The following is a 115,343-nucleotide window of genomic DNA, read 5'->3' as shown; positions in this document are numbered from 1 at the left end:
GAAAATTCATGTAGCAGTGGCTGAAAAGACACCGGGTGCAGGAGTAGATACACCTGAAGATCTCGAAGCCGTTAGAATACAATTTAAATAATTTTTTATCCATAATGCTTCTACTTATTGTTAAATAAGTAGGTAACTCAATTTCATAACTTGAATTATTTAAAGCATAAGTCCGTTAATTAATGAAAAAAGGTGTGACTCAAGTTGAGCTCACACCTTTTTTATATCTTACTCGGCTTCTACTGCTTCAGGGGTTAGCAGGGGATCTTGTGATTTTTGGGTATTATCTGGTTTTAAAGAAAACCAAATAGAGCCTAGTAATTCATACCATGCACGCTCAGAGTGACTTAGATAAGAGGCTGAAGGAATATATTTCTCCCAAGGATTAAGTGCGCTTTTAATCGCTAACTGGTTTGCCGGTGCTGGTAGAGGGTGCATTCCTCTTTTGGTAAAGATCGTAATTGCTCTTGGCAAATGATTGGCAGATGTCACTAACAAGAATGGTGTTTTGCCAATGATTCTTTCAACTTCGAAAGCTTCTTCTTGAGTATCTTTCGGTTCAGTTAATGCAATAGTATCTTCAGCCGGTACCCCGAGTGATTGAGCAACCATAGCGGCAACTTCTGCACTACTAATGCTACTGCTTGCCTTACCTCCAGTAAAAATAAGCTTACTTCCTGGATACTTGAGGTATAAGCGAATTCCTTCCGTGATTCGAGGCAGGCTATTATTCAGTAAGTTAGAGCTTGGGCTCCAATCAGGATTATAAGTAAACCCTCCGCCGAGTACGACAATATAATCAACATGTTCCGGTGGATTAGTTGTGATCAGCTCATACCGCTTATCGAAACTACCTTCAGTGGGAGCCAGTAAACTATCTGAAATAGGTTGAATACTTAAAAGGGTAACAGCAATAACACTAATAGAAACACAGACCTTACCGCTTTTTTGCCAACGCGTGAACCAGAGCAAAATGATGCCAATAAACCCGAGGATTAATAATAAAGGGAGTGGCATGAGTAAGCTACCAATGTACTTTTTTAAAATAAATAGCATAAGAGAACCTATTTTTTGGGATTTATCATCAATTAATTGTTCTGATTGCTGAATTCAGAGCTGCACTATGCCAAAATAAGGCTATTATCTGTTATCATTCAGGTTCCAGCCACTTTAAGCACTTAGCATGATGTTCAGACCATTTTAGTCACATATTTTTCGGATCATATTCTGGATTTGATTTTATTTCACTAACAGTGAGATAACAACTCGCTGATCTTGGTGTTTGTTAGGTAACTGACATTTTGATATACAGGCATAAATAGCTAATTTTAGGATCACCGGATAACACATGGTAGACCGTAACTTTGATGATATTGCTGATAAATTTGCAAAAAACATTTATGGCACAACAAAAGGTAAAATACGTGAAGCTGTCGTTTGGCAAGATTTGACCCAATTAATTGAATCTCATTTTCATGGCCAAACATTGCGTATACTGGACGCCGGTGGTGGCGAAGGGCATTTTTCACGCAAGCTAGCACAGATGGGGCATCAAGTTATACTTTGCGATTTATCCGAAGAAATGCTTGAGCGTGCAAGTGAACTTGCCCAAGAGCAAGGAATTAGCGAAAATATGCGCTTTATTCATTGTGCGGTGCAAGATGTTAAGCTGCATATTGAAGAACCAGTCGATTTAGTGCTTTTTCATGCTGTACTTGAGTGGATTAGCGATCAGAAATATGCAATTGAACAACTGGTGGATATCATTCGGCCAAAAGGTGTATTTTCTGTGATGTTTTATAACGCTAATGGCTTAGTGATGCGTAATGCGATTTTAGGTAATTTTCATCTTGCCACTCCGCATATTCAACGTCGCCGTAAACGGTCATTATCGCCACAAAACCCATTACTGCCACAACAAGTCGATGAATGGTTGTCTGATTGTAAAATGGATATTATTGGTAAAAGTGGTGTCAGAGTATTTCATGATTACCTACAAAGTAGGCAGTTACAGCAAAAAGATTTTCCTGCCTTGTTGGCATTAGAGCAACAATATTGTCGTCAGGAACCCTATATCAGTATGGGGCGTTATATTCATGTCATGGCACGAAAGCCAATAATAAAGGACGACTTATGAGTGATTTTTCCCAGACCGTCCCTGAACTCGTGTCCTGGGCACGAAAAAATGACTTTTCAATTTCATTACCAGCCGAGCGTTTAGCTTTTTTGCTAGCGGTTGCTGGGCTTAACAGTGAACGTGTTAATGGTGAAATGAGTGAAGGGGAACTGATCGATGCATTTCGTGAGGTTTGCAAAGGCTTCGAGCAAACGACCGAATCATTATCAGTCAGAGCGAATAATGCCATCAACGATATGGTTCGTCAGAAAATATTTAATCGCTTCGCGGGGGATATTGTTGAAGGTAACGCGATTTACCGTTTAACCTCATTGGGTATTGGAATTAGTGACTATTATATTCGCCAGCGTGAGTTTTCTACCTTAAGGCTTTCCATGCAATTATCTATTGTTGCTGGTGAGCTTCTGCGATCAGCTGAGGCTGCTGAAGAAGGTGGTGATGAATTCTATTGGCATCGATTTGTTTTTGCACCACTTAAATATTCCGTCGCTGAAATATTTGATAGCATTGATTTATCCCAGCGCATAATGGATGAACAGCAAAGTGGGGTTAAAGAAGATATTGCTGCGTTATTGACTCAAGACTGGCAAGCCGCTATAGCAAATTGTGAGCAGTTATTATCAGAAACATCGGGCACATTAAGAGAATTGCAAGATACGTTAGAGGCAGCAGGAGATAAACTGCAAGCTAATTTATTACGAATCCAAGAAGCTAATATGAATGCGCCTGTGTTTTCAGACTCAGTAGATCGACTTGTTTATGATTTACAAAATAAGCTAGATCGCATAGTGAGCTGGGGGCAGCAATCCATTGATTTATGGATTGGTTATGACCGCCATGTCCACAAATTTATTCGTACCGCAATTGATATGGATAAAAACCGTATTTTTTCTCAGCGTTTACGTCAATCTGTTCAGCAATATCTTGATAGCCCATGGGCGTTGACTTACGCAAATGCGGATCGTCTATTTGATATGCGTGATGAAGAATTGACATTAAATGATGAAGAAGTGACCGGAGAATTGCCTCCAGATCTTGAATTTGAAGAGTTTAGCGAGCTTAACGATAGGCTTGCAGAGTCAATTGAAGCTGAACTGGCATTTTATAAACGGGAAAAACGGCCGCTGGATGTTGCTCGAGTTGTACAAGAATACTTGAAGCAACACCCGCAAAATCGTCACTTTGATGTTGCGCGTATTATTATTGATCAGGCTGTAAAATTAGGTATCGCAGAGGCTGATTTGGCGGGGTTACCGTCAGAATGGCTGGCAATTAATGACCACGGAGCCAAGGTGCAGGCACATGTCATCGACAAATATTGAACAATTCATGTCAGTTAAACTGGCACAGGCATTAGCCAATCCGATTTTTCCAGAGCTTGATAGTCAATTGCGTTCAGGGCGTCATATCAGTATTGATGACCTTGATAACCATGCCTATTTGATGGATTTTCAGGAAGCATTGGAACAATTTTATGCACGTTATAATGTCGAATTAATTCGTGCACCTGAAGGTTTTTTCTATTTACGCCCTCGCTCAACAACGTTGATCTCCCGTTCAGTGCTTTCTGAGCTGGATATGATGGTTGGCAAAATTCTTTGCTATCTCTATTTAAGTCCTGAACGACTAACCAACCAAGGTATTTTTACCGCTCAAGAGCTGTTTGAAGAGCTGTTGTCATTAGCGGATGAAAATAAATTACTGAAGTTTGTTAATCAGCGGTCAACCGGTTCTGATTTAGATAAGCAAAAACTGCAAGAAAAATTAAGAACTTCATTAAATCGCTTACGTCGCTTAGGTATGGTGCATTTTATTCAGAATGACGTTAATAAATTTATTATTTTTGAATCCGTGTTCCGCTTTGGTGCAGATGTGCGCAGTGGTGATAACGTACAAGAAGCACAATTACGTATGATCCGTGATGGTGAAGCTATCTCCCTCGATGGTGAATTATCCTTGCACGATAACGATGATGAAGAGATAGAGGATAATCGAGACGCGGCTGAGAGTGATGAGGATGAACAAGTATGATTGAACGCGGAAAGTTTCGCTCACTGACGCTGATTAACTGGAACGGTTTCTTTGCACGTACTTTTGACCTTGATGAGCTGGTCACGACCCTTTCTGGTGGAAACGGCGCGGGTAAATCCACGACCATGGCAGCTTTTATTACGGCAATGATCCCTGATTTAACATTGCTTCACTTCCGTAATACAACGGAAGCGGGAGCCACCTCAGGTTCACGTGATAAAGGCTTACACGGTAAACTGCGTCCGGGTGTTTGTTATGCCATTTTGGATGTTTTGAATTCAAAACATCAGCGCATTATGGTCGGTGTCAGGCTGCAACAAGTTGCTGGTCGCGATAAAAAAGTGGACATTAAACCCTTTATGATCCAAGGGGTTCCTATTGCAACTGGGCCAACAGAAATACTGACTGAAGTACTAGATGGCCGCCAAGCAAAAGTTATTGCACTGAATGATTTAAAAGAGCGCATGGAGCAACAAGAAGGTGTGCTTTTTAAACAATTTAACTCAATCACTGATTATCATTCGGTCTTATTCGAGCTAGGTGTTTTACCAAAACGTTTACGTTCAGCCAGTGACCGTAGCAAGTTCTATCGCCTTATTGAAGCATCACTTTACGGTGGTATTTCCAGCGCGATCACCCGTTCATTACGTGACTATTTGTTACCAGAAAATAGTGGCGTACGTAAAGCCTTCCAAGATATGGAAGCTGCATTGCGCGAGAACCGCCTGACATTGGAAGCCATTCGTGTAACCCAATCAGACCGTGACTTATTCAAGCATTTAATTAGTCAAGCAACAGACTATGTTTCGGCTGATTATATGCGCCACTCCAATGAACGACGTATTCATCTCGACTCAGCAATGGCAGCGCGTAATGAATTGCTCGCTAGCCGAAAACAATTGAGACAAGAGCAAGTTCGTAGTGTCGAAATTGCCCGTGAGCTGAATGAGCAAAGCAGCTCATCTTCAGATTTAGAAGCTGATTACCAAGCAGCAAGCGATCATCTTAATCTTGTTCAAACTGCATTGCGTCAACAAGAAAAAATCGACCGTTATCAATCAGATATTGAAGAGTTAACTTATCGCTTAGAAGAGCAATCTGAGGTTGTTGCCGAGGCAACAGAGCGCCAAGAAGATCTTGAAGCCCGTTCAGAAGCGGCTGAAGTAGAAGTTGATGAATTAAAAAGCCAATTGGCAGATTATCAGCAAGCGCTTGATGTCCAACAAACTCGCGCAATTCAATATCAACAAGCATTACAGGCACTGACTCGTGCGCGTGAGTTGTGTCAATTGCCTGAATTATCGATTGAAAATGCAGATGAATGGTTAGAGACCTTTGAAGCTCGTGAACAACAGGCAACAGAAGCATTACTGGCTTTAGAACAGAAAATGAGTGTTGCAGATGCGGCTCATAGTCAATTTGAACAAGCCTATCAGCTCGTAAAAAATATGATAGGCGAAGTAAGCCGTGGTGATGCTTACCAACAAGCTCGAGCTCTCCTTCGTGATTGGTCTTCTCAACAACATTTGGCTGAGCGAGTACAACCATTACGTATGCAGCTCTCTGAATTGCAGCAACGCCTAGATAGTCAGCAGAATGCTGAGCGTTTATTAAATGAGTTTTGTAAACGACATGGGCAAAGTTATGAGCCTGATGAATTAGACGCGTTAATGGCTGAACTTGAAGCTCAACAAGAAGAGTTAAGCATTGGCGTTAATGAAAGTGGCGAGCGTCGTATGCAAATGCGTCAAGAGCTTGATCAAATTCGTCAACGTATCCAAGCATTAACGTCGAAAGCACCAGCATGGTTGATGGCTCAAGAAGCGTTAACTCAGCTAAATGAACAAGCGACTGAAACCTTTGACTCAAGCAGTGCCGTCACTGAACATATGCAGCAATTGCTTGAGCAAGAAAGGGAAATCACTGTTGAGCGTGATGAAATTGCCGCACAAAGACGTGAGCTAGAAAAACAGATTGAGCGTCTTAGCCAGCCAAGTGGTGCTGAAGATAGCAGAATGCTAGCACTTGCGGAACGTTTTGGTGGTGTACTGCTATCTGAAATTTATGATGACATCACCATCGATGATGCACCTTATTTCTCAGCCTTATATGGTCCAGCACGTAACGGTATCGTTGTGCAAGATTTGTCAGTAGTACGCAGTCAATTAGCCACATTACAGGATTGCCCAGAAGACGTTTATTTTATTGAAGGAGATCCCCAGTCTTTCGATGACAGTGTGTTTGATGCTGAAGAGTTTGAAAATGCGGTATTGATTCGCTCAACTGACAGGCAGTGGCGTTTCTCTCGTTATCCAGAAGTGCCTTTGTTTGGACGTGCTGCACGTGAAAATCACCTTGAATCGCTGACGTCAGAGCGTGATAGCTTAGCGGAACGCTATGCTACGCTGTCATTTGATGTACAAAAAATTCAACGTTCACACCAAGCATTTAGCCGTTTTATTGGTCAACATATTTCAGTGGCATTTGAAACAGATCCAGAAGCGGAAATTCGCACACTAAATCAGAAACGTACTGAAATTGAGCGTAATTTAGCGCAGTTTGAAGAACAAACTCAGCAACAGCGTCAGCAATATGCACAGGGTAAAGATAGCTTGTCGGCATTGAATCGCCTATTACCACTCGTTGGTTTGTTAATGGATGAGACACTGGCTGATCGTGCAGATGAAATTCGCGATGAGTTATCGGATGCGGAGGAAGCGGCGCACTTCTTGAATAAACATAGCCAATCGTTAACAAAACTTGAACCGATTGTCACTGTTTTACTCAGTGATCCTGAGCAGCATGATCAGCTTCGTAAAGATTATGAAACGGCAAAACATAGCCAGCAAAGTGCCAAGCAGCAAGCATTTGCATTAGTTGAAATCGTGCAACGTCGTGCTCACTTTAGTTATAGTGACTCGACAGGTATGGTTAATGAAAATGCAGATCTTAATGAAAAATTGCGTCAACGCTTAGAGCAAGCTGAAAATGAACGAAGTCGTGCTCGTGAGCAACTTCGCCAGCAACAATCACAAGCAGCGCAATTTAATCAAGTATTAGCCTCTCTTCGTAGCTCTTTTGATACTAAGCAAGAGATGCTTAAAGAATTAGAAACTGAAATGCAGGATATCGGTGTTAAAGCCGATCCGGATGCTCAAGAGCGCGCTCGTATTCGTCGTGATGAGTTCCATCAATCAGTAATGGCGAATCGTAGTCGTATTAATCAGTTAGAAAAACAACTGACTTTGTGCGAAGCAGAAATGGAAAACCTGCTAAAACGTATTCGGAAGTTAGAAAAAGATTATTATCTATTGCGCGAACAAGTTGTATCGGCGAAAGCTGGCTGGTGTGCGGTGATGCGTTTAGTGAAAGATAATGGCGTCGAACGTCGCTTGCATCGACGTGAATTAGCTTACACTGATGGTGAAAGCCTGCGTTCAATGTCAGATAAAGCGTTAGGAGCTTTACGTTTAGCAGTTGCAGACAATGAACATTTACGTGATGTATTGCGTCTATCAGAAGATCCAAAAAGACCAGAACGTAAGATCCAGTTCTTTATTGCCGTTTATCAGCATCTGCGTGAACGTATTCGCCAAGATATTATTCGAACAGATGACCCAATCGATGCTATTGAACAAATGGAAATCGAATTGGCCCGTTTGACGGAGGAGCTGACCGCACGTGAGCAAAAATTGGCGATCAGTTCGAAGAGTGTGGCAAATATTATTCGTAAAACTATTCAGCGCGAGCAAAACCGTATTCGCATGTTAAACCAAGGGCTGCAAGCAGTGTCATTTGGTCAAGTGAAAGGGGTTAGGCTAAATGTGAACATTAGAGAAAGCCACTCTTTGATGTTAACCGTGCTATCCGAAGAGAGCGAATTACACCAAGACTTGTTCACAAGCCAGCGTTTGACCTTCTCAGAAGCAATGGCCAAACTTTATCAGCGCTTAAATCCACAAATGGATATGGGGCAGCGTTTACCGCAAACTATTGGTGAAGAGTTATTAGACTACCGTAATTATCTTGAACTTGAAGTTGAAGTGAATCGTGGCTCTGATGGCTGGTTGAAAGCGGAAAGTGGGGCACTCTCAACGGGTGAAGCGATTGGTACTGGTATGTCAATATTAGTGATGGTCGTACAAAGTTGGGAAGAAGAATCACGTCGTCTACGAGCGAAAGATATTATTCCTTGCCGCTTATTGTTCCTAGATGAAGCTGCACGTTTGGATGCGAAGTCTATTGCGACCTTGTTTGAGCTATGTGATAGGTTAGAAATGCAACTGATCATTGCTGCGCCAGAGAATATCAGCCCTGAAAAAGGAACGACCTATAAATTGGTTCGTAAGGTATTTGACAACCGAGAGCATGTTCATGTGGTCGGTTTAAAAGGTTTCGGTCAAGATAGCCCGACTCAGCAGGCACAATTGCTCCAAGAATAATTAACATTATTCATTAGTTAACATAAAAACGGTGCTATTTTTAGCACCGTTTTTTTAGTTAGTGAAAAATAGCTAAAAGCTAATGAAATCTAATATCAAAAGGTTAATAGTCGGTTCAAGCTGTAATTCACGACTAAAAATAATTAATAAACATGCTGTACGACGTAACTCGAACAGTAAGATAGGTTAGTATATTTATTGATATGCATTATTTTAATTTGCATGATGACATAATTATCAATAAATATTGTAATTTATAAAAACCGATTAAATAATTATAGGGTATTGAAAATAATAAAATTTTGTTGATTGTTGCCATGGTGATAGCGATATTTTCAATATGAATCGTGACATGTCACACGGCAAAATTAACCAACAATTTTACTATCATCATCTAAAGTGTAATGTCATCAATAACGATTCAATTTGAATTATGGGGAATATCTTGTATTCATGACTTAGCGCGTATGGGGTAAATTTACTTGAGGATGTTTTGTTTATAGTTTACTCAGCTTCAAATAAAATCACATTATTCAAATTAATCGGGATTAATAACGGACATCCACTATGAGATGTAAGTCTCATTTTTATGAGAATAAAAATACTATTATCTATATTCCTGTGATGCATCCCAAATAATTTTATTTCTGTTTGTTATGATTATTTCTCATGATAATGAAATCATAAAAAATCTATCGATATCATGACAAATATAAATCCAGTATTTTGAAAAAATGATGCATAAGTAGCTAATAAATCAATAAGGATTAAACATGAAAAAAACGACACTGACCTTAAGTGCCATTGCTTTAGTACTCAGTTTTACAGCAACATCACAGGCAAAAGTATTAATGCCAGAAGTCGTCAGTCCAGGTGTGACAGTAGCACAACTTGCTGACCAGAAGCCAGTTCACTGGGTTTCTATTGAGCAAATCAAAAACAGTCTTGAAGGCCAAGCGCCAATGGCTGTTGGTTTTGATATTGATGATACCGTACTATTTTCAAGCCCAGGCTTTTATCGTGGTCAACTCGAATATTCCCCAAATGACTTTAGCTACCTAAAAAACATTGAATTTTGGGAAAAAATGAATAACGAGTGGGATAAGTTCAGTATGCCTAAAAAAGTGGGTATAGATTTAGTTCAAATGCACTTAAAGCGTGGCGATACAGTTTATTTTATTACTGGCCGTACTAAAACTAAAACAGAAACAGTGACAAAATATGTACAAGAAGGTCTTAAGATCCCTGCTGACAAGATGAATGCAGTCATCTTTGCTGGGGATGAGCCAGGCCAAAATAATAAAGTAAGTTGGATGCGCGACCATAAATTAAAAATCTATTATGGTGATGCAGATGCTGATATTGCAGCCGCTCGTGAATTAGATATCCGTGGTATCCGTATTTTACGTGCAGCGAATTCATCATATCAGCCTCTGCCAAAAGCAGGCCAGTTCGGTGAAGAAGTTGTTATTAACTCCGAATATTAATGTTTGTAGTTGAATATTTCGATTAATTTAAAAAGGCGCTTAGCGCCTTTTTTTGATATAAAAACTAAAACATATCCAAAATGAGATAACATCGCAACACCTCATAAGGTAGGCTATTTATTATACAAAAACCCATGCGACTCTATCAAAATTAAAGGTAATTTAATTATTATTGGTTTTAAGGTAGTGCGGAAAAATTAAATTTTCCGATAATATCGTAAAGTATGATTCAAGAGTAATAACATTTGAAATCTTGTTATCCAATTGATAATTAATGTTATTTTTGTAAGTTTAAAACTGTCAGAGCGACGAAATGACAAAGCTGTAATGCTGTAATTTATTTTGAATGATAATTGGATTTAAAACAAACACGTCATTATACTTAATCTATATTTATCTAGGTGGACAAATTGTTAATCTGAATTTTGTATTTAAATTAATTATGTTAGATATTACTTTTATGATTAATTTATATTGAATTAAAAATGTAAATAATTCTATTTCTCGTTATAACATACCACCTAAACTGTTTTCTCCTATCTAAAGACAAAATTAGTTAATTCCTATAACATTTTCATTAAATTTAAATATACTAAAATCGTCAATATAATAAGAATGATTGTTATCCATGTAGTAACTTAAGGTGGATTTATGGCAAAGAGAAGAGTGAAAGCTCTGCAAGCATCAGTAATATTGGGGTTGTTCTCACTGCAGTTTCCTGCTTTTTCAGCACAAGATAATGGGCAATTAGTGGTTGAAGGTGTCCAGTTACAGCAAGCAACAGAACCCGCTGCTGTGACCGTTATGACTCCCATTGAGAGCCTAGCTCAAATCACAGCATCTTTGCCGGGCAATATAAAACCGGTATTTTCTGCGCAACTCGCTAAAATTTATGCTGATCGGCAAATGCAATTATTGTGGCAAGATGAAACCGCAATTGAACAATTCCAACAACAACTGGCAGAGCTTGCATTATCTGGAGTACAACCTCAATTTAGTGAGTGGCTGTTGGCACTTGAACAAAGTGATTTAAGTGAGTTAGGTCGAGACATTATTTTGTCGGATGCAATGCTTGGCTATAGGCAATATCTGTCGGCAATTCCTACCAATGGTCAATATTGGTTATATCAAAAACAGCCTTATAAATTGGTAGCTCCTACAGCACCGCAAATAAAACCATGGTTAGATTCTGTTTCAGAAAATAGACTCAGTGCATGGGTGCAAGAGCAAGCTCCAAATCATCCACTGTACCAGCCTATGCGCCAAGAAATGTTGAAGCAACTCAAGATGAATGATGATGAACTTCAATTGGTGAGTACAACCACGTTAAAACCCGGTCAGTCAAGTGATGATGTTATTACGCTTAGAGAGATTTTATACCGTCAAGGCTTTGTGAGTAAAGTTGCAATTTCGACAGAATTAGATGCAGCGGCAACAGATGAAGAAAAAGCGAATGCAACAGCTGAAGCACGGCTATACAGTGATGAGCTTGTCGATGCAGTGAAAAAATTTCAGCTACAATATGGTTTAGAAGCTGATGGCATGGTGGGTAAAGGTACCAAAGTGTGGCTTAACATGAAACCGCATCAAAAAGCGGGATTAATGGCATTGAATATTCAACGATTGCGCATTATTCCAGAAAGCAATGGAACAGGGATCCTTGTCAACATTCCAGGCTTTTCTTTAAATTTTTATCTGAATAATGATGTGATCTTAGATTCAAAAGTGATTGTAGGACGCCCTGATCGCAAAACACCAATTATGAGCAGTGCTCTCAATAATGTAGTAATCAATCCACCTTGGAGTGTGCCAACGAGTATGGCGAGAAAAGATATTGCGCCAAGAGGAAAAGAAGATCCTAGCTATTTTAGTCGTAAAGGTTATACGGTGTATTCAGGGTGGGAGCAGGACTCATTTGAAATTGACCCATATTCTATTAATTGGGAGCAAATTAGCCCTGCAAACTTTCCATATCGGATCCGCCAAGCACCAGGACCAACAAATTCGTTAGGGCGCTATAAGTTTAATATGCCAAATTCAGAGGCTATTTATCTTCATGATACGCCTAACCATAGCTTATTTAATCGTAATGCACGCGCAATAAGCTCCGGCTGCGTTCGGGTGAATAAAGCTAATGAATTGGCGGGTATCTTGTTAGGAGATGCGGGCTGGGAACAAAAACGTATTGATGGTGCATTAAAAGAAGGCTCTACAAAATATGTGAATATTCCTGATAGGATCCCCGTTTATCTTTACTATCAAACTGCATGGGTAGATAAAGATCAACAGCCACAGTATCGTGCTGATATTTATCAATATGATAATAGTATTGAAAATGCGCAGAAATATATTCCGTCAATAAAAAATATTCTGCATTAATGATTGTGTACATCAATCAGGGAGTTTGTCTCCCTGATTGCATTTTCTGTATTTTTCCAACATCTACGCATTATTTCTCATCATTTCCATAGAAAAAATGAAATATTAATGGTTTTATATTAATTCGAAGTAACGACCAAGAGCTGACATTAACACTATATTTAGTGATAACACTCACTATTTTGATGATGTAACGTTAATATTTAGACTTTTACTTATTTATTTACATTATTATACATTAAAGTCAAATATGATTTGTTAGACTGGAAGATACAGTTAGTTTGTTTACTATTTATATAATTGAAATCTGAGTTATCACTTATGGATATAATTGATCAAAACCGCAGAAAATGGTTAGGAATTGGTGCCGCCACTGTTGGACTAAGCTTGTTACCAAGTCATGTATTTGCTGCAATGACAACACCAAGGCCGAGAATTTTGCGTTTTCAAAATCTCAACACCGGGGAATTTTTAAAGACAGAGTTTTTTGATGGGCGGCATTATAATAAATCTGAGCTTGCGCGGTTAAATCATCTGTTTCGCGATCACCGTAGGGATAAAGTGAAAATGATTGATCCTAAATTATTCGATCAGATTTATCTGTTGCAGATGATGTTAGGGTCGAATAAACCAATTCAATTAATTTCAGGATATCGTTCACTCGAAACCAATAATGCATTGCGTAAAAGTAGTTCAGGAGTAGCAAAGAAAAGCTACCATACAAGAGGCCAAGCAATGGATTTTCATATTGATGGGGTGCAATTAAGTAATATTCGTAAGGCAGCACTAAAAATGAAAGCTGGCGGAGTAGGTTACTATCCGAAAAGCAATTTTGTTCATATCGATACAGGTCCAGCAAGAACATGGTAATCTGTGCATAGGTGACACAGATTATGGAGTAATTGTTCAATGAAATATATTATTATCCCAGTAACCCCTTTCATGCAAAACTGTCAGGTTATATGGGATGAAAACTCGATGGAAGCCGTTATTGTTGATCCCGGCGGTGAAGCAGAAAAACTCATTGCCGCAATTGAAGATCGCAATTTAAAGCTCACAAAAATCCTTTTGACTCATGGGCACTCTGACCATATCGGCGCGACAGCCATTCTTTCTAAACATTTTTCAGTGCCTATTTATGGGCCACAAAAAGAAGATGCTTTTTGGATTGAAGCGTTAGCAGAGCAAAATGCGATGTTTAATATCGGGGAATGTCCTGATTTCACCCCTGATTATTGGTTAGAAGAAGGGCAAACGGTGACTTGTGGGCCTATCACTTTTGATGTTCTACATTGCCCAGGGCACACACCCGGTCATATTATTTTTGTTAATCATGCAGATAAATTGATTTCAATGGGTGATGTGTTATTTAAAGGTGGCGTAGGGCGGAGCGATTTTCCTCGTGGTGACCATCAGGCACTGATAGCCTCAATTAAAAATAAAGTATTGCCGCTTGGGGATGAATATCAATTTATTCCGGGACATGGCCCGATGTCGGATCTTGGCCATGAGCGCAAAACAAATCCGTTCTTACAGGATGAGCTGCCAGTTTGGTAATGAGCCAGTCATTCCATTGTCTACTAGCTGCACTAAGAGAGTTATGTAGAGAATAGATAGTTCGATTTCAATAAATGCCTCAGTGATTGAGGCATTATTATTTTAAGTTATTTTCACTTTCGTCGTTCAATAAAAAACGCCTCCAAAAGGAGACGTCTTCGCGATTATCAAACTCAGTTATCTTAAAGTATTAAATCACTTTAATGATAGCGTCACACAGTGGCACCATGTTTTCTAGTGTTAAACCAGCAACGTTAATACGACCTGAGCCAACGGCATAGATGCCAAATTCGCTACGTAAGCGTTCTACTTGCTCTTTTGTTAGGCCACTGAAGGAAAATATACCATTTTGGTTAATGATGAAGCTGAAGTCCTGCTTAGCGCCTTTTTCTTCAAGGGTATTAACCAATAACTGACGCATACGTTTAATACGTTCGCGCATTGATGACAGTTCTTGGATCCACTCAGCTTTTAGTGCTTCATCAGATAATATGGTGGTAACAACCGCTGCACCATGTGCTGGTGGGTTTGAGTAGTTAGCTCGGATAACCGCTTTTGCTTGGCTAAATGCACGCTCTGCGTTATCGCTATCTTTAGCAATAATAGTGCAAGCACCAACGCGCTCATTGTACAAACCGAAGTTTTTAGAGTACGAACTCGCAACAATCATTTCTGGGTTTTGTTTCGTGAAGACACGCAGGCCTTCAGCATCTTCTTCTAAGCCTTTAGCGAAGCCTTGGTAAGCAAAGTCAAAGACTGGCAATAAGCCTTTTTCTGCACACAGTGCGGACAGTTCAGTCCACTGTTCAACAGTAGGGTCGATACCTGTTGGATTATGGCAGCAGCCGTGTAAAACGATTGCATCACCGGTAACAGCAGAAGACAAGCTATTGAGCATGCCATCAAAGTCCATACCATGATTAGCTGCGTCATAGTAGTTGTAAGTCACGACTTCTAAACCGGCAGCTTCAAAAATATTTTTGTGGTTTGGCCAAGTTGGGTTGCTTATCCAAACACGCTTAGCATTAGTTTGGCTAGCAATAAAGTCGGCAGCGATACGCAGTGCGCCAGTACCGCCTGGAGCTTGTGCAGTGCGAGCTCGTTTAGAGGTGATAATTTCGTGCTCTTTACCAAATAATAGTTCTTGAGTTACTTGGCCAAATTCTGGAATACCACTGATGGCAAGATAGTTTTTGGTATTTTCGTTTTCTAGCAGGAGCTTTTCAGCTTTTTTTACAGTGTCTAGAACAGGGGTTTTACCTGAACCGTCTTTGTATACACCGATACCAAGGTTAATTTTGTTATCACGGGGATCAGCACGGAAACTATCAGCAAGGCCTAAAATAGGGTCAGCAGGGGCAGAAGTAATTTTTTCAAACATGTTGTCGATTCCAAAACTCAGTTGTTAAGCCGAAAATGTTGAGTACTCAGGTTAACGTGCAGAAAACAATTTGCCAACCGTTTTACGAAAAAATGGCGGGATCTTGTGAGCTAGACATGAATTGAATGTAATAAAACCGTAAATTGATATTAAGCTAGAGTGATTATCTAGATTATTGGTTTTTTATTTAGCTAATCATTTTGTAATCAGTTTTAAGTTTATATAAACGTGTATGTTGAAATTGCAGAAGGTAAGGTTTTATAAGGTAGGTGTGAGGAAATAAAGTTAAGGTAACTTATTGATAAGAAAAAGCAGCGCTAAGCGCTGCTTTTCTAATACTAACTTCAATACAGTTTTTATTATCGTAACCGATAATTAGAACTGATAAGTCAGACCTAAACCAACGACGTTGTCAGTGTTGATACCGTAAGATCTAGTGAAGTCATTGTCTTTCAGTAAGTTGATTTTGTAGTCAACTACAGCAGACATATTTTTGTTGAAGTAGTAGTAAGAACCAACAGAAACATATTTAACTAAATCTTCGTTACCTGAAGCCAGGTTTTTACCTTTAGATTGGTTATAACCAATAGATGGTTTCAGACCGAAATCGAACAGGTACTGAGCAACTAATTCAACGTTTTCAGTTTTCTTAGCGATAGTATCAGCATCACCGAAGTGAGTAGTATTCAGCGCTTGACCATACATAGCTGCTAAGTAAACATTGTTAGCGTCGAATTTACCACCAACGTTCCATGCTTCAGCACGTTTACCGTTAGCGTATTTAGCTTTTTGGCCTTCAGTACGAGATGAGTTTGAGTAACCACCACCCAGTGACACACCCCAACCTAAGTCATATGCTGCAGATAAACCGTAGCCATCACCGTTGTTTTTGTATGCTTCTTTAACACCTGATTTATTGTGTTCAGTGTTTTTGCCTTGATATTGCAGAGCAAAGCTCAGGCCATCAACATAACCGAATGCATTGTTGTTACGGTAAGTTAATAGGTTACGGTTACGGCTAGTCATGAACGTGTCAGTCTGAGCCATAGTGTCGCCGCCCCATAATGGGAATACGTCAGTCCATGCGTTCGTGTCATAGATTACGCCGTAGTTACGGCCATAGTCGATTGAACCGAAGTCAGCAAATTTCAGACCAGCGTATGCTAGACGGTTTTTATTTTCAGCACCAGATTCAGTTTTGTTAGTTTTAGTTTCCCACTCGAAACGACCAAAACCAGTCAGTTGATCAGTGATTTGAGTATCACCTTTGAAGCCGATACGAACACGTGAGTCGTCGCCATCTTGGCTTTTAGTACCATTACTACCTTTGCCATCAGCGAAGTAGTGACGAACGTCAACTTTACCGTAAACGTCTAACTTGTTGCCGTCTTTGTTATATACTTCAGCTGCGTTTGCTGCGCCTGCAGCTAACAAAGCTGGGATAACCATTGCAAGAATATTGCGTTTCATCATTATTATTACCCTCATTGGTGTTATTCGGACACCTGCCACTGCCAAAAATAATTCTCAAAATTTTTTGGAACTATTTATGAGAGATTAGTGTCGTCTATGTCGGCGTCCAGTGTTCCATTGCTAAATAAATTTATCTACCCTCAAAGTGCTACAAAAACGAAGATTCTGTAACAAATGGTAACAGGGTGTTTCTAAATGTAAAAAATAGGTCGAAAAAGAAGCGCTGGTAGTACCAGTTTAAAATAATTACAAATTTTAGGGAACTTTTTGAGAAGTCGAGTTGAGCTTTTTTTAAACAGTCAGGAGAGGTTTAGATCATTTTTTTATTCATAGAGGTAAACAAAAAGAATAAAAAACAGAATTTTCTTATCTAAGGTTAAATTGTGTTGGAAAAAAGATGAATTATTGTGTTTTGCTGATAGGGGGATGATGAACTTTTCAGGTTTAGTCAAAAATGATGAGAACTTGAAAAAATATTGGGCTCGATAACGAACCCAATATAATAAGATGCTTCTATTTATATGATTTATCTATATTAGAAAGCTGCATTTTTTGGTGTGCGTGGGAATGGGATAACCTCACGAATGTTACCAACACCCGTGACATAAGTCACTAGGCGCTCAAAACCTAGACCAAATCCTGAATGTGGCACTGTGCCATAACGGCGCAGATCACGATACCACCAGTAATCTTCTTTATTCATGCCCATTTCTTCAAGACGCGCATCTAGTCTATCAAGGCGCTCTTCACGTTGAGAGCCCCCGATGATTTCACCGATACCTGGCGCAAGGACATCCATCGCAGCAACTGTTTTGCCATCTTCGTTAAGGCGCATATAGAACGCTTTAATATCTTTCGGATAGTTTTTAACGACAACAGGTGCTTTAAAGTGTTGTTCTGCTAAATAGCGCTCATGTTCAGACGACATATCAACGCCCCAATATACTGGGTTTTCAAATTTCTGACCGCAGGTTTCGAGGATTTTGATCGCATCAGTGTAATCAACTTGAGCGAAATCAGAGTTAACAAAGCTTTCTAAACGGTTGATTACATCTTTATCAACACGTTGCGCAAAGAACTCTAAGTCGTCACGGCGCTCATCCAGCGCAGCTTTGAAGACATATTTTAGCATTTGCTCTGCAAGACCTGCGATATCATCAAGGTTAGCAAATGCGACTTCAGGCTCCACCATCCAGAATTCAGCCAAGTGACGGCTGGTATTTGAGTTTTCTGCACGGAAGGTTGGACCAAAGGTGTATATCTTACTCAGAGCTGTTGCATAAGTTTCGCCGTTTAGCTGACCTGATACGGTTAAGAAAGCTTCACGCCCAAAGAAGTCTTCACTGAAATCGACTTCACCTTTGTCGTTACGAGGTAGGTTGTTGTAATCCAGCGTAGAAACACGGAACATTTCGCCTGCACCTTCAGTATCGGATGCAGTGATAATCGGTGAGGAAACCCAAAAATAGCCTTGTTCATCAAAAAAACGATGTAATGCTTGTGCCAAGGTATGACGTACACGAGCAACAGCACCAATTAAATTAGTGCGGGGACGCAAGTGAGCTGCTTCACGCAGAAATTCTACGCTATGACGTTTTGCGGCCATTGGGTAAGTATCTGGATCTTCAATCCAACCAACCACTTTAACTGCCGTTGCATCTAATTCAAAAGACTGGCCTTGGCCTGGAGATTCTTTTACTGTACCCGTGACTTCAACAGAACAACCCGTGGTCAGATGCAGGACTTCGTCGTTATAATTCGGTAAATTATTATTGATGACAGCCTGTAACGGATTAAAGCAGGAACCGTCATAAACGGCGAGGAAAGAAAAACCAGCATTTGAATCTCTCCTTGTACGTACCCAGCCTTGAACGGTGACTTCAGAGCCAACCGCCACACGGCCTTGCAGTACATCGACTACAGGCGCTACGATCATAAAAATTACTCTCTTATATATAAACGATATTAACGATGAATATTCATTAACCTAATAAGTGTTAAGTAACTTATAGAGATGAATGAAAGTATAAGTTTTCTCAAATCCCATATTTCAGGGTCGAGGTTCTATGTTACTTGCCGTGGGGCAGGAAACAAGTAAAAAATCACGACATTTGAATCAAAGGCGAACTGAGACTTTTTAGCTAGGGGCTGTTTATCTTTGAAGGTCAATTTTTATTCGAATTAAAAGCCTTTTGAGCAAGGCGAGTGATTCGCCGCCTAGTGAACTAGGCAAGAGCCGCTCAACACAGCGAAAAATCGCGTTTAATCGAACCCAAAGGGCGCTTTCCTTTAGGGTTTGGGGTTATGTGATGTTATTTTAATAACCTCAATAGGTGACATAATAAAACTGATGTCATTTCAATCAATTAGTGCAGTAAAAATAAGCAGCAAAGATAAACATCCCCTAAAACCTAGTTGGCATATTAATAGCAAGTCAGTAAAAGCAAAAGCGCTTTTCTTGCGTGATACCCCAAAAAGTCAATATTGGGTATCACGCAATGGAAAAAGCCCATTAACAGGCTTTTTCCATTTTTGGTAGGTCGAAGGCTTTGCGTAGTTGATTGACGAACTCATCATCTTCACAAATGGTTTTTCCTGGGCTATCAGATAGTTTTGCAACAGGCTTACCATTACATTCAACGAGTTTGATCACAATATTGAGAGGAACAACCTGCGGAATATTACAAGTTAGCCTTGTGCCAATACCAAATACGAGATTAATGCGTTTATGGAAATAGCGATATAGCTCTAATGATTTTTGCAAATCCAAGCTATCAGAAAACACCAGCGTTTTACTCATTGGGTCAATCCCCAATTTTTCATAATGAGCAATCGCTTTTTTACCCCATTCAATCGGGTCACCTGAATCGTGGCGTAATCCTTGGTAGCGCTTCGCAAAATTAATATCAAAATCGCGTAAAAAAGCATCCATGGTGATACAGTCAGTCAAGGCGATACCTAACTGGTCTGGGTATTCATCTAGCCAGCTTTGTAGCGCAGCTCGCTGGCTATTCGCTAATTCAGGGCTGATTTGTTGATGGGCTTGGAACCACTCATGTGCTTGAGTACCGACTGGCGCTAACCCTAGTTCATGGGCAAGCTTGTAGTTACTTGAGCCGACAAGATATGGAAATTCTTTTTTAAGCATTGAAACGATGGCAGATTGCACGTCATAAGAAAAACGACGGCGAGTTCCGAAGTCCATCAATTTGAAGTTTGTAAGATCAACATTATGCTCTGCGGCTTGTGCATAAAATACAGAGAGTAATTTTTTTAGCTGTTTAACCGCATCCTCACGGGTGACTTGTGGATGCCGATTACGCTGGACAATTTCACTAACCAGAGCAAGTAGTGGAACTTCCCACATAATAACTTCGCTCCAAGGGCCACTAATACGGATAGCGAGTTGCCCATCATCCGCTGTAGTAATGTTCACTTGTTCGGGTTTAAAGCGAAAAATCTTCAGCCATGCAAGATAGTCATCTTTGAAAAACGGGAGGGTAGTTAAGTAGCGAGACTCTTCATCAGTTAGAGAAAGGTCAGCCATTAAATTAACCTGTTGGCGTATTTCATTGGCATAAGTGCCTAAAATTTCACTACTACGACAGCGGAACTCGGCGACAACCGGAACTTGACTGTAATGGTGAAAAACGGCCTGCTGCATATGAAGCTTATAAGCATCAGTATCGAGCAGTGATGTAATGATCGGTGTAGCGTCTAAATTCATGGCGCGCAGACATCCTCGCGGAGCTTATCTACTTAGCTATACCCATAATATATTACATGTTGCGGAGGTTGTTCCATTTAGCTACCCGAACGACACCGTATTGTGCCTGCTCTGGGATATCTTCACTGAATGCCTACCTGTAACTTGAATTATTTTGGATACAAATCGTTAAGGTTGGAAAAGTATACTCACTTTGACAAAAGATAGAAGTCTTATTGTGTGACCCTATGTATCGCTCTTTTGTATGAGAGTACTCCAATTATGCATCTGCTCAATAGGCGTTAATATTGAGCAGACGGTTATTAGTACTAAACAAGCGTTAATATGCACGCTTTCAATCACCAAACTTATACCAGTAATCGTTCGAATGGCATGGTTGTTAATTTAGCTAAACTAGCCAAGTTGCATCGTTCATCTATGTGGTTCGCTATCTTCGTTTGTCGCTTACATGCAAATCGAATTATTTAGGGTATACAAAGTGATACTAACATGTAATTTTCTATTTAATAGTGCCATAGCATCAACAGACAAACCAAATCTTAACAGTTTTATATATTGAAGTAACAAATCAAAAACATTAGGTGATGAAAATGTTTCTCATACCCATTCACATTCTGCCAGCGTATAGTATTGTATATACTTAACATACTTCAAATTGCATAAATATTGACTTGCGTTTAATGGCTTTGATAAAAGTGTTATTTATGTTCAATGTGCTTTTTTCACAGGAAGGTATCGCTTAGCTTGTCCCCTACATGCAATTTGAACTATTTTATATATACAAGAAAGTGAAAATCACGATATCGAATTAACGAATAAAAAGGTTACTTATGACCCAGTTGCGACAAGCGAAATATCGTCAGGACTATCAAGCTCCTGATTATACTATCTCAGAAATTGATCTCGATTTTATCCTCGACCCTACAAAAACGGTTGTCACGGCAACTAGCCAAGTTAAGCGCATTAATCCACAGTCCTCTTCGCTTGAATTACATGGCGAAGATCTTGTTCTAGTCAGTGTTGAAGTGAATGGCCAATCTTGGGCTCATTATAAAGAGCAAGAGAGCAAATTAATTATCGAGTCATTGCCAGAAGCTTTTACTTTGCGAATTGTGAATGAAATCAGTCCAGAGAAAAATACTGCATTAGAAGGTTTATATGTTTCTGGCGATGCTTTATGTACACAATGTGAGGCTGAAGGCTTCCGACATATTACTTATTACCAAGACAGGCCTGATGTTTTAGCGCGCTACACGACGACAATTACGGCAGATAAACAACGTTATCCTTATTTGTTATCAAATGGTAACCGTATTGCTGAAGGTGTTCTTGAAGATGGACGTCATTGGGTTAAATGGGAAGATCCGTTTCCAAAACCAAGTTACTTATTCGCTTTAGTTGCCGGTGATTTTGATGTCCTTAGCGATATTTTTATCACACGCAGTGGACGGGAAGTCGCCTTAGAACTGTTTGTTGATAAAGGCAATCTTGATCGTGCACCATGGGCAATGCAATCGCTGAAAAATGCTATGAAATGGGATGAAGAACGCTTTGGTCTTGAATATGATCTTGATATTTATATGATTGTTGCTGTTGATTTCTTTAATATGGGTGCAATGGAAAACAAAGGCCTGAATGTCTTCAATTCAAAATATGTCCTCGCAAAAAATGAAACAGCAACCGATAAAGACTATTTGAATATCGAGGCTGTTATCGGTCATGAGTATTTCCATAACTGGACGGGCAACCGTATTACATGTCGTGACTGGTTCCAGCTTAGTTTAAAAGAAGGTTTAACTGTTTTCCGCGATCAAGAATTTAGCTCAGATTTAGGTTCTCGTTCAGTTAACCGAATTAATAATGTTAAAGTGATGCGAGCCGCTCAGTTTGCTGAAGATGCGAGTCCGATGGCACATCCAATTCGCCCCGAAAAAGTGATTGAGATGAATAACTTTTATACCTTGACGGTTTATGAAAAAGGTTCTGAAGTTATTCGTATGATCCACACTTTATTGGGTGAGGAGATGTTCCAAGCGGGTATCCAGCTTTATGTACATCGTCATGATGGTAGTGCAGCAACTTGTGATGATTTTGTGCAAGCTATGGAAGATGCATCAAATGTGGATCTTTCTTTATTCCGCCGTTGGTACAGCCAGTCAGGTACACCAGTCTTAACTGTTCGTGACGAATATTTCCCCGAAAGACAGCAATATGTTTTGCATGTTAATCAAATGACGCCACCAACAGCGGATCAGGCAGATAAACAACCATTACATATTCCTCTGGATGTTGAGTTGTATGGTGAAGATGGTGCAGTTATTCCTCTGAAACATTTAGGTAGCACGGTTAATTCAGTGCTCAATGTGACACAAGAATCACAAAGCTTCACGTTTGATGAAGTCACTAGCCAGCCAATACCTTCACTTCTACGAGAATTCTCTGCACCAGTTAAGTTAGATTATGCTTATAGTGATGAGCAACTTGCATTTTTAATGAAGTATTCTCGTAATGATTTTTCTCGTTGGGATGCAGCTCAGCAACTGATCAATAATTATGTGAAAAGTAATGTGGTTAACCAGCAAGCGGGCAAACCATTAGTGTTCCCAGAACATGTAATTGACGCATTTCGTGCTGTTTTACTGAGTGATTCAATTGATCCCGCTTTAATTGCACTCATTTTGACTTTGCCTTCTGAAAATGAAATGGCGGAATCATTCCAAACGATCGACCCTGATGCGATTCATATTGTTGCAGATTTCATTGCTCATCAATTGGCAACTGAAATGGCCGATGAGTTTTTAGCTGTTTATCAATCAATTAAAATTGATGGTTATCGTGTCGATCACCAAGATATAGCTAAACGAGCACTTCGTAATATTTGTCTGCAATATATTGCAGCAGGGGATTCTCAAGAACTGGCTAATAAATTAGTGTCTGCACAATTTAAATCAGCAGATAATATGACGGATTCTCTGGCCGCGTTAACCGCAGCGAGTGAATCTCAGTTGCCATGCCTTGAACAACTGATGACTGAATTCGATGAACGTTGGCATCAAGATGGATTAGTGATGGATAAATGGTTCATGCTGCAAGGTTCGAGTCCAGCATCAGACGTATTGGAAAAAGTGCGTAGCCTGCTGAAACATCGTTCATTTAGCATGAGTAATCCGAATAGAATTCGTTCTTTAGTCGGCGCATTTACCTCAGGTAATCCATCCGCATTCCATGCACAAGATGGGAGTGGTTATCAATTCCTCTATGAAATTTTAGTTGATTTGAATACACGTAATCCGCAAGTGGCCTCAAGATTGATCGAGCCATTGATCCGCTTGAAACGTTACGATGAAAAACGCCAAAGTTTAATGCGTAATAAGCTTGAGCAACTCAAAGGGTTAGAAAACCTATCAGGCGATCTATTCGAAAAAGTCACTAAAGCACTTGAAAGTTAAGCCGTTTATTTAATAGTACAAAGTTCGTTATCGGCAACCCCTGAAATTGATTTCAGGGGTTTTTGTTTTATGAATTAATTTAATCAGAAAATCAGAAATTGAGATTTTTTAATATTCGATACTTACTTGCTGGTATCTTAAAGTTAGTTACTTAGTGATACAGATATTACTGTTTTATCGTTAACGCAAAGGTTGCTAATTCAAGCAGTTTGGTTATTTTTTGTTCTTTTTCATAACGTTTATAACTTCTTAGACTGATCCCAAGTTCTTCAGATGCTCGCTCTTGATCCCAGTTCATCCCTCGTCTCCAAAGCCTTAGTTCAAATCCAGTCATATTTCCTCTATTAAATTATGCTAAAAGTGCCAATATGTCACTTTTAGCATAATTTAATACGTTATTCGAGTTCAAAAGAGATTTCACCACTGTTATCTGATGAGTCTGATATCTTGACTGCAAAGATCAACAGTCCTTTGAAGTATGATGAATATAGATTGATATTTTCGTGGATTAAGTTACACAAGATAGGGTAATCTATATCGCGTTTTATCAGATGAAAATAACTGCTCGTTGGAAAATAACCTTGGCAAACTTGATTTGGCGGGTTTTTTGATGCGCAGAATATTGTGTCTTTAATCGCTTTATACACCAAATAATTCAGGTTGTCGGTAGGCGGTAAGTGAACGAGTTACTAGCCGCGCAGATAACTCCGTGACTAGGATGATAAACCTCAAATCGGCAACTGAAGTATTAAGGGTATAGACATAAATAGGTTATTGGATATGTTATATCACCTTGCCCGCAAGGCTTTATTCCAGTTAGACCCAGAAAAAGCCCATGAACTGACTTTTCGCCAACTTCATCGTTTAAATAACTCTCCTTTTAAATGCCTCTTACGTCAATCTATTGCGACTAAACCTGTTCAATGTATGGGACTATCATTTAAAAATCCGCTAGGGCTTGCTGCTGGTTTGGATAAAGATGGTGAATGCATCGATGCTTTTGGCGCAATGGGATTTGGTTTTATTGAGGTTGGTACAGTGACACCTCGACCACAATTAGGTAATGATAAACCTCGTTTATTCAGGCTGCCAGAAGCTGAAGGGCTTATCAACCGTATGGGATTTAACAATAAAGGCGTTGATAACCTGGTTGAGAACGTCAAAAAAGCAAGGTATGGCGGGATCATTGGCATAAATATTGGTAAAAATAAAGATACGCCAGTTGAACAAGGTAAAGACGATTATTTAATTTGTATGGATAAAGTGTATTCGCACGCAGGATATATTGCCATTAACATATCATCACCAAATACTCCAGGCTTACGTACATTGCAATATGGAGATGCATTAGATGATCTATTAAATGGAATAAAAGTGAAACAACTTGAACTCCAATTGAAATATCAAAAATATGTTCCCGTGGCTGTAAAAGTTGCTCCTGATCTAACAGAAGAAGAAATAATACAAGTTACAGACAGTTTAGTTCGTCATAATATTGATGGTGTGATTGCAACTAATACCACTTTAGATCGTGATTTAGTTCAAGGATTAAATCATTGTAATGAGGCTGGTGGCTTAAGTGGGCGTCCTGTTCAACTTAAAAGTACTGAAGTTATCAGAATACTTTCTCGTGAATTAAACGGTAAATTACCTATTATTGGTGTTGGTGGAATTGACTCATTAACAGCAGCACGAGAAAAAATAGAAGCAGGGGCATCATTGATCCAAATTTATTCTGGTTTTATATATCATGGCCCTAAATTAATAAAAGATATTGTGAATCATATTTAGTTTACTAGAAATTTACTTAAGTGGGGCTTTATTTATGCCCCTTTTTAATTTATATTGAAAATACTTGTCATACTTCAATTTGTATGGTTATTGGCTATACTTAGCTAGTCGGGTTACATAGTTTATCTATGTCCTCAGTCTACCTTTACTTATCGCCTACATGTAAATCGAATTATGTAGAGTATAGATTGCTTATTTTTAATCGTTATTTTAATCGTTTTTGAGGCAGAGTTATCTGGAATTATACGCAAAATAACTCAAGTGCAGTTAGGTAAGCGAGCAGAAGAATATTCCTAGAATGGCAATAATAATGTGATTTAGGGAGCTGAGCGAACTCAACGGCGTCTTGATATATTATGAGTATATACTCAAAATATTTCAAATTATGTATAGGTGATAAAAAACTATTTATATGAAAAAACCCAAATAGATTAGACAATACTGTAATTTGAGTCGCGGAGTGTAGAATTTTATTGCGAACACGCGGCATAAAACTAAAAGTCTGGTGGGTTATATATTAAAAGTAGGTTTGCCTATAAATCGCTATGGGATCGTTTATGAAAATTAAACCCGATGATCATTGGCGTTGGTATTTTGATCATGACCATGACAGGTTAATGTTAGATCTTGCTAACGGCATGATATTTCGCTCATGCTTCCCAGCCAAAATGTTAACAGTTTGTGCTCGTACTGAGATGCCTTTTAGCATTGAAGATGCCGGTGAGTTTTATATATTTGATGAGCAGGCTAAAAGATTAAATCTATCAAATGAAGAAAGAGCTGAATTAGTCTTAAATAGCTTAGTGGCATTTCGTTTTTTAAAACCTCAAATGCCGAAAAGTTGGTATTTTTCATCTTTTCACGAAATTGAAATGCCATCTCAGGGGCAACTTATTCAAGTTGACTTAGAAAATACAAACAGTATTGCTACATTTATTATTGCAGAAGCAGGTGCATCGGCGAGTTTATGTTTGTTAGCCGAAGCTCAATTAGAATTACCTGATCGTAAATTGCGATTTTGTGATCCAATTAAGATCATGAATGATCGCATGCTGCGGTATAAACGTAAAACCAGTGGTTTGTTATATGGAAATGTTATTTAATTGATCGTCCATGATCTTTTTTTGATAGCTATTCTTTATGTCCGCCAATAAAATAAACCTATAAATAATCGTTATTGGTATGCTGGCATAAAAAATTACTGTAAAGATAATTTGAGTGCGCTTTTAGGAATACAACTACAGGTTAATATATAGCCATTATCTTTAATTGCACTTTGTTTTAAAGGTGTAACTTCCCCTTCAATAAGCTTTATTTTACATTGCCCACAAATCCCAGCACGGCACGAATAAGGTAATGACACACCTTTTGCTTCAAGTTGTTCGAGAATGACCTCTTGAGTATTTCCATCATATACATTGTTTTCAAATGTGAGCGTCACTGAACTTAATGGCAGTTGAATATCTTCTGGTTTAATATCAGTCTCTCTTTCTTGTGGGAAATATTGGCTCGATTGTTTCTTTTCAAGCACAGTAATTGTATCGCCAACACGAATAATGCCAGTATTATTGATAATCATATTTTGCCCGAAATCAATCTTACCGTTCTCGGTCGTACGGAATGTTTGTAGGGTTGCTAATGGTTCACGATTAGGGTGTTTAATGCCTTTATCCGGGCTGACAGTTGTTAAGATACAACGGCTACAGGGAGAGTCTAAGGTAAATACGACATCACCAATTTGAATCTTTTGCCAAGTATCTTCTTCAAAAGGTTGTGCTCCCGTAATAATCAAATTGCCTCGAAATTGTTCAAGCTTGATACTGGCAGGGCAGCGTTTTTGTAATTCTTGTACTGAGGCTTCATTAATAAGTAAGAATGGGTAACCATCAGCAAAAGATAATGGAACATCAGGAATGGTTTTAACACGACGGGATAGCTGAGAACTTAACCAACGAAGTTGTACTGGCTCGTCAAAATAGCGACTTAACCAAGAATTAATGGCCTCAGGTGCAATTAGTGCATGAAAATGATTGCCCCATACTTCTGTTGGACTCTGATTTTGATCAAAGTCCTGATACAATACTGTCACACTTTCACCATCAGGTGCTTTGAGATAAAGACCATTATTTAGCATTGCTGGTGTAAATAGTAACATCTGCGGGTATTTTCTTGCCGTGATAAATTTACCTTCCTGTGTTGTTACCATAAAATTACGATCAAATATTAGCCCGCTGGTATCTGCGTATGCATGGGAGAGTCGTATACCTCTCATTGATTTAATGGGGTGTGTATAAAGACGTGAAAGCGTTATCATTTTTTAATCCTTAAAATTGTTGCTGAGCAACTTTATGACAAGCGCATAAGATTAGCTATAATGCGCAACAATTTTTCATCCAATTTGGTAAAAATACTATGAATTCTCTGTTTGCCAGCACAGCTCGTGGCCTAGAAGAACTATTGAAATCGGAATTAGAAGCTCTAGGCGCTAGCCAGTGCAAAATTGCACAAGGGGGCGTCCATTTTCAGGCTGATGAACGGGTTATGTATCAGAGTCTGCTCTGGAGCAGGCTGGCATCCCGTATCTTATTACCATTGAATGAGTTTGATGTTTATAGTGACTTAGATTTGTATCTTGGTGTGCAAGTTATCGACTGGACTGAGATTTTTTCAGTGACCGATACATTTTCTGTACATTTTAGTGGTACCAATGATGAGATCCGTAACAGCCAATATGGTGCATTAAAAGTTAAAGATGCCATTGTCGATTGCTTCGTGCGTAAAATCGATCAGCGACCAGATGTTGCACGCCAGCAGCCTGATATCCGTGTGAATGTATATCTAAATAAAGAAAAGGCGAGTGTCGCATTAGATTTGAGTGGTGACTCAATGCATATTCGCGGTTATCGTGATTTAGCTGGGCAAGCTCCACTAAAAGAAAACTTAGCTACGGCTATTATTAATCGTTCAGGTTGGCAGAAAGACACACCGCTTGTTGATCCAATGTGTGGCTCTGGAACTTTATTAATAGAAGCTGCGATGATGGCTGCTGATAGAGCACCGGGCTTACATCGTGATCATTGGGGCTTTTATGCTTGGTCAAAATACAATCCAGAATTATGGCGTGAGCTCACAACAGAAGCTCAAGTACGCTTTCGTCAGGGCTTAAAAGATACGACCTCACGTTTTTATGGTTTTGATATTGATAAGCGTGTTTTAGATATGGCACGTTCTAATGCTCGTAGAGCTGGGGTTCAGGAGCTGATTAGCTTTAACCAAGGTGATGCGGCGATGTTAGAAAATCCAGTGAAAACTGACATCAAAGGTACTATTTTAAGCAACCCACCTTATGGTGAACGTTTAGAAAGTGAACCTGCTCTAATTGCACTCCATAGCCAATTGGGTCGAGTTGTTAAAGCACGCTTCCCTGGATGGCGTTTATCAATTTTTAGTGGCTCACCTGAATTGTTAAGTTGTTTGCAGCTACGTTCTGAGCGCGAATTCAAAGCCAAAAATGGCCCACTTGATTGTGTGCAAAAGAATTATTTATTAGCAGAATCACCATCTGAAACTGTGGGTGAAATTTCTCCTGATTTTGCGAACCGCCTGCGTAAAAACCATAAAAAACTCAGTAAATGGGCTAAACAACAAGGTATCGACTGTTACCGTGTTTATGATGCTGATTTACCTGAATATAACGTTGCTGTAGATATTTATGGTAGCAAAGTGATTGTTCAAGAATATGCCCCACCAAAAACAGTTGATGAGCGCAAAGCACGCCAGCGTTTATTTGATGTCATCACTGCGACGATGAATGTTTTACAGCTTTCATCAAATCAATTGATATTGAAGACGCGTCAACGTCAGAAAGGTAAGCAACAATATGAAAAACTGGCACAAAAAGATGATTTCTTTTTAGTGCAAGAATACAACGCCAAAATGCTTGTTAACTTAACTGACTATCTAGATACTGGCCTATTCTTAGATCACCGTATTGCACGTCGAATGTTAGGTCAAATGAGTAGTGGGGCTGATTTTCTTAATCTATTCTGTTACACCGGTTCTGCAACGGTGCATGCTGGGTTGGGTGGGGCGAAAAGCACCACGTCAGTGGACATGTCCCGCACTTATTTAGAATGGGCTGAGAAAAACTTACAAGCAAACGGCCTAAGTGGACGCCAACATCGATTGATCCAAGCAGATTGCTTGAGCTGGTTAGCAAATAGTGATGAACAATTTGATTTGATCTTTATTGATCCACCAACATTTTCAAATTCAAAACGCATGGATGGCACATTCGATGTTCAGCGTGATCATGTTCAGCTAGTTACCCATTTAAAACGTTTATTGCGTCGTGGCGGAACCATTATGTTCTCTAATAACAAGCGTGGTTTTAAAATGGATGTAGAAGCATTGAATGAGTTAGGCCTACAAGCTAATGAAATAACAGCAAAAACTTGTTCAGAAGACTTTGCTCGTAACCGTCAGATTCATAACTGCTGGCTGATCCGCCACGCAGCGTAAAGGATAAAAAATCAATGGCTTTAATTAATTTGTCCGGTGCTTATCTTGCCTTTAGTGATGCACCTTTGTTGGATAATACCGAAATACATATCGAAGAGAACGAACGTGTCTGTTTGGTCGGCCGTAATGGTGCCGGCAAGTCAACACTAATGCGTGTATTAACGAAAGAGCAGCCTCTTGATGATGGCCAGTTACTGTATCAACAAGATTTAGTGGTCGCACGTTTACAACAAGATCCGCCTCGTAATGTTGAAGGTACTATTTTTGATTTTGTTGCGGAAGGTGTCGCAGAGCAAGCTGAATATCTCAAAGACTATCATCACGTTTCTAAATTAGTCGAAGAAGATCCAAGTGAAAAGAATTTAAATAAACTCGCTGAAGTACAAGAAATTCTGGATACCCGTAATTTATGGTTATTAGATTCACGTATCAGTGATGTGCTTAAAAAATTAGATTTACCTGCTGATGCACAATTGTCTTCGCTATCGGGTGGATGGTTACGAAAAGCGGCTCTGGGTCGTGCATTGGTGAGCAATCCACGCGTTTTATTCCTTGATGAGCCGACAAACCACTTGGATATCGAAACTATCTTGTGGTTAGAAAACTTTTTGAAAGATTTCCAAGGTAGCATCGTATTTATTTCCCATGACCGTTCCTTTATTCGTAATATGGCAACACGCATTATTGATCTGGATAGAGGGAAACTGATGTCATGGCCGGGTAACTATGACAATTATTTGGAAGCAAAAGAAGAAGCTCTACGTGTAGAAGAGATGCAAAATGCAGAATTCGATCGTAAATTAGCTCAAGAAGAAACATGGATCCGTCAAGGCATCAAAGCAAGACGCACGCGTAATGAAGGGCGTGTACGCGCATTAAAAGCATTACGTGTTGAACGCTCAGAGCGCCGTGAAGTGATGGGTAGTGCAAAAATGCAGGTCGGGGAAGCAGCTCGTTCTGGAAAAATCGTTTTTGAAATGGAAAACGTTAACTACCAAATCGATGGCAAAGTGTTGGTTAATGATTTCAGTGCTCAAGTTATGCGTGGTGACAAAATTGCGCTAGTTGGGCCGAATGGCTGTGGTAAAACGACACTATTAAAGTTAATGCTTGGAGACTTACAAGCAGATAGCGGAAAAGTGCATTGTGGTACTAAGCTAGAAGTGGCTTATTTTGATCAACATCGTGCAGCATTAGACCCAGATAAAACGGTGATGGATAACCTTGCTGAAGGTAAGCAAGAAGTCATGGTTAATGGTAAGCCACGTCATGTTTTAGGTTATTTACAAGATTTCATGTTCCCACCAAAACGTGCGATGACGCCTGTTCGTGCATTATCAGGTGGTGAACGTAATAGATTGCTACTTGCCCGCCTATTTTTAAAACCAAGCAATTTATTGATCCTCGATGAACCAACAAATGACCTTGATGTCGAAACGCTTGAATTACTTGAAGAGCTAGTAGATGGCTATCAAGGTACTGTTTTGTTAGTGAGCCATGACCGTGAATTCGTTGATAACAGTGTGACAGAGTGTTGGATTTTTGAAGGTGACGGTGTTATTAACCGTTTCACTGGTGGTTATTTTGATGCTCAGCAGCAAAAAGCACAAACAGTGAGTTTGAAAGCTACACAACAAAGTAAAATCGCGAATCAAGATAAATCGCTTAAGGAAAAAGAACCGACAAAGCGAAATAATAAGATTAGCTACCATTTACTCCGTGAATTAGAACAACTACCATCCAAGTTGGAGCAACTTGAAACTGAAATTGAAAAGTTGCAAGCAATTGTGGGCGATGCCGACTTCTTTAACCAACCTCATGATGAGACAGAAAAAACATTGAGTAAGTTGAGTGAGAAAGAACAAGAGTTGGAACAAGCATTTGATCGTTGGCAAGAACTTGAATTATTGAAAAATAGTTAGTTCTTATAATCAGGAAATAAGAAGGGGCGAATCACCTTGTGTTCTCATGAATCTCATGAACATGTGCTGTGTACACAGTGCGACATGCTCGTTGCAGTGCCTGAATTAAAAGAAGGTACTAAAGCGACCTGTCCGCGCTGCCATACGACGCTAATCGCAAAGTGGCGTTATCCTTATAAGCAACCTGCGGCTTATGCGTTTAGTGCATTAATTATGTTGTTTGTTGCTTGTTTATTTCCGTTTGTGAAAATGAGTGCGGCTGGAATTGAAAATGAAATCTCGATATTTCAAATTATTGAGATTATTTCTACGACGCGCTATAGCGGCTTAGCGTTATTTTTCCTGTTTTTTGCGTTGGTGATCCCTGCGTTTTGTATGGTGACAATCATACTACTCGGCCTTCAGGTGTATATTCCAAAAAAACCGAAAGTGTGGATAAGCCGTATTCTGTTCCAGATGAAATCTTGGTGTATGGCGGAAATTTTCCTCGCAGGTGTTCTTGTTAGCTTCGTAAAATTGATTGCTTATGGTGACATCGGTGTTGGTTTAAGTTTTCTGCCATACTGCCTATATTGTGTTTTACAAGTCAGGGCATTTCAATGCCTTGATCGGCACTGGATGTGGAACAAAATTGAAGCTGCTCCTAAGATTGAGCAAAAATTAAAAGTAGGGCAGACAGGGATAAGCCAAAATATCAGATTATGCCTAGTTTGTACTGCTATTTTACCTGCAGAACAGTCTCAATGTCCTCGGTGTCATGCGCATGGTAGTGTTCGTAAAAATCAAAGTATACAGTGGACATTAGCACTATTATTGACCTCAATTATCTTATATATCCCCGCTAATGTGCTACCTGTTATGACAACGAGTATGTTAGGAAGTGATTTGCACTCGACTATTATGGATGGTGTCATTTTACTTTGGGGGGATGGGTCGTATCCTGTCGCATTGATCATTTTCATTGCCAGTATTATGGTGCCATCGTTAAAAATGATTGGTATTGCATGGTTGTGTCTTGATTCGCAAGGTTATGGTAACCGTGACCCACATCGAATGCATTTTATTTATGAATTAGTCGAGTATGTAGGGCGTTGGTCTATGATTGATGTCTTTGTAATTACCATTTTGGCTTCATTGGTACAAATGGGTCAATTGATGAGTATAGTCCCCGCACTGGGCGTTATTTTCTTTGGTGTCGTCGTTATTTTAACGATGTTTGCTGCGATAACTTTTGACCCTAGATTGACATGGGATCGCTGCGAAAAGAGAAATGCGTTAAAAGTTGCCGAACAAGAAGGAGCCATCGGGTGAGTGAACAAGAAACGCCACAGGCTAACGCCAAAGTCAGTAAATTGAAAAGCTGGTCACCTGTTTGGGTGATCCCTATCATCACCGTTTTTATCGGTGCTTGGATATTGTTTTACCACTTTAGTCATCAAGGACCTGAGGTTACTTTAATTACTTACAATGCTGAAGGCATTGAAGCGGGTAAAACTAAAATTAAGAGCCGTAGTGTTGATATTGGTATCGTTGAAAGCGTGACATTAGATGACAATTTTAGCCGAGTTGTCATTAAAGCTCGCCTTAATAGCGAAATGAAAGACTTGCTGCGTACAGACTCTGCTTTTTGGATCGTCAAACCTACTATTGGGCGTGAAGGCGTAACAGGCTTAGGAACCTTGCTATCGGGTGTTTTTATTGAATTACAACCGGGCCGAGATACTAAAGAGCATTCAGAATTTACGTTACTTGACTCACCACCGTTAGCGTCACCAGATGCTAAAGGTATTCGTATTGTTCTTACCAGTGAAAAGGCTGGGCAACTAAATGCGGGTGACCCAGTATTGTTCAGAGGCTATCGTGTTGGCTCTGTTGAGACTAGCGAATTCGATATGAATAATCGCGATATGCGCTATCAACTGTTTATCAATGCACCTTATGACAAGCTAATTAGTACAAATGTGCGTTTTTGGAAAGATAGTGGTATTGCTTTTGATATGTCATCACAAGGAATCCATGTTGAATTAGGCTCTATTGCGACATTGTTGTCAGGTGGGGTCAGCTTTGATGTCCCTACAGGATGGCTTCCTGGAGATAATGTTAAAGAAGCATCGGAATTCAGGCTATTTGATAACCAAGGTAGCATTCAGAACTCTCTCTATACTCAGTACCAAGATTATGTAATGTTTTTCTCTGACTCTATCAGAGGATTGCAACCCGGAGCGCCTGTTGAGTTTAGAGGCATTCGTTTAGGTACTGTTGCGCAAGTGCCTTTCTATACAAAAGGTCTTGACCAAAAATTAGGCAATGATTTCCGTATTCCTGTACTGATTCATATTGAGCCAGAGCGTTTTGCTAAAGATGTTGGAGCGGATTTTAATCTGAATACTGAACTTGAAGCCGCGATGAAAAATGGACTTCGAGCCTCATTAAAATCCGGTAATTTCTTAACAGGTGCATTATTCATTGACCTCGATTTTGTTCAGAATGAATCTGAATACAAAGGGCCAGATGTTATTGCAGGATACAAAATTATTCCAACAACCAGTGGCGGCTTGGCGCAAATTCAGCAAAAAGTGATTTCTGTACTGGATAAAATCAATAGCATGCCGATTGAGCCAATGTTGAATCAAACAACTCAAACCCTTGCTGATGGGCAAAAAACCATCAAGGAAGCGCAAGTAATGCTTTCTGAACTGAATAAATTGATGGGAAGTAAAGAATTCCAAAACTTGCCTCAGGATATGCAAAAAACATTGAGCGAAATGAATCGTGCAATGCAAGGATTCCAACCAGGTTCACCGGCATACAACAAGATGGTTGATAACATGCAGCGTTTAGACCAGGTTCTTAGGGAAGTTCAACCATTGCTACGTACTTTGAATAATAAGAGTAATGCCCTTGTATTCGAAGCTGAGCCATCGAAGGATCCTGTGCCTAAAGGAGTGAAAAAATAATGAGATATCTTTTATCAATATTTGTTTTAATGCTGGCGGCTTGTAGTAGCACACCGGATAAAATGTACTACCAATTACCAGTGAAACCACCAGCGACTCAAACTGCTACAGTGATGAGCGAACAAAATCAGATTTGGCTGCAACGTGTTATGTTAGCGGATGTTCTGACATCAAACGGGATTACTTATCAGACTTCAGATGTGAGTTATAGTAACGCTAGCTCTCATTTATGGGCGAGTCCATTAGAGCAACAGTTAGGGCAATCGATGGTAAGCGAGCTATCCTCAGCGCTTCCTGCACGGCTAGTTTCATTACAGCCATTGCAGAATTCGCCTGATACCCTAGATATCACGCTTACTGCTTTCAATGGCCGCTATGATGGTACAGTACTGGTTCAAGGTTTTTGGACAGTATCACGTGGTAAAGAGGTGATACGTCGTAATTTTGATATTCAACTCGAGCAAAAAGAAGATGGCTATCCTGAGTTAGTGAGAACACTATCAAATGGTTGGCAGCAAGTTGCAGATGGAATAGCAAAAGAGATCAGCAAACCTTAATTAGCATTATTATTTTTGTATAAAATGCATCTCATATTCTAATGAATGGAGGTGCATTTTTTATTAATTCTGTTGTAAATCATTCGAGTAGGCAGCTTCATAAAATAACGAATTATAAATAAAAAGAACATAACTATATGAAATATCAAAGAGTTGATGTTTTTTGAATATGCAAATCACATTTATAACATTTATGACATTTATATGAAATTCTTTACTTGATTTCCTATCGAGCGAGCGGTATTTCTATAGTGTACCCGAATCAGATTCGGTACTGTTTTCTTTTCCATTTAAATGATGAGGGAAGTAAGGCATGAAAAGACAGAAGAGAGACCGTTTAGAAAGAGCTTTATCAAGAGGTTACCAAGCAGGAATCGCAGGGCGTTCAAAAGAGCTATGTCCTTATCAGGCTGTAGATGCACGATCGCATTGGCTAGGAGGTTGGCGGCAAGCCATGGACGATAGGGTGATTCTCTCTGCTTAATCGCAGATCCAATCATAACTTATAGATTAGAGAACTCGAGTAAACGGTTTTTTAATTCCATTTAAATAAATAATTTTAAACCTCCGCTATTGCGGAGGTTTTGGCATTAATAATCTATAATTGTCATACTTCAAGATGACGTTGGTTTTATAGTAGATAGCTTAGGTCTACTTATAAAATTAAAATACGCTAGTATCTTTGAATAAACCAACTTTGAGGTCGTTAGCGACGTAAATTACTTTACCATCAACTAATACTTCACCATCTGCAAGGCCCATAATCAATTTACGGTTAATGACTCGTTTAAAATTGATACGGTAAGTGACTTTTTTGGCTGTTGGTAGAATTTGACCAGTAAATTTCACTTCGCCAACACCAAGTGCACGGCCTTTACCTTCGCCACCAAGCCAACCAAGATAAAAACCGACTAATTGCCACATTGCATCAAGCCCTAAACAGCCTGGCATCACCGGGTCATTAACGAAATGGCAGCCAAAGAACCATAGGTCTGGATTGATATCCAATTCAGCTTCGACATAGCCTTTATTAAAGGTGCCACCATCTTCAGTCATTGTGATGATGCGATCCATCATCAACATGTTGCCAGAGGGTAATGGCGGACCATTTTCCCCAAATAACTCGCCTCTTCCAGAAGCTTCTAAATCAACTTTTGTGTAGGATCCGCGTTTATCAACCATGTTCTTCTGATAGCCTTAATTATGTGTAAGAACACAGGATAGCTTACACTTGTACGCTGAACAACTCCGATCTGATAATTTTCCTCAACCAAACCATTTTTGGAACCAAGGGAATTTTGGTTTTTCCGGCGAGTTAGCTTGGTTTATTCGTTCCTGAATTAAAGCTAACAGGTGTACATTATCATCTTCAACTTGCTGCTCAAAATAAGGTTGCTGCGTTAGTAAAGTAATAGCTTGAGCGACATGCTCAACAGGCCAAATGTGGAATTGGCCCTCTTTAACTGAGTCCAATACTGCGTTATTGACACTGAGATGCCGGACGTTAGACATTGGGATAATCACACCTTGATTACCTGTTAGCCCCCGTTTAGCACAAATATCATAAAAGCCTTCGATTTTTTCATTTACACCACCAATTGGTTGTACAAAACCAAATTGGTCAACAGCACCTGTTACCGCAATTTGCTGATCGATAGGCTGTAGGGCCAATGCACTGATAAGAACGCACAGTTCAGCCAATGAAGCACTATCTCCATCAACTTCACCGTAAGACTGTTCAAAAACAATCGAGGCTGAAAATGGCTGTGGTTGATCCAATTTCAATTCATAATTTAAATAAGCTTGCATGATCATCATACCTTTAGCATGAATATTTCCGCCTAGCTCAGCTTTGCGTTCAACATCAATGAATTCACCGTCACCTAAATGGACAACACAAGTGATACGTGATGGCTCCCCAAGCGCTTCTGGATGACCAGGATATTGCAAAACAGATAAACCATTAATTTGGCCGATAACGTCGCCTTCTGTTTTGATAAACACTTGTTCTTGCAGAATATCGTCTTGAGTTCGCTCAGAAAGGAAACTATGCCGCCATAAGCGGTTTTCGATAGCTTCATTAAACGCTTCGTGACCAATGGTATTACTAGATTGATAATGGGATGCATCAACCAACCTACGCGTTAACCACAAGGTATCTAGCGGTAAATTAAATTTATCTTCACAAAAACGGGTTGCTTGCGTGATAAATGTTGGCCAACCATCAGGTGCAATTTCTGGCAATTGGTTTGCAACGATAATAGATTTGATATAACGCATCCATAACGTTAATTGCTCTTCGTTATCAAAGAACATAACAGGCTCATATTCGCCATAAATTGCATTATCAAACAGACTGGCATGATTGTATTCAAACTCTTCAAGCTCAAGCCGGTCTCCAACAATAATCAATTTAACGTCAAGAGGTTGTGGTTCAATCTCAATCTGAAGGGGGTGGCTATCCGAAAATGGTAGCCATTCAAGCTGGCGACGCGAAATCATATGTTGCAACCGTTGACACATCAAAGGTTGAGAAACCAGAGCAGAGGCAGATATAATTAGGACACCACCATTGATATGATGTAGTAATCCCGGCACTAAACGCATTGATGGAGTGATATAACCAAATAGTTGTTCTGGTTCAATCCAATGACGATAAGCGATGTTAGTTTGAGTTGAAAAGCGGCTATTTATTCCTGCTCGCCATTCAAAAGCGTCTTTATTTTCAGAAAGCTGATAATCACCATTAATTGGCGTGCATTTGCTCAGTAAAGGACGAATAGAATCTGCAAATGCCTGTAGATAGCTCTCATTTTCATCGGACTTAATAAACATAAAAGGAGTCCGAGCATTTTCGTTGATAAAACGCTCTATACTATCAAACAACCTAGGCTGGATCTCAGGTAGAATGGTAGGGGATAGGGTATCTGAAGAGATAAAATTTGCCTGATAAGGTGTTAAGTCAGGCGTTAGGCCTTGCCATGTTAGTTCTTGACTGATCACTATAATTTTTCTGCTATTAATATGATTATAAGTAAAATGCCTGTTGGTGAGCCGGCGCGTATGTCTGAATCCTGTTTGGATATTTTACATTATTTTCAGGTCAGTTTATTACCCAATGGGCAAGGTTGCTATATTAACGTTTGATCGCCAATCTTGCAGCAATAATTGTCGTATTATCGGTTAGAATAGAGAAAATAAGAGTACAACTGGGAAGCTCATCGGCCATGTTAATCCTATAAGTAGCGCACTGAGTAATCGCATTAAAATATCAGGGTCTTTCGTTACGAGTAGTGTTATAAGAGCAGAACATACGCCTCCAATCCCGTATACGAGGAGTATGCATTCAAATGTAGACATGTTAATTTATTAAATTGTTAACAGTTAGACGTGGATTGTACACTAATTTGTGCCTAGTTGTTATCTACTTTGTGAATGATAGGTTGACAATTATTCGTTGATTGCACATTTTCTTCTAAAATTGCTAATATAAAATCAAATTCGATTTTCATCAGGAAAATATATGAAATATCAGCAGCTTGAAAATCTTGAGTGTGGCTGGAAATGGGATTATCTGGTTAAAAAATCCAGAGGCGGAGAACTGATCACTCGTTATATAGAAAGGAGTGCGGAAGAAGAAGCTGTTGCTTTGTTGTTGCGGATGGAAAATTCTCCAACTGAAGTTTTAAAGTGGATTTCTCTTCATATGAATCCACAGTTAGATAATCGTATGAAGCAAAGTATTCGAGCAAGGCGCAAGCGACACTTTAATGCGGAGCATCCCCACACAAGGAAAAAATCGATAGATCTTGATTTCTCTGTTTGGCAACGTTTGTCTAATCTTGCGGTAAATAGGAATAAAACATTATCGGAAACGATTATTCAATTGATCGAAGATGCAGAACATAAAGATAAATATGAGAACCAAATGAGTTCCTTAAAACATGATTTGCAAGCTATTTTAGGAAGCAGCAATACTCAAAAATAAATTTAGATGATCTTTAGATGATCTTTAGATGATCTATAGTGATCGCTTCTTCTTCGATAAAGGGGCTCACCTTTAGTTATTTACTTCTTCCCATGATGGGACTTCAATTTATAATCCAATTTTTTATATTGTTGTTATTTTAAAGCGATTTAAAAATGATAAAGGAAGTACTCTGCATTTGAAATAATAACAATATCTTTCAGGAATGTAATAAGTAAATTAATAAGTAAAAAAAACCCCATAAAATGGGGTTTTTTTATTCTATACGAAATTCAAACGAGGGCTAGTAATTAAGCGCCTGGTTGAGTAACAACTTCAGTTGTACCTTGAATTTCGATTTCAACGCGACGGTCTGGTGCTAAACACTCGATCAGAGCTGCACGGCCTTTAACATCGTCACATTTGTTGCCAGTTACTGGATCTTCTTTACCACGACCTTCAGCAGCGATTGCGCTTGCTGGAACGCCTTTAGATACCAAGTAATCAACTACAGACTGAGCACGTTTTTGTGACAGTGGTAGGTTGTAGTTTTGTGAACCGATACGGTCTGTGAAACCAACTACCAGTACGCGACCTTGAGTTGGGTCGATGCTGCTCAGTTCAGTATACAGTTCGTTCAGCGCTTGCTGACCTTCTGGTTTCAGAGTTGCTTTGTTGAAGTTAAACAGAACGTCTGAACGTAAAGTGAAACGTTTGTTTTCAACAACTGGAGCTGGAGCAACAACTGGAGCTGGCTCAACAACTGGAGCTACTTCTTGGTTGAAGCGGTATGCCAGACCAACACTCAGCATGCCGTTATCTGGACGTACGCCTAAGTTGTCTTTATCACCGATGTTGCTAACCCATTGGTAATCTAAACGAGTTGCCCAGTTTGGAGTGATAGCATATTCAACACCCAGTGCGTATACAGGAGAAACGCCAGTGTCGTTTTCTTTGATTTTACCTAAGTTGTCATTGTGTGCTTTGACATCTGTACGCCAAACCATACCACCTAAACGAGTATAGACATCTAAGTCATCCATGATTGGATAGCTTAATTTGGTAGTCAGAGAAACACCCATAGATTTCAGGTCGCCGCTGTTGCCAGCGCCTTTGTATTTCATTTTACCAAACCAGTCATAACCAAGCTCGAAGCCCATGTATTCGTTGTATTGGTAACCAGCGTATGCACCAGCACCTAACGTATCACGGTCAGTACTGTTACCTACAGAAGTACCATTATCAAAAGGAGTGAATTTGGTATCTTCATAGTGAGACCAACCCAGTTTAGCACCGGTATACCAAGTATTGTCTTTTGGAGCTGCTTGCGCGACAGTTGCGAAAGCTGCTACTGCCACTGCTACTGCGATAGCTGTCTTTTTCATTTTTTACGCCTCGTTATCATCCAATATAGGCATGGCTTCAAAGAGCCTTATTATTCGCCCTTGGTTTAAAATATGTGCTAGGTTTCACTGACATTATCTACAAAAATTTATAAAAAGTAAAAAATAATGTCATAACCTTAACAAGCTAAAGTCTACAACGAACTTGGAAAGATACAAGTAGAGCAAGCAAAAATCGTTATAAAAAAGCTTTTTTTGGCGGATAAATCAGAGAGATAAATACAATTCACCATGAAATTGATTATTATCTATCCCATTGATCTTAATTATTTTTCTGATGTTTTTTACACCTAATATATCCAAATGTCAAATTTACTAAGAATATTCTTAATCTTAGCTAGTGATAATGTTTAGAGTGAATTTTTAGATTGTTTTGCTGTCCAGAATGGGTGTTTACAATATTATGTGTTTTTTGAGGGCGCATAATGAAGCCAATAGAATGACCTTCTTGTGCCGCACAGTGCAATCGAACGAAATCTTGCTCATCTAATGCCGGAAGCCAACCTAAAACCACACTGTAGTTACCACTTCTCAATGCCTTTTCCATAGCATCAATAGTTGTAATTGACGTCATGTGGTTCAATTGCATGACTTTATTGGCAGGTATTCCTGACTGTTCTAACCAATCTCGGCTTAATTTTTGATTTGGGCTTAGCCACAGCAGCCAACGCGATTGCACACCAAATTGACGTAGCATCGGTAGTAGGATGCAGTCCGTTATTGGATGCTTTTCATCGTAAACAAGTTCACTAACCATACCGTGCTGAATAGGATCATTGGTATGCGGAATTGAAGCTCTTGTTTGCACATAATGGTTAAGAGAATGTTCAGTTGTCTTGTTCCGAGAATAGATAGCCATAGTTCACCTCGCCAATAAGCTGTATGAATATACAGTAACTGTATATTTATCCAATATCAAGATTATTTTTACAAAGCGCTTCGCAACTTTATCGTTTATCTCTGTAATATTCTTGGCGTTTTTGAAGGATGCTCTCAAAATGTATACCTTCTAATTGTTTGTAAAATCAGGAAATTTATAGTTTCACTCACAAGGATTGATGTAGATGAATACCCATAAGGAGTTTGGGAGTATGTCTTTAACTGAAAAAAATTATCTTCATTTAGAGCAGTTGCTAGGAAAAGTCGGCGAACTTAGAAAGAAAAACTATTTTGGTGGGGATTGTTTAATTATCGATAACGTTATCATCGGACTCATATTAGATGATCTTTTATATTTACGCGGCTGCCTTTTTGCAAGAAGTTACTTTGAATCTATAGAATTGAATCGTTTAGTCTTTAGAAAAAAAGGAATTCCATTAGAGCTACGCTACTATTTTATTTCTAAACAAATTTGGAAAAATGAAGAGCTACTAGCACATTGCATTAATTTAGCTTATAGATCGGCAGTTGAGGAACGAAATCAAAAACAATTAGTTGTCATACGGATAAAAGATTTACCGAATATGAACATGTCTGTTGAGAGAGCATTAGGCAAAATTGGTATTCATAAAGTAGAAGATTTGCGAGAAATAGGAGCAAAAGCGTGCTTTTTAAAATTAAAACAGTATGGAAAGCACGCCCCCAGTATCAAACTATTGATTGGTCTAGCTGGTGCGATAGAGGGATATCACAGTGCGGTTTTACCTTCAAAAATGAAGCAGGATTTAATTAACTGGTACAACAGCGTAGGCTAATTTTATTTATAACCAAAATACTTTTAATTACGTTTAGGCAATAAACAAAGCTAGGTTAAACGGATGTAGAAACTTAAGTGATAAGGTGTATTAGGCTTGGTTTTCTCATTGATTATAAACGGCTGACAATTTTAAGACTCACGGTTATAGGTTTAAACAAACTAGCTAAGTGGGTGAATCATTCTATTATTAAATAGAGTTTTGGCGCCCGCTCATCAGTTTGTTTTATCGGCTATATCTATGGGCTATTGATCTTTTTTACTTATTTTTCAGTTCGATTGACTGAAATACCAATAATTGAATCATGAGATATATTGAGATGATTAAAAATCAGCGAATAGAGTGTTCTATGGGAGCAATTAAAAGCAATTTTTCATTTTATTGAGTGGCTCTTTACCTAGTCGATTAAGAAGTGAACCACGAGTTGTGCTTTTTCACCTTAAAAAAAGGTTTTAAATTCGAATGAAAATTGACCTTCAAAGGTTAATTAGACCGCCAAATTATTTAGAGGCAGTCACAATAGGTATATTCATTTCTTTTATCATAGCGTTAATATCTGGTGTTAATTCCAATAATAATTTTGTTTGTTCCAAAATTAAGACTGTTTTTTCATCGTCAGTTGTCGAGATGCTATCAATACGTCTCATTATGCTTTCGCGAAGTCGTTCTGATTTTTCTTCTGTATTATGAGAATCAAGCGCCTTAGTTTGAAGTGAGGTTTCTACATAACAGATGGCATCACTTAAAATATTGAGGTTATCCTCATTTTGCATTTGCTCTCGGTGAGCTCCTAATGCTGAAATGTAGCTAAGTAATGTATGATTCAAGCACAGCAGTTTGAAAGCTAGTTCTTGCGTGACTTTATAAGACTTGGGGTCTGAAGCCATATTTGAAACAATAGATGCAAATTCGGCATCATTTTTATGAGCATCACGCCGTGCAATTCTGTATTCGAGGCTATTATCTTTACCTTGGTAATATTGTTGCAAAATGGCATCTAGATAGCGGCAATTACTGTCCATTGTTTTTTGTATAACCAGTGGCAATTGCCGAAACTTCCAATCAGGCCAAATAAAGCTAACCGCAAGGAAAGCGATGAAACACCCGATTAAGGTGTCAATTACCCTAGGTAGAGCGACCTCAAATCCATCACCTAAAAGATTAAAACAAAAGAGCACAAGTAGGGTAATAAAGAGCGTTGCTTGCGCATACTGGCTACTACGGAAAACGAAAAATAGAAGTCCCGAAATAACAATTAAGATGAGTTGCCCTTCCATTGAAGGAACAAAATTCAATAGCGGTAACCCAACGAGGATCCCAATAATAGTTCCTACAATACGCAAAGCTAAACGTCGCTTAGTCGCACTGTAGTTAGGTTGGCAAACAAATAAGCTTGTCAGTAAAATCCAATATCCTCTTTCTAAATCAAATAATTGGATGATAAGGTATCCGGTACAAAGTAGAATTGACATTCTTATCGCATGGCGAAACAGAGCTGAGTTTGGTGTTAGATGGTGTTTAAAGCGAGCAATAATATCGCTGAAACCTGACAGTGACTCATCTGAAAGCTGCTCAATTTGTTTATTACTTTGCTGTCGAGAGCTTTGTTCAAGGCTTAATCCCCTAAGTTGAGCATCAATCCCCTTCAAATTTTTAAGTAAATTATGCAGTGCTTTTATTTCATGAATAGTAGGATATTGCTGTTTAAGTAATTGCAGTGAGTTTTCAAGGTAAGCGAAAGTACCGTCGAAGCGAGGATTATGTTGGTATTGTTTGTGCCATAAAACAGACTGTGCAACCTGCTGACAGGCTCTTGCTTGCATAGTAAGTAATCGTTGAAAGCGAAACAAAATATCACTATGGCGAAGAATGCGGCTTAATTGCTGGTATTGAATATGGGATGAACTTACACGCTCATGAATATCTTGAGCAACAAAATAATATTGCAAGGCAGTACGGGTGCCTTTTTGCCCTCTATCACCTTTAAGGCGGCTCAGTAGCGCAATTTTGGTTTGATGCATGGTACTGACTAGGGAACTATTTACTAATGCTAAATCATAGATAGACTGTTGATAGCCATCTTCAAGATCAGGGTCGAATAAATTTGCTTTAGCATCGAGGTAGGCTGCTAATTGTTGGTAACATTGAGTAATCGCATCTTGCAGTGGCCTAACTGGGAATAAAATATGGCCTATTAAGGTTAAAATGTTATACCAAATTGCTCCAATGAGTAATAAAGCGGGTTGCTGATACCAAGTATCAAAAATAGGAACGCCCAGCATGGTATAGATTGCTATAAGCAAAGCACCAAATGCAATTGTGGCATAACGCTGCCCTAATGCACCTAAAAGAATAAATCCACAGGTCGAGATTGCGAGTCCAAAAAAGAACAATATAGGATAAGGAAAGAGTAACTCAATCGAAACTGAGGCTATAAAAAAGCTGAGCAAGGTAATAACGAGGTTTTTTAATCTACCCGTTAATCTATCATCTAAATCTGTGAGCGCTGCGGCAACCACACCTAAAGTTAGGGGAATTGTTACCTTAGGGTCTTGGCCTAATAGCCAAGGAATTAAGGTCGTCCCTGTCAGGGCGATTAAGATTCGGATATAATATAAAGCATGGCTGTTATATAAAACACGACGATAACTGGTAAGCAGCGTTAGCACAAAGTACCTCAAAGGCAAGAATCCTTAATATATATAGGATAGCTTGTTTATAAGTAATAAAAAACCGTCTGAAATCAAGCAGCCATCATTTTCATTATTGTTCAACTCAGGTGCAGGATTGTATGGAACTGAAATCAACACAGATTGGGCAGCGCCTGGCTCAGCATCCCTATAATCGGGTTCGCTTATTAAATGCAGGCATTGAGGTTGGTGGTGAAAAACATGAATATCTCATTCCCTTTAATCAATTAATTGATATTCGTTGCAAAAGAGGGATCGTGTGGGGGGAGTTAGAATTCGAATTAGCTGATGAGCAAGTTGTACGTTTGCATGGAACTGAATGGAAGCAAACTCAGCGTTTTTATCATTATCTAAGTGAAAAGTGGCAACAATGGAGTACTGAAATGAGTGAGATCAGTGCTGAAGTACTTATTTCACTTGCTAAGACTATTCAGCAACAAACCCAAGTAGATGTTTGGTGCAGTTTGCGAGAACTATCGATTTTTCGAAAAAATATCACGCAACAGTTTTCTTCGCTTCCCTTACCTTTAGCTCGTGTTAGCCAATTTGAAAACTGTGCAGCACCTTATCATTATTGTCTGCAATGGTTGAATGAAGGTGAACGGTGTCGTCAGCGTTCAAATGAACAGTGGTGTGAATCGATATTATCACGATATAGCGATTTTTTTCAAAATATAGAATCGTCGCCGCTTAATCATAGCCAGTCACTCTCAGTCATCAATGGCGAAGATAATGTCTTAGTGCTGGCTGGTGCAGGGAGTGGGAAAACATCTGTATTGGTTGCTAGAGCAGGTTGGTTGCTTTTAAGAAACTTAGCTAAAGCCGATCAAATTTTATTATTAGCCTTTGGTCGCAAAGCTGCCGAAGAGATGAATGAACGCATTCAAGAGCGTTTACATCAAGAAGATATTAAAGCTAAAACATTTCACTCATTAGCTTTACATATTATTCGTGAGGGGAGCAATAAATCACCAATCATTAGTGAATTAGAAACAGGTACGGAAAAGCGTCAGGAATTATTACTAAAGGAATGGCGTGATCAATGTAGTAGTAAAAAAGCACAAGCAAAAGGTTGGCGAGAATGGTTAGCTGACGAACTACTCTGGGATGTACCAGAAGGTGAATTTTGGCATGATAAAAAAATTAGCAAAAAAATAGTTAGTCGCCTCGAACGTTGGTTAAGCCTGATGCGTATGCATGGTGGAAGTCAAAAAGAGATGATAGAAACTACTGATGAATCTGTTAAAGACCTCTTCCAAAAACGTATTCGCCTAATGTCCCCATTATTAAAGGCATGGAAAACTGCGTTAAAAAATGAAGGAGCTATCGATTTTTCAGGATTAATTCATCAGGCTATCAATCTTTTAGAAAAAGGACGTTTTATTAGCCCTTGGAAGCATATTTTAGTTGATGAATTCCAAGATATCTCGCCATTGAGAGCAAAGCTGTTACAGGCTTTACGCCAACAAAATAAACAGACCGCGCTCTTTGCTGTTGGTGATGACTGGCAAGCGATTTACCGCTTTAGCGGGGCTGAACTCGATTTGACTACATCTTTTGAACAGAATTTTGGTTTAGGTGCATTATGTGCTTTAGATACAACTTATCGGTTCAACGAACGTATTGGTAATATTGCGAATCGTTTTGTTATGCAAAACCCCGCTCAGTTGGATAAACCATTAAATAGCTTGATGAAAGGCAATAAAAAATCGGTCATATTGCTTTATGAAAATGCATTAGAGCTACTTTTAGATAAAATGAGCGGCTACGTAACTGAAAATGAAACCATCTTATTATTAGCTCGTTACCATTATTTACGGCCTGAAATTTTAAATAAAGCAAAAACGCGTTGGCCAAAGCTGAACATTGAATTTATGACTATTCATGCTTCAAAAGGGAAGCAAGCTGATCATGTGGTTATTTGTGGGCTAAATAGTGGTAAAGATGGTTTTCCTGCGGTAGCGAGGGAGTCAGTCATGGAACAGGTGCTACTTCCTAAACATGAAGAGTTTGAACATGCGGAAGAGCGGCGTTTACTATATGTAGCAATGACTCGTGCAAAACAACAAGTATGGTTGCTATATAACCCTGATGAACCTTCTGATTTTGTTGATATATTAAAACAACTAGGTGTCCCTAAACAGAAAAAACCATAATAAATAGGTGTGCTTGGAGTGTATCCAACACACCTGAAAATTTAGTTTGTGCGCTTTTGGAGGTATTGGTGATAGTCAGGAATAACGATATCTATCTCACCAGCAAAATAAGGCGAAGTAATAATAAAGTCCGCTGTTGCAGGGTTAGTCGCTACAGGGATATTCCAAACCGTCGCTAAGCGTAATAATGCCTTAACATCGGGATCATGAGGAACGGCATTTAATGGGTCCCAGAAAAAAATCATAGCATCAATTTTTTGTTCAGCAATCATAGCACCAATTTGTTGGTCACCGCCCATTGGGCCGCTGAGCATACCAGTAACGTTAAGTCCTGTATGTTGGCTGATCAGTTTAGCGGTGGTTCCTGTCCCAAATAATTTATGTGATTTAAGTTGCTCGTTATTTTTTGTTACCCATGCTAATAAAGAAGACTTACAGTGGTCATGGGCAACGAGTGCTATGTTTTTAGACGCTGTTATTGTACGAGTAGTTGATTCCATGATGTTCCCTTAAAAGTAGTGTGACATGTCACGCTAGGAATAATTGAGTATCGCATGCGACACAAGATATATCATATAGTGGGTTAATAGTTTACTGATTTTGGGAGATATTTTGATGGCGAGTCAAGAAATTGTAGAAATATTACGTAGTGTTAATACCATCGCATTAGTTGGGGCGAGTGATAAAAAAAATAGGCCTAGTTATGAAGTGATGGAGTACCTTTTAGAGCAAGGATACACAGTAATACCTGTTAGCCCTAAATTAGCAGGACAAACACTCTTAGGACAAAAAGTTTACGCCAAACTTAGCGATATTCAGCAACCGATTGATATGGTGGATGTCTTTCGTAATGCTGAAGCGGCTGTTGGTGTTGCGGAAGAAGCAGCAGCAATTAATGCGAAAGTATTATGGTTGCAAAAAGAAGTTATTAGTGAAGAAGCTAAGCAGATTGCTCTTGCTGCCGGTATGAAATTTGTCATGGATAAGTGCCCGAAACAAGAAATTCCAGCACTTGGTTTAGAAAAGTAATCACGTAATAAAGCAGTAAAGCAGTGATGAAACTGCTTTACTGTTGATAGAATGACAAAATTGTTATTAACAATTAGTTACGCAGGCGAGGTGCCTGTAATTGTGAGCGTATAGATTCTGCCAACTCATCCATAGAGGACTGTTCAGGATGGTCACCAACGATTTCATAGGTAATTTGAGCTTCAGCTAAATATGTATGAATCGCTTCACCGTCGTCATCTTCCATAACTACATGATACCAAGGTAGATCACGTAATGTACTGTTCGATGCGATATCATCATCATGTGGTTGTTCGAGAGAGTACTCGGCATCAACATCAACGACAACGCCGAGGTAGCCGAGTAGTTTATGTCTAACTTGTTGCCCGATCCCGTATTTACTGGTGATCATCATAGCCACCTCCTAAAAAGCCTTGCTTATGCTATAACTTTATATTTGGGCAGTGTTCCGCGTTTTCAAGCCAATATATGGACAATTATTCATAACGCAATACACTGTTTTATATGTAACATGAAAAGCAGTGCCTCAATCTCAGATTATCTGTTCAATGAATAAAATACAACAGTAATAAATGGCATATTAATAAATGGTATATTAATAAATAGTGTATTGATAATGGGGGCTAAAATGACAACAGCAACGGGTCGTTTATTTTATATCTATGGGCGCGTACAGGGCGTTGGTTTTCGCTATCAAACCTATCATTGGGCCAACCAAAACGGTATAAAAGGGCATGTGCATAACCGTGAAGATGGTAGTGTGGCATTAGCTATTTATGGATCAAATCAAGATATTAGTTTTGTAGAAGATTGGTTAAACGCTGGTGGTCCCCCAGGTGCAAAAATTGATCATTATTTTAGTGAAAATTGGCAAACTGAGAAAATAGCGGATTTTTCTGTCCGCTATTAATAACATATCCAATACCTGTAAGCCTATGTCTTTCGAGGAACTGAAGATATTAATCAATTAAATACATTTGACTGGTTTTGGCAGACCTGCAAGTTTAGTTGCTTGCTTTGCTGGACCTTTGGGAAATAGTCGATATAGGTAGCGGCTATTTCCTTTCTCTTCCCCAAATTGCTGAGAAACTGCTTTTACTAGCATGCGGATTGCGGGGGATGTATTAAATTCCAAATAGAAAGCACGAACAAAGCGAATAATTTCTAGATGCTCTTCTGTCAGTGTAATATTTTCTTGCTCTGCGAGAAGAGGTATAAGAGCTTCGCTCCATTGTTGGCTATTAATAAGGTAGCCTTGAGAATCAGTCTCAATTTCTTGACCGTTAAAAAGCAACATACGAATTTCAACCTAAACAAAAATAGAGTGTAAATCTAACAAATAATAGGCAATAACCCAAGTAGACTATCAAAAATGTTGATAATTTAGCCCATCAACACACTAAGCGCCTATTTTTGAAGCAATTGATCAAATAAGGGGTTTACATCGAATGCACAGATGTTTATAGTGCTCGTCATTGCGGAGGGGTGGCCGAGCGGCTGAAGGCAGCGGTCTTGAAAACCGCCGATGGGAAACCATCCGAGAGTTCGAATCTCTCCTCCTCCGCCATCTTAACTTCTAGTAGTGTCTTCCAAAGTCTTCCAATCCCAAGTAAATCAAGCATTCTAACTAAATCCCATTATTCCAACGTCTACTAACGTCTATTGAAAACTACCCCCTTTAGGTGAAGTGGACAACAGTACCTACCTACCAATGGATGAAGCCAGTACCGAAGCGATAGATTATAGCTGTTCAAAATAATGAAATGCTCTCATTAGTTCAGTTTCATTCTTTGGTTTATTCAAATCGACGTTTGTAGAGTTTTGAATAAGAGCAAACAATTCTATTCTGGTTATACCTAACTTAGATGCGACATGGTTAGCGCAGCTTCTTGCATTTGAAGCCCTTTGGTTTAAGGGTAATTCTGGATTAAGCACTCTTGCCCTAGAACTATAGTGTGACATAAATTAATCCCAATAAATTTAATATTAGTTATTATAATATCAAGAGGTTTTGAAATTGGAGGCTCGTTACTGGCCAGCAATACTCTAATAATAGTGATGGGATAAATGTAACTACTCCAGTACCCACCAACAGTACCCACAGGACAACTTTGTCCTCTGAGTATTAATCCCACAATGCAAATAAACAGTCTGATTAAATATCCATGAGTCACCGTGACGCAAATATGTGTTGCCAATTAAATCAATAAGTTATGTATTCTGAGCATAAATAACCGAATCTAAAATAACGGTCCTAATACGAATGCGATTGAACATCAAGATCACAACAAGGAATTACGGCAAGGTTACTATAAGGTCTCAGGCAGTCAATTTGACCGTTAGTAATGAAAACAATGTGTTGACACCTATTGCCATTAGTCACTGATACGATGATCAATTATCACTACTCTGGTATTGTGACAGGATTGAGCGTTATCAAGTAGTTATAAACCTGTATTGTACGGTAATTAAATATAATTAATAGCTTCTAGCTACATGCGAGATAACCCCGTATGTAGTCCACTGTAAACTATCTTATTGTGTATTATCTATTTCATTAATTTTCTTTAAAACACGAGTAATTACGTTATTGGCGTATTCCATTGAGCTAAGGTAGATAATATTATTTTTATCAAATCCAGTTCTGTTAAATTGAAATCTTAGACTAGGAGTGCAAATAAGTAGTTTTGCATTTTGAGAAATTAATTTTTCTATATCTGACTCTGTATTATCAGGGTAAACTTCCCAATCTAAGTTTATTTTGTTTATCTCATTTTGTAAGGTTGATATATAGTTATCAACTGTATTTCCATCGAGAAGGTGAGTGATAAAGCTAGAGCCGCTAACCCATGGAAACGCTGTTCTTCCAAGTGTAGGGCTTCGGCTATAAATTAAATAAATTTTTTTCATTTCTATTCGTTGTTCCCGAGCAAAATCTGAATTGTTCAGTAAGTAAAAACTAGCATATTTTGTAATATTAGCAATTCAGATGTCATATCGTCATAACATCCAAGAAATAACTGATGGTACGTAATTTTTTTGATCTGAATATTTGATGCTATCAAAAAAGGTCGTATACAAAATTGTTGCTATAAGAGCAAATTGCTCATAGCGAAAAGAGTGAGTAGAGAAAATAAATTTTATGTTTTTCGGTTTCTAGGTATTTTCAATTTATGCACGTAGCTCATCATAAGAAATCATGACATGTTCTTGAAATGCAGGGCGTTTCATTAAACGTGAATAATATTCGTATAATCTTGGAAGTTCTTTGCGTTCAATATCGATATTGTAGTAGCGATACAGAACATGACCAAATTGAATATCAGCAAGTGTGAATTCATTACCGGCTAAAAATTGATATTTTTTAAAACGCTCTTCAGCAATTTCTAATTTTTTTTCAAATAAGTTCACTGAAGAGTTGATTGCCTCAATATCTCTACTCTTTATTGGTGTTCGAACAACACGCCAGAAGATTGGAGCTGTGAATGCTAACGCGATATTCAGTTTTGACCACTCTGACCATCGTTCTATATTCGCTCTTCTGTACTCATCATTATTTGACCAAAAAGTATCATTTGCGTATTTGTTTGCTAAATATCTTAAGATCGCGCCAGTCTCCCATAACGGCTCACTATTGCCATCTTGAAGAACTGGAACAGTACGATTCGGATTTAAGTGATAAAACTCATCAGTATCAGTCCCACCATATTTATGTCCGATATCATATCGTTGATAAGGCAACCCAAGCTCACCTATACACCACATCAATGCTTGAACATTTGATGATGTCCTTCTTCCCCAAATAGTTAGCATAAAACCGCCATAAACTAGAATGAAATGTTTATTGCCGATTATATTTCCCATTCCATGATTTATACAGTAAGTAATCAAAGCGTTCTAATGGCATTTGGAATTATAAAGGTCATTAGAAATTTATTTTATTGTAGGGATTGCGAGTTATATCTTTGTAAGAAATCGAAGCGAATAAGGTGACTTGATTCATAACGCCTCCGTGTATCAAAAATTTGATATATGTCATGGAAATACTGAATTATTCAGTGTATGTAAATAAGGATAATATATCGAAAAAGGCACTAACCTTACACTAATTTACTGTGGTGTCTCATCATTTCTTCTCAGTAATGCAGTGTAAGTGCTCCAAAAATAATAGTCATTTAAAGATTTACTTACTAGCGGAGACTAATAATTTCTATCTGTAACAAAATTAATGGATTAGGTTAATTACATTAACTAATTGATTTTGTTGTGTATTTAATTAAAGGAAGTGAAGATAACTAAACCAAATTGTTATATAACGCTCTTAAAATGGATTTTAAATATTAAAAAGTATTAATTGTAGTTGATTGGTCTAAATAACTACTCCTTTATTGAGTTAATTAGTGTTAATCACCATCTAAAGAAGATAGCGCACTAAGTGACATTTTTTTATCAGTATGTTCTATAAAAGTTTTTTTTGTGAAATAACATATTAAATGTGTAACAATTGTATTTAAAGACAAAATCACCATTTTTACGCGCTATTGCTTTTCTTTTCGATGTGATTAGACTTTTAAATCTCAGCAATACAACGGTTTGATTATTTTGTGATATTTATTGAATCTCTCGAATTTACGACTGTTGATGGGATATTTGATTTAGGTGTTGAAAATGAACAAAAAAAATTATGAGCTATTGCTTAATAGTTTTTCTCTTTCAGTTGGAGCAGAAATAGCGCGTTTGCGTCGAGATAAAGGGTTATCGGGTGAGCAGTTAGGAAATTTGATTGGTGTTTCACAGCAGCAGATTTCACGATATGAGTGTGGTATCTGCCAGATTACGACAATGACATTATGTGTATTGCTTCGGCATTTGGAAGTATCTTTAGAACATTTTTTTTATCGAGTCGCGGTTGGAATTGAAAAAGAAAAACCATCACTATATGCAGAGTTTGAATGTTTATTTGAAAAAGATAGTGATACTTTATCATTGGCAATAAAACAGGAAACTTATACACGCTTTGAATAAGTTAAAATAATATTCATTTTCATAAAGTAAATATTGTGATTAACGATTTAATTTTATCTTTTAAATTACATTTAAATTATATTAATTTGTGAGTTTATGACTGCACTTATTTCTATTCTATGCAGCGATAAGCTTATATTTTTATTATTAAGCGATTATTTAAGTAATTCAGTTGTGAATTATTTAGGGTTTTTTATTTTATATTTAATAGGAATAACAAAATGACATTTAAAAAAGTAGCTTTAACAGTAGCATTATTAGCAGGCGTTTCAGGGATGAGCTTAAATGCAAATGCTGATGCATCAGCAGAAGTGACTCTGCAAGGTATTATCACTAATACAACGTGCGATGTAACAGTTAACGGCGGTAAATCAGTTCTGAATGTGGGTGTATTTAAAGCAAGCCAATTCGAAGCTAATACAAAATTGGGTTCAGTTAATATGCCAGTGACTTTGACTAATTGTTCTGAAATTGAATCGGGTGACTTAATTATTCAAGGTATGACATCTACTAAAAACAATGATCAAAATATCTTTGTTAGTAATGATGCGAATACTGTGGGCTTTATGGTAGCGGCAGATAACGATACTACTATTTTAAAAAACGGCCAAGGTGCTGAGATTAAGATAGAAGAAGATCAAACAAGTGCAGAATACAATTTTAAAGTTGGTATGGCATCAACCACTGATCTTCCAAAAGCAGGTTCTTACACTGCACCGATTTTAGTTGCTTATATTGTTAACTAATTCATTGCGTTAGCGTTATTCAGTAGGGAGTATTTCCCTGCTGAATTAATACCTTTAATTGGAATATTATCCATGAGTATTTATCACGCAATGTGTGCGGGATTAGCGAGTTTGTGGTTTTTCTCAGTAAGTGCTTTAGCCGGAATATCGCTAGATGGCACGCGAATTGTTTTTTCAGAATCGAATGCCACGCAAGGTCAATCGATTGGCGTAACAAGTAATTTGCAATCGACCACTCCGTATTTAGTCAAAGCACAGGTATTAGGCGATGTGCAAGGAACGCAAACTCAAACACCTTTTTCGGTCACTCCTTCATTATTTCGACTTGAACCAGGTTCAACAAATCAATTGCGGATATTGAAAACGGGTGAGCAAACATTACCGAGAGATAAAGAGTCGGTATTTTATTTACGAGTAATGGCTCTACCGGCGGGACAAAATGGCAACGACGCATCTAAAACGGAATTAGGTGGTGCTATTACAGTATCGACCGGGAGTGTCATTAAGTTATTTTATCGCCCATCAGGGTTATCAATGACACAACAGCACGCAATGGAATCTTTGCAGTTTTCTCGGAAAGGCACTGTTTTGCGTATCACAAACCCAAGTCCCTACTTTGTGACGCTATCTTCAGTAACTGTAGGCGGAAAGGCGATTCCTATGAGTGTTCGTGAACAAAATACCATGATAGCGCCCTTTGGTGAAATGAACTATTCCGATGTGAATACGATGGGCAAGGTGACGTGGCAAGCAATTAACGATTTTGGTGGAAAGGATATTTTTTATGGCTTCGTTCAATAAATCAGAAACTCTAAGTATTTTTCTAATGATGGGTTCTCTACTGGCTAGCATGTCAGCACTCGCTGCGCCAGCCTCTGTTGAATTTACTGCCAATATCGCCTATGAAGGCGCATGTGATATTGATGTTAATCCAGTAGTTTTTAATAACGGTGAACCGATTTTGCCAAGTCAAATTGAAGCAAAAGATCCGGTAACGAAACAGCCTTTTGATTTGACCTTGTCCGGATGTAAAGGCGTTGGCCTTACCCCAAAAATTACTGTTTTAGGCTCTTCAAATACAGATTTAGGCGAAGCTTTATTTTTAGATGCAGTCGATTCTACTGCGGTGGGATACGGGATTCTATTGGAAACAAATGGCAATACCACATTTCAAGAGAACCTTAATTTAGCTGCCAATAAAGACATTATCGCCGTTGAGGATTGGGATAAATACACAAAACTTGACAGCATTAACGGCAAATTACCTATGATGGCGACACTGACTTGTGGTGATTGCTCTGTAGAAGAACGTATTGGTGGTGAGCTTAAAGCGAACGTTACGTTTAATTTTAAATATGAATAATTAACGAGGCTAGCGATGAAGTTACTGACCCCTGTTTCACAGCGTTTAGGACTTTTCGCATTCGTTCTTGCTACTAATGTCTGTGCATTAGCGGCAAATCAGGATGCAACGCTCTCTATTAATGCACTGATTTCTGATAAAGCAGGATTGGGGTGTGAGATGACGTTACCTGAAAGTGTATTACAGTTTACGCCATTACAGGCCAATAAACTTACGGGCACGATTCAGACCTACCAAATCAAACCATTAATAGTGAAATTGTCGTGTGTGGATGAAACTGAAGCCCTAAAACCTACATTAACACTGCAAGGAAGAACACCTTATGCGGGTGATACTCAGCAGGCGGTGTTTTTAGATGAAACACCTAATGGTGTAGGTTTTATGGTACGTCAATCACTAGATGATCAACCGATTGCTCTAGCTGATTTTTATCGTCCCGATGAAGCGATCGGTAATGAGGGGAAAGGGCAATCGTTAACCGTATTAAATAACGACAATCAATATCAAACCGAAACACGACTGTGGGTTGGTGTTGTTGGTCCGTTACAACCAGAGATTATTCCTGGTCATTTTCATGCTTCGTTGACTCTCAATGTTGCATTCCAATAGAGAGGGAGAAGATATGAGCATGAAACGATTAACACTGATTTTTGCCGGATTTCTAGGGGGGGGGCTGTGTGGTGTTGTGACGACTGCCTCAGCGGGTAGCGCAAGTAGCTCTTTTAATTTTACGGCTACATTTGTAGGTGGAAGTTGCGCAATCAATGTACGGGAAAATATTCAATTTAATGGCGGCGATTTGTTACTTAGCACCGAAATTGAGGAACAGGCTGTCGCAGCAACAGAGACGTTTGATCTCACCTTATCAAAATGCGCTGGTTGGGGATTAACTCCCTCAATTAAAGTCAGTGGAAAAACAACCACTAGTTTTGGTCCTGCTCTTTTTCGCGATGCATTAGGGGAGAGAGACTCAAATGGATATGGCATTTTATTAACAACAGCGGGTAATGCCTCTTTTGATTTAAACAATAATTTAGCAGCGAATGGTGTCATACCCGCGAAGAATTGGTCAACTAGCAATCAACTGAGCTCGATTGAAACAACACTCCCCATGGTGGCGACATTAACGTGTGGTGATTGTAATTACGCTGGACGCCAAGGCGGTGAGTTTAAGGCAACGGTAACATTTGATTTTGTATACGAGTAACAAGAGTGAGAAATTATAATGATAAAACGTAATTCTATTGTATTGCCTATGTTACTCGCATGGGGCGTTATTTTTCTGACAGCAGTAAGTCAAGCTGAGGGTGGACTCAGTTTAAGTCAAACGCGGGTTGTATTTGATGGTAAGGCAAAAAGTGCCAAAGTGACATTGAATAACCAAAGTGACCGTGTGTATTTGGTGAATAGTCGAGTATTAGCGACACCAGATGGAAGTGCGAAACAAACTGAAGCCTTACCGTTTATAGTGACTCCACCCCTATTTCGTTTAGAAAAACAGAGCCGTAATACGATACTTATCTCACGTAACGATACCTCAGTACTACCAGCTGGCCGTGAATCGATATTTTACCTGAGTTTTTTAGCCATCCCGTCAGTGAAAAAAAACGGGGAAGCGGAAGATGGAATGACCACTCAGGTGTCATTTGGGATCCGCACCGTGATTAAATTGTTTTATCGCCCAAGTGGGCTTGAGATGCCAGTTTCAGCTGCCCCCGAAAAATTAACCTTTGTGCAGCAAGGCTCTCAATTAAAGGTGACCAATCCGACACCTTATTATTTGACATTAGCTCAATTGCAGCTTGATGGCCAGCCTGTAAATGTTCGTGAGCAAGGTGCGATGATTTCACCATTTTCGAGTCAATCATACCAAGTAAAAGGGCCTGCGAATGAGATTAATTGGTCAGTGATTAACGATTATGGCGGCCTTAGCGAGACTTTTCATTGGACTCGCTAAGTCAAGAATAGGAATTCGATGAATGGCATTACATAAAATAGTTTTTGTGTTGATAGTGGCACTGTTTACGGGCGGTATCCATGCTGTGCATGCGGCAACTCCCAATGATAGTGAGGGAATTGTATTGGAAAGCACGCGGGTGATTTATCCGAGTAAAGCTAAGAATGGTATTACGTTCACGGTGACGAATCGCACTTCTCAGGTCTATTTATTGCAGTCTCGGGTATTGCCTTGGGTGTCATCTTCTTCAATCACAATAAAAAGCGGGTCACTCAAGCAAGAGCCACAAATAGAAATAGATAGTGAGAAAAGTATAGACGTCGCTTTGACGCCATTTATTGTGTTGCCGCCATTAACACGTTTTGCTCCAGAAGATGAGATGACATTGCGAATTCGACTGACCCAAAACACCTTACCTAATGATCGAGAGTCGATATTTATGCTGGCATTAAAGGCAATTCCAGGGCAATCGATGCCTGAAGCTGCGGCAGAAAATACGGGGACGAAGATGGTATTAGCATTACAAAATAACCTTAAGTTGTTTTACCGCCCTGAAGGCGTTGTGAAAATGGATAGTGAAGAGCGTGCAAAGCAACTGCAATTTTATCGCAAGGGTAATCAGCTAACCATTAATAATCCAACACCTTATTACATCACACTTAGTGAGGTGAGTATTGCTTCTATACCTATTTCATTAGAAGAGCGAAGAATGTTAGCACCATTTTCAAGTGAAAATTACACATTAACGGCTTCTACAGGCAATCAGGTGAGTTGGCAGATCATCGATGATGGTGGACGAAAAACGCCTGAACAAACAAAGCGACTGGATAACACGTTGTAGTGTTGAGAAATGTATTTTTCCGCTGGAACATCCTTTGGTGATCTCTAGCGTACAGATTGATTAATTGAGATTGATGTATGCAGAATACACAACAAAAAATGAACAACAAAATAGTAGTATTACCAACTTTTTTTCGCTTAAGCCTACTCAGTGCTGGGGTGATGTTGGGGTTATCATCATGGGTGTACGGTGAAGATTATTTTGACCCTAGTTTTTTAACCTTAAGTGGTGAAACGAGCCAGATAGATTTATCTGCTTTTGGTAAAGAAGGTGCGGTTGCTGAAGGGGAATATACGATAGCTGTCTTTGTCAATAATCAGGATGCAGGGCAGTTTACGCTTCAGTTTGGAAAAAATGCTAAGCAGGTGATCGCTCCCGAGCTAACTCCAACGTTACTTGAAGCGTGGGGAATAAATGTGCCTAATATTCCTGATCTCAAATCATTACCATCTGAGACACGAATTGATGATTTAGCCGCTTATATTCCACAAGCAACAACAAAATTAGATTTGGCGCGTTTACGTTTGGATCTCAGTATCCCGCAAGTGGCGATGAATCCTAAATATGCCCGTTATAGCGATCCAGCGTTATGGGAAAATGGTATACCTGCATTGATGTTTAATTATAACGTCAGTGCAGGACAAAACCGTAACTACAGTGCAGGTAGTACAACACAAGCAAACAACTTATTTGCTTCTGTTCGTGGTGGAGCAAATCTGGGGGCATGGCGCTTACGCAGTACTATGACTCATACGCGTTTCGAATATAGTGGTCAGGAGAATCAATCTAACCGGACTCAGCAACAGACCCGTTTTTCTAATACTTATTTATCTCGTGATATCCGTGGATTACGCTCCACGATTCAGGCGGGAGAGACTAGTACGGGCGGCGAAATATTTGACAGTGTGTCATTTAAAGGCGTGAAACTCACGTCTAATGAGCAGATGCTACCGAGTCAATTACGTGGCTATGCCCCCGCGATTAGCGGTGTAGCTAATTCCAATGCGCGGATTACAGTAAGACAAAATGGTAACGTAGTGTATGAAACGTATGTTGCGCCGGGGCCATTTTACATCAATGACATCCAGCAAGCAGGATTATCAGGTGACTATGATGTCACTGTCACCGAAGCAGATGGCAGCGAACGTCGTTTTATCGTGCCTTATTCAGCGTTACCGACAATGTTACGCCCTGGTGGTTGGAAATATGAACTGACTGCTGGACGTTACAATGGTTCGCTAACTCAAGGATCGCGTCAATCTGATTTTGTGTTGGCGACCGGAGTGTATGGCTTACCTAATGGCATCACTGTTTTTGGTGGCACATTAGTGGCGAAGGACTATCAAGCAGTAACTGCCGGTTCTGGACTTTCTTTAGGTGAAATCGGTGCAATATCGGCAGATGTCACTAGCTCAGTTGCCAAGTTTCAAACGGGTCAGGGGCAATCAGACCGTAAAACGGGACAATCATTCCGATTACGTTATTCGAAAAGTTTGGTTTCAACAGGGACATCAGTTGATTTAACAGCACTACGTTACTCTACTGAGCATTTTTATAACTTCAGTGAGTTTAATAGCCAAGGGTATAACCTCGAGGAAGGATTAAGTCCTTGGACATTACAACGTCGTCGTAGCAGTTTCCAAACTCAATTAAGTCAACAACTAGGGGAATACGGTACGCTACGGTTTCGTGCCAATCGTGATGATTACTGGGGAAATAATAAAACCTTAACAGGACTTTCCTTGGGATATAGCACCAGTGTTAAAGGCGTTAGCTTTGGCGTGAACTACAACATTGATCGTATTAAAGATACCAATGGCCACTGGCCAGAAAACCGTCAAATCAGCGCGAATATCAGTATACCGTTCCGTATCTTTGGGCACTCTGAGGGGCTGCAATCGATTTATGCCACCTCAACAATGACCCATGACAATAAAGGACGTACACAAAGTCAAGCGGGTATCAGTGGCAGCATGATGGATAATGCCATGTCGTATAGCGTCTCACAAAGTTGGGGTAATCAAGGCCAAACAGCAGTCAGTAATGCTAATTTGGGATACCAAGGCAGTAAAGGTAGCCTGAGCACAGGGTATAGCTACAGTGATGATTCTCGTTCTATTAATATGAATGCTAGTGGTGGGATGTTAGTACATGGCGGTGGGGTGACTTTATCACGCTCGATGGGGGAATCAGTTGCCCTGATCAGTGCTCCCGGTGCATCAGGAACCCGTTTGACCAACGGTAATGCGACTGTTGATTGGCAAGGCTATGCGGTTGCGCCATACCTATCTGATTATATAAAAAATAGCGTGGGAATAGACCCGACAACGCTACCAGAAGGCGTGGATGTCACGCATTCGAATGCCAATGTTTACCCAACCAAGGGTGCAGTGGTGAAAGTGGATATTATCACCCGCGTGGGCTATCAAGTGTTAATGACCTTGAAGCAACAAAATCAGCAACCAGTTCCATTTGGAGCAATTGCGACATTAATGAATGGGTCTGCTGTGGATGCAGTGAACGGTATTGTCGGAGACATGGGACAAGTCTACCTTGCTGGCCTTCCAGAAGAAGGGGAATTATTGGTGAAATGGGGCGATACGCCTGACCGCCAATGTCGAGTGAAATTTACGCTGACACATTTAACCATTATTCCGGACAACCCAATACGTCAAGTGGCCTATATCTGTGGCGGAGAAAACAAAACAGAAACTAAGTTACAGGAAGATAAACCATTAAAGCCGATAGCAGAATCAGTGGTGCAGTATGAGCAAGAAAGCTCAACGAAACCGGTGTTTTCGCGTTGGGCGAAGGTTGAATAAATTGATGAAATTTAAGGTTATAGGTTTGAGTATTATGAAATATATGCTAAGTAAAATGATAGACAAATGCCGTATAGGTATCATAAATAGTGTTATTTTATCAGCCTTTTTATCAATGCTGAGTACTGGTAGTGTTCATGCTGCTATTATAGTAAAGGATGGCTTTAACCCGATAAAAACAGAATCTATTAATATTAGAACGGGAACTTCTACAACTAGTGCCTGGGTATACACTTTATTGGCTCCTACATATTTTGGTATTACTTTAATGCAGTCGAACCATGATGGGTGTTATGGTAGTTCGGTGCAAAGTTTAGTATCTATGGATGGATATTCAGGTATACAACTTGCTCCTAATGTATTGTTGGTGATTTACAACACAACATTAACCAGTACAGCACAGAGAAGTAATAATTCTATTCAGACACAAATTGCAACCTTTGATACTAAAGGAAATTTATCTGTTAATACAGGAACTCAAGTGAATGGGAAAATTTGTTATGATGTTCGAAATGATAGTCGTCAAACTCTAAATATGACTAACGTTAGATACACTAGCGGTAATATAACATGGGGAATTTATGTTAAACCGGGAAATGGAAGTTCTCAGCTGAATGTACCGAATGTACTTATAGGAAAGCTTGGAGATGGCGCTAGATGGGAAGAACATGTATTATCTATTTCAGGAAACTCATTAGTAATAAACCCACCTATTAAATGTACGGTTGCAGCACCTCCGACTATAGAATTCGGTAAAATATATCTTACAGGTAACGAAAAGGATGGTGATATCCTCGCTTATAATAACGGCAATGTATCACTTAATTGTTCGTCGGATGAGCAAACAGCAACGGCCAATACAACGATTTCTATTACCGGAAATAAAGGGCGATATACCGATACATTAGCCTTAAGTGGAACGAGTGCTTCAGCGGAGATCCGAGGCATTATAGGTTCACCAATACCACCAACTGGTTCGTGTTCTGCTAAAGGTGATGGGTATACTAATTTTATCCATTTCTCGGCACCGACTCCAATAGATGTTGGCAAAATCAACGTAGGAACCAATCTAATACCCTATAGCTTCACGCTATGCTCAAAAGGTGTTTATGCGCTTGGAGAAGCGACTGCGACCGCAACGATGGATATCAATTGGGAATAACATAATATTATGCGACCAATGAACATTTTTTTCCTTTCATTCCACTTACTTATGGGGAGCGTTAAAGCAGAAGAAAATATATCTAACATCGAGAAAGTGCTGCCTTCTTCTATAACATCATATTTATCTGAATGTTTTATCGATAAATATTCAGAATCTCTCTGCTGGCAACAGATGAGGGAAGAACCAGATGTGACTAAGTTATATGATTTTGGCGTTCATTACGCGAATGGTGACGGGGTTCAACAAAACAACGAGAAAGGCCGCTATTGGATACAGCGTGCGGCCTTAGGTGGATATCCGCTTGCTCAATATAATCTTGGTGTCATGTTTTATGATGGTATTGGTGGAATTCAAAGTCGCGAATGTGCTCATCATTGGTTGAATAAAGTCGCTGATGAGACAGGTGATACTGGTTTGATGGCTCAGCAGGCGTTAGCGGCCATGGTTGGATACGAAGTTCAGTTTCCTCAGCATTTTCCAAAGGTTTATCGCGTATTAACGACACAGGAATGTGAACAGTTAACCGATGTGGCTTTTCCGACGGAGAAATTGATTGAACCAATACTTGCGGATAATGTACTGGATTTTGATCCTATCGTTATATTTAAGCATGGTTTAGATGGCTTTATTGGTCACGCTAATCAGCTACCAGTAGGAGAACGTTTAGAAAGCCTGCCGATAGAAACGATATTAAAACCTGAGTCTAGGCCAATAAATGAAGCAATACAGCCAGCCACGCGTGAAAGTAGCCATCTGGGCGCCCGTAAAAAAATGGGACACTATTTGGTAAGTCTAGGACAATACCTTTTAGGGCAAACGAACGAAATAAGTGTTAATGATAGCTTAAACCCTGTCAATACTAAAGACACTGCAATAACGTTGCAATTACCTGAACCTTTGTTTGACGCACTACCGAACAAAGATGTGAACCAAATGGTAGGAATTATCGATATCCCAATTAAAGAAACAGCTATTAAAGAAACACCTAACGTAATGACACCTGTGCCGAGCTCAATATCTCGTGTAGAGGAAAAACGCCAACAAAAAAGTACGCCATCATTAAACCTAGGGGGCGCTTTACGGCATGCTTCAAAACGTCACTATACCTTGCAACTCAGTAGCGCGAGTCGATCAGAGCCACTGTTGGCGTTGGCGAAAAAACAAAAATTATCCAATTATTTAGTGTATGAAACCGAGCGACATGGAGTGCAATGGTATGTTTTGGTGTATGGAGAATATGTAGGAATGACACAAGCCAAGCAAGCCTTACAACAATTGCCTGCGACATTACAAAAAGATCTACCATGGATACGCAGTATTTCTGATATTCAAGCAGAAATTAAATAACAAGTTGGAGGAATGAGTATAGAATCTCGCTTCTCGTGAGTAAAATCGACCTTAATCTGTTGAAAAAATCAGTGATATCTTTTGAATTAGGACAGATGAGTTATTAAGTGTTAGCATCATCAATTACCTTGGTTTTAGCCCACGATCGTAATTGCTCATCACGATTAATAATATAAACAAAATCTATCTAATTTCGAAAATTAAAGTGATACCATGTGCGTTATCACTGGCGAGGTAGCCAATTCCAGTCTTGAATTTAACTTCATTATCATAAATATTAACGGGGGTTTCTAATGCTACTGATATGTTATTAATGAAGCCAAATGATAACTCTCTGTAACCATCTCCATAAAATCCACCAATATTATTGGATAATATCAGGCTAAAGGATTTATTTTTATATTAAAAAAGTCAGTCATAATATATTCACCACCCACTGACCATGTTCCAGTATTACTATTAATATTCAATTTTTTGTCATTTTTAATCCCATACATAAACATATAGGAAATATTACCGTGAAAATTAATTTGATTATTATTGTCAAGTATATTGGTATTTACTAGTCCAATCTTAGGAGCTAATTGAAGTGAATTAATATTCCATTCTAATAAACCAATTTCACGTAGTGACTCTTTCGTATTATTATCACCAGAAAATGTAGATCTATTATTCATATTCGCATAACCAAATTCAATTTCGTTTTCTAGTTTAAGATTATTATTTATTTTATAAGTAATTTTTGGTGATGTAGTTACACTCAAAATATCCCAATGAGCGCGAAATTTACCCGATGGATATACATACATTGGTGATGCCTTTACTTTTAGATAATTTCCTCTCAATTGAGCGGAAAAGGAATAATCATCATATTCATAAAGGTTTTGGAAAGTATAAGGTAAAGAATATTTTTCGTAACTCAGGTCTCCTGAATCTAATTTTGATGCACTAATATCATTTGTTAATGATAGGGCGAGAAGTTTAGCATAACCTGAATTCAAGCTGTCATCACTATAAGACGGTGATATAAATGTAATCGTTGTTAGTGATAATATGATTAAAAACAATGGCTTCATTAACTATACCTATCTAAGTATAAATTGCTAATATATATTAGCATAAATCATATTATTTGATATCAATTTAGCTCTAAACTATCTGTGAACGCAGGTTTTTACGATATGAGAAAACGTTGAAATAGACGCATCATCACGTGTTGATAACAGAGATGATTAGTTCACTACAATTCAAAGTCAACTGTTAATACTGCATTATCAGGAAAAAACAGAATAAAAAATAAAAGTATTAGTGAAATATAATGTAGTTATTCAGGCGCTTTAATTTCAAGAGATATAGTTATAAACTCATGAAATTCTCAATTACATTTTATGAAATTTATTAAATATGAACTGTAAAAACGAATTTAATCAAGAAGTAGGTGCACCTATTCCTGAGTGGAAAAACAAACAATATCCTGTGCGAGTGACATTGAAAGGAAACCATTGTACGGTCGAGGCTCTCAAATTGGCCCATGCCAATGAGTTGTATAATGCAATTAATTTGGATACTGATGATAGTTATTGGACTTGGTTAACAAGAGAGCCGATTAAAAATAAGAGCGATTTCTCTCAATGGGTTGAACATGTGATTTCCGTAGATGACCCTATTTTTTATGTTGTTATTGATCATAAGACAAATCAACCTATTGGTTATTTTGCATTGATGCGTATAGACCCGAATAATGGTGTTGTTGAGGTGGGGCATGTGCATTTTTCTAAGTTGTTACGTGGAACCATAATGTCTACAGAAGCGCATTGGCTTTTAATGAACTATGTATTTACAGATTTAAAATATAGAAGATACGAATGGAAATGCAATAGCTTAAATGTGCCATCACGAAATGCAGCACTAAGATTAGGATTTAAATATGAAGGTCGATTTAGGCAATCAATGGTTGTAAAAGGCCATAATAGAGATACGGATTGGCTTTCAATAATTGATAGCGAATGGCACATAGTGAACCAATCAATCAAGCAATGGTTATCACCAAGTAATTTCGATTTAATGGGAAACCAATTGAGATCATTAAATGCTATTCAGAATGACAATAATAAAACTGATGTCACTGGAATAAATTAATGTTAACGATTCTTTTTGCACTATGGCCGCTATTTGCGCTCATCATGTTAGGTTTTTATCTAAGAAGAAATACCTTTTTTGATGTGGCTTTTTGGCAAGGGGCGGAAAGAATCAATTACTATGTATTATTTCCTGCACTTTTTATTAGTAGCCTTGCCGTAGCGCCGTTAGATAATCCAAGTTTACCTAGATTATCAGTAGTACTACTTGCAACATTATTGATTAGTTTAATTTTTTTTATACTGTTTAAAGTCATAAAGAAAACGCCCACAAATAAATTTGGAGTGAATGTTCAAGGCGCATTAAGGTTTAATACATATCTTGGGTTAGCAATAATTAATGATTTATATGGTGCGGAAGGTATTGCTATTTCTGCTGTAATCTTAGCTATATTAACACCTGTCTGTAATATTATTTCGGTTATTGCATTATCAGATATTAATGAGCTTAGCCTTAAAAAATTGCTATTGACTATATTTAAAAACCCATTAATTTTGGCTTGTTTAATCGGTTTTTTGCTTAATATTACAAATATAGGGCTACCTTTTAATAGTTTGCAATTATTTAAGTTAATGGCATCGGCAAGTTTGCCCTTGGGCCTACTCTGTGTTGGTGCGGCTCTACAGATACCGGCTATACGTTATTCATTTTATGCCATATTGACCAATAGCGTTGTACGATTACTCGGAATGCCAATATTAGCCTTGCTAGTCGCATCTTATTTTGGGTTGTCAGGGTTGGATTTTCAGTTATTAGTTATTTTCTTTGCGATCCCCACGGCACCAAATGCCTATATTATGGCTAAACAATTAGGTGGGGATAGCCAATTAATGGCAGGGATTATTACCTTTCAAACATTAGTATCAATTTTAACGTTGCCCATAATTATCAGCATGATAGCTTAGATATTTAACTTTAATACATGTACAATGCTTCAAATACTCCTTAGCCGTATTTTTACTTTGAGATCTTTATGCTATTTGTTGTTGAGCTAACTTAAGTAATAGATAAAAATTAATTTAGTGCGGATTTTCTCTATTGATTCCAATAGTGACGTTGAACTAAATAAATATATTGGAGTTGTTAAGGTGATTTTTTTCGTGATGATTATTGATATGTACAAAATACACAATCTTCTTTAAGGAATAAGGCGGCTAAATAACCTTTAGAGAAAACGATCTGATGAACGTGTTTTGAGTCCATAAAAAAAGGTGGCATTTTAGCCACCTTTGGACATCTCGACATTGAATATCGAGCAAGTGAGAACTGTAAGATTAGTTGCTACTTCGCTATAGGTAAAGAAAATAACCTTAAGTTAATACAAAAATGTGCAATATATCACTTGAAGTTACTAACAAAGGTTAAATATAGATGCCATAAGTCATACTTTAAATTGTATTGAGGGTCGCTTATACATAATTTTCCATCACAAGGATAAATAATATTTAGTGGAATTACGTATTTTACTCGATATGCAATTGTAAGCCGATGTAGAATATCTTCTAACCAGCAGGGATTGTGAGTGTAATTTTGTTTGAACTATCTTCACGATCGATACCTTGAAGGAATTGTTCTTGTCTTTCATTAAGTAATTGTCTATTTGATTGGTTATCTCTAGCAGATAACATTCTAGTGCTGAAATCATGTGTTTTTTTGTGGTTATTATTGAATTCTTTAGACCAAACTAATTCGCTTATACCCTTACTGTTATTATTATTCATTTTCCCATAAAAATATTGATTTTTTTCGTTATATTGAAGTGTATTAACACTATGCAATTCATTTGAATTTAAGGATAACGAATAACCATTATAAGAAAATAAAATTAAAACAGAAGTGACTAAAGTTAATTTTTTCATACTGCAATACTCCTAAGTTATATTAATAAAATATATCAAAGATTTCCGAATTGATGATGTTTCTGAAATAATTTTACATGTGTTAAATTTTTTTCATATCTTATCGTTTATCCTTTTAATATTATTGACTAATAAATTATATTCCTTATCATCATTGTTATCTGAAAAGTAAAAATAAAGCACACTACTAGCTGCAGAAAAAATAATGATAATCAGAGCAATGTTTATCTTCATATTAAATCTCATTGGATAGGGTGTGTATTAAAGAGTGATTAAATGTTTATATAATCTATCTTTTATCTTTTGATTTATTTGTGTGATTTGTGAACTTAAATTTAAATGAATTGGTATTATATGGTTTTGGCTGTCAATCGTATCATGTTTATTTTATTAAAATGACATGATATATTCAGCCATTAAGCCATGTACTATATGTCACCCTATGTTTCTAAACGTATTTAATAAGATCACCAGGTTGACATTTTAATATTTCGCATAGTTTTTCAAGAGTTGAAAATTTAATACCTTTTATTTTCCCATTTTTCAATAATGAAAGATTAGCCTCAGTTATTCCGAGTTGTAATGCAAGGTCTTTAGATTTTATTTTCCTTTCAGCCATCAATACATCTAGGTTTATTATTATATTCATAATTTATATATATTGCTTATTTTCATCGCTAAGTTTCTTGGTTTCTTTCATTATCAATGATAATGATAAGATTATTATACCATAAATTACTTCATGTGCAGCTGATGAGGAAAAACCTAAATAGAAGACAAAGATTTTTTCACTTTCAGGTAAGCTAAGCGACAGGGCTAAGCTTTCGAATGTCTCTTGCATCCCATAAACAATTGGTGTAATTATGGCCAATATTCCAGCAATAAACAGAGTTTTTATATTTTTTTGTGACCAAATTTCTTCTTTAGTGACCCTAAAAAAGAAATAGCCAATAAAAAATAAACTTAAAGAAGAAAATAGCGTGGGAAGATATGAAATTAACATCAATAGATTGAAGGTTGTATCGCTAACTTCAATCGTTCCAATTGCAGCATGAGAGTCTAGGTTTTCAATAATTCCTTCTAACATTTCTATTTCATGAGAGGACCATAATAGGTATTTTAGTATTAAGTCAGTAACCCCGAGAACCCAAGTTATAAAAGCTATTGATTTTGCAATTAAAAATATTTTTTTGTTACTTTTTAACATTTTATTTTATCCATTAATAAATATAACATTAGTAAGTTAATTATTAAATTACGATAATTTATTATTGTGGTAAAGTAATTTTTTGTTTTTTTGTAAGTACATATAACTATTGTTTAATATTGGTAAGGGATGTGAATATTGCATTTTGTTATGAGTTTTACTTGTTTAGAGTGTGCTCGCTGGTGGTAAAGATGGGATTTTATGTATGAAATATATGAAAATATCCTAATTTAAAGTTTATGCGGTGTCATATACTCTCAACGAAGCAAAACGTAACAGGTGAGATTTAATGATGTAGACTAGTAAAGAATAACAATAAAACGAAAACCGATTAATCTTAATTAAATAGCGATTAATGGCAGCCTTAAGGATGTTAAGAATGAAATCAACCTCGGAAGAAGTGCAAGTTTTCATCACGGTTGTTGAGTGCGGTAGTTTCTCTAGAGCTGCAGAAAAGTTGGATGTGGCAAATTCAGTTGTCAGTAGAACAGTAAAAAAGCTAGAAGCAAAATTAGGTGTTAATTTACTGAATCGAACGACTCGACAGTTGAGTTTGACAGAAGAGGGCGATCGTTACTTTCATCGTATGAAAGTAATTTTGCAGGATATGGCCGCCGCAGAAAATGAACTAATAGATACACAAAATTCACCTAGAGGTTTGTTACGCATAGATGCGGCAACACCAGTGGTGTTACATTTATTGGTGCCATTTATTAAAGAATTCAGTTTTACTTACCCCGAAATAACACTTTCTCTAGTTTCTTCTGAGACCTTTATCAATTTAATTGATCGCAAAGTTGATATTGCCATTCGCGTCGGTGATCTGATGGATTCAAGTTTACGAGCGCGTCCTTTGTTTGAAAGTTACCGTAAAATTGTCGCTTCACCTAATTATATTGCCCAGCATGGCAAGCCTGAAAGTACCGAAGATTTGGTTAATCATACCTGCCTAGCATTTACGGAGCCAGCATTGTTAAATACTTGGCCTGTGCGGGATATCAACGAGCAACAAGTGATGATTGAATCAGGAATTTCATCGAATAGTGGAGAAACTATTCGGCAACTTTGTCTTGCAGGAAATGGTATTGCTTGTTTATCTGATTTTATGGTGAATGAAGATATTGAGCAAGGTGATTTTATTACGCTTTTTTCCGATAAATTACAGCCTATCGCGATGCCGTTTAATGCGGTTTATTACAGTGAAAAAATAGTGAGTCAGAGGATAAGAGTTTTTATTGATTCATTGAGTGAGTACATTAAAAATAAATTAAAATAACGGGCACAATAAGTGCCCGCAATGAATTAATAATTAATCCCACTTTGGAGCGATACCTTCAGGGCTCGCTAATCGTTCATTACAGTCAAGAGCGGAAATCGCTTTTTTATCTTCAGCATCGAGTTTGATATTTACACTTAACAGGTTACTTTCTAAATTTTCACGTTTAGTTGATGACGGAATAACAGAATAACCCTCATTAATTGCCCAAGCTAAAATAACTTGTGCGGGAGTAGCATCATGTTTTTTAGCAATAGCCTGAATGACTTCATCTTTTATTGCTTTTCCATATGCTAAAGTCATATACGATGTAACATGAATATTATGTGCTTTTGCCCAATCAACTACTTTGCGATTTTGCAAATAAGGTGATATTTCAATCTGGTTGGTTGCGATATTTTCAGCACCAACTGCTGCAATCGCCTTTTCCATTAACGGAATAGTAAAGTTAGATACACCAATTTCACGAGTTAAACCCTGTGCTTTTGCTTCCAATAGTGCATGCATAAATTCATCAACTGATACTTCATCATTCGGTGATGGCCAATGGATCAGGGTTAAATCAACATAATCAGTCTGTAAATCATTCAAGCTTTTTTTCAAGCTTGGGATTAGTTTATCTTTATTAAAATTAGTGATCCAAATTTTAGTAGTGATATAAAGATCTTCACGTGGTATATGGCTGTCAGCAATAGCTTGGCCTACAGCGGCTTCATTTTCATAAATCTGTGCAGTATCAATAGCTCGGTAACCTAATTCTAATGCGGTTTTTACTGAATGAATAACAACATCATCTTTTAAACGGAAGGTACCAAGACCCAGTACAGGAACGCTCATAGTAGTCTCTCTTAATATAGTTAATAGTTAGTTCAATCTTAATATCAATTATTTTGTTGTAAAGCTGGATAATCAACATACCCTTGTTTGTTTCCACCAAAAAATTTTCTGTTATTGGAGAGGTTAAAGGTAAATTATGTGCTAGTCGGTACGGTAAATCGGGATTGGCAATAAACGGACGACCAAAACCAATCAAATCTGTCCAGCCTGCTTTTAAGGCTTCTTTCACACGTTCTACGGTATATTTACCGGAGTAGATCATTGCACAGTCAATTTGTAGCCGTATCACAAATACCGGCTCGTGAGCAGGTCATTGCTGGTATGACAATACAGTTTTGGATATTTACTTGATTTAACCAATATGAGTCAAATAACATCTGCTGCTCCTTTCATTTGTTGTAATACCATGGATCGACACGACATTTAATGCAACAAGTGTATCCCCTAATTCTTTTATAAAAAGAGAGCTTTAAAGAAAATACTTTTGCGTTTTAGACAATAATGAACAATCTGAGCATCAATATTATCGCTATCGATATTTTATTTAACTGTGGTTAGTGTGATAAAACAATGTCAGCGCTTAGATGCAAATAGAATTATTTTGGGTATAGTATGAGGATGTTTAACTCACTAATCGTTGTATTTAAAGGGGTTCGTATGGAGTGGCAAGCTAAGCAATATTCTGTATTTGACGAGCAAAGGTCTCGCCCAGCTTACGATTTAGTCAATGCAATACCTGAGATAAATGCTCAAAGTATTATCGATTTAGGCTGCGGTACTGGAAATTCAACTCAAGCTTTATTGTCTCGTTATTCCGCACATAATATTATGGGTCTTGATAATTCGGAAACGATGCTAATCGAAGCGAAAAAGCGACTTCCCCAGATAGATTTTCAATTAGCTGATATCTCTCAATGGGAAAGTGAAAAAAAATATGATGTGATCTTTTCAAATGCAGCATTACAGTGGCTACCCGATCATATTTCTCTTTATACGCGATTAGTCAATAATCTTACCGAAGGTGGTTATCTAGCAGTACAAACCCCTGATAACCTTCAAGAGCCCCCACATAAAATTGCCCTCGAAATTGCAGCCACAGAAAAATGGATTAATAAAATTGGGCATATTCATCATGAAGAAAGACATAGTGTAGAGTGGTATTTTTCTTTATTAAAGCCATTAGTTACTGATATCAATATCTGGCGGACAACCTATTTTCATTTTATGAATGATATTAATGATATCGTTGAATGGTTTAAAGGAACTGCACTTCGACCTTTTTTATCTATGTTAGATCAGGACGAGCAAATAGTTTTCTTAAAGGAATATAAAAGTCGATTATCTCAAGAATATGCAGAATTACCAATAGGTGGGTTATTATTGCCATTTCCGAGGGTTTTTATATTAGCTAAAAAATAATCATTGAATGTTTATCAATTGGAATTATGTGTAATTAATGTAAGGCTTAAATTGATTTTAATTTTTTATTGAATTAAGCCTGCTACAGATTGATTAATCATGATTTATAGACGTATTTTATCTGTGAGTATAAGCGGGTTTATTATTTTTGTGTATCGTGACATGTCACATTTTCTATTTGTGAAAAGCTATAGTAACTTTAGTTTTTTTTTGGTGGGTTTTTTTATGAATAAATTTCAATGAGTTAAAGTCTTGTTATTTGTTTTTATCTTGATTTTATAATTAAAATTATAAAAAATAATTTGAATATCATCTACATAATAAATAATTCTAGATTATTTATAACCAGCATAGTTGGAAATGCTTCTAGATTTTAAACGAAGATAATGATGCTTCATGTATAGATTGGCTAAAATAGTGAGCATTCCAAATGAATGTAAATAAAACAGCTAGTTGCATCAAGGTAAAATAATTTACAAATCGGAAAGAAAAATATGTTTACATAATGTAAATGAGGTGTTAAATATCTTCATGGCATATTGGTTGTACATAATAATTAAGTCACATGTATAGTTTTAATCAATAACGCTTACTTACTGAATTTTATAATATTAATCATAAACATAATAATTGTATTAATGTTGATTGTTATTGATAAATAATTGAATTTTAATTTCAATTATTTTTTAGTTTTATTCGGAGTAAATAATGCTTTATTGATTTTTTGATAACGACTAAGCATGTTGTTAAAAACAAATAATAATTATTATTCATATCAATAGGCTCGATTTTTTCTGTTTTAGTGGTGGTGGTTAATAATCTGTAATATTAAACCTTACAGCTTTCCAAGTTTTTTTCTCGATTGTTCAGATTCATTGTTAATAACAAATAATAAGGGGTTTTTATGTCTAGAATAAAATATCATTGCACCACGCTATCTCTAACATTGGCAGCAATACTTGTTATGTCCTATTCGCATATGATAGTGGCAGCAGAAAAAACAGTTAAAATTGGTTTATTGGAAGATGTATCAGGTAATTTTGCATTACCTGTAATTTCTAAAATTCACGCAACTGAATTAGCCGTTGAAGAAATTAATTTAAAGGGTGGCATTTTAGGAAAACCTATTGAATTAATAAAATATGATACTCAATCTGATAACACTCGTTTCCAACAAATGGCTCGTAGATTAATTAAAAATGATAAAGTAGATGTCATTTTTGGTGCCTTTTCTAGTGCTTCTCGCGAAGCTATTCGACCTATTATGGATCGTGAAAAACAACTGTATTGGTATAATAATCAGTATGAGGGCGGTGTCTGTGATACCAATGTCTTTGTGACAGGTGCTGTACCTGAACAGCAATTTTCTACACTTCTTCCTTGGATGATGGAAAAGTATGGTAAGAAAGTGTACACGATAGCCGCTGATTATAATTTTGGCCAAATATCCGCAGAATGGGTTCGTAAAATTGTCAAAGAAAATGGTGGTGAGATGGTTGGGGAAGAGTTTCTTCCGCTGACTGTTTCTCAATTTAGCCAAACTATTCAAAATATTCAAAAAGCAAAGCCTGATTTTATTGTCACTTTATTAGTAGGCACAACGCATTCATCTTATTATGAACAACAAGCTGCTGCTAAATTGAATTTACCAATGGCGACTTCAAATACCGTGAGCCAAGCTTATGAACATATACGTTTTAAACCACCTGCTTTAAAAGATATGTATATTACCGCGAACTATATTGAAGAAGTTGATAGCGAAGCTAGTAACACATTTAAAAAGAATTTCCGAGTCAAATTCCCTGATGAACCTTATATTAACCAAGAAGCAGCTAACGCTTATGATGCTGTTTATTTATATAAAAAAGCGGTAGAAAAAGCGGGCTCTACAGATATGGTTAAAGTCAGAAAAGCATTGGAAAGCGGTGATATTTGTACTGATGGCCCTTCTGGGAAAGTTTGTATTGATCCTAAAAGTCATCATTTGACCCACAATATTTATTTAGCGCATGTGAAAGCCGACCATAAAATAGAGATCCTTAAAGTTTGGAATGATATTAAACCTTATTGGCTCGGCGAGGTAGGGTGTAATCTACCGGTTAAACCGGATACAAGCCAATACACACCTTCATCTCCACCTAAATCATAATTTTACTTTGATATCAGGAAAACGCCGTTTCTTCGTTCTTTCCTGTCTATACCCAAAATAATTCAAGATGTCTCTAGGTGACAAGCAAAGTCATTTTATTGCAAGCCCCGAGAAGTATAAATAACAATGTGACTCGGGGTGAGCAACTAACTTAGTTTGTATATACAGCTAACGGCAATTTGAAGTATGACGAGTATAAATGCTTCTATTAGAAAAATATGGGGCGTGAAAATATGTCGACACTTTCTATGATTTATTCGGTTATTTATCAATTTGGCGATAATTTTGCTTATCTGGTGTTGGCATCATTAGGACTAGCAGTGATTTTTGGCATGATGGGAGTGATTAACCTTGCTCATGGCGAGTTCATCATGTGTGGTGCTTACGTCACTATCACAATGAATAAATTAGGTATTTCTTTACCACTTGCGATGATATTAGGCGCATTAGCAGCAGGCTGTGCAGGCGTGATTATTGAGAGGCTGGTAGTGCGCCATCTCTACGATCGGTTATATGACTCAGTGGTGGCAACATGGGCGATTAGCTTGATCGTGCAGCAGGGGATGTTATTGCTTGCGGGTCCTTCCTTAGAAGGGCTTTCAACACCATTCGATTCCTTTACGCTAGGGGAATATTCATTTTCAATTTACCGCGCTTTATTGCCATTATTTGCCATCGCTATTTTAACTATTTTGTATTGGCTATTCTTCCACACTAATTATGGCGTTTGTGCTAGAGCCACGATTCAAAATGCACGGATGGCTTCTTGTTTAGGCTTGAAAACTGATCGTATTTATATGCTAACTTTCGCTTTAGGAGCAGGGCTTGCTGGTTTAGCTGGTGCGATATACGCCCCCACATTAGCGGCAGTCCCAACCATGGGCGGAAATTTCATTGTACAAGCATTCGTCTCTGTTGTTGTTGGTGGCACTAATGTACTCGTTGGTACAATCCCCGCAGCTGCTGTCTTGGGAACAATTCAAACAGGTTTAAATTCTTGGTATGGGCAACTTGCTGGGCAGATTGGGCTTTTAGTCACGGCTGTTTTGGTTATTCGCTTATTGCCAAATGGTGTTAGCAGCTTATTTACACGTAGCCGTTAGGGAGCAAAGATGAATCTTGCCTTTAAGAATTTATCTATAATAAATGTATTAAAACAGGCTTTCGTGATTACCAAAGCATTTGGCATCTTATTATTTATTATCGCTTTATTACTACCAAATATAGTTGATAGTGTATTAATCGGCGATTTTACCTATTTTATGTTATGGACTTTTTGCGCTATTGGGCTGGCAACTATGTGGGGTTATGGCGGCATTCTTTCCTTTGGTCAAACCGCTTTTTTCGGAATAGCGGGATATGCGTATGGAATATTAACTATAAATTATGGGGATAGTATTTTATCCACATGGTCAGGGCTAATATTTGCCTTATTAATGGCAACTATAGCGGCGATGATATTGGGTTATTTTATGTTTTATGGCGGGATCACTGGTGTTTTCATTGGCATAGTGACTCTCTCGACCACTTTAGTGTTAGAGACATTTATGTCACAAACTGCTGGTGCTCAATGGGCGATAGGTAGCGCGCGATTAAATGGCTTCAATGGCATGAGTGGTATGCCACCACTTTCATTACCAGGATGGGACGGGATCCCGTTAAAACTTGAAGGTAATGGATTTTATTATTTGATCTTGGTTTTGCTCGCAGGTGTTTATTTATTCGTGAGCCGATTACTAAATTCCAGTTTCGGTTTAACGTTAGCGTCAATTCGTGACAACCCAAGACGAGCTGAAATGCTGGGAATTGATATACGTCGATATCAATTATTAGTATTTGTATTAGGTGGCATGTTATCGGGTTTATCGGGTGCACTCTATACCATTTGGGGATCTTACATAACCCCGTCATCAATGGGGTTAACCGCAGCTGCTATGCCTGTTATTTGGGTTGCCGCTGCAGGAAGAAAAAACATATTTATGACAGTAGTCATGACCGTTCTATTGGTATGGTTATCCCAATGGCTGGCTGTTTATGGTCAAGAATATGCAATGATTTTACTGGGTATGATTTTATTGTTTGTTATCTTGGCTGCTCCCAATGGCTTATTACCTTGGATATCAGGAAAAGTGACCGAATTATTCTCTAAGAATAATATGGCGAAAAATCACCATAAGGGAAAAAATAATGAGTGAGCTTAATTCTGAAATTTTCCTAGAAACAAATATGCTAAGTAAAAAAATTGGTGGGATTCAAATTATTAACCAAGTTAATATACAAATTCGCCGAGGGGAAATTCATTGTGTTATTGGTCCTAATGGCGCGGGTAAAAGTACTTTTTTTAAATTATTAACCGGGGAATACTCTCGAACTAGTGGTGATATTTATTTTTTAAATCAGTGTATTAATAAATTACCGCCATTTAAGCGTATCAAAATGGGGATGGGAATTAAATTTCAAATACCCGGCATATTTCCAGAATTGACTGTTAATGAACATTTGAAACTTTCTCTGAGCCATTTACGTCCAGAAATTCATAAAACACCGAATGATATCGATATTTTATTACAACGTTTTAATTTAACAGATGAATACAAACAGTTTGCGGGCAATTTATCGCATGGAAAAAAACAGTGGCTAGAAATCGCCATGGCAGTCTCACTACAACCAAAAATATTAATGTTAGATGAGCCAGTGGCGGGTCTATCAATTGATGAAACATATGTAACTGGGGAGTTAATCAAGCAAATGCAAAGTGAAGGGTTAACGCTGATAGTTATAGAGCATGATATGACATTTGTACGTCAAATTGCTTCCCAAGTTACCGTATTACATGGCGGTCAAGTATTTGCAGATGGCAATACGGATCAAGTGCTAGCGCGTGAAGATGTAGCACGCATTTATTTGGGAAATACGATATGAATAATGTGATGCTAAAAGTTCAACTTCTGAAGAGTGGTTATAATGGTGGTCAGGTCTTAAATGGTATTACATTTGAGCTACAATTAGGGGAAATTCTGGGTATTATTGGGCGTAATGGCGTAGGGAAAACCACGCTTATGCGTTCATTGATTGGAATAATAAAAGTACAACAGGGGAGTATTGTATTAGCTGATACGAATGTAACTGACCTAACACCACAGCAGCGAGCTCATTTAGGAATAGGTTATGTACCGCAGGGGCGTGAAATTTTTGGTGGATTAACGGTTGCAGAGAATTTGCAAGTTAGTATGCAATTAATACGTAAAAAGCCCCAGTTTGCTTATGAATTACAGGAGCGGGTTCTCAATTATTTTCCAAGTTTGCGTCAACGTTTAAAACAAAAAGCAGGCACAATGAGTGGTGGAGAGCAACAACAATTGGCGATTGCGCGTGCATTGGTCGGGTCACCTAAAGTGTTGTTATTAGACGAGCCTTCCGAAGGCGTTCAACCTTCGATTATTACTACAATAACTGATACATTACAGCGTATTAGCGTTGATCTTCAAGTCGCCATTATTCTTGTTGAGCAAAATATTTCGATGATCCAACGTGCAACTCAAAGATGTTTAGTGATGGATAAAGGAATAATAATTAAAGAGTTAGATAAAATCGAGTTAAATAATAACGCGTTAATTCATCGCTATTTAGCAATATGATTAGCCATACTTATTATGTTCTAATCGATAAGATTGTTGAGTTGTATAAAATTTTCGGCTATATGCAATTTGAACTATTTATAACATACATAAAATTTTAATAACTCATTAAGATGATTATTTCTAAAAATAAGGGTTGATAATGTTTATTGTTATTGAAAATAAAAAGTTAATTTTTTTTAGTTTTATTTTATAAATGAAAATGTCATTTATAAAATCCATCTGTTAATTGAAAATAATTAGAAAATTAAATAATTCATAGAGTTTTAATTCAGTAATTACCGACTACTAATGAGGTTTCTTATGCATACAACTCCTTTTCTCGCCGCTGTAGTTCAATTTGAACCTATGCTAGGTGCTAAGAGTTCTAATATTGATCAGCTTTTAATTTTAGTCGAGGAAGCTGCACAAAAAGGCGCAAAATTAATTACTACACCAGAAATGGCAACGACAGGATATTGTTGGTACGACCGCGAAGAAATAGCTCCAATGGTTGAAACAATCCCGGGTGAAAGCACCGCTCGTTTTTATGAATTAGCACAACGTTACCAGTGCTATATTGTATTAGGAATGCCTGAAGTTGATATAGAAACATCATTATATTACAACAGTGCTGCATTAATTGGTCCTGACGGAATTATTGGTTGCCACCGTAAAAGTCATCCTTTTATTGCTGAACCTAAATGGGCTGCTGCGGGTGAAGATCATAAAGTATTTGATACACCATTAGGTCGCATTGGTTTATTAGTGTGTATGGATATTCAATTTCCAGAAACCGCCACTTTGCTTGCATTAGAAAAAGTGGATGTCATTTGCCATATCAGTAATTGGTTGATGGAGCGAACGCCAGCGCCTTTTTGGATTAATCGAGCGGTAGAGAATAGTTGTTACTTATTGGAAAGTAACCGCTGGGGGCTTGAGCGTGGTGTTAAATTCAGTGGCGGAAGTTGTATTATTGAGCCGGATGGAAATATAGCGGCCGTTATTGATGATGGCGATGGAATTGCTTACGCTGAAATAGATATTAACCGTAGCCGCCAAGGTCAAGTTTTAGGGCAGCCCGTATTTCAACAGCGTCGCCCAGAATGTTATCCTTTATTAATGAGTGATAGTTTTCTGTGGAATCCACAAAAATTCTTCGGCTTGTATGGCAATAAACCACTACCTGACGGTAAAAAAAGTCTGATTAGTGTGGCTCAATTTTCTCCGGCTGATAATGTTGATGCTAACTTAGTCAAGATTATCAATATAACCGAATCCTTGGTTCAAAAATCATCAAGTGAACTGATAGTGTTTCCTGAATTAGCATTAACGGGTGATTACAGCAGAGGTCACAATGCCCAAGACAGGCAAAGTGAAGCTATAATAATATTAACTAAATTAGCGATGAAGTTAAGAGTCTATCTAGTCATTGGGTTATCAGAAAAACAAGATGGTAAGCTTTATAATAGCCAAATGTTATTTGGACCACAGGGTATAGAAGGTAGTTATCATCAAATACATTTAGCCATTGAGCAACAAAGTTGGGCAACAGCAGGGAATGAATGGCAAACATTTGACACACCGGTAGGGCGAATAGGGCTTCTTTTAGGTAATGATGCGTTATTCCCTGAATCTAGTCGTATTTTAGCACTCATGGGGTGCGATATTATTGCATGTTCGGCTGCGCTCAAAAAGGGATTCACTGGTGAACATTTGGGAAGTAATGTTTTACAAAATTATCCAATACCAATGGGAGCAGATCCGATTCATTGGCATTTATTCAGAACCCGTGCTGGGGAAAATAATGTGTACTTCGTTTTTGCCAATACGATTGATAGCGAGAACAAAAATGGAGGTTATAGCGGAATTTTTGGGCCTGAAACGTTTACATTTCCACGCAGTGAACGCATATTATGGCAAGAAGAGGATTATACTAGCCAACAAATTGATACTCATTCATTACCCGAAAGCGCCTATCCAACCAATGTTGTAAGACGGAAAGATATGTTGACTATGCGCCACCCATCCTATTACAAGCCATTAATAAAAAAGCAAATAAGGTCATAAATATTTAGGTTATTGTTGAATTAAATTCGAGCTATAGTATTATTTATCTCGAATATATTTAGATAAAGCTCCATCTCATGGTGGAGTTTTTTATTAATTAAATTAACAATAATATTTTAAATTAGTTCAGGTGAACTAACCAAGAAAACTAACATAGGCATTAAGCATCGTAGTTTTTAATTAAGTTTTTATCAATCCCTTTCAAGGTATCTTTCTGGAAAATTTATTGGTATAGGAACAACCATCTTTCCTGATGCGTTATTAATAATAAAGATTACAAATGTTTTTAGTTCCATAAGTGACAATGAATTAAGTTATTAAAATTATGGTGGGAATGAATAATGGTATATGATAAAAGTTAGGTAAGATTAATTTTACAGGATATTTTACTTTGTGTTTATTTAGAGTTTTTGATAAAGCGTTTAGTTTTAGAAAATATTATATATGTATAAAATGCAAGGGATTGATTGTCTGAATAGTACTATACCCATATCTTACATTTATTAATTACTTCAGCTTTCTGTAAATGTTTACTTTAAAATCATTTGTTTACTTGACTGAAAGGCAATTAGCTGAATTAATGACGCACAAATTCTACATTCACTGGTCAAGAAAAAGCGTTATACAAGGAGCATTAATGAAGTTCGCCATAATTACATTATTTTTGCTTATAGTAATTGTGATTTTATATGAGCTATTAGAAGGAACCTGGGGGGATATCCGTTATTTTTTGTGAAAATATTAACACTGTACTTGATGTTTTATATTGATTTATTTTTTAAATTAATGGAGTTAAATGTATTGTTTTTAACTTTATAGTAATACAACAAAATGTAGTAATTTGAGCATGAATGTTATTTCATCACGACATTATCTAAAAAGGACACCTTTGAAAAAAGATACTGAGTGCTGATCCTTTATCTTTATATTTTCTCCTTTTTTGAGTTTGAATGTTTAAGTTAGCGAAAAATATCATATCAATAAGCCATAGCAATATCATTATTATCTTGATTAATGGGTAAACATTCTCTTACGTATTCCATGAATACTTTTATCGCAGGGCTAATGACTTTACCTGAATGCAGGCACATAAGGCCGTGATCGTCAGTGGATCTTCAGAAAATGGCAATTCTTTTAATTCCCCGGAACGCAATTCTTTGTCTACAGTAAAGTAAGGAAGAAAAGAAACACCTAAATTACTAGTCACGCAACGCTTAATACTTTCAATACTCCAACGTTCAATTGTATTGTCGAGATTGATGTTTCGTGGACGCATTGTTGTTTCAAATATTTGACGGGAAATGCATTGAGGTTCATTAATAATGAAACTAATTGGGAGCTGTTGGTTGTGTAAAGTTAATATTCTCTATTTGAGGAGAAGCTACAAGAACTAATCTTTGTGTACCTAAATTTTCCATTGCTAGTGCATTGTTACGGCTTACATGATAGAAAATGCCTAAATCTGCATCATCTGCAATTAAAGCATCACGAATAACATAGCAGTTCAATGATTGAAGAGATAAACGTAGTTTAGGCGCTCGTTGCTTAAACTTTTTTAAGATGGCTGGCATTTTGTACGAAAGTAAAGTTTCAGCAGTCACTACTCGCAATTCACCATTTGGCTCAGCATCTTGTTGAGCGTCTTGGCGTATACAATCCATCATATGTATCAGTTCATATAAATGGGGTAAAACATTTTTACCTTCTTTGGTTAATGTCATCCGCTGGCCGATCTTTTCAAATCGTTGTAATGACAATTCTTGCTCTAATTGCTGGATATGAAATGTTACCGTGGATTGAGTGCAAAACAGCTTTCGCGATGTTATCGGAAATCGTGCTTGGGCACTTGCAGGGCATTATATTCAAATTATCTTTGCCAAGCACGGTCTAGTGATTAATTATAGCTTAAGTGCTTTACTGATTTACTGTGCTATCCGAATTTTAATGTAGTCCGGATTACTGAAGTAAAGGGATACCAATATGTTTGCTATCCTTATTTTAAGTACCTTAAATTCAATGGGGTAATCGATCATTAATTAAATAATAAGAGAGTAAAAAAACGTCATTAAAGGGATTTCGAGGCAATTAAAATGAAAATACTATTAATTGAAGACCATGAAAAAACAGGTAATTGGGTAAAAAAAGGACTCGAAGAAGCGGGATTTATCGTGGATATCGTGACTGATGGGAGAGATGGTCTCTATTTTTCCCTAGAAAATGATTACCAATTGATAATTCTAGACATCATGCTACCGGGTATGGATGGGTGGAGTGTATTAAAAACGTTGCGTACTTCTAAATCGGTTCCTGTGATTTGTTTAACGGCGCGAGATGCGGTTGATGATCGCGTGAAAGGTCTAGAGTTAGGTGCAAATGATTATTTAGTAAAACCTTTTTCATTTTCAGAATTATTAGCTAGAGTAAAAAATCAATTGAGATCTCACCAAACAGTATCTACTGTGATTGACATTGCAGATCTTAAAATTGATCTTTCACGCCATGATGTAGAGCGAGGCGGTATAAAAATTCCAATGACACGCCAAGAATATTCATTATTAATGTTCTTTGCACTTCATGTGGATGAGGTTCTGCCTAGAACCTTGATTGCCAGTGAGGTATGGGGAATTGATTTTGAAAGTGATACTAATATTGTTGATGTCGCTATTCGTCGATTGAGAAAAAAAGTCGATGATACCTTTGAAGTTAAATTGATAGAAACCGTTCGTGGAATGGGCTATCGACTCAATAGGCCAGCAGTATGAAAGTGAAATCACTCCGATTTAAAATCATCTCTTTATTTATTTTGCTGATGGTAGCCAATGCAGGCTTCGTTACTCTAGCGCTTTACCATTCACTCAAAAATGAACTTGTGTCACGAGATGATGATTTACTGGTTAATCGCGCGGATCAACTGTCAAAATTGATTGTTAGCGGTATTGATATAAAAACGTTGCCTATTTATTTCCAGCGAATGATGGATATGAGGCAAGATATTCTGCAAATCATCGATGCAAATAACAAGGTCATTGTTGATAACAATTCTGATATTTTATTTGCAGGCCATCTTAAGCTCATCAACCTTGACGATTTAAGTTTAAAGTCGATTACTCATTGGGATACGCCCACGGGAACACCTGTTTCCGCTATCAATTTTGATATTCAATCACCGATCGGAAAACTTCAGGTTGTTATTGCCAAGGCATCTGTTGACCGTAATAGTGTGCTTACAGGGTACCTGAAAAAAAGTTTAGCCATTTCTCTTTCCTCAATTTTATTTATGGGGATTTTGAGCCTTTGGTTAATAAGACGTGGATTACATGATATTACTCTTTTGAGCCAAATTACGGCTAATACTGATGTACATGCGCTTAATCAGCAGGTTGATATTACTCAGTTACCTGATGAGTTGAAAAACTTAGGTGATTCATTAAACATAATGAGGTCAAGCCTAAAAAATGACTTTACCAAATTAACGCAGCTGGCAGACGATTTAGCTCATGAGTTAAGAACACCAATTAATGCGATTAAAGTACAAAATGAAATTGTCTTACAGCGTGCGCGTACAGTTTCTGAATATGAGTCGATTATTGTCAGTAATATCGAAGAATTAGATAAATTGGCAAAAATAATACAAAGTGTTTTGTTCATTGCACGAGCCGAAAACAAAAATATTGCGTTAAAAAGAGAGACGTTAGATGTTTCTGATGTGATAGAAGAAGTCTATGAATTATTTGCAATGTATGCAGAAGAGAAGCAAATTGAATTAGTTTGTGAACCATCAACACTGAGTCTTGAAGCAGATCGTTTGCTATTAGTTAGAGCGTTAATGAATTTGGTTTCGAATGCAATTAAATATTCTTATCCCAATACTCAGGTGATAATAAGTACTGCAATCCGCGGTAATAAAATAATTATCACGGTAAGGAATGAAGGTGATGCAATCGCGAAAAATAATGAAGTTTTCACGCGTTTTTGGCGCGGTGATAATGCGCGAAGCTCTGAAGGTAGTGGCTTAGGTTTATCTATCGTTCAAGCAATTATGGAATTGCATGGCGGTGATGTTACCTTTGAGCGCATTGAATCTAAGAATGTCGTCACACTAACATTTCCAAATTAATATGACAAAATTGTCATCATTTTGTCAGTTTTTCACTCAAGTTTTGGGACTGATTCAGGCATTCGAATAAAAATGAGATGGATATTAAATTTTCTCATCTCATTTTAGAACTTGAATACTTACTCAAGAAGAAACACGTAAGACGACTTTACCAAAATGCGATCCGCTTCGTAAATGGGCAATGGCAGAATTAGCGTTCTCAAATGCAAAGCTACTATCAATAATAGGGAATAAATTATGGCTCAACATAAACTCTGATAGGTCGTGCAAATGAGCTGTTGAGCCGACAATAATTCCGTGAATATCAGCATTCAACGGTTGGATTATCGAAAGGTCGGGCTTTGGAGCGAATCCTGTTAATACACCAACCTGAATGAGATGTCCTGTCGGAGCAAGTGATTGCAAAGAGCGCTCATAGGTATCAGGCCCTCCTAACTCAAGTACATGGGTAACTCCTTCTCCTGAAGTGGCATTACGTACAGCATTTTGCCATTCAGGAGTTTTTTGATAGTTAATGAGATCGGATGCACCTAACGCTTTCGCATGCTCTAATTTTTTATCTGACGATGATAGGACGATAACCCGTGCACCCACAGCGACTGCAAACTGTAATGCGAACAGGGCTACTCCTCCAGTACCTTGTACTAACAATGTGTCGTTTGCCTGTAAACCTCCGCGTACGAAGAGACCGTGCCATGCAGTGACTGCTGCACAAGGTAATGTAGCTGCCTGCTCTAGAGATAGGTGTTCTGGAACGGAAACTAGAGCTGAGCTAGGCATGATAATATATTCAGCCAATACACCATCTGTATCTGGGCCACCTAAAGCAGAGTTTAGATATGCACTGCGAAATCTACCCGAAACCCAATCACGAAAATAAGAGATGATTACTCTGTCTCCCATAGCCCATTCTGTCACTCCTGTACCGATAGCATCGACTATACCAGCCCCATCTGACAAAGGTACTCTATCATCTAAGCTCCCATCAATTGCTTGATCCAGCATGATTAAGTCTCGGTAATTTAAACTAGTTGCGGCTACACGGATACGTACTTCATTTTCGCCAGGCTCAGGTATTAAATTTTCTTCTAACTTCAGGCTAATATTACCTGCTATATTTTTGATTTTATATGCTTTCATTAAATTATTTCCATCATATTGAGATTGATATTTAAGTGGACTCTAATAACGGTTTTTTATGCCAACGCATAAGTGTAAATACTTACTTGGGGCTATACTTGCATTCGTCTAATTAACTTAGAATTGGCAAATAAATTATGGTTGATGAGTAAATATTGCTTAAATATATTCAGTATCAAAATTGAGAACAATAGCTATAATTGAATGACATTGACAACATACAGTAGGGAATCATGGATCGACTGACTAGTATGGCAGTATTTATCAAAGCTGCTGAATTAGGTTCTTTCGCTGCAACAGCTAAGGCGCTAGATATTTCGCCTCAGATGGTAGCTAAACATGTCATGTATCTTGAAAATCGCCTCAGAACATCGCTATTGAATCGCACTACACGTCGACAAAAACTGACTGAGATTGGGCGAAATTATTATGAACGATGTAAAATTATTTTATCTGAAGTAGAGCTAGCTGATTCTATGGCTCAAGATATGCGTATGCAACCTAAGGGATTGTTACGTGTTACAGCACCTGTCATCTTTGGTTCATCAAGCCTTGCTCCATTGGTAAGTCGCTATCTTAAGCAATATCCTGAAGTAGAAATTGAATTGATACTTACTGATCGCCGTATTGATCCTCACGAAGAAGGGTTTGAAGTGTTATTTCGTAACGGAGAGGTTAAGAATAGCAATTTAATTGCCGTGCCTTTGAAACCAGCTCGAATTATTGCATGTGCGTCTCCTACCTATTTGAATATCCACGGCGTACCGAAAATCCCATCACACTTGGCAGTGCATGAGTGTCTTATTTATTTGTACTCAGTGGCATCAAGATTTAATAATTGGCAGTTTACCCTTGATGGAAAAACGGAAAAAGTCACTGTAAAAGGAAGATTACGTAGCAATAACTGGTTCCCTTTGCTTGATGCAGCTTTAGAAGGACATGGTATTATTTTGGGGCCTGAGCATCTACTCTCAGATATCATAAAAACAGGCAATTTAGTTCAAGTACTATCTAATTATCAAGGGCAAACTCGTCAGATGAATTTACTCTATCCATCAGGATTAACACCAACATCTAAAGTACAAAGTTTTGTAAAATTTGTTAGCATGGAACTTGGTTATTGATTCTATATACTTTAATAATCTAAAGGTGTTACAGGTCTATTCAGTTTATTATTCATAAGTATTTAAACAACTCCAGATTTTAATTGATAATATAAGAACTTTTTATTAATTTTCTCGCCCGATGAAGACTTCTTGGGGGGAATCATGTAGGTCAACTAACAAAATTTATTGTTGATCATCTATATTAAATTGCTTATTTACTCTGATTGTATAATTGTTGATGACAAAATTGTCATCATTTTGTCAGCTTCCTTCGACTATTTTTTAGTATAACTATCTCATCATTTAAGAGCGCTTGTCTCGCTATCTGCACATAAGCACTCTATATCTTTTGTTGATTATCGATAGCTATATCATTGGTAATGATTATATTTGAGGTGAGTGCGATGAAAAAACCAGAAAAAATGAAATCATCCGATATTACGCCAGAATCTGTTTTTATGATGAAGCGTAGGAATCTACTTAAATTATTAGGAGTAGGGGCTACCGGATTGGTGGTAAGTTCCGCGGTCAAAGCTGATATATTTTCATGGTTTTCTGATGATAAGCCCGCGGCACCTAAAATTATGCTAAAAGAATTGAAGTTTATTAAACCAAAAGCTTATCAGGCGGATCTTGCACTAACACCAGAGAATAAAGTTACAGGATATAATAATTTTTATGAGTTCGGCTTAAGCAAGTCAGACCCTGCTGAAAATGCTCATACGATGAAAACGGATGAATGGACAGTTTCCATCGAAGGTGAAGTTAATCGACCAATGACATTAAATCTTGACGATATTCGCAACAAATTTTCATTAGAAGAGCGTATCTATCGTATGCGCTGTGTTGAAGCTTGGTCGATGGTGATCCCTTGGATTGGTTTTCCTCTCGCGAGTTTACTTTCTTTAGTGGAACCAAATAGTCGAGCTAAGTATGTTGCATTTGAAACTCTCTATTCTCCGAAGGAAATGCCAGGGCAAGAAAGTCGATTTATTGGTGGAGGTCTGCAATATCCGTATGTTGAAGGATTGCGTTTAGATGAAGCTATGAATCCACTTGCTTTTATGGCAACTGGCGTTTATGGAAAAGAGTTGCCAAACCAAAATGGTGCGCCGATCCGTCTTGTCGTACCCTGGAAATATGGTTTTAAAGGAATTAAATCAATTGTAAAAATCCGCTTAACAGAATCAATACCGCCAACGACATGGAATCTGTCTGCACCGAATGAATATGGCTTCTATGCTAACGTTAATCCAAATGTGGATCATCCTCGTTGGTCACAAGCAACAGAACGGTTTATTGGTTCAGGAGGTTTAGGACAAGTAACAAGACAGCCAACTTTACCGTTTAATGGTTATAGTGAACAAGTGGCGAGCTTATACGATGGCATGGATCTACGGAGATATTTTTAATGATGAAACCGCCTAATAAACCAATCTGGTTGATAAAAGGCATTTTTCATCTAATCGCATTAGTGCCATTAGTATGGTTAATTTATGCCCTTTTTTTTCAAGAATTAAGTGCTGATCCCGCAAAAGATATTCAGCATTTTACGGGACTAACTGCACTTCGTTTATTGGTCTTGACCGTTGCTATACCGATGCTCGCGTATTATTTGAAATTGAATGAGTTATTTCAAACTAGGAAACTGCTTGGATTATGGTGTTTTTTCTGGGCGGTATTGCATTTAACCAGTTATTTATTACTCGAAATCGGGTGGGGTAATTTCACACTATTTTTTAATGAAATTTTCTCGCGTGTATATTTGATTATCGGTTTAATTTGTTGGTTAATTTTATTTTTAATGGCGGTCAGCTCTTTCAATTGGATTCGGATTAAACTCGGAACGTGGTGGAAAAGAATACATAACCTACTTTACCCTCTACTGTTAATGGTCATTGTACATTTTATTTTATCGTTAAAAACCACAACGCCGGAACCATTCTTTTATTTGGCGATTGTATTAATAGCTTATTTTTACCGCTATCAGCAGCAACGTAAAATAGTTTCAAGGTAAGAGCTGGCAGGAAATATAAGAAATCACTAAACAGTTAAAACAGTTAAAATAGTTAAAATAGTTGAAGAATGAAGATTGACGTCGCTATTATGTCAGTGGCATCAATCTTACAACATTTAATCATTCGCCCATCAAACCGATGAATTGGTGAGATGAGCGAGATTTTTACCACTTGGTACTAAGTTTCGAGTTAATAAGCCAATTAAATTGGACCTAAATTGGTCATTACTGCATAAACCAATGCAAGAATCGAAATTACAACCCATGCAAAGACTAATGGCCAAATGAACTTAACCCATTTTGTATAAGGTATTTTTGATGTTGCAAGTACTGCCATCAAGATGCCTGATGTTGGGTTAATACAGTTAACAACACCTTCACCGAGTAGAACGGTTTGTACTGTTGTTTGGCGAGTAATTTCTAAAAGGTCACCCATAGGAGTGAAGATAGGAACTAAAACAGCCGCCTCACCTGAACCTGATGAAATAAAGAAATGCATAATTGCCGCAGTACCAAACATAGATAATGTTGATAATGTTTTTGGTAATCCATCCATCATGGAAATGATCGCGTTAACAATGGTATCTAAGATCATCCCGTCAGATAATACGATAGCGATAGCGCGAGCCATACCAACAATGAATGCACCACCAACCATACCGGCACAGCCTTTTAAAAAGCCAGTTGCGATTGAGTTTGCTGACATGCTATTTAAGATACCGACACCCACACCTAAGATGATAAACATCGCCATCATCTCTTTTTCACCCCAGCCAAACTCAACAGCACCGAAGATGAAACCAACTAAACATAGGGCGCTATAAGATAAGGTAATGATATGACGAAGGGATATTTTAGCGGTTTGTTCTTCACTATCATCAACAACGATGTCAGGGCGAACCATACCTTTAGAACGACATTTTTTAGTATAAATGGTTAAAAAGATGATACCAGCCACAACAAAGGCAATGTAGATAACCATACGGTATCCAAGGCCTGATAGCAGTGGAACATCTGCTAAACCTTGAGATAATCCAACAGTCATTGGCGCCATAATTGAAGCATTAAAGCCTGAATAAGCGGCAACATACACTAAGGCTGCACCAAACTTATCATCCATTCCAACTGATTTGGCAACAAGTAGCCCTATAGGAACAAATGCAATGATTGAGTTAACGACGATACCTGTGGTTCCCAAAATAGAGAAAACAACAAAAAATATCGAGATTAATAGAAAATCATTCAGCCTCTTACTTTTCGAGATATTACTGAGGACTTTTTTGATTGCCCCTGTTTCTTCGAGAAGATGTAAAGCGCCACCCGTAAATATGATTAAAAAGATGATTGGTGCAGCTTTAACTAACCCATCAGCGATAGAGGTAAAGATATGGCCTGGTGATACACCATGTTGCTCTGGTAAACGTTCATAACTACCAGGCACGGTATAAGAACTCGAAACTTTACTTTCGACCCCATCTTTAATTACGGTGATAACTTTAGTTTCTGAAGCGTATTGACCCGCAGGTACGATCCATGTCGCTACTGCGGCTAATACTAAAATAAAAAATAATAAAACATAAGGGTTTAACCCCTCGGAGCGTTTTTTATTTTGAGTGGTTGTTGCGGTTGCCATATACCTATCCTGTTGGATTGTTATTATTGAGTAATACGTTTTAAAACATTAAAAAATAACTGTGCACGCTCAGCCAAAGAAGGGATCTCTAAATATTCTTTATCGCTGTGCTGGTGGCCGCCAATAGGACCTAATCCATCAACTGTTGGTGTACCAACGCCTGCGGTAAATGACGCATCAGAACCACCACCAGTAGAAACATCGTCTAGTGTGATATTCAATTGTGTTGCTTCGTCTTTGATGATGCTAATTAACGCAGCACTTTCATTCGTTTTCACCATTGGTGGACGGTTAATGCCACCCGTTAGTAAAAGCTGAATGCCTTCTAACACTGGAGTATTACAGATATCTCTTACTTTTTTATCAATCTCAATGCCTTGTTGGTCTGTGGAAATTCGTACATCAATTTCCGCTCTTGCATTTGGTGCAACAGTGTTGACAGAGGTTCCACCTGAGATTAAGCCAACATTTACAGATAAGCCTTTATCATGTTGAGAAAGAGCATGTAAGCTTTGGATTTTATGAGCTAATTCTTGGATTGCGCTGATCCCTGCTTCTGGAGCAATACCGGAGTGAGAAGCTTTACCTTGAATGGTAAGTACGTAGGTTCCTACGCCGCGACGGGCACTGACAATTGCACCATTAGCGCGAGCGGGTTCCATGACTAATGCATAGCGTTTGCCAAGAGCGCATTTTTCAATGATTTCACGAGAGGAAATAGAACCAATTTCTTCATCACAGTTTAATAAAACTTCAATTTTTTTATAACGAGCATCTTGTGAATCAAAGAGTTGTTTCATTACTTGATACACCATGACATGACTACCTTTCATGTCAATAACACCTGGACCGTAAGCTCTGTCACCTTGGATACTAAAAGGTCGTTCAGCGACAGTTCCTTTCGGGAATACCGTATCTAAATGTAATAAAATTAATATTTCAGCTGTTTCTGAAGGATAATAAATTCGATAGTTATTGCCTAAAGATTCATTAGGCATGACCTCCACTTCAAAGCCCATTTGTTTATAACGATCACACCAAATAGCAGCATGTTGGTCAACGCCAAATTTATCATAAGAGCCTGATTCAATATTAACCACTTCTTCTAAAAGCTTTAGCATATCAGCTTGGTGTACTAAAAAATCATTATTCATATATCGTCCTAACATTGTTGTGATGCTTATTTAAACAGTGATTGTTTATATATTAAGTAGAATTTAAGTATTGGGAGATTTTCTTTTAAATTAAGTGGAATTTATGATTCTTACTTTATTAATGAAGAAAATACACGCAGTTAGATTGTTTGTTAATCAAGTATTGGCTTAAATTTATTCCATATAAAAATAAGGTTACTATTTTCTAAACTTTATTGTTTCGTAGGGTTACAAATAAATTTTTTAAATTTAATACTTAATGATCGTTTTTCTACTTATATGTAGTTGATTATCTTATACAGAATACATTTTTATTAACACTTATGAAAACAAGTGTCTTTCGAATGTATCATAATAAACAATTTTTTTACAAGTTGATTGCTACTAAATATTGAGGTGATTCAAATATATAATTTTCCGTGATTTTTTATTAGTAAAATAAATATGATAGATTTGCTATAAACTTAATAAATTATTTAATTTAAGGGGTGTCAATAAGTATAATAGTAGCGAAAAATATATGTTTATACCGCAGTAGAAATATATTTAATATAATATGTGAAGTATATATGAACTAAAGCTAATTTTTCTATTTATCAATAATAAATATTAACCTTTCAATTAAGTTATTTTGTTTTTTGGTATGGTTAATAATATATGCTCATAGTTCAATAAATAGTTTATTTATAGTTAAATTTAAGATTGGATGGGTTAACTGTTATCTATTGAGTTTTAGTATCAAGGGAAAATATTTTTTTTCTCACTAGTCGATAAATTGAACATTATATGAGCATGATTGTATGTTTTTGAGTGTTTTTTGATCAATCTGTAAACTGGATGCGATGAAAGAATTAAGTAGGCAAATAAGCACTATCAGCTAGAGGGAGATAACATAGAAATAGAATATTTTTGCGAGAGGTAGCTTAACTTTGCTGAGTGTTTTTACTACCTTATTGGTTGAATTTTCAGTAGCACAATGAATGTGAAGCACTCAAGTGATTAAAAAATATGACCATAAGCTTCAACTATAAATAAAGGATGCTTTTTCGGATTTGATTAAACGTGATTTTTCTCTGTGTTGAGTGACTCTTGCCTCGTTCACTAGGCGGCGAGCCACTCACCTTGCTTCTTTTTGTCTTAACTAAAGGCGTGTAATTCGAATAAAAATTGCCCTTCAAAGATAAACAGCCTTAGGGTAATACACATTTAAATTCAATGAGTGAATTATAGTAAGTTAAAATACTTATCGGGTTTAATGGGGCGAGGTAATGGCTTAATATCTAACATTTCTAACGTATTTCTTTCAATAGCTGTACATATTGCATTCAGTGGAAGATCATTTGCAGAGATGCCAAAGGGATCTTCAAGTTCTTCAGCTAGTGCGTCCCAAGCTAAAAATGTGTATGACACAAATACAGAGACAAGAGGGGTCATATAATGGAGGTCACTGACCAAAGCGAAAGGTAACAAGGTACAAAAAAGGTAAACCGTTCTTTGTAGGATTAAGGTATAGGCAAACGGAATTGGAGTATTTGAAATACGCTCACAGCCCCCTAATACATCAGATAATGTATTGAGATCCTTATTAATACCTTGAAATATAACATCGCTTATAAGATGCTTATCACGTAATTCGCCGATTTTTAAGCCAATATGCAATAAAATTCGATTTGTGGGTAATGGGCTTTTTATCACATCCTCTAAAATAGAGAGAGGTAATAATCGATACAGATCAACCGCTGGGTTGGTTTTTCTTAATTCATGTTTTAAACACCAGCCAAAAGTAATCAATAGCTGACCGATTTCTTTTTGATAAATCTTATCATTGGGTAGTAAGGTTTTAATACTTCGCAAGATATTTCGCTGTTGTATTAATAAAGTTCCCCATAAGGTTCTTGCTTCAACTAAACGACTATAGCTTGCGTTATTCCTAAAGCCAAGAAATATGGCAATAGCTATCCCTAACAAGCTAAATGGTGCAATAGTTAAGTGTATCCCTAATTGCTCGTACCACTGATAACTGATTACGGCAATAATGGACATGAAAATATTTAAAGAGAGCCTAAATGTTATTTTTGACAATACGGAGCCATGCCAATCTAACAGTCGTAGGAACCAATGTTGAGCTGGGCGAATAACCATGATTTTAATAGATTAAATTTGTAATAAGGTCAGCAATATAGCACCTTAAAAAAATGTTAGCAATGTTGTGTCCTCGTTAATATTGACTGTTAAATAAATTAACCATTTGATTAATATCATTTATTTAGCAACGCAACGAGGGGCTGTACCTGTCATTTTTTTATTGTTATGTGAATATAAACTAAATTGGCAACTTAGATTACGCCGTTAGTTTAGGTTATTTCAATTTTATTTTTCACCAGTATTTCACGCTATGTTGGCAGGTAATAAGAATATTTCGGCAATGTCTTTTTATGGGCAAAATCACGGAAAAGTATGAGTCAATAGCTTTAGACGCTAATACTATTTGATTATGGGTCTACTGCTAATATGCTGATAATTACTTTAACCCCTTATCCCCATATTTCTATTCTATTATTTTTATTTTACACCTATGAAGGAGCTAAAAAATGATTGTTAGAATATGGCATGATTGTGTACCTTTAAGTCAGCAGGTAGTTTTGCTGCCTATCTCCAATTAACGGGGATCAAACATTCACAAGAAATTAAAGGTAATTTGGGAGCCTTCGTAAAACAAGAAATTCAGGCTGAGTGGGAGCACTTTTTTCTTGCGATGTATTGGACTGATATAGATTCAGTTAAGGTTTTTGCTGGTGGGAACTATCATGTCGCAGTGATTTATCCTGAAGATGATAAATTCTGTTTACTGTCGGACCCTTAAGTTTTCCAGCATGAAGTACAAGCGATACTCCCCTATGATAAAAGCAGCCAGATCGTGGTTTCTGAGAATTCTATATTTAAACTCACATTAAAGAGCATTACTGTAATCTTGAGTCGGTCAGGATTTCAGTAATAGAACTAAAACATATTAATAATATAAAAATAAACACCGTTGTGTTCCTAATGGTTCTTCCTAACCTAAAGGTAAATCTTATGCTATTATCGGAGCCTATAAACTGAGTTTAGGTAGTATGAATAATGGCTAATATACAAGATAACCAAGACTATTATGATGAAAGCTTCAATAAGATAGATATTAGTGGCCAAAATGTTGACAGTGCAGTATTTGAAAAATGTGAATTTATTAATTGTGATTTTTCATCAGTCACATTTTCTCATTGTAAATTTGTCGAGTGTGTATTCGAACAATGTAATTTAAGTTTGATTAAAGTAATTAATACGCGTTTTGCAAATGTTGAGTTTTCTGACTGTAAGCTGGTTGGTATAGATTGGACTGCAGCTTACTGGCCAAAGTTTGATTTTTACTCTGAGTTAATTTTTAAACAAAGTATTCTAGATAATTGTAGCTTTTTTGGCCTAAAGTTACATGAATCTTACTTTGAAGGATGCCGGTTACATGATGTAGACTTTAGATATGTAGAGTTTAACAAGTCTTCATTACTCGATTGTGATTTTTCAAATAGCTTATTTTTGCAGACTAACTTGGAGTTAACTGATTTTACTGAGTCTCATTCATTCAATATTGATATACGGCAAAATACATTATCAAAAGCAATATTTTCAAAATTTGAAGCATTAGAGTTATTAAAAAGCTTAGATATCCAGCTAGTTGATTGAGATAGAGGAGGCAGAGTGTTATTCCATAACTCAGTTACCATATAGAAAAATATTTTTCTGCCTCACTCCTAATACATGACTTGATTCATAAAATGGAAAAAGGCCATATCAATTATATATTTCCAATATGATAGCTTATGCAAGGTTACATGAATAATATACACTATTGGTATACTAATTAAGCGAATCGTTTATACAATAATAATCTAACGATTAATTAACAAAAATAAACGATTTGATTTACTCTAATACGTAAAGTTAAGTTGTAATACTTTCTATTAAAAATAAATGAAGAGTAATTAGCCTATGACCTAATTATCAACTTTCAACTTCTTCTATATTTCCGGTAAGTAGATGATAGTTAGCATTCCAATGTAATGAATTACTAATTGGTTTGGATGACGATTGGACTAGCCCTTTCTCTGACAATTTAATAAGTAAATGACGTGTCTTATAAATACTAAATTGACAATATTCTGCAATATCTCTTGTTCGTGGCCAATTTTTTTCCTCCTGTTTTATATCTACAACACCCTTATTACGATCTATTTTATTAACATTGATTAGAGCTGTAATAGCAGTAAGTATAAAATTCATTTCCTGTATGCTTTTTACATTTTTTGTGCTGATGGGCTTCTGTTTCGCACGTGAGGCTTTCACCATATATCTATCCACCTTAATAACTAATATAGAAGAAAATCACTAGATTACTCATTTTCCGAGTTAATGATTGACTCTAGTTGATTATAGTCAATTAGTCATTTTTAGACAGAAGATTTCATCTTTAATTAAAAGAAAAGGATATTATATCGCGATAAATTATTACGCGATCACTAATATCGCGTAATAAGTATTATACGAATCAGGCGAATTATTATATCGAATTTAACTTTTCACCTGTTTTAATGGTTTATTTTATATGGTTTTTTTGTATTATTATCGACGCATTAGCTGAATTAAGTGTATGAGTTAAAGTTTGATCTTAAAGGTAAAGGTTATAAGTATCCGGTAACTCAAGCAGTAATTACACCCCATGATATGAAATTCAAATAATATCGTTTGGGGTAATTTGAGGTACCTAATACCTTTAAGATTTTAGGTTGTAAATAAAGCATTAAAGATAAGTTTTCATTTAAATAAAAACTGAGGAAAATATATGAAATATAAAAAAAACGTTGTGAATAGTGCTGTTGCAATCGTATTAAGTTTATTTTGTGGTACTACATTTGTTGCAAATGCTGCAACTAATGGTGTAGAAAAGAAAATTACGCTAATTGCGCAAATTAATGACAGTATCTATGTAACTAAACCTGATGGTCATTCTTGGTATACAACAGAAGAATTGGAAGCTAAAGACAAAAAGCAAACTGAATTTACTAAAAGTTTAGATGTGCGAGTATGGACACGAGGCCAAAAGTTTAATGTATCAATGATTCAACCATTAGTTATTTCACGCGATGATGGAGTTTATCAATTACAAGATACTCACGTTTATTGGGGTGATATTAATTGGGGGCAAAAAGAATTGATTTATGGTCAGCCGCCTCAAGAGATTATTCAAACAACACCGACTGATGATGGATACGATGATATTTATAAATTAAATATCGAAGCTAAAGCACCAACAGCGGCAGGAACTGCGCTAGATGGTAGTGTTAATGGTGCATATAGTGGTGAATTAGTTATGCTTTTTGAGCCAGCGGCTTAAATTAAATAATGCAGAATAATGGATAATCTTAATGAATAGGCACCAATATGATTAATGATAGGATTTTTTTAAATATTTTTATTAAATATAAAATCGTAAGGTGTCTATTCCTTTTTAATATTAGCTTATACCAAAGCTATAGTTATGCAGATAAAACAGTTGTCAAATTCAATGTGCCACCTGGCTTTGAAAATATGGACGTCGGTAAGTCACTGGGGTATTTAATTAGTTATAACGGTAAGGCATTACCAGGTTATGTTGTATATGATCCTCTTAAAGGGAAATTAGTGTTAGATGAGGAGTCATTTTTAAAAAATGAGCAATCAAAAAATAATATAGAGAATATTGACCTTATACTTTCTAAGATTAACTTTGAGCAGTGTGTTAGGGGGTGTGATGTTAAAATTGATAACAATAATATATCAATCGATAAAGTAAATCAGACCATATCTATTAACGACAATAATTTAAATTATATTATCCCAGAAACTAATCTTGGTTTAGTACACAACCAAACGATTGATCTTAGACATTCAACAGAGGGTTATAAGGCTGCTAATATAGCAGGTAATGGATATATTGGGCTACCATCACAGATGTATGGATATTTCAATTGGTATTTAAATGAAAGAAGCTACGGTGATAATAAATATAATGATATAGGTGTATCTACATTCTATTTGCAAAAGAATTTTTCTAATATTTATTTAAGAGCTGGTAAGCAAAGTTCATTAGATTACTACGCAGGATCAGTAAATTCAGTTGTTACTCCTAGCTACGATGGATTTGTGACTATCGGTAGTCAAGAAAATTTTAATAATGAATCTAAAAATAAAAGTAATGGAAGATTAATATTTTTCTCAATGACCGATGGTAGTGTCGATATAAGAAGAGATGGACGTACGATTTTCAATCGCCCTGTTACTATAGGGCGAAATGAAATTAATTATCGGATACTACCCGGTGGTTATTACACAGTAGAAATTTATTATTTAGATAAAAATGGGCGCGAAATTAATCACGAAGTTCAGGTTATTGACAATGTTACTTATGGAAACAGTGGGCAAGGAAATAACTGGCATATCACCGCGGGAAAAGAACAGTTTACCGATGATCGTATGATAGAGTTTGGTACTGGACGTGAAATTTTTGGGGTGTATGGAAATCTACTCACCGTCGCAGCAGATAATGGAATGTGGACGAGTGATATTAATATAAATCGCCCATTATATTTTGATGATATTATTATTCAACCCACTCTTGGATTTCGCGCGGGTGAAAAAGGTGTCGGTGGTTATACAAGCTTGTCAATGGGAAATGATTTTTGGGGAAATGCTACCGCATCGTATTATCAGCAAAATGATATTTCAGATATTTATTATACCGTTAATAGCCGTGCTTTAAGTTATTCGAGAAGCTTTGGTGGAAATTTAGTTAGTTATTCTTATGGTCGTTATAGTAATAGTGATTACCAACAAATTCAAATAAGCCGAATGTTCAATCAGAATGGTTATTATGCGAATGTTTCATTGGGTGCAAAACGTCAGACCTATTTTGGTGATGGTGTGTTCTTAAATGTATCGTTATCTTTATTAGATAGCCAAGCGAATATAAATATTGCTAACTCAGGAAGTAATACGGTTTATTCTGCAAATTACCAAAAAGATTGGGTAGATACATTGGGAACAACAAGTTCTAGTATTGACTATAGTCACAGTAATAATAACGATAATGTTGGATTAAGGTTGACCCGATCTGATTTTCTAGGTGATGCGACTGCATCAGTGAATGTTAATGATCAGAGTGCACAAGGAAGCCTATATTATCGTGGTAGTTTCTCCGCAAGCGAATATGGTGTCTATCCTGGCCGATATAATACATCGGGCGCTGCATTGTTGGTTGACGTACCAAAAGATGAATCAGGTTATTATTATGGCTTTAGTGTAAATGGAAGTCCTGTGAGAAGTGGACGGACGCTTTCTGTACCTATTGGGAATTATAAAACTATTGGTTATGCCCCTGTAGCAAATAATGCAGATGATATTGATATGCAAATTGAAGTGCCAGCTAATATTGTGAAAAGTCATCCCGGTCAGGTTTATTATGCCAAAGCATTTGTCGATATTAACCAAGTTTATAGCGGATTTATGCGAGATAAAAATGGAAAGCCAGTTAATGGTATTTTAGATAATGGTGAACAAGTATATCAAAATGGACTTTTTTCGTTTAATGCAAAAAAAGTGATAAATGAAATTATTTTGAAAAATAATGAAATGTCTTATCGCTGTGATCTTAAAGTTAAAAATGACAATAGTTATATCTGCACACCACAGTAAATAGGATAGGAGCTATAGATGTTAAAAATATTGACAATAAGTTTGTTATTGTGTCCATGGAGTATTTCTTTTGGCGCGGGACAGTTACTCGTTGCACCTGCAAGTACAACAATAACATTTCCGAATGAGCGTAATATTACAGTTAAAAATACAGGGGATGCACCAATGTATATTAATATATCCCTACATAAAATTGAGAACCCAGGGGTAACACCCGAAAAGAAAATACCTATTTCGGCTCTTGCTGACCCGATGATTATAGCGTCACCAACGAAAGTTTCTCTAGGAGCAGGCCAAAGCAGGAGTATCAAGCTGACTGCTTTAAAAGCGCCGTTAAAAGAACAAGCATACCGTTTATATGTCATCCCTGTATCGTCTTTTTCAGTAACAGATAGTGATGCGGATAAAAGAATTAGCGCACCAACAGTGGTGTCCGTCGGCTATGGGGTTCTGGTAAGAGCATTACCATCGGGGAGTCTAACTTCAGAACTGGTTTATGAATGTCAATCAGAAGGGATTCGTTTATCGAATACAGGAAATAGCCGAGCTGATTTGAGTAATATTTCATTCGGTGTAGGAAAGATGCTCGATCGTATTGGTATTTATCCTTCAACACCAGTTATTATTCCCCATAAAAGTTTGACAGCTAAATTTAAAGGCGAAGATTACTCTATCTCCTGTAAATAATATTAATGGTGAAAATAATGAAGTTTAATTTATTACTTTTTTGCTTTAGCTTTATTTTGGGTCTTCCTCAGGTTCAGGCTGATATTACAATAACAGGCAACCATCCTGTCCGAGTAAAAGGTACAGTAACGAAGAAGAATAATTTTGAAGTTAGTGATGGGACTGGAACTGGAAATTGGTATACCACACTTGAGCTTACACAAGCAGGTACTGATGTATTATATCAAGTTGAAGCAAGAGTTCATGTACTATCAACAAATAGAAATTTCATGGTAACATTGAAAAATAATGTAACTCTGATGAATATTGATAATAATTTATCATTCTTTCCCGCTGAAGTATTATTTTCAACATTTGAAGGGCAAGGGAAAACATTAAAACCTCAAGAGCCGCAAACATTTACTAACCCAGAACCGTTAGCCGGTGCTGATAGTGAAGGAGACTACACACTTAAAATTTCAGCTGTCCCACCATCAGGTAATAATAAAGATATTGGTGGTATATATACCGGTGAAATTGAACTTATCTTTGAACCATCGGCCTCGGAGTAGCATATTTATGCAAATAAACTCAAGTAGATTATTATTTATCATCTGTGGTTTATTTTCATTTGAAGCTTGGTCGGCCATTGATGTTATCCCAAAGGTATTAAAGCTAGAAAATGAAATAGGTTACTTTTCAATTGTAAATAATGGTGATAATACAGAGTATATTGAAGTGGACGTCAAAAGAATAGTTAATCCAGGTGTGGGCTATCAAAAAGAAAAATATGTGAATTTAACGGAGGATAAAAATCCAACATTAATTTACTCACCATTTAAATTGGTTTTATCACCTCATCAAATAAAGAAAGTTAAATTTAAAAAAATAGTAAATCTTGAATCTGAAGAAGTTTATAGAGTTGATGTAAAGCCGAGTGTAAATCCCTTGATTAAAAGTGATAATACGGCAAGTGTTATTGTTAATATGGGTTTTAGCGTTATTTTAAAAAACATGCCGAATAAGATTAATAAAAGATTTATTTTTATCTGTAAAGGAAATAAGGATATGGTTATTAATAAAGGTAATGTTCATGTTTCAGCTAAGTATATTAAAGGAAGAAAAATAAATAATATTGAAAATGTCTATCCAGGTAAAAGTAAATGGTTCGAACATGGCTATGTTACTATTGAAAATGAATCCTGCGCTGTATCGGGGGGAAAATGAAATATTTAATGTTAAAAACTATTATATTATCAACGATACTTTTTTTATCATTTCCATCGTTGAGTGCTAGTATAATTCCAGATTCAGTTGGTACATATAATAGTTGTGAATTAATTGATAATGGTGATGGAACGAGTACAGCGACAGTAAATGTTACTTATCAATATTATACACATCCAGAGCCTATGCTTAGTAGAGCTGTTTTTCTTCAATTTTATGATAAATATGGTGAATATTCTCCAAAAAAGATTTCTGATTCAGCGATTAGTTTGGGCGGTACTACCGCAAGTAGTACTACAGGTATTGGAATGAGTGCACTTTATGCTGGTAATAGTGGTGATTGGAAAGGTATAAAAGGGCGAACAACTGATTTTTCCATATTAGTACCTAACTCTTATCTTGAAGAATGGCAAGGTATGGCATTAGGAGTGGCAGATAGAAATATAGCTGGGAATTTTTATTTAGAAGAAAGTGGTGTTGCTTATCTCTTATATGATGGTGACGGTACTTGCCGTGTAATTCCACCTGAAAAGCCACCAGAGCCACCAAAAAATATTAAATTTAAATTTTCACTGCCACAGTTATGGGATCTAAAAGAAATTCCACCTGGTATTTCAGACGTGAGTTTTTCAGGTGTGCGTAGTGAAGAATTTTGTATTAAATACGATAATAAACAGACTTCAGATACACAATTTTTAATGACAGTAAATAGTGTTAATGAAAAAGAGAATGATTTTAATTTGATAAATAATTTAAGACCTGGAGATACTATCAAATATAAATTATTGCTGAGTGATGGGGTGAACAATTTGTTATTCCCATCAAATTCTGGAAATAGTTATATTTTTAATAAAAATGATCAGGAGGTTTGTTTTTTCCCAACGTTTAAAATCGATGCAGGTAGTAATCCCAAAGAAGGTCAGTATAGCGACATGCTAAATTTTAATATTATTGTAAATCCATAAAGGTAATTTGTTATGCCATATGTTATTAGAATTGATACAAAAGTTATTATTTTAAATGATAAAATTACACCAGATGCAGTTAGTCAGCAAGAATTGATTGTTTATATAACTGACAAAGATACAGGACAACCCGTTGAAACAGGAATGACGGTGGTTTTTACACCTGATAAATATGTTAAACTTAGTAATGAAAATAATACAACAAATGATGTTGGAATGTGCTCAGCTACAGTTGAGTTAAATTATGATCTTATTCAACCATGGGCTAGCGAAACTTTTGTTGATATTAGTTTAGAAAATCCTGAAGATGCAGAGAGTAAAAGAGCAAAAGTATATTATGGAACACTTGACGTAGTTGATTTTTTAAATATTAAAGGCGATGAAAGCACAGGATATTATTACGATAAATACGAGCAAGAGAAGGAAACGCTTGTTAAAATCAATAATGTACCAATATCAGGGAATGGTTTAGAGTTGCATTTCTTTTTTGATGAAGGACGACATCGTGTTCCGTTAGATGCAGGGACGTTACCTCTTGTTATTGATCTCCGTCGAGAGTTTGATGAAGCAGTATTTACTGATGGTCAGCATGATCTTTATTATACTATAGTTGATGATGCACGTAATATTACAACAAGTAAAAACTTTAGGTTTAGACTTGATTATGGGACAAGCACCAGAATTTTACCTATGATTGAGATACCAAATTTAGTCAATGGATATATCAACCAGCGTTATTGGTTAGACGGTGTACAATATGATTTTAATAAAATTTTTGTATGGTTAATGGACTATTTTGAAGTATCAACACTGGATGAAGTTTTAGGGTACATCGATAGTCAAAGAAATGATGCTATTACTTTGCGTTTCAAAGGTACTGATACTAAAGGTAATAAAATTGATTATAACGATGATAATATAGCTACGGAAACGTTTAGTTTGGAGAGATTTAAAACGGATGTCGTGGCAGAAACAGTTTTATCAGGCGCTTATATTTTCCAAGATAAAGTCGGAACTGCTAGCCCAGATCGGTACTCATTGATTGAAGAAGGTACACTTGAGGTTGATGTATCAATTAAAACAATTAATGTCGATCGTCCTTTACTTTCAAAAATTAAAAGAGTTCTAGTTGATATACTTCCACCAGCCAAATTAGACGACTAATATTATCTCAACTAGCCGTACGTTGTACGGCTGGTTTGTTTAAATAATTTAGATAATCCCTAATTATATATAATATAAAACACATAATGAGTACATTTGAACTTTATTGAATTTTAATTCTTAAATTAATTTAATTTTTATGTTGTTGCAGTCATACGATAACATGCTAAATGATATCTACTTTTAATCCATTATATTTCCAGAGTAAAAAACATGTTCAAGGTTTTTTCTTTAATTGCACCATATCTTCCGCAAATGAGGGATGGTGTTATCAATAATGATGATCTCTCTGTTGATAATAAAATATATGTTGAAGTGGCGAAATATGAATTAGCTGCTATTGGAGATGAAATTCTTGTTAACTTTGGATCTATTAGTTCAAAATTAAAAGTAATCACTGATCCAACTTCAGACTTTCCCATTCAAATAGATTTTGACGCTAGAATAATACCTGATGGTATATACATGGTTAACTATTCAGCCACAGATTTTGCAGGGAATGCGAATGAATCTCCCATCGTCACTGCTGTGGTTGACCGTCTTGATAGTGGGAAGTTAATACCACCAATATTTAGTGACGCAGATGCGAATAACATAATTACTAATCAGAATGTTATTATCAATATGGGAACGCATATCTTAGTACCTGCATATGACAATATCATGCTTGATGATAGTGTCAGTGTGACATTTTGGATACTCGATCCTACGACTAATCAGATAGTGCCAGGCTCTTCCTATACCGTAAATCATACTATTATTCAGGAAGATATTTTTACTGGCTTTACTATCCTAGTCCCAGAAACTAATATCCTTTTGGTGAAACGAGGTTTGGCTAAAGCTCGTTATTATGTTACTTCTGCTAATAATCCTATCGCAACCTCCCAGATCGCGACAGCAACACTTGAACTTGATGGAAGTATAACCCTCCCAGGTCCCATATTTATTGATAATATTAATGGATGGTTAACTACCGAACAACTAATTAGAGGGATCCGTGAATCCTGTGGATATGATGACATTCAGAATGGCGATACAGTTACTTTATATATTAGTGGTTATAAAATGGATAATACGCCAGTTGAAGGCACATCTACATCTTTGACAACCACAGTAACACCTGTTGATGTTAATAACGGTTTCACATTATTTAGTTTCTTAAGAACCATTGCAGAAAAAGTCTATTTTGGTTACTTAACATCATATTACAAAGTAACGCGTGGCAATAATATTCGTTATTCCTATTATAATAATGTCAAAGTCGACTTAAAACATATTAGTCCATTACCTGCACCAATATTTACACAAGCAAAAGATGATGTCATTTATCTTTCTGATATTGAAAATAATAATGGCGCTAGTATTCGTATATATTATCCGAAAATGGCTATTGATGATAATGTGACGATATATACTGATTGTACAGATATTAATGGAGAGTTTATTGAGAACTCTGCATATCAGGATATTACTATTCTGACACAGATAGATATTATGCAAGGCTATTATGATTTCCTATGCCCTAAAGAAAAAGTTCTACTTGCTCCAGTCGGTGGTCAAATACATGCCAGTTATAGAGTTCGTTATGCTAATGATGAGGGATTTTCATATTCTGAAATGGCTGATGTATTTCTTGAGTCAGATACAGGTGGAAGTATGAATGTCATTATTACAACGAATGCAGCACCTTACGATTATAATATTGTCCATGTTTATCCTTGTAATTATGCTAAAATTTTTGGACCCGCAGGTGCCCAGTTAAGCCTATCCACATCAAATGATGTCGTGTTTGTTGAATCAGGTTCATCAACACATTCTCTTATTTTAAATGAAAAAGGAGAAGGTCGTTTTCGTGTGCGTTCAGCGCGTTCAGGTTCAGCATTAATCAATATTTTTCAGATTAATGACCCATCGAAAGAGCTGACAATCGCCACGTCATTTGGGAAATACATACTCGGTGAAGGAAGTATCGATTTCTACAATTATTCTACAAATGCAGCAAGTGATGGAGTTATGCCATGCTGTATATATCTGAAGACCGATGCTATTAGCGGTTTTACAAAGGCCGATATAACGAAAGTTCGAGTTGCCGTTGATGGTGATGCTAAAATAGTTGGATATGATTCTACCTATTCACAATCTGCAACTATCAATCTCAATGATGACCATTCTTGTGAAATTACAATAATTAATACAACGAAAGAGCTCGTTACAGCAACGATTACTTTACCCGAAAGTTCCGGAACTATCCTGAGATTAGAGCTTTCATTTCAGTAATAAATTATCTTATCTTCATTGATGACTGAGGTCAGTATGCCTATAAATGTTAATGTCGTTGCTACATCTGGAGCTGAAGCAAATGGTGTTTCAACTAACAGTGCTCATGCTGTACTAAAAAATAATAATGAATTAATAGATAATAAAACATTATTGTTTACGCTTACGGGAAATGCAGTATTTACAGATACACTGACTAATATGACTAGCCGTATTACATCTGTCATTGGTACTGCGGATGTCAGCTTTACGAATATCGTTGCGGAAACTGTTATTATTAGAGTTGATTATTTAGATGATCCTTCAATTCATGATGCAGACGATTCAGAATTTATTGGCGCCTCTGGGGAACTTGATGCGCCAGTAATTCAAGAGGCAATTGATAATATTATTGATTATTCAGCAATAGATATGTCGATACATGTCATCATACCTATATGGGAAGGAATGAAGAGCGGTGATATAGTACACGCTTATATTGGTGACTTAAATAAATGGGATGAAATCCATATAGTCACTGCGAATGAAGTTGGCAAACCCATTATTTTTACTATTAATAATACCAAGGATTTTTTATTTCCTTATATTGATAATACACTTAAAGCCTATTATTCCGTCAACGAAAGAAATTCTATAGTATCTTTATATAATGTAGTGCGTATCTTTATAAAGAATGTTGCTATTATCGGTAAACGAGATAGCGATCGTTCAGCACTTCATCTATGTGCTTTTAATTCAGTAACCAAAGAGCCGATTGCCGTTAGATGGCAATATCATATGGACATCAATTTCATTGATGCCTCCCGATTTACCGATTGTCATCCATTGAAAAAACTCTATATTTCTATTCCCGGACAAAAGGGGCAAACTATGCTCTATCCTATGAATATAGCGTCAGTTGGAAATCAAAATGGCTCAGTGGCTTTTGCTATTACTCTAGACGGGAAAATAAATTTCTGGGGAGCTAACATTAGTTGGGCATTACCTCCTTCCAATGTTATGGATCTTACAACTATTACGGGAATAATATCCTCGCCAAATTCAGTCGCAGTGATTGATGAAAGAAATACATTATATTCATGGGGCAATAATAGCGTTGGTGGAGATTTAACCGCAATTGTAGAAGGGGTATCAACAGCTTCATGCAATCGTTCAGCAATTTGTGCAATTATTACCCAAGGTTATCTTAAAGCATGGGGTAATAATGCTGCTGGAGGTGAAATTCCCACTAATTTAGCATCAATAAGTGATTTTATAACCCTATCAGCTGCAAGAGGTGCTTTTTGTGCATTAAACAGCAAAGGATTTGTGTCTTCTTGGGGGGAAAGCAATTTTGGTGGTGAAATGCCCCCAGAAATACAAACTCTGAATAATATCGTAGATGTTGTCGCGACAGATGGCGCATTTGCGATAAGAACGAATATCGGTACTGTGCAAGCGTGGGGGAATCGCGATTATGGTGGGTCCATACCTTCACCAGTATCAGATGCGATTGCAATTGCATCATCAACAAAGGCTTTCGCAGTACTTCATAAAGATAAATCTATTAGTGCTTGGGGAAGTGAACTTTATGGCGGCATTGTACCTCCTGATATTGCCATATTAAGAAATATCATTGCCATTTCTTCAAGTGATGGTGCTTTTACTGTTCTATGTGAAGATGGGAAACTTTATTCGTGGGGAAGTAAGCAATATGGCGGAACTATACCAACTAATATTGCGAATAAAGACAATTTAATAGTTTCTGCAACTAGCGGTGCATTTAGTTTTATTAATAAAAATGGAAATGCCGGAGGATGGGGGAATAATATTACATTTCAAATTGTAAATAATTATTTTTTTAGAGCAGTTTATCGGTTAACTAGAAATTCACCACCTGATGCTTTTATTTGTATTGATATTGATGGGAGCCTGAATTCTTTAGGGAATAGTGGTACGAGTACAATACCTAGCGGAATATATAATATGCTGAATTATAGCCAATTAATTTTATAATAAAGGACATTTTATGGTTGATGAAAATTTGATTATTATGAATGATTCTAAGGCTGACAATAATTATATTGTAGCTTTAACAATTAAAGTCAATAATGCTCCTGCAGATGGAAAAAGCCTCAATACAGTGAGTGTTGTTTGTATTGATTCAACGGATTTTTCTCCAGCAAGAGGCTTAAATGTTGTATTTACCGTTATTAGCTTAGGTGGAACCGCTTTTATCAATGAGTCACAAACGACTATTTATCCAACCACGACTGACGGTATTGGTATGGCAGTAGCAAATATTGCTGATACCGTTGCTGAAGATGTTATTATTAGATGTCATGTAACATCAGATACTGCAAGTGAAAATACAAAAACGATAACATTCCGTGAAATGACAGATAATTTTACTATTATTAATGCAACAAACTCTAACCATACCTTTTTACGTGAGGAACCGTCTATTGCATGGGCTGGTGCCGAATTTACAATTCATACGAGAGGCGGGAGTCGTAATATTAGCTGGAATATTGAGAACATTATCTCTGAGGTGACTGTTAGAGGAAATGCAGATGGGTCAGCTGATGTACTAATTAAAGAGGATCCTCGCAGAGAAGTTCGTATTATAGCAAAAGATGATATTACTGATGAATTAGTGGTGTATTCCTTCTTCTTACGTGACTTTGTTCGCTCAGATCGCCAGAAATATAAATTCTCAGAAGCTGAAGATGATTATGGTAATTATTTATTACCCGTTGCTACCTATGAAAGGTTATTCACACAGTGGGGTAATCTTAGTTCTTATTTTATATGGTCAACGGCGGTTGATGAAACATACTGGACAAATGAACGGGCGCGCACAAGAGAAGAAGAGCTACTGGAAGATGAGGAAGAACATGAGAATGAAGATGAATGTGATTCTGAATCACCGGAATTACGGCGTACCTATATTGTTTTTGATGTACGAACTGGAACAAAAACAACCAGTAGTACATCATCTAAATATAGAAAATATTTCATGTATAAATTGCCATGAGATATAAAAAATGATTATGGTTTCCTTCAAATAACAAATTATATACTTAAGGAAGTTTCAATTATTTTTAAGTGTAATAAGTCACCCGAATTATATAGTTCGGGTTTTTTATATGGCTTTTATTGTAAGTAGATCAAATGAAAATATTAGGTTGTTATTTTTTATTAATTGTTATCAAAGTATATTATTGGTTTAGGGTCAATTTTATCGATGATAAATTTATCAACATGTATCCTTAGTCTAGACTTTAATTTATTAAGAATGATTTTTATGAAAGTATTTCCCAGAGAATACTTTTGTTAATTGATAGTAAATCTCCATGAAATTACTGTTATGTGATCAGATGAAATCATTTTCTTTTTTTAACATAATCTAAGGTGATTATTATGAATAGGAAGAATAAATCTTATTTCAAGTTGGTGTTTTTATTTTTTTCATTTATAGCCACATTAAGTATGGCAACAATAATGCAAGCTAACTCTATAAATGAGTTGGAATCAGATGAGCAGATAAAAAATTTAGAAAAAGCTAATGTCCAAATTTTTAATATAGCATCTACCATTAATGATGGCTCTCTTAATACTGTTGATAGCTTCGATGTGACTGAATCAGGGACCATTCTTAATAATAGTAAGGATGGAGCTGATACGCAGCTATCAGGACATATTGATGGAAATAGCAATTTATCAAATGGTGTTGCTAAAGTAATCGTTTTAGAAGTTAATTCTAAAAATCCTAGTACCGTAAACGGACTCGTTGAAGTTGCAGGAAGTAATGCTCAAGTGATTCTTTCAAATCCATCAGGAATTATCTGTAACAGTTGTGGTTTTTTGAGTGCGAATCGAGTTGTACTAACAACAGGTTCTTTATCGGTCAAAAATAATACGGTTGATGGTTATAAAGTTGAAAAAGGTAATATCGCCATTAACAATGGAGCGACTTTTAATAGCGTAATAAAAAATATCGATTTAATTGCAAGAAATATATTTATAGATGGGATTATTGATGTAAATAGTAGTGAGGTGAGAATTACAACGGGAGCTAATCAAGTCAATGCTGAGAACGATCAAGCTATTGCTATCACAGGAAGTGGAGCCACTAGTAAATATAGCTTTCAAATTGTGAAAGATGCAGAGTTAAATACTAAGTCACTGAAGTTTATAGGAACGGAAAATAAATCACCATTACAAATTTATGGAAAACTTGGTGCAGAGGAAGGTGGTATCAATATTGTTCATAGTGGAATTTTACAAAATGAAAAAGGTAAAATATCAACAAAAGGTGATGTTAATATCAGCCTAGATGGTGGGATATCGAATATTACAGGGAAAATAAAAAGCTCTAAAACAATCACAATAGATACGAAAGGTCAGAAATTTAGTAATATTGATGGCAGCGATATCTCTTCCCTAGGAACAGTTTCAATAAATAGTGGTGCATTAACTAATTATGCATCATATATTGCTAGTGATAATCTGTTAAATATTCAAACTAATGGTAATGAAATTACAAACTCATCTACAATAGGAGCTAATCTTGGATTGGCATCAACGAATGGAATTACAATTAATAGTGGTTTGTTTAGTAACAAAAAAGGGAAAATAGAATCAAATGGAAATATTGATTTTAATACCAATAATAAAAACTTTAACAATATTGATAGCACAATAGATACAGCTGAAAATATTAATTTAAATAGCGGTATTTTTAATAATAATCAAAGTAGATTACGTTCAATTAAGAAAGTAACTATTAATACTAATGGAAATACCTTAAAAAATGATGGATTAACTGCAGATACAGATAGTGATGATTCGCTAGGCATTCTAAGTGGTGAGGGTGGCATGTCTATCACTATTTCTGGCTTGACCAATGATAAAGCAATAATTGCAACAGAAGGAAATATGGATTTTGTAAATAAAGGAAAGATCTCAAATCAATGGGGGCATATCAAATCAGGTGGTTTTTTAAATTTTACTTCTGAAAGTATTGATAATCTTTATGGTGGCCTAGCGGCTAAGCAAGGTGCAGATGTAACTATTGAGAAGACATTGGATAATAACTTTGGTGTTGTATTCTTAGAAGGCGAAAACTCAACAATTAAAACACCTTATGTTAACAACCATAAAGGTGTAATAAAAGGAGATTCTATTAATATTAAGACCAATAAGTTTAATAACACTTCGGGGCTTATTGTGACACAAGTTGATCTTGATATAGATTCTGCTGAGGTTACGAATAATAATAGTTCTGGATATCGACCAGAAATGGGTTTTTATATTGGGCAGCCAGACCAAATTGGTGGTGTAATCAGTAAAGGTAATATAATTTTAAAAGGCGATAAATTGACATCATCTAGCGGTCGCATTATTACTGAAAAGGGTAATTTGGATATTAATTATAAAACGGTAGATAACTCTAGGGGATTAATTGCATCTAAAAAAGAAGCTTTTATTACTTCAGAGACATTTACTAATAATCATGGCACCTTATATGGTAAAGAAAAACTCAAGCTTAATACTAACAAGCTAAGCAATACGGGATCTGGAACAGTAGAAGATAATAATTTAGATGGTGTAATTGCCTCGGATGGAATGACAGAAATTACCATATCAACTGATTTTGAAAATAAAGGAATGATCTCAGGAATTAAAGAATTATTAATAAATGTTAATGGTAAATATACTAATGGTTCAAAAAGCTTTATGTCTGGCGAAAATGGTTTTAATCTTCGAGTGACAGGGAATGTAATCAATAATGGCACATTGAATTCAACAAAAATATCATCTATTACAGGAAAGGATATTACGAATGAAAAATCAGGTGTTATTGTAGGGCGTGATGGAGTGAAGATAGACAGCTCTGGAAGTTATACTAATAAAGGTAAGGTTGTTGGTCAAATCATTGAGTAATATCTAATGGGTATGTGGAGAGTTAATACTTTCCACATATAATAAATATTTAATTTTAGATATATGGAACTATCATGGGAATCGGAGTAGATATTATAGAGATAAAAAAAATTTCTATAGCGATTGAGCGAAGTGGTCAAAGTTTAATTAATCGAATACTTACTGCTAACGAAATAGAAACAATAGGTGAACTAAGTAAGAGCCACGAACGTATTGCCGGATTTTGGGCTGCAAAAGAAGCCGCGGTTAAAGCGATCGGTACTGGTTTTAGGTTGGGGATATTATTTCATGATATAGAAATTCACCATGATAACTATGGTGCACCATTTTATATTTTTAAAGGTCGTTTGCTTAAATTGCTAAATGAAAAAAATATATCAAAAACATCTATAAGTATTTCACATTGTAGTAAGTATGCGATAGCTATGGCTATTTTTGATTGACTGTATAGGTGATATATCATGGCTATATATTCTGATTTAGCTAATAAAAATGTTGTAGTAACGGGTGCTAATGGTGATATAGGAATAGCAATTTGTGAAGAATATCTTGAGCAGAATTGCCATGTATTTGCAGTTTACCATCAAGCTAGAAATGCTTTAGATAAATTAAAAATAGAAAGTAAATACAGTAATTTTTTACATATTTTACAATGTGACATTAATGATGGTGCATCAATTTCTAATTTTATAATTAAGGTTGAAGAAATAGTAAATGTAATTCATGTATTAGTAAATAATGCAGGTATCATCAAAGATAACCTTTTTTCTAGTATCAATATTGATGATTTTTCATTTGTTATTAATACAAATTTACTAGGAACTTGTCATTTTACGAAGAAATTACTATTTTTATTAAGAACAGCAAAAAAGGCAGCAATAATTAATGTTTCATCAATAGCTGGTATTGTCCCCAGTATTGGTCAAAGTAATTATAGTGCTGCTAAATCAGGGCTAATTGGCTTTACACACACTATAGCGGCAGAGCTCGCTAATAAAGGTGTCAGGGTTAATGCAGTAGCGCCAGGTATGATTGAATCTAAAATGGTAAAAAAAAGTTTCGCGGCAAGTGGTACGTCACATGAAATCAGTGATCCCAATGCAACGGCTAGGCTTATGTTCAGAAGTTGCTAATGTTATTGCTTTCTTAAGTTCAGATGCATCCAGTTATATTGTTGGACAAACATTAATAGTGGATGGTGGAATGGTTATGCGATGAGAGATAAATATGACAAATCGTTATAATAACTCACTATTAACTCCATCTCTATTTTTAAAAATTGGTGGGTGGAGACAACCTATCATTATGGTCGATAGAATTATCGATTTTATTCCAGGTGAAAAAGGCTCAATAACGATAATAAAACATGTTACTTATAATGATAATTATTTGTTAGGACACTATCCTGAAGATCCGGTTATGCCAGGAATTATGATTGCTGAAATATTTGGACAAGCGAGTGAATATTTTTCTTTTATTGATGACTTTTGTTCTATTTATAAGAAAGGAAAAAATGTTGTATTAAATTGTTTTTCTGAAGTAGCTCAAGCTATTAAACAGCCAGAATCAGAATTAATTCTTATCGAACATAGAAGTAGAGTTGAAGGGGTTTTGGTGTCGCAGAACTTAAAGTTTAAGAATTCTGTGTACCCAGGGGATACAATAGAAGTTAAGAGTTCACTTTTACTTTCTGATATTAATAATTTTAAACATTACTTAGTAGAGGCAAGAGTTGGAAAGAAGATAATCGCGAATGGAACAATAGTTAATTATAGAGAAGATATTAAATTTGAATGATTCATTTTAAAATTAGGAGTTTAATATTATGAGTGATGATGCAGAATTAAATGATAAAATTGAAAAAAGAAAAGCGATGCTAATAAGAGTTAAAGAAGGCCTGATTGAACGTCTTAATTTGCAAAAAAAAATAAATCAAATTGATGATGACACTCCATTATTTGGTAATGGATTAAAGCTAGATTCTGTTGATGCCACTGAAATTTTAGTATTTCTTAATGATGAATTTAATATTCAGGTGACTGAAGGTGATGATCCATCTTATATGCGAACAATTAATAGTTTGGTGACATTTATTTTGAATAAGCAAGAGGCACAGTCTTGTAAAAGTTAATATTATAGATAGGAGGTATTATGAAACGTTTTAAGATGAATGAAAATGCTAATGGATTATCAACCAATTATAATAACGCGAGCATTCTTGATTGTGAATATCAAGAGCGTGATGATTACTTTGCTGTACGAAATAGTGCAATAATGGCTGATTATTCTCATTATGGAATAGTTAAAGTTTATGGTGATGAAGCCTGGCGCTTGTTAAATCCTCTAGTATCTGCTGATATTTCTTCAATCCGTGACGAGCAGTTGTTATATACATTTTTCTTGGATGAAAATGGGGAAATTATTAGTGATGCATATGTTGTATGTGACAATGAATCCTATATCCTAATTTCAGAATGGCTGAGTAGTGATAAGCTTTGCCAGCTAGTTAATAATGTTTTAGTAGATAAAAAAAATAGCAAAGAAAATTTTCAGATAGATGAAGTCATTTCATTAGGTTGTGAATGGCGAACAATTTGCCTTGAAGGTCCGTATTCTTGGGAGGTTTTATCAGAAATATTTGGAATGGATATCATTGGATTACCTTTACATGAATATATGTATGTTGATGAAAATATTATTATGCGTGTAGGTAAACACGGAGAATATTGCTATTACATCATGGGGCTAGAAGAAAAGTTGGTTAAAATATGGGAGGATATATCTCAGTTAACGGATAAATATGATTTAAGAATTGGAGGGATTGATTATCTACGTGATGTCAGATTGGAAAATCCGTGTTGGGAGCCCTGTGTTTATGATTCATTCAGCCGATGTCCTATCGAACTGCAAATGCAATGGGCTATCAGTTACGACAAAGATGATTTTATTGGCAAAAATGCGATAGAAATGCGGGCTGAGATAGGTGTGTCAAAGCGTATTGTTGGAGCTAAAATAATGGGAAAACATGGTAAAGGAATTTCTTTAGGGGATAGAGTCTTCTATAAGGAGGAAGATATTGGCAGTGTTGTTAATATCGGCTTTTCCCATACATTAAAATGTTATATTGCGAGAGTGTTTTTAAAATATAAATATTCTTATGTTGGTATTGATGATTATATTATAAAAAGTAAAGATGGTGATGTGAGTTTTGTAACATCGAGCATTCCATTTATTAATAATCTAAGTTCGATTGTTAATCCAACGGAAGATAGCTACTTAAAAAAGTAAATTCTGACCACAGTACTTAACGTTCTATTTTTAAATTGGTTTATTTTAAAGATGGGGGGGTTATCTTTGGGCTTATATTCATTTTTATATTTCTAATGGTAATGAATAAATAAAAAAATATCTATTGTATTTGTTTTTAATGTCAATGTTAGTCATTAGGGATTTTTATGGAAACAAAACGTTGTCGTGTTGTTGTAACAGGAATGGGTGTTTTATCATCGTTAGCTGAAAATATTTCACAATTCGAAAAAGTGTTATTTGAAAAAAAATGTAATATCAAAAAAAGTAAAAGATATTTGAAGTGGTTT

Annotated in this window: 94 protein-coding genes, 1 tRNA gene and 4 pseudogenes (1 of these 99 only partly in view); 69 read left to right on the top strand and 30 right to left on the bottom strand. The window is 36.9% G+C overall.

Annotation, left to right across the window (positions count from 1 at the left end):
* Window positions 1-91, top strand: the 3' end of a protein-coding gene (kdsB, locus tag OOA_RS09225; protein ID WP_008911882.1) for a 3-deoxy-manno-octulosonate cytidylyltransferase. The gene continues 653 nt to the left of window position 1, outside the view; only the last 91 of its 744 coding nucleotides appear in the window; its start codon lies off the left edge, out of view; the stop codon is at window positions 89-91.
* A 137-nt stretch (window positions 92-228) separates the two neighbouring features.
* On the opposite strand, the gene elyC is transcribed toward kdsB, so the two are convergent.
* A complete protein-coding gene (elyC, locus tag OOA_RS09220; RefSeq protein ID WP_008911881.1) occupies window positions 229-1,056 on the bottom strand; it encodes an envelope biogenesis factor ElyC in 828 nt (275 codons plus the stop codon).
* Between the two features lie 292 nt (window positions 1,057-1,348).
* Between elyC and cmoM the strand changes: the two genes are divergently transcribed.
* The 8 genes from cmoM to OOA_RS09180 all read left to right on the top strand — a co-directional run bounded on the left by cmoM (window position 1,349) and on the right by OOA_RS09180 (window position 14,033).
* The gene (gene cmoM / locus OOA_RS09215; RefSeq protein ID WP_008911880.1) at window positions 1,349-2,137 is read left to right on the top strand and encodes a tRNA uridine 5-oxyacetic acid(34) methyltransferase CmoM; all 789 of its coding nucleotides are present in this window, start codon (window positions 1,349-1,351) and stop codon (window positions 2,135-2,137) included.
* Window positions 2,134-3,459: a chromosome partition protein MukF gene (mukF, locus tag OOA_RS09210; RefSeq protein WP_008911879.1), complete on the top strand. Its 1,326-nt coding sequence runs from the start codon at window positions 2,134-2,136 to the stop codon at window positions 3,457-3,459. The genes cmoM and mukF overlap by 4 nt, the downstream gene beginning before the upstream one ends.
* Entirely contained in the window at window positions 3,440-4,168 is a 729-nt protein-coding gene (gene mukE / locus OOA_RS09205; protein ID WP_008911878.1) for a chromosome partition protein MukE, read from the top strand. The genes mukF and mukE overlap by 20 nt, the downstream gene beginning before the upstream one ends.
* Complete coding sequence (mukB, locus tag OOA_RS09200; RefSeq protein ID WP_008911877.1) at window positions 4,165-8,610, top strand: chromosome partition protein MukB; 4,446 nt, start codon at window positions 4,165-4,167, stop codon at window positions 8,608-8,610. Before mukE ends, mukB begins: the two co-directional genes overlap by 4 nt.
* A gap of 773 nt (window positions 8,611-9,383) precedes the next feature.
* Window positions 9,384-10,097, top strand: a complete 714-nt coding sequence (gene aphA / locus OOA_RS09195) for an acid phosphatase AphA (RefSeq protein WP_008911876.1) — start codon at window positions 9,384-9,386, stop codon at window positions 10,095-10,097.
* 651 nt (window positions 10,098-10,748) lie between these two features.
* A complete protein-coding gene (ldtD, locus tag OOA_RS09190; RefSeq protein ID WP_008911875.1) occupies window positions 10,749-12,476 on the top strand; it encodes a L,D-transpeptidase in 1,728 nt (575 codons plus the stop codon).
* Window positions 12,477-12,797: 321 nt separating this feature from the next.
* Complete coding sequence (gene mepK, locus OOA_RS09185) at window positions 12,798-13,346, top strand: peptidoglycan L,D-endopeptidase MepK (protein WP_008911874.1); 549 nt, start codon at window positions 12,798-12,800, stop codon at window positions 13,344-13,346.
* A 39-nt stretch (window positions 13,347-13,385) separates the two neighbouring features.
* Window positions 13,386-14,033: an MBL fold metallo-hydrolase gene (locus OOA_RS09180; RefSeq protein WP_008911873.1), complete on the top strand. Its 648-nt coding sequence runs from the start codon at window positions 13,386-13,388 to the stop codon at window positions 14,031-14,033.
* 190 nt (window positions 14,034-14,223) lie between these two features.
* Here the strand turns inward: OOA_RS09180 and OOA_RS09175 are convergent, their stop codons facing one another.
* The 3 genes from OOA_RS09175 to asnS form a co-directional block, all read right to left on the bottom strand.
* Window positions 14,224-15,414: an amino acid aminotransferase gene (locus OOA_RS09175; protein WP_008911872.1), complete on the bottom strand. Its 1,191-nt coding sequence runs from the start codon at window positions 15,412-15,414 to the stop codon at window positions 14,224-14,226.
* A 375-nt stretch (window positions 15,415-15,789) separates the two neighbouring features.
* Window positions 15,790-16,884 carry a porin gene (locus OOA_RS09170; RefSeq protein WP_148284535.1) on the bottom strand — a complete coding sequence of 365 codons (1,095 nt, stop codon included), beginning with the start codon at window positions 16,882-16,884 and terminating at the stop codon, window positions 15,790-15,792.
* A gap of 538 nt (window positions 16,885-17,422) precedes the next feature.
* Window positions 17,423-18,823 carry an asparagine--tRNA ligase gene (asnS, locus tag OOA_RS09165; protein ID WP_008911870.1) on the bottom strand — a complete coding sequence of 467 codons (1,401 nt, stop codon included), beginning with the start codon at window positions 18,821-18,823 and terminating at the stop codon, window positions 17,423-17,425.
* 414 nt (window positions 18,824-19,237) lie between these two features.
* Between asnS and OOA_RS20480 the strand changes: the two genes are divergently transcribed.
* Window positions 19,238-19,426: a hypothetical protein gene (locus tag OOA_RS20480; protein WP_148284505.1), complete on the top strand. Its 189-nt coding sequence runs from the start codon at window positions 19,238-19,240 to the stop codon at window positions 19,424-19,426.
* Here the strand turns inward: OOA_RS20480 and pncB are convergent.
* Window positions 19,400-20,614, bottom strand: a complete 1,215-nt coding sequence (gene pncB, locus OOA_RS09160) for a nicotinate phosphoribosyltransferase (RefSeq protein WP_008911869.1) — start codon at window positions 20,612-20,614, stop codon at window positions 19,400-19,402. The two genes, OOA_RS20480 and pncB, sit on opposite strands and share 27 nt — an antisense overlap.
* A gap of 830 nt (window positions 20,615-21,444) precedes the next feature.
* Between pncB and pepN the strand changes: the two genes are divergently transcribed.
* Window positions 21,445-24,063 carry an aminopeptidase N gene (pepN, locus tag OOA_RS09155; protein ID WP_008911868.1) on the top strand — a complete coding sequence of 873 codons (2,619 nt, stop codon included), beginning with the start codon at window positions 21,445-21,447 and terminating at the stop codon, window positions 24,061-24,063.
* Window positions 24,064-24,229: 166 nt separating this feature from the next.
* Here the strand turns inward: pepN and OOA_RS20990 are convergent, their stop codons facing one another.
* A complete protein-coding gene (locus tag OOA_RS20990; RefSeq protein WP_269078031.1) occupies window positions 24,230-24,361 on the bottom strand; it encodes a hypothetical protein in 132 nt (43 codons plus the stop codon).
* A 482-nt stretch (window positions 24,362-24,843) separates the two neighbouring features.
* Here OOA_RS20990 and pyrD point away from each other — a divergent pair, with 482 nt between their 5' ends.
* Complete coding sequence (gene pyrD / locus OOA_RS09150; protein ID WP_008911866.1) at window positions 24,844-25,854, top strand: quinone-dependent dihydroorotate dehydrogenase; 1,011 nt, start codon at window positions 24,844-24,846, stop codon at window positions 25,852-25,854.
* Window positions 25,855-26,411: 557 nt separating this feature from the next.
* Window positions 26,412-26,957 (top strand): cell division protein ZapC, encoded by a 546-nt coding sequence (locus OOA_RS09145; RefSeq protein ID WP_008911865.1) that lies wholly within the window; start codon window positions 26,412-26,414, stop codon window positions 26,955-26,957.
* A 95-nt stretch (window positions 26,958-27,052) separates the two neighbouring features.
* Here the strand turns inward: OOA_RS09145 and OOA_RS09140 are convergent, their stop codons facing one another.
* Window positions 27,053-28,168, bottom strand: coding sequence for a YcbX family protein (locus tag OOA_RS09140; RefSeq protein ID WP_008911864.1), 1,116 nt, complete (start codon window positions 28,166-28,168; stop codon window positions 27,053-27,055).
* Between the two features lie 98 nt (window positions 28,169-28,266).
* Here OOA_RS09140 and rlmKL point away from each other — a divergent pair, with 98 nt between their 5' ends.
* The 6 genes from rlmKL (at window position 28,267) to rmf (ending at window position 36,295) form a co-directional block, all read left to right on the top strand.
* Complete coding sequence (gene rlmKL, locus OOA_RS09135; protein ID WP_008911863.1) at window positions 28,267-30,375, top strand: bifunctional 23S rRNA (guanine(2069)-N(7))-methyltransferase RlmK/23S rRNA (guanine(2445)-N(2))-methyltransferase RlmL; 2,109 nt, start codon at window positions 28,267-28,269, stop codon at window positions 30,373-30,375.
* A 14-nt stretch (window positions 30,376-30,389) separates the two neighbouring features.
* Entirely contained in the window at window positions 30,390-32,297 is a 1,908-nt protein-coding gene (locus OOA_RS09130) for an ABC transporter ATP-binding protein (protein WP_008911862.1), read from the top strand.
* A 36-nt stretch (window positions 32,298-32,333) separates the two neighbouring features.
* On the top strand, window positions 32,334-33,608 hold the full coding sequence (gene pqiA, locus OOA_RS09125; RefSeq protein WP_071524218.1) for a membrane integrity-associated transporter subunit PqiA: 1,275 nt from the start codon (window positions 32,334-32,336) through the stop codon (window positions 33,606-33,608).
* Entirely contained in the window at window positions 33,605-35,254 is a 1,650-nt protein-coding gene (gene pqiB / locus OOA_RS09120; protein WP_008911860.1) for an intermembrane transport protein PqiB, read from the top strand. The genes pqiA and pqiB overlap by 4 nt, the downstream gene beginning before the upstream one ends.
* Window positions 35,254-35,811, top strand: a complete 558-nt coding sequence (pqiC, locus tag OOA_RS09115) for a membrane integrity-associated transporter subunit PqiC (RefSeq protein ID WP_008911859.1) — start codon at window positions 35,254-35,256, stop codon at window positions 35,809-35,811. The genes pqiB and pqiC overlap by 1 nt, the downstream gene beginning before the upstream one ends.
* 313 nt (window positions 35,812-36,124) lie before the next feature.
* Window positions 36,125-36,295 carry a ribosome modulation factor gene (gene rmf / locus OOA_RS09110; RefSeq protein ID WP_008911858.1) on the top strand — a complete coding sequence of 57 codons (171 nt, stop codon included), beginning with the start codon at window positions 36,125-36,127 and terminating at the stop codon, window positions 36,293-36,295.
* Window positions 36,296-36,474: 179 nt separating this feature from the next.
* Here the strand turns inward: rmf and fabA are convergent, their stop codons facing one another.
* From fabA to OOA_RS20035, 3 genes are all read right to left on the bottom strand, one after another.
* Complete coding sequence (gene fabA, locus OOA_RS09105; protein ID WP_008911857.1) at window positions 36,475-36,993, bottom strand: bifunctional 3-hydroxydecanoyl-ACP dehydratase/trans-2-decenoyl-ACP isomerase; 519 nt, start codon at window positions 36,991-36,993, stop codon at window positions 36,475-36,477.
* Window positions 36,994-37,077: 84 nt separating this feature from the next.
* A complete protein-coding gene (locus OOA_RS09100; RefSeq protein WP_008911856.1) occupies window positions 37,078-38,814 on the bottom strand; it encodes an AAA family ATPase in 1,737 nt (578 codons plus the stop codon).
* A 180-nt stretch (window positions 38,815-38,994) separates the two neighbouring features.
* Window positions 38,995-39,171, bottom strand: coding sequence for a GhoT/OrtT family toxin (locus tag OOA_RS20035; RefSeq protein WP_008911855.1), 177 nt, complete (start codon window positions 39,169-39,171; stop codon window positions 38,995-38,997).
* Between the two features lie 163 nt (window positions 39,172-39,334).
* On the opposite strand from OOA_RS20035, the gene matP reads away from it, so the two are divergent.
* Window positions 39,335-39,799, top strand: a complete 465-nt coding sequence (gene matP / locus OOA_RS09095; protein ID WP_008911854.1) for a macrodomain Ter protein MatP — start codon at window positions 39,335-39,337, stop codon at window positions 39,797-39,799.
* 290 nt (window positions 39,800-40,089) lie between these two features.
* Here matP and ompA read toward each other — a convergent pair whose 3' ends face one another.
* Both ompA and sulA read right to left on the bottom strand, forming a co-directional pair.
* Window positions 40,090-41,163: a porin OmpA gene (ompA, locus tag OOA_RS09090; RefSeq protein WP_008911853.1), complete on the bottom strand. Its 1,074-nt coding sequence runs from the start codon at window positions 41,161-41,163 to the stop codon at window positions 40,090-40,092.
* A 355-nt stretch (window positions 41,164-41,518) separates the two neighbouring features.
* Window positions 41,519-42,040: an SOS-induced cell division inhibitor SulA gene (sulA, locus tag OOA_RS09085; RefSeq protein WP_008911852.1), complete on the bottom strand. Its 522-nt coding sequence runs from the start codon at window positions 42,038-42,040 to the stop codon at window positions 41,519-41,521.
* Window positions 42,041-42,272: 232 nt separating this feature from the next.
* Here sulA and OOA_RS09080 point away from each other — a divergent pair, with 232 nt between their 5' ends.
* Window positions 42,273-42,875: a TfoX/Sxy family DNA transformation protein gene (locus OOA_RS09080; RefSeq protein ID WP_236611180.1), complete on the top strand. Its 603-nt coding sequence runs from the start codon at window positions 42,273-42,275 to the stop codon at window positions 42,873-42,875.
* A 500-nt stretch (window positions 42,876-43,375) separates the two neighbouring features.
* On the opposite strand, the gene yccS is transcribed toward OOA_RS09080, so the two are convergent.
* Window positions 43,376-45,544: a YccS family putative transporter gene (yccS, locus tag OOA_RS09075; protein ID WP_008911850.1), complete on the bottom strand. Its 2,169-nt coding sequence runs from the start codon at window positions 45,542-45,544 to the stop codon at window positions 43,376-43,378.
* Between the two features lie 122 nt (window positions 45,545-45,666).
* Here yccS and helD point away from each other — a divergent pair, with 122 nt between their 5' ends.
* On the top strand, window positions 45,667-47,721 hold the full coding sequence (gene helD / locus OOA_RS09070; RefSeq protein WP_008911849.1) for a DNA helicase IV: 2,055 nt from the start codon (window positions 45,667-45,669) through the stop codon (window positions 47,719-47,721).
* Between the two features lie 41 nt (window positions 47,722-47,762).
* Here the strand turns inward: helD and OOA_RS09065 are convergent, their stop codons facing one another.
* A complete protein-coding gene (locus OOA_RS09065; RefSeq protein ID WP_008911848.1) occupies window positions 47,763-48,221 on the bottom strand; it encodes a methylglyoxal synthase in 459 nt (152 codons plus the stop codon).
* Between the two features lie 115 nt (window positions 48,222-48,336).
* On the opposite strand from OOA_RS09065, the gene OOA_RS09060 reads away from it, so the two are divergent.
* Window positions 48,337-48,750 (top strand): CoA-binding protein, encoded by a 414-nt coding sequence (locus OOA_RS09060; RefSeq protein WP_008911847.1) that lies wholly within the window; start codon window positions 48,337-48,339, stop codon window positions 48,748-48,750.
* Between the two features lie 73 nt (window positions 48,751-48,823).
* Here the strand turns inward: OOA_RS09060 and hspQ are convergent, their stop codons facing one another.
* A complete protein-coding gene (gene hspQ, locus OOA_RS09055; protein WP_201764577.1) occupies window positions 48,824-49,144 on the bottom strand; it encodes a heat shock protein HspQ in 321 nt (106 codons plus the stop codon).
* Between the two features lie 234 nt (window positions 49,145-49,378).
* On the opposite strand from hspQ, the gene OOA_RS09050 reads away from it, so the two are divergent.
* On the top strand, window positions 49,379-49,660 hold the full coding sequence (locus tag OOA_RS09050) for an acylphosphatase (RefSeq protein ID WP_008911845.1): 282 nt from the start codon (window positions 49,379-49,381) through the stop codon (window positions 49,658-49,660).
* Window positions 49,661-49,717: 57 nt separating this feature from the next.
* On the opposite strand, the gene tusE is transcribed toward OOA_RS09050, so the two are convergent.
* Window positions 49,718-50,047, bottom strand: coding sequence for a sulfurtransferase TusE (gene tusE / locus OOA_RS09045; RefSeq protein ID WP_008911844.1), 330 nt, complete (start codon window positions 50,045-50,047; stop codon window positions 49,718-49,720).
* Window positions 50,048-50,229: 182 nt separating this feature from the next.
* Between tusE and OOA_RS09040 the strand changes: the two genes are divergently transcribed.
* Window positions 50,230-50,317: transfer RNA gene (locus tag OOA_RS09040), tRNA-Ser, on the top strand.
* 968 nt (window positions 50,318-51,285) lie between these two features.
* Here OOA_RS09040 and OOA_RS09035 read toward each other — a convergent pair.
* Together OOA_RS09035 and OOA_RS09030 are read right to left on the bottom strand one after the other, a co-directional pair.
* Window positions 51,286-51,660 (bottom strand): hypothetical protein, encoded by a 375-nt coding sequence (locus OOA_RS09035; RefSeq protein WP_008911842.1) that lies wholly within the window; start codon window positions 51,658-51,660, stop codon window positions 51,286-51,288.
* Between the two features lie 261 nt (window positions 51,661-51,921).
* A complete protein-coding gene (locus OOA_RS09030) occupies window positions 51,922-52,563 on the bottom strand; it encodes a glutathione S-transferase family protein (protein ID WP_008911841.1) in 642 nt (213 codons plus the stop codon).
* 855 nt (window positions 52,564-53,418) lie between these two features.
* Between OOA_RS09030 and OOA_RS09025 the strand changes: the two genes are divergently transcribed.
* From OOA_RS09025 to OOA_RS19775, 11 genes are all read left to right on the top strand, one after another.
* Entirely contained in the window at window positions 53,419-53,775 is a 357-nt protein-coding gene (locus tag OOA_RS09025; protein ID WP_008911840.1) for a helix-turn-helix domain-containing protein, read from the top strand.
* Window positions 53,776-53,996: 221 nt separating this feature from the next.
* Window positions 53,997-54,521, top strand: coding sequence for a fimbrial protein (locus OOA_RS09020; protein ID WP_008911839.1), 525 nt, complete (start codon window positions 53,997-53,999; stop codon window positions 54,519-54,521).
* Window positions 54,522-54,593: 72 nt separating this feature from the next.
* Window positions 54,594-55,322 (top strand): fimbrial biogenesis chaperone, encoded by a 729-nt coding sequence (locus OOA_RS09015; RefSeq protein WP_008911838.1) that lies wholly within the window; start codon window positions 54,594-54,596, stop codon window positions 55,320-55,322.
* The gene (locus tag OOA_RS09010) at window positions 55,306-55,884 is read left to right on the top strand and encodes a fimbrial protein (protein ID WP_008911837.1); all 579 of its coding nucleotides are present in this window, start codon (window positions 55,306-55,308) and stop codon (window positions 55,882-55,884) included. Before OOA_RS09015 ends, OOA_RS09010 begins: the two co-directional genes overlap by 17 nt.
* A gap of 15 nt (window positions 55,885-55,899) precedes the next feature.
* Window positions 55,900-56,493: a fimbrial protein gene (locus OOA_RS09005; RefSeq protein ID WP_008911836.1), complete on the top strand. Its 594-nt coding sequence runs from the start codon at window positions 55,900-55,902 to the stop codon at window positions 56,491-56,493.
* 13 nt (window positions 56,494-56,506) lie between these two features.
* Window positions 56,507-57,091, top strand: a complete 585-nt coding sequence (locus tag OOA_RS09000; RefSeq protein ID WP_008911835.1) for a fimbrial protein — start codon at window positions 56,507-56,509, stop codon at window positions 57,089-57,091.
* 18 nt (window positions 57,092-57,109) lie between these two features.
* Window positions 57,110-57,841, top strand: a complete 732-nt coding sequence (locus tag OOA_RS08995) for a fimbrial biogenesis chaperone (protein WP_008911834.1) — start codon at window positions 57,110-57,112, stop codon at window positions 57,839-57,841.
* A 22-nt stretch (window positions 57,842-57,863) separates the two neighbouring features.
* A complete protein-coding gene (locus OOA_RS08990; protein ID WP_008911833.1) occupies window positions 57,864-58,682 on the top strand; it encodes a fimbrial biogenesis chaperone in 819 nt (272 codons plus the stop codon).
* Between the two features lie 98 nt (window positions 58,683-58,780).
* Entirely contained in the window at window positions 58,781-61,504 is a 2,724-nt protein-coding gene (locus OOA_RS08985; protein ID WP_148284533.1) for a fimbria/pilus outer membrane usher protein, read from the top strand.
* A 268-nt stretch (window positions 61,505-61,772) separates the two neighbouring features.
* Window positions 61,773-62,666 carry a hypothetical protein gene (locus tag OOA_RS08980; RefSeq protein ID WP_148284504.1) on the top strand — a complete coding sequence of 298 codons (894 nt, stop codon included), beginning with the start codon at window positions 61,773-61,775 and terminating at the stop codon, window positions 62,664-62,666.
* A gap of 9 nt (window positions 62,667-62,675) precedes the next feature.
* Window positions 62,676-64,016, top strand: coding sequence for an SPOR domain-containing protein (locus OOA_RS19775; RefSeq protein WP_083880272.1), 1,341 nt, complete (start codon window positions 62,676-62,678; stop codon window positions 64,014-64,016).
* A 377-nt stretch (window positions 64,017-64,393) separates the two neighbouring features.
* Here OOA_RS19775 and OOA_RS08970 read toward each other — a convergent pair whose 3' ends face one another.
* Window positions 64,394-65,092 carry a hypothetical protein gene (locus OOA_RS08970; RefSeq protein WP_008911829.1) on the bottom strand — a complete coding sequence of 233 codons (699 nt, stop codon included), beginning with the start codon at window positions 65,090-65,092 and terminating at the stop codon, window positions 64,394-64,396.
* A 328-nt stretch (window positions 65,093-65,420) separates the two neighbouring features.
* On the opposite strand from OOA_RS08970, the gene OOA_RS08965 reads away from it, so the two are divergent.
* Together OOA_RS08965 and OOA_RS08960 are read left to right on the top strand one after the other, a co-directional pair.
* Window positions 65,421-66,155 carry a GNAT family N-acetyltransferase gene (locus tag OOA_RS08965; RefSeq protein WP_008911828.1) on the top strand — a complete coding sequence of 245 codons (735 nt, stop codon included), beginning with the start codon at window positions 65,421-65,423 and terminating at the stop codon, window positions 66,153-66,155.
* Entirely contained in the window at window positions 66,155-67,060 is a 906-nt protein-coding gene (locus tag OOA_RS08960) for an AEC family transporter (protein WP_008911827.1), read from the top strand. Before OOA_RS08965 ends, OOA_RS08960 begins: the two co-directional genes overlap by 1 nt.
* 597 nt (window positions 67,061-67,657) lie before the next feature.
* Here the strand turns inward: OOA_RS08960 and OOA_RS08955 are convergent.
* From OOA_RS08955 to OOA_RS08945, 3 genes are all read right to left on the bottom strand, one after another.
* Entirely contained in the window at window positions 67,658-68,014 is a 357-nt protein-coding gene (locus OOA_RS08955; RefSeq protein WP_008911826.1) for a hypothetical protein, read from the bottom strand.
* Window positions 68,015-68,462: 448 nt separating this feature from the next.
* Window positions 68,463-68,663 (bottom strand): helix-turn-helix domain-containing protein, encoded by a 201-nt coding sequence (locus OOA_RS08950; protein WP_008911825.1) that lies wholly within the window; start codon window positions 68,661-68,663, stop codon window positions 68,463-68,465.
* Between the two features lie 3 nt (window positions 68,664-68,666).
* Complete coding sequence (locus OOA_RS08945; protein WP_008911824.1) at window positions 68,667-69,221, bottom strand: hypothetical protein; 555 nt, start codon at window positions 69,219-69,221, stop codon at window positions 68,667-68,669.
* A gap of 379 nt (window positions 69,222-69,600) precedes the next feature.
* On the opposite strand from OOA_RS08945, the gene yafC reads away from it, so the two are divergent.
* Entirely contained in the window at window positions 69,601-70,497 is an 897-nt protein-coding gene (gene yafC, locus OOA_RS08940) for a DNA-binding transcriptional regulator YafC (RefSeq protein WP_008911823.1), read from the top strand.
* A gap of 33 nt (window positions 70,498-70,530) precedes the next feature.
* Here yafC and dkgB read toward each other — a convergent pair whose 3' ends face one another.
* Both dkgB and OOA_RS20025 read right to left on the bottom strand, forming a co-directional pair.
* Window positions 70,531-71,334: a 2,5-didehydrogluconate reductase DkgB gene (gene dkgB, locus OOA_RS08935; RefSeq protein WP_008911822.1), complete on the bottom strand. Its 804-nt coding sequence runs from the start codon at window positions 71,332-71,334 to the stop codon at window positions 70,531-70,533.
* 44 nt (window positions 71,335-71,378) lie between these two features.
* A pseudogene (locus OOA_RS20025) lies at window positions 71,379-71,596 on the bottom strand (oxidoreductase); the annotation flags it as partial.
* A 350-nt stretch (window positions 71,597-71,946) separates the two neighbouring features.
* Between OOA_RS20025 and OOA_RS08930 the strand changes: the two are divergent.
* From OOA_RS08930 to OOA_RS08900, 7 genes are all read left to right on the top strand, one after another.
* Entirely contained in the window at window positions 71,947-72,753 is an 807-nt protein-coding gene (locus tag OOA_RS08930; RefSeq protein WP_201764576.1) for a methyltransferase domain-containing protein, read from the top strand.
* A 985-nt stretch (window positions 72,754-73,738) separates the two neighbouring features.
* Window positions 73,739-74,902 (top strand): urea ABC transporter substrate-binding protein, encoded by a 1,164-nt coding sequence (locus OOA_RS08925; RefSeq protein WP_040691247.1) that lies wholly within the window; start codon window positions 73,739-73,741, stop codon window positions 74,900-74,902.
* A gap of 233 nt (window positions 74,903-75,135) precedes the next feature.
* On the top strand, window positions 75,136-76,005 hold the full coding sequence (locus OOA_RS08920) for an ABC transporter permease subunit (RefSeq protein WP_008911819.1): 870 nt from the start codon (window positions 75,136-75,138) through the stop codon (window positions 76,003-76,005).
* A gap of 9 nt (window positions 76,006-76,014) precedes the next feature.
* Window positions 76,015-77,097: an ABC transporter permease subunit gene (locus OOA_RS08915; protein ID WP_008911818.1), complete on the top strand. Its 1,083-nt coding sequence runs from the start codon at window positions 76,015-76,017 to the stop codon at window positions 77,095-77,097.
* Window positions 77,090-77,824, top strand: a complete 735-nt coding sequence (locus tag OOA_RS08910; RefSeq protein ID WP_008911817.1) for an ABC transporter ATP-binding protein — start codon at window positions 77,090-77,092, stop codon at window positions 77,822-77,824. The genes OOA_RS08915 and OOA_RS08910 overlap by 8 nt, the downstream gene beginning before the upstream one ends.
* Window positions 77,821-78,540 (top strand): ABC transporter ATP-binding protein, encoded by a 720-nt coding sequence (locus tag OOA_RS08905; protein ID WP_008911816.1) that lies wholly within the window; start codon window positions 77,821-77,823, stop codon window positions 78,538-78,540. The genes OOA_RS08910 and OOA_RS08905 overlap by 4 nt, the downstream gene beginning before the upstream one ends.
* Before the next feature lie 303 nt (window positions 78,541-78,843).
* Window positions 78,844-80,589 carry a nitrilase-related carbon-nitrogen hydrolase gene (locus OOA_RS08900; protein ID WP_008911815.1) on the top strand — a complete coding sequence of 582 codons (1,746 nt, stop codon included), beginning with the start codon at window positions 78,844-78,846 and terminating at the stop codon, window positions 80,587-80,589.
* Between the two features lie 977 nt (window positions 80,590-81,566).
* Here the strand turns inward: OOA_RS08900 and OOA_RS20305 are convergent.
* A pseudogene (locus OOA_RS20305) lies at window positions 81,567-82,415 on the bottom strand (LysR family transcriptional regulator).
* 264 nt (window positions 82,416-82,679) lie between these two features.
* Between OOA_RS20305 and hprR the strand changes: the two are divergent.
* The gene (gene hprR, locus OOA_RS08890) at window positions 82,680-83,351 is read left to right on the top strand and encodes a response regulator transcription factor HprR (RefSeq protein ID WP_008911811.1); all 672 of its coding nucleotides are present in this window, start codon (window positions 82,680-82,682) and stop codon (window positions 83,349-83,351) included.
* Window positions 83,348-84,706: a heavy metal sensor histidine kinase gene (locus tag OOA_RS08885; RefSeq protein WP_008911810.1), complete on the top strand. Its 1,359-nt coding sequence runs from the start codon at window positions 83,348-83,350 to the stop codon at window positions 84,704-84,706. The genes hprR and OOA_RS08885 overlap by 4 nt, the downstream gene beginning before the upstream one ends.
* Window positions 84,707-84,829: 123 nt before the next feature.
* On the opposite strand, the gene OOA_RS08880 is transcribed toward OOA_RS08885, so the two are convergent.
* A complete protein-coding gene (locus OOA_RS08880; protein ID WP_008911809.1) occupies window positions 84,830-85,846 on the bottom strand; it encodes a zinc-dependent alcohol dehydrogenase family protein in 1,017 nt (338 codons plus the stop codon).
* A 233-nt stretch (window positions 85,847-86,079) separates the two neighbouring features.
* Between OOA_RS08880 and OOA_RS08875 the strand changes: the two genes are divergently transcribed.
* From OOA_RS08875 to OOA_RS08865, 3 genes are all read left to right on the top strand, one after another.
* Complete coding sequence (locus tag OOA_RS08875) at window positions 86,080-86,970, top strand: LysR family transcriptional regulator (RefSeq protein WP_008911808.1); 891 nt, start codon at window positions 86,080-86,082, stop codon at window positions 86,968-86,970.
* Window positions 86,971-87,356: 386 nt separating this feature from the next.
* Entirely contained in the window at window positions 87,357-88,364 is a 1,008-nt protein-coding gene (gene msrP / locus OOA_RS08870; RefSeq protein ID WP_008911807.1) for a protein-methionine-sulfoxide reductase catalytic subunit MsrP, read from the top strand.
* Window positions 88,364-88,969, top strand: a complete 606-nt coding sequence (locus tag OOA_RS08865) for a protein-methionine-sulfoxide reductase heme-binding subunit MsrQ (protein WP_008911806.1) — start codon at window positions 88,364-88,366, stop codon at window positions 88,967-88,969. The genes msrP and OOA_RS08865 overlap by 1 nt, the downstream gene beginning before the upstream one ends.
* A gap of 202 nt (window positions 88,970-89,171) precedes the next feature.
* On the opposite strand, the gene OOA_RS08860 is transcribed toward OOA_RS08865, so the two are convergent.
* From OOA_RS08860 to OOA_RS08850, 3 genes are all read right to left on the bottom strand, one after another.
* On the bottom strand, window positions 89,172-90,602 hold the full coding sequence (locus tag OOA_RS08860) for a YfcC family protein (protein ID WP_008911805.1): 1,431 nt from the start codon (window positions 90,600-90,602) through the stop codon (window positions 89,172-89,174).
* A 23-nt stretch (window positions 90,603-90,625) separates the two neighbouring features.
* Window positions 90,626-91,756: a M20 family metallopeptidase gene (locus OOA_RS08855; protein ID WP_008911804.1), complete on the bottom strand. Its 1,131-nt coding sequence runs from the start codon at window positions 91,754-91,756 to the stop codon at window positions 90,626-90,628.
* A 1,224-nt stretch (window positions 91,757-92,980) separates the two neighbouring features.
* Window positions 92,981-93,898 (bottom strand): bestrophin family protein, encoded by a 918-nt coding sequence (locus OOA_RS08850; protein WP_008911803.1) that lies wholly within the window; start codon window positions 93,896-93,898, stop codon window positions 92,981-92,983.
* 449 nt (window positions 93,899-94,347) lie between these two features.
* On the opposite strand from OOA_RS08850, the pseudogene OOA_RS08845 reads away from it, so the two are divergent.
* Window positions 94,348-94,619: pseudogene (locus OOA_RS08845) on the top strand (hypothetical protein).
* Between the two features lie 257 nt (window positions 94,620-94,876).
* Window positions 94,877-95,476 (top strand): pentapeptide repeat-containing protein, encoded by a 600-nt coding sequence (locus OOA_RS08840; protein ID WP_008911801.1) that lies wholly within the window; start codon window positions 94,877-94,879, stop codon window positions 95,474-95,476.
* Between the two features lie 318 nt (window positions 95,477-95,794).
* Here OOA_RS08840 and OOA_RS08835 read toward each other — a convergent pair whose 3' ends face one another.
* Window positions 95,795-96,139 carry a FaeA/PapI family transcriptional regulator gene (locus OOA_RS08835; RefSeq protein ID WP_008911800.1) on the bottom strand — a complete coding sequence of 115 codons (345 nt, stop codon included), beginning with the start codon at window positions 96,137-96,139 and terminating at the stop codon, window positions 95,795-95,797.
* Between the two features lie 493 nt (window positions 96,140-96,632).
* Here OOA_RS08835 and OOA_RS08830 point away from each other — a divergent pair, with 493 nt between their 5' ends.
* The 16 genes and pseudogenes from OOA_RS08830 to OOA_RS08755 all read left to right on the top strand — a co-directional run bounded on the left by OOA_RS08830 (window position 96,633) and on the right by OOA_RS08755 (window position 115,035).
* Window positions 96,633-97,184, top strand: a complete 552-nt coding sequence (locus OOA_RS08830) for a hypothetical protein (protein WP_008911799.1) — start codon at window positions 96,633-96,635, stop codon at window positions 97,182-97,184.
* Window positions 97,185-97,231: 47 nt separating this feature from the next.
* Entirely contained in the window at window positions 97,232-99,520 is a 2,289-nt protein-coding gene (locus OOA_RS08825; protein ID WP_008911798.1) for a TcfC E-set like domain-containing protein, read from the top strand.
* Window positions 99,521-99,538: 18 nt separating this feature from the next.
* Complete coding sequence (locus tag OOA_RS08820) at window positions 99,539-100,207, top strand: hypothetical protein (protein WP_008911797.1); 669 nt, start codon at window positions 99,539-99,541, stop codon at window positions 100,205-100,207.
* Window positions 100,208-100,224: 17 nt separating this feature from the next.
* Window positions 100,225-100,758: a hypothetical protein gene (locus tag OOA_RS08815; RefSeq protein WP_008911796.1), complete on the top strand. Its 534-nt coding sequence runs from the start codon at window positions 100,225-100,227 to the stop codon at window positions 100,756-100,758.
* Window positions 100,759-100,765: 7 nt separating this feature from the next.
* Window positions 100,766-101,413 carry a hypothetical protein gene (locus OOA_RS08810; RefSeq protein WP_008911795.1) on the top strand — a complete coding sequence of 216 codons (648 nt, stop codon included), beginning with the start codon at window positions 100,766-100,768 and terminating at the stop codon, window positions 101,411-101,413.
* Complete coding sequence (locus OOA_RS08805) at window positions 101,410-102,378, top strand: hypothetical protein (protein WP_008911794.1); 969 nt, start codon at window positions 101,410-101,412, stop codon at window positions 102,376-102,378. Before OOA_RS08810 ends, OOA_RS08805 begins: the two co-directional genes overlap by 4 nt.
* A 12-nt stretch (window positions 102,379-102,390) precedes the next feature.
* Entirely contained in the window at window positions 102,391-103,542 is a 1,152-nt protein-coding gene (locus OOA_RS08800) for a hypothetical protein (protein ID WP_008911793.1), read from the top strand.
* A 213-nt stretch (window positions 103,543-103,755) separates the two neighbouring features.
* Window positions 103,756-105,819: a hypothetical protein gene (locus OOA_RS08795; protein WP_008911792.1), complete on the top strand. Its 2,064-nt coding sequence runs from the start codon at window positions 103,756-103,758 to the stop codon at window positions 105,817-105,819.
* Between the two features lie 36 nt (window positions 105,820-105,855).
* Window positions 105,856-107,814, top strand: a complete 1,959-nt coding sequence (locus tag OOA_RS08790) for an RCC1 domain-containing protein (RefSeq protein ID WP_008911791.1) — start codon at window positions 105,856-105,858, stop codon at window positions 107,812-107,814.
* A 37-nt stretch (window positions 107,815-107,851) separates the two neighbouring features.
* A complete protein-coding gene (locus tag OOA_RS08785; protein ID WP_148284503.1) occupies window positions 107,852-108,835 on the top strand; it encodes an Ig-like domain-containing protein in 984 nt (327 codons plus the stop codon).
* 386 nt (window positions 108,836-109,221) lie between these two features.
* Window positions 109,222-111,747 (top strand): two-partner secretion domain-containing protein, encoded by a 2,526-nt coding sequence (locus OOA_RS08780; protein ID WP_008911789.1) that lies wholly within the window; start codon window positions 109,222-109,224, stop codon window positions 111,745-111,747.
* A 74-nt stretch (window positions 111,748-111,821) separates the two neighbouring features.
* Window positions 111,822-112,190 (top strand): holo-ACP synthase, encoded by a 369-nt coding sequence (acpS, locus tag OOA_RS08775; protein WP_008911788.1) that lies wholly within the window; start codon window positions 111,822-111,824, stop codon window positions 112,188-112,190.
* Between the two features lie 18 nt (window positions 112,191-112,208).
* Window positions 112,209-112,965 (top strand): annotated as a pseudogene (locus tag OOA_RS08770) (SDR family oxidoreductase).
* Window positions 112,966-112,974: 9 nt separating this feature from the next.
* Entirely contained in the window at window positions 112,975-113,544 is a 570-nt protein-coding gene (locus OOA_RS08765; protein WP_008911787.1) for a hotdog family protein, read from the top strand.
* A 28-nt stretch (window positions 113,545-113,572) separates the two neighbouring features.
* Window positions 113,573-113,878 (top strand): acyl carrier protein, encoded by a 306-nt coding sequence (locus tag OOA_RS08760; RefSeq protein WP_008911786.1) that lies wholly within the window; start codon window positions 113,573-113,575, stop codon window positions 113,876-113,878.
* Between the two features lie 20 nt (window positions 113,879-113,898).
* Window positions 113,899-115,035, top strand: a complete 1,137-nt coding sequence (locus OOA_RS08755) for an aminomethyltransferase family protein (RefSeq protein WP_008911785.1) — start codon at window positions 113,899-113,901, stop codon at window positions 115,033-115,035.
* The last annotated feature ends 308 nt before the right edge of the window (window positions 115,036-115,343 follow it).

This window comes from Providencia burhodogranariea DSM 19968, from assembly GCF_000314855.2.
Taxonomy (GTDB): domain Bacteria; phylum Pseudomonadota; class Gammaproteobacteria; order Enterobacterales; family Enterobacteriaceae; genus Providencia; species Providencia burhodogranariea.
Note: the sequence above shows the minus strand (reverse complement) of the source record. Positions and strands in the feature narration are given on the sequence as shown.

Coding starts and splice junctions, on each gene's coding strand:
- OOA_RS08785 (WP_148284503.1), top strand. CDS start 107,852: ATGAATGATTCTAAGGCTGACAATAATTATATTGTAGCTTTAACAATT.
- hspQ (WP_201764577.1), bottom strand. CDS start 49,144: ATGATGATCACCAGTAAATACGGGATCGGGCAACAAGTTAGACATAAA.
- OOA_RS08900 (WP_008911815.1), top strand. CDS start 78,844: ATGCATACAACTCCTTTTCTCGCCGCTGTAGTTCAATTTGAACCTATG.
- ldtD (WP_008911875.1), top strand. CDS start 10,749: ATGGCAAAGAGAAGAGTGAAAGCTCTGCAAGCATCAGTAATATTGGGG.
- OOA_RS09050 (WP_008911845.1), top strand. CDS start 49,379: ATGACAACAGCAACGGGTCGTTTATTTTATATCTATGGGCGCGTACAG.
- OOA_RS09020 (WP_008911839.1), top strand. CDS start 53,997: ATGACATTTAAAAAAGTAGCTTTAACAGTAGCATTATTAGCAGGCGTT.
- OOA_RS08830 (WP_008911799.1), top strand. CDS start 96,633: ATGAAATATAAAAAAAACGTTGTGAATAGTGCTGTTGCAATCGTATTA.
- OOA_RS08850 (WP_008911803.1), bottom strand. CDS start 93,898: ATGGTTATTCGCCCAGCTCAACATTGGTTCCTACGACTGTTAGATTGG.
- rlmKL (WP_008911863.1), top strand. CDS start 28,267: ATGAATTCTCTGTTTGCCAGCACAGCTCGTGGCCTAGAAGAACTATTG.
- pncB (WP_008911869.1), bottom strand. CDS start 20,614: ATGAATTTAGACGCTACACCGATCATTACATCACTGCTCGATACTGAT.
- OOA_RS08865 (WP_008911806.1), top strand. CDS start 88,364: ATGATGAAACCGCCTAATAAACCAATCTGGTTGATAAAAGGCATTTTT.
- OOA_RS08805 (WP_008911794.1), top strand. CDS start 101,410: ATGAAATATTTAATGTTAAAAACTATTATATTATCAACGATACTTTTT.
- mukF (WP_008911879.1), top strand. CDS start 2,134: ATGAGTGATTTTTCCCAGACCGTCCCTGAACTCGTGTCCTGGGCACGA.
- OOA_RS08980 (WP_148284504.1), top strand. CDS start 61,773: ATGCAGTCGAACCATGATGGGTGTTATGGTAGTTCGGTGCAAAGTTTA.
- OOA_RS08880 (WP_008911809.1), bottom strand. CDS start 85,846: ATGAAAGCATATAAAATCAAAAATATAGCAGGTAATATTAGCCTGAAG.
- OOA_RS08960 (WP_008911827.1), top strand. CDS start 66,155: ATGTTAACGATTCTTTTTGCACTATGGCCGCTATTTGCGCTCATCATG.
- mepK (WP_008911874.1), top strand. CDS start 12,798: ATGGATATAATTGATCAAAACCGCAGAAAATGGTTAGGAATTGGTGCC.
- helD (WP_008911849.1), top strand. CDS start 45,667: ATGGAACTGAAATCAACACAGATTGGGCAGCGCCTGGCTCAGCATCCC.
- OOA_RS08810 (WP_008911795.1), top strand. CDS start 100,766: ATGCAAATAAACTCAAGTAGATTATTATTTATCATCTGTGGTTTATTT.
- OOA_RS09005 (WP_008911836.1), top strand. CDS start 55,900: ATGAAGTTACTGACCCCTGTTTCACAGCGTTTAGGACTTTTCGCATTC.
- elyC (WP_008911881.1), bottom strand. CDS start 1,056: ATGCTATTTATTTTAAAAAAGTACATTGGTAGCTTACTCATGCCACTC.
- OOA_RS20480 (WP_148284505.1), top strand. CDS start 19,238: ATGTCATTTCAATCAATTAGTGCAGTAAAAATAAGCAGCAAAGATAAA.
- OOA_RS08945 (WP_008911824.1), bottom strand. CDS start 69,221: ATGTTAAAAAGTAACAAAAAAATATTTTTAATTGCAAAATCAATAGCT.
- tusE (WP_008911844.1), bottom strand. CDS start 50,047: ATGTTGCTTTTTAACGGTCAAGAAATTGAGACTGATTCTCAAGGCTAC.
- OOA_RS08995 (WP_008911834.1), top strand. CDS start 57,110: ATGATAAAACGTAATTCTATTGTATTGCCTATGTTACTCGCATGGGGC.
- ompA (WP_008911853.1), bottom strand. CDS start 41,163: ATGAAAAAGACAGCTATCGCAGTAGCAGTGGCAGTAGCAGCTTTCGCA.
- dkgB (WP_008911822.1), bottom strand. CDS start 71,334: ATGAGCGTTCCTGTACTGGGTCTTGGTACCTTCCGTTTAAAAGATGAT.
- OOA_RS08855 (WP_008911804.1), bottom strand. CDS start 91,756: ATGAATAATGATTTTTTAGTACACCAAGCTGATATGCTAAAGCTTTTA.
- OOA_RS09030 (WP_008911841.1), bottom strand. CDS start 52,563: ATGCTAACTATTTGGGGAAGAAGGACATCATCAAATGTTCAAGCATTG.
- sulA (WP_008911852.1), bottom strand. CDS start 42,040: ATGGCTATCTATTCTCGGAACAAGACAACTGAACATTCTCTTAACCAT.
- OOA_RS08930 (WP_201764576.1), top strand. CDS start 71,947: ATGAGGATGTTTAACTCACTAATCGTTGTATTTAAAGGGGTTCGTATG.
- OOA_RS09015 (WP_008911838.1), top strand. CDS start 54,594: ATGAGTATTTATCACGCAATGTGTGCGGGATTAGCGAGTTTGTGGTTT.
- OOA_RS09065 (WP_008911848.1), bottom strand. CDS start 48,221: ATGGAATCAACTACTCGTACAATAACAGCGTCTAAAAACATAGCACTC.
- aphA (WP_008911876.1), top strand. CDS start 9,384: ATGAAAAAAACGACACTGACCTTAAGTGCCATTGCTTTAGTACTCAGT.
- OOA_RS08915 (WP_008911818.1), top strand. CDS start 76,015: ATGAATCTTGCCTTTAAGAATTTATCTATAATAAATGTATTAAAACAG.
- OOA_RS09145 (WP_008911865.1), top strand. CDS start 26,412: ATGAAAATTAAACCCGATGATCATTGGCGTTGGTATTTTGATCATGAC.
- OOA_RS09175 (WP_008911872.1), bottom strand. CDS start 15,414: ATGTTTGAAAAAATTACTTCTGCCCCTGCTGACCCTATTTTAGGCCTT.
- OOA_RS08955 (WP_008911826.1), bottom strand. CDS start 68,014: ATGAAAAAATTAACTTTAGTCACTTCTGTTTTAATTTTATTTTCTTAT.
- yafC (WP_008911823.1), top strand. CDS start 69,601: ATGAAATCAACCTCGGAAGAAGTGCAAGTTTTCATCACGGTTGTTGAG.
- OOA_RS08755 (WP_008911785.1), top strand. CDS start 113,899: ATGAAACGTTTTAAGATGAATGAAAATGCTAATGGATTATCAACCAAT.
- OOA_RS08840 (WP_008911801.1), top strand. CDS start 94,877: ATGGCTAATATACAAGATAACCAAGACTATTATGATGAAAGCTTCAAT.
- mukB (WP_008911877.1), top strand. CDS start 4,165: ATGATTGAACGCGGAAAGTTTCGCTCACTGACGCTGATTAACTGGAAC.
- OOA_RS08905 (WP_008911816.1), top strand. CDS start 77,821: ATGAATAATGTGATGCTAAAAGTTCAACTTCTGAAGAGTGGTTATAAT.
- OOA_RS09140 (WP_008911864.1), bottom strand. CDS start 28,168: ATGATAACGCTTTCACGTCTTTATACACACCCCATTAAATCAATGAGA.
- OOA_RS08965 (WP_008911828.1), top strand. CDS start 65,421: ATGAACTGTAAAAACGAATTTAATCAAGAAGTAGGTGCACCTATTCCT.
- OOA_RS08795 (WP_008911792.1), top strand. CDS start 103,756: ATGTTCAAGGTTTTTTCTTTAATTGCACCATATCTTCCGCAAATGAGG.
- cmoM (WP_008911880.1), top strand. CDS start 1,349: ATGGTAGACCGTAACTTTGATGATATTGCTGATAAATTTGCAAAAAAC.
- OOA_RS08920 (WP_008911819.1), top strand. CDS start 75,136: ATGTCGACACTTTCTATGATTTATTCGGTTATTTATCAATTTGGCGAT.
- OOA_RS08985 (WP_148284533.1), top strand. CDS start 58,781: ATGAACAACAAAATAGTAGTATTACCAACTTTTTTTCGCTTAAGCCTA.
- OOA_RS09000 (WP_008911835.1), top strand. CDS start 56,507: ATGAGCATGAAACGATTAACACTGATTTTTGCCGGATTTCTAGGGGGG.
- fabA (WP_008911857.1), bottom strand. CDS start 36,993: ATGGTTGATAAACGCGGATCCTACACAAAAGTTGATTTAGAAGCTTCT.
- OOA_RS20990 (WP_269078031.1), bottom strand. CDS start 24,361: ATGAACTGGGATCAAGAGCGAGCATCTGAAGAACTTGGGATCAGTCTA.
- OOA_RS08790 (WP_008911791.1), top strand. CDS start 105,856: ATGCCTATAAATGTTAATGTCGTTGCTACATCTGGAGCTGAAGCAAAT.
- matP (WP_008911854.1), top strand. CDS start 39,335: ATGAAATATCAGCAGCTTGAAAATCTTGAGTGTGGCTGGAAATGGGAT.
- OOA_RS08860 (WP_008911805.1), bottom strand. CDS start 90,602: ATGGCAACCGCAACAACCACTCAAAATAAAAAACGCTCCGAGGGGTTA.
- msrP (WP_008911807.1), top strand. CDS start 87,357: ATGAAAAAACCAGAAAAAATGAAATCATCCGATATTACGCCAGAATCT.
- OOA_RS09035 (WP_008911842.1), bottom strand. CDS start 51,660: ATGAAAAAAATTTATTTAATTTATAGCCGAAGCCCTACACTTGGAAGA.
- OOA_RS08885 (WP_008911810.1), top strand. CDS start 83,348: ATGAAAGTGAAATCACTCCGATTTAAAATCATCTCTTTATTTATTTTG.
- mukE (WP_008911878.1), top strand. CDS start 3,440: ATGTCATCGACAAATATTGAACAATTCATGTCAGTTAAACTGGCACAG.
- OOA_RS08800 (WP_008911793.1), top strand. CDS start 102,391: ATGCCATATGTTATTAGAATTGATACAAAAGTTATTATTTTAAATGAT.
- OOA_RS08780 (WP_008911789.1), top strand. CDS start 109,222: ATGAATAGGAAGAATAAATCTTATTTCAAGTTGGTGTTTTTATTTTTT.
- OOA_RS08815 (WP_008911796.1), top strand. CDS start 100,225: ATGAAGTTTAATTTATTACTTTTTTGCTTTAGCTTTATTTTGGGTCTT.
- pqiC (WP_008911859.1), top strand. CDS start 35,254: ATGAGATATCTTTTATCAATATTTGTTTTAATGCTGGCGGCTTGTAGT.
- OOA_RS08765 (WP_008911787.1), top strand. CDS start 112,975: ATGACAAATCGTTATAATAACTCACTATTAACTCCATCTCTATTTTTA.
- OOA_RS09010 (WP_008911837.1), top strand. CDS start 55,306: ATGGCTTCGTTCAATAAATCAGAAACTCTAAGTATTTTTCTAATGATG.
- OOA_RS08820 (WP_008911797.1), top strand. CDS start 99,539: ATGTTAAAAATATTGACAATAAGTTTGTTATTGTGTCCATGGAGTATT.
- OOA_RS09060 (WP_008911847.1), top strand. CDS start 48,337: ATGGCGAGTCAAGAAATTGTAGAAATATTACGTAGTGTTAATACCATC.
- OOA_RS08950 (WP_008911825.1), bottom strand. CDS start 68,663: ATGAATATAATAATAAACCTAGATGTATTGATGGCTGAAAGGAAAATA.
- OOA_RS09080 (WP_236611180.1), top strand. CDS start 42,273: ATGTCTTTAACTGAAAAAAATTATCTTCATTTAGAGCAGTTGCTAGGA.
- rmf (WP_008911858.1), top strand. CDS start 36,125: ATGAAAAGACAGAAGAGAGACCGTTTAGAAAGAGCTTTATCAAGAGGT.
- OOA_RS08835 (WP_008911800.1), bottom strand. CDS start 96,139: ATGGTGAAAGCCTCACGTGCGAAACAGAAGCCCATCAGCACAAAAAAT.
- OOA_RS08970 (WP_008911829.1), bottom strand. CDS start 65,092: ATGAAGCCATTGTTTTTAATCATATTATCACTAACAACGATTACATTT.
- hprR (WP_008911811.1), top strand. CDS start 82,680: ATGAAAATACTATTAATTGAAGACCATGAAAAAACAGGTAATTGGGTA.
- OOA_RS09130 (WP_008911862.1), top strand. CDS start 30,390: ATGGCTTTAATTAATTTGTCCGGTGCTTATCTTGCCTTTAGTGATGCA.
- OOA_RS08760 (WP_008911786.1), top strand. CDS start 113,573: ATGAGTGATGATGCAGAATTAAATGATAAAATTGAAAAAAGAAAAGCG.
- pepN (WP_008911868.1), top strand. CDS start 21,445: ATGACCCAGTTGCGACAAGCGAAATATCGTCAGGACTATCAAGCTCCT.
- OOA_RS08990 (WP_008911833.1), top strand. CDS start 57,864: ATGGCATTACATAAAATAGTTTTTGTGTTGATAGTGGCACTGTTTACG.
- OOA_RS09180 (WP_008911873.1), top strand. CDS start 13,386: ATGAAATATATTATTATCCCAGTAACCCCTTTCATGCAAAACTGTCAG.
- OOA_RS09025 (WP_008911840.1), top strand. CDS start 53,419: ATGAACAAAAAAAATTATGAGCTATTGCTTAATAGTTTTTCTCTTTCA.
- acpS (WP_008911788.1), top strand. CDS start 111,822: ATGGGAATCGGAGTAGATATTATAGAGATAAAAAAAATTTCTATAGCG.
- OOA_RS09170 (WP_148284535.1), bottom strand. CDS start 16,884: ATGAAACGCAATATTCTTGCAATGGTTATCCCAGCTTTGTTAGCTGCA.
- OOA_RS08825 (WP_008911798.1), top strand. CDS start 97,232: ATGATTAATGATAGGATTTTTTTAAATATTTTTATTAAATATAAAATC.
- OOA_RS08910 (WP_008911817.1), top strand. CDS start 77,090: ATGAGTGAGCTTAATTCTGAAATTTTCCTAGAAACAAATATGCTAAGT.
- asnS (WP_008911870.1), bottom strand. CDS start 18,823: ATGATCGTAGCGCCTGTAGTCGATGTACTGCAAGGCCGTGTGGCGGTT.
- OOA_RS19775 (WP_083880272.1), top strand. CDS start 62,676: ATGCGACCAATGAACATTTTTTTCCTTTCATTCCACTTACTTATGGGG.
- OOA_RS08875 (WP_008911808.1), top strand. CDS start 86,080: ATGGATCGACTGACTAGTATGGCAGTATTTATCAAAGCTGCTGAATTA.
- OOA_RS20035 (WP_008911855.1), bottom strand. CDS start 39,171: ATGTCTACATTTGAATGCATACTCCTCGTATACGGGATTGGAGGCGTA.
- pyrD (WP_008911866.1), top strand. CDS start 24,844: ATGTTATATCACCTTGCCCGCAAGGCTTTATTCCAGTTAGACCCAGAA.